The organism is Gemella sp. 20925_1_85 (assembly GCF_041433735.1).
In the GTDB taxonomy this organism is placed as follows: Bacteria; Bacillota; Bacilli; order Staphylococcales; family Gemellaceae; genus Gemella.
Map to the genome: position 1 here is coordinate 1 of NZ_JAPWCC010000005.1, position 115,343 is coordinate 115,343.

92 protein-coding genes, 2 tRNA genes, 1 other RNA gene and 6 pseudogenes (1 of these 101 running past the window's edge) are annotated in these 115,343 nt (G+C 29.9%); 90 read left to right on the forward strand and 11 right to left on the reverse strand.

The features are described 5' to 3' along the window. Window positions 1–142: 142 nt before the first annotated feature. The 12 genes from O3884_RS02670 (at window position 143) to O3884_RS02725 (ending at window position 12,815) form a co-directional block, all read left to right on the forward strand. On the forward strand, window positions 143–952 hold the full coding sequence (locus tag O3884_RS02670) for a TlyA family RNA methyltransferase (RefSeq protein WP_371451458.1): 810 nt from the start codon (window positions 143–145) through the stop codon (window positions 950–952). A gap of 11 nt (window positions 953–963) precedes the next feature. After that, window positions 964–2,664, forward strand: coding sequence for a DNA repair protein RecN (gene recN / locus O3884_RS02675; protein WP_371451459.1), 1,701 nt, complete (start codon window positions 964–966; stop codon window positions 2,662–2,664). Window positions 2,665–2,697: 33 nt separating this feature from the next. Continuing rightward, window positions 2,698–3,579 (forward strand): ribosome small subunit-dependent GTPase A, encoded by an 882-nt coding sequence (gene rsgA / locus O3884_RS02680; RefSeq protein WP_371451460.1) that lies wholly within the window; start codon window positions 2,698–2,700, stop codon window positions 3,577–3,579. A gap of 1 nt (window position 3,580) precedes the next feature. Then, window positions 3,581–4,225: a ribulose-phosphate 3-epimerase gene (gene rpe / locus O3884_RS02685; protein ID WP_371451462.1), complete on the forward strand. Its 645-nt coding sequence runs from the start codon at window positions 3,581–3,583 to the stop codon at window positions 4,223–4,225. After that, a complete protein-coding gene (locus O3884_RS02690; protein ID WP_003145729.1) occupies window positions 4,225–4,857 on the forward strand; it encodes a thiamine diphosphokinase in 633 nt (210 codons plus the stop codon). Before rpe ends, O3884_RS02690 begins: the two co-directional genes overlap by 1 nt. Window positions 4,858–4,866: 9 nt before the next feature. Then, window positions 4,867–5,715 carry a sulfite exporter TauE/SafE family protein gene (locus O3884_RS02695; RefSeq protein WP_371451463.1) on the forward strand — a complete coding sequence of 283 codons (849 nt, stop codon included), beginning with the start codon at window positions 4,867–4,869 and terminating at the stop codon, window positions 5,713–5,715. A 1-nt stretch (window position 5,716) separates the two neighbouring features. Then, a complete protein-coding gene (locus O3884_RS02700; protein ID WP_003145272.1) occupies window positions 5,717–6,070 on the forward strand; it encodes a DUF1634 domain-containing protein in 354 nt (117 codons plus the stop codon). A gap of 212 nt (window positions 6,071–6,282) precedes the next feature. Then, a complete protein-coding gene (locus O3884_RS02705) occupies window positions 6,283–7,665 on the forward strand; it encodes a cytochrome ubiquinol oxidase subunit I (protein WP_371451464.1) in 1,383 nt (460 codons plus the stop codon). A gap of 1 nt (window position 7,666) precedes the next feature. Next, the gene (gene cydB, locus O3884_RS02710; RefSeq protein ID WP_294682585.1) at window positions 7,667–8,695 is read left to right on the forward strand and encodes a cytochrome d ubiquinol oxidase subunit II; all 1,029 of its coding nucleotides are present in this window, start codon (window positions 7,667–7,669) and stop codon (window positions 8,693–8,695) included. A 3-nt stretch (window positions 8,696–8,698) separates the two neighbouring features. After that, window positions 8,699–10,414 carry a thiol reductant ABC exporter subunit CydD gene (gene cydD / locus O3884_RS02715; RefSeq protein ID WP_371451466.1) on the forward strand — a complete coding sequence of 572 codons (1,716 nt, stop codon included), beginning with the start codon at window positions 8,699–8,701 and terminating at the stop codon, window positions 10,412–10,414. Next, window positions 10,404–12,137 (forward strand): thiol reductant ABC exporter subunit CydC, encoded by a 1,734-nt coding sequence (gene cydC, locus O3884_RS02720; protein ID WP_371451468.1) that lies wholly within the window; start codon window positions 10,404–10,406, stop codon window positions 12,135–12,137. Before cydD ends, cydC begins: the two co-directional genes overlap by 11 nt. A gap of 144 nt (window positions 12,138–12,281) precedes the next feature. Next, window positions 12,282–12,815, forward strand: coding sequence for a DUF1697 domain-containing protein (locus O3884_RS02725; protein ID WP_371451469.1), 534 nt, complete (start codon window positions 12,282–12,284; stop codon window positions 12,813–12,815). A gap of 624 nt (window positions 12,816–13,439) precedes the next feature. On the opposite strand, the pseudogene O3884_RS09040 reads toward O3884_RS02725, so the two are convergent. Then, a pseudogene (locus tag O3884_RS09040) lies at window positions 13,440–13,554 on the reverse strand (transposase); the annotation flags it as partial. 22 nt (window positions 13,555–13,576) lie between these two features. On the opposite strand from O3884_RS09040, the gene O3884_RS02735 reads away from it, so the two are divergent. The 28 genes and pseudogenes from O3884_RS02735 to trxB all read left to right on the forward strand — a co-directional run bounded on the left by O3884_RS02735 (window position 13,577) and on the right by trxB (window position 35,484). Beyond that, window positions 13,577–13,717, forward strand: a complete 141-nt coding sequence (locus O3884_RS02735) for a helix-turn-helix domain-containing protein (protein WP_428829627.1) — start codon at window positions 13,577–13,579, stop codon at window positions 13,715–13,717. After that, window positions 13,710–13,964 carry a class I SAM-dependent methyltransferase gene (locus tag O3884_RS02740; RefSeq protein WP_003145474.1) on the forward strand — a complete coding sequence of 85 codons (255 nt, stop codon included), beginning with the start codon at window positions 13,710–13,712 and terminating at the stop codon, window positions 13,962–13,964. Before O3884_RS02735 ends, O3884_RS02740 begins: the two co-directional genes overlap by 8 nt. Continuing rightward, a complete protein-coding gene (locus O3884_RS02745; RefSeq protein ID WP_371451471.1) occupies window positions 13,961–14,434 on the forward strand; it encodes a DNA-methyltransferase in 474 nt (157 codons plus the stop codon). Before O3884_RS02740 ends, O3884_RS02745 begins: the two co-directional genes overlap by 4 nt. Next, a pseudogene (locus O3884_RS02750) lies at window positions 14,415–14,848 on the forward strand (DNA cytosine methyltransferase). The gene O3884_RS02745 and the pseudogene O3884_RS02750 overlap by 20 nt, the downstream one beginning before the upstream one ends. Before the next feature lie 418 nt (window positions 14,849–15,266). Further along, complete coding sequence (locus tag O3884_RS02755; RefSeq protein WP_314091001.1) at window positions 15,267–15,635, forward strand: ArsR/SmtB family transcription factor; 369 nt, start codon at window positions 15,267–15,269, stop codon at window positions 15,633–15,635. Window positions 15,636–15,780: 145 nt separating this feature from the next. Beyond that, window positions 15,781–17,862: pseudogene (locus tag O3884_RS02760) on the forward strand (heavy metal translocating P-type ATPase). Window positions 17,863–18,005: 143 nt separating this feature from the next. After that, window positions 18,006–18,395, forward strand: a pseudogene (locus O3884_RS02765) (Csac_0668 family 2Fe-2S cluster-binding (seleno)protein). Between the two features lie 118 nt (window positions 18,396–18,513). Next, window positions 18,514–19,029, forward strand: coding sequence for a DUF1697 domain-containing protein (locus O3884_RS02770; RefSeq protein ID WP_371451473.1), 516 nt, complete (start codon window positions 18,514–18,516; stop codon window positions 19,027–19,029). Window positions 19,030–19,341: 312 nt separating this feature from the next. Next, window positions 19,342–20,121, forward strand: a complete 780-nt coding sequence (locus O3884_RS02775; RefSeq protein WP_371451474.1) for a DUF4037 domain-containing protein — start codon at window positions 19,342–19,344, stop codon at window positions 20,119–20,121. A 266-nt stretch (window positions 20,122–20,387) separates the two neighbouring features. Next, window positions 20,388–23,216: an excinuclease ABC subunit UvrA gene (gene uvrA / locus O3884_RS02780; RefSeq protein WP_371451475.1), complete on the forward strand. Its 2,829-nt coding sequence runs from the start codon at window positions 20,388–20,390 to the stop codon at window positions 23,214–23,216. A gap of 181 nt (window positions 23,217–23,397) precedes the next feature. Beyond that, window positions 23,398–23,580: non-coding RNA, 6S RNA (gene ssrS, locus O3884_RS02785), on the forward strand. Between the two features lie 68 nt (window positions 23,581–23,648). Further along, on the forward strand, window positions 23,649–24,416 hold the full coding sequence (locus tag O3884_RS02790; RefSeq protein WP_371451477.1) for a tRNA threonylcarbamoyladenosine dehydratase: 768 nt from the start codon (window positions 23,649–23,651) through the stop codon (window positions 24,414–24,416). A 210-nt stretch (window positions 24,417–24,626) separates the two neighbouring features. After that, entirely contained in the window at window positions 24,627–24,989 is a 363-nt protein-coding gene (locus O3884_RS02795) for a helix-turn-helix domain-containing protein (protein WP_084812676.1), read from the forward strand. A 142-nt stretch (window positions 24,990–25,131) separates the two neighbouring features. Beyond that, window positions 25,132–26,100, forward strand: a complete 969-nt coding sequence (gene comGA / locus O3884_RS02800) for a competence type IV pilus ATPase ComGA (RefSeq protein ID WP_371451598.1) — start codon at window positions 25,132–25,134, stop codon at window positions 26,098–26,100. Further along, a complete protein-coding gene (comGB, locus tag O3884_RS02805) occupies window positions 26,072–27,121 on the forward strand; it encodes a competence type IV pilus assembly protein ComGB (protein WP_371451478.1) in 1,050 nt (349 codons plus the stop codon). Before comGA ends, comGB begins: the two co-directional genes overlap by 29 nt. Window positions 27,122–27,131: 10 nt before the next feature. Further along, complete coding sequence (gene comGC, locus O3884_RS02810; protein ID WP_371451479.1) at window positions 27,132–27,464, forward strand: competence type IV pilus major pilin ComGC; 333 nt, start codon at window positions 27,132–27,134, stop codon at window positions 27,462–27,464. Beyond that, window positions 27,439–27,882: a prepilin-type N-terminal cleavage/methylation domain-containing protein gene (locus O3884_RS02815; RefSeq protein WP_371451481.1), complete on the forward strand. Its 444-nt coding sequence runs from the start codon at window positions 27,439–27,441 to the stop codon at window positions 27,880–27,882. The genes comGC and O3884_RS02815 overlap by 26 nt, the downstream gene beginning before the upstream one ends. Beyond that, the gene (locus O3884_RS02820) at window positions 27,869–28,153 is read left to right on the forward strand and encodes a type II secretion system protein (protein ID WP_371451483.1); all 285 of its coding nucleotides are present in this window, start codon (window positions 27,869–27,871) and stop codon (window positions 28,151–28,153) included. The genes O3884_RS02815 and O3884_RS02820 overlap by 14 nt, the downstream gene beginning before the upstream one ends. Beyond that, window positions 28,131–28,745: a prepilin-type N-terminal cleavage/methylation domain-containing protein gene (locus O3884_RS02825; RefSeq protein ID WP_371451484.1), complete on the forward strand. Its 615-nt coding sequence runs from the start codon at window positions 28,131–28,133 to the stop codon at window positions 28,743–28,745. The genes O3884_RS02820 and O3884_RS02825 overlap by 23 nt, the downstream gene beginning before the upstream one ends. Window positions 28,746–28,749: 4 nt before the next feature. Continuing rightward, complete coding sequence (locus O3884_RS02830) at window positions 28,750–28,941, forward strand: hypothetical protein (RefSeq protein WP_314090977.1); 192 nt, start codon at window positions 28,750–28,752, stop codon at window positions 28,939–28,941. Window positions 28,942–29,259: 318 nt separating this feature from the next. Then, window positions 29,260–29,511, forward strand: a complete 252-nt coding sequence (locus O3884_RS02835) for a hypothetical protein (protein ID WP_371451487.1) — start codon at window positions 29,260–29,262, stop codon at window positions 29,509–29,511. A 2-nt stretch (window positions 29,512–29,513) separates the two neighbouring features. Further along, window positions 29,514–30,416, forward strand: coding sequence for a YihY/virulence factor BrkB family protein (locus tag O3884_RS02840; RefSeq protein ID WP_371451488.1), 903 nt, complete (start codon window positions 29,514–29,516; stop codon window positions 30,414–30,416). Window positions 30,417–30,807: 391 nt separating this feature from the next. Continuing rightward, window positions 30,808–31,296 carry a peptide-methionine (S)-S-oxide reductase MsrA gene (msrA, locus tag O3884_RS02845; protein WP_294683753.1) on the forward strand — a complete coding sequence of 163 codons (489 nt, stop codon included), beginning with the start codon at window positions 30,808–30,810 and terminating at the stop codon, window positions 31,294–31,296. A gap of 78 nt (window positions 31,297–31,374) precedes the next feature. Further along, window positions 31,375–32,301 carry a manganese-dependent inorganic pyrophosphatase gene (locus tag O3884_RS02850; RefSeq protein WP_371451489.1) on the forward strand — a complete coding sequence of 309 codons (927 nt, stop codon included), beginning with the start codon at window positions 31,375–31,377 and terminating at the stop codon, window positions 32,299–32,301. 84 nt (window positions 32,302–32,385) lie between these two features. Further along, on the forward strand, window positions 32,386–32,778 hold the full coding sequence (locus O3884_RS02855) for a phage holin family protein (RefSeq protein ID WP_371451491.1): 393 nt from the start codon (window positions 32,386–32,388) through the stop codon (window positions 32,776–32,778). Between the two features lie 15 nt (window positions 32,779–32,793). After that, on the forward strand, window positions 32,794–33,738 hold the full coding sequence (gene hprK / locus O3884_RS02860) for an HPr(Ser) kinase/phosphatase (protein WP_371451493.1): 945 nt from the start codon (window positions 32,794–32,796) through the stop codon (window positions 33,736–33,738). A gap of 1 nt (window position 33,739) precedes the next feature. Then, complete coding sequence (gene lgt, locus O3884_RS02865) at window positions 33,740–34,543, forward strand: prolipoprotein diacylglyceryl transferase (RefSeq protein WP_371451495.1); 804 nt, start codon at window positions 33,740–33,742, stop codon at window positions 34,541–34,543. Window positions 34,544–34,560: 17 nt separating this feature from the next. Next, window positions 34,561–35,484 carry a thioredoxin-disulfide reductase gene (gene trxB, locus O3884_RS02870; RefSeq protein WP_371451497.1) on the forward strand — a complete coding sequence of 308 codons (924 nt, stop codon included), beginning with the start codon at window positions 34,561–34,563 and terminating at the stop codon, window positions 35,482–35,484. Between the two features lie 89 nt (window positions 35,485–35,573). Here trxB and O3884_RS02875 read toward each other — a convergent pair whose 3' ends face one another. Both O3884_RS02875 and O3884_RS02880 read right to left on the reverse strand, forming a co-directional pair. Continuing rightward, on the reverse strand, window positions 35,574–37,802 hold the full coding sequence (locus tag O3884_RS02875) for a hypothetical protein (protein ID WP_371451499.1): 2,229 nt from the start codon (window positions 37,800–37,802) through the stop codon (window positions 35,574–35,576). Window positions 37,803–38,016: 214 nt separating this feature from the next. Beyond that, window positions 38,017–39,423, reverse strand: a complete 1,407-nt coding sequence (locus tag O3884_RS02880; RefSeq protein WP_371451501.1) for an APC family permease — start codon at window positions 39,421–39,423, stop codon at window positions 38,017–38,019. Between the two features lie 378 nt (window positions 39,424–39,801). Between O3884_RS02880 and O3884_RS02885 the strand changes: the two genes are divergently transcribed. Then, entirely contained in the window at window positions 39,802–41,397 is a 1,596-nt protein-coding gene (locus tag O3884_RS02885) for an ATP-binding protein (protein ID WP_371451502.1), read from the forward strand. A gap of 3 nt (window positions 41,398–41,400) precedes the next feature. Beyond that, window positions 41,401–42,081, forward strand: a complete 681-nt coding sequence (locus tag O3884_RS02890) for a response regulator (protein ID WP_371451503.1) — start codon at window positions 41,401–41,403, stop codon at window positions 42,079–42,081. A gap of 114 nt (window positions 42,082–42,195) precedes the next feature. Here the strand turns inward: O3884_RS02890 and O3884_RS02895 are convergent, their stop codons facing one another. The 3 genes from O3884_RS02895 to prmA form a co-directional block, all read right to left on the reverse strand. Beyond that, the gene (locus O3884_RS02895) at window positions 42,196–44,079 is read right to left on the reverse strand and encodes a hypothetical protein (RefSeq protein WP_371451505.1); all 1,884 of its coding nucleotides are present in this window, start codon (window positions 44,077–44,079) and stop codon (window positions 42,196–42,198) included. A 123-nt stretch (window positions 44,080–44,202) separates the two neighbouring features. Beyond that, on the reverse strand, window positions 44,203–45,531 hold the full coding sequence (locus tag O3884_RS02900; protein WP_371451507.1) for a hypothetical protein: 1,329 nt from the start codon (window positions 45,529–45,531) through the stop codon (window positions 44,203–44,205). A gap of 114 nt (window positions 45,532–45,645) precedes the next feature. Then, window positions 45,646–46,581 carry a 50S ribosomal protein L11 methyltransferase gene (gene prmA / locus O3884_RS02905; protein ID WP_371451509.1) on the reverse strand — a complete coding sequence of 312 codons (936 nt, stop codon included), beginning with the start codon at window positions 46,579–46,581 and terminating at the stop codon, window positions 45,646–45,648. A gap of 852 nt (window positions 46,582–47,433) precedes the next feature. Here prmA and gatC point away from each other — a divergent pair. From gatC to O3884_RS02930, 5 genes are all read left to right on the forward strand, one after another. Beyond that, window positions 47,434–47,724, forward strand: a complete 291-nt coding sequence (gatC, locus tag O3884_RS02910) for an Asp-tRNA(Asn)/Glu-tRNA(Gln) amidotransferase subunit GatC (protein WP_271986979.1) — start codon at window positions 47,434–47,436, stop codon at window positions 47,722–47,724. A 17-nt stretch (window positions 47,725–47,741) separates the two neighbouring features. Continuing rightward, window positions 47,742–49,199, forward strand: a complete 1,458-nt coding sequence (gene gatA, locus O3884_RS02915; protein ID WP_371451511.1) for an Asp-tRNA(Asn)/Glu-tRNA(Gln) amidotransferase subunit GatA — start codon at window positions 47,742–47,744, stop codon at window positions 49,197–49,199. A gap of 13 nt (window positions 49,200–49,212) precedes the next feature. After that, a complete protein-coding gene (gatB, locus tag O3884_RS02920) occupies window positions 49,213–50,640 on the forward strand; it encodes an Asp-tRNA(Asn)/Glu-tRNA(Gln) amidotransferase subunit GatB (protein WP_274459084.1) in 1,428 nt (475 codons plus the stop codon). 492 nt (window positions 50,641–51,132) lie between these two features. Further along, window positions 51,133–51,318, forward strand: coding sequence for a type II toxin-antitoxin system HicA family toxin (locus O3884_RS02925; RefSeq protein WP_294683775.1), 186 nt, complete (start codon window positions 51,133–51,135; stop codon window positions 51,316–51,318). 28 nt (window positions 51,319–51,346) lie between these two features. Continuing rightward, window positions 51,347–51,802, forward strand: coding sequence for a type II toxin-antitoxin system HicB family antitoxin (locus O3884_RS02930; RefSeq protein WP_294683776.1), 456 nt, complete (start codon window positions 51,347–51,349; stop codon window positions 51,800–51,802). A gap of 142 nt (window positions 51,803–51,944) precedes the next feature. Here O3884_RS02930 and O3884_RS02935 read toward each other — a convergent pair whose 3' ends face one another. Next, window positions 51,945–52,934 carry an alpha/beta hydrolase fold domain-containing protein gene (locus O3884_RS02935; protein WP_371451514.1) on the reverse strand — a complete coding sequence of 330 codons (990 nt, stop codon included), beginning with the start codon at window positions 52,932–52,934 and terminating at the stop codon, window positions 51,945–51,947. Window positions 52,935–53,216: 282 nt separating this feature from the next. Between O3884_RS02935 and O3884_RS02940 the strand changes: the two genes are divergently transcribed. Together O3884_RS02940 and O3884_RS02945 are read left to right on the forward strand one after the other, a co-directional pair. Then, complete coding sequence (locus O3884_RS02940; RefSeq protein ID WP_371451516.1) at window positions 53,217–54,413, forward strand: ATP-binding protein; 1,197 nt, start codon at window positions 53,217–53,219, stop codon at window positions 54,411–54,413. A gap of 123 nt (window positions 54,414–54,536) precedes the next feature. After that, window positions 54,537–55,556: a hypothetical protein gene (locus tag O3884_RS02945; RefSeq protein WP_371451518.1), complete on the forward strand. Its 1,020-nt coding sequence runs from the start codon at window positions 54,537–54,539 to the stop codon at window positions 55,554–55,556. A gap of 195 nt (window positions 55,557–55,751) precedes the next feature. Here the strand turns inward: O3884_RS02945 and O3884_RS02950 are convergent, their stop codons facing one another. Next, a complete protein-coding gene (locus O3884_RS02950) occupies window positions 55,752–56,246 on the reverse strand; it encodes a type II toxin-antitoxin system RelB/DinJ family antitoxin (RefSeq protein WP_371451520.1) in 495 nt (164 codons plus the stop codon). 188 nt (window positions 56,247–56,434) lie between these two features. On the opposite strand from O3884_RS02950, the gene O3884_RS02955 reads away from it, so the two are divergent. The 7 genes and pseudogenes from O3884_RS02955 to O3884_RS02985 all read left to right on the forward strand — a co-directional run bounded on the left by O3884_RS02955 (window position 56,435) and on the right by O3884_RS02985 (window position 65,527). Beyond that, entirely contained in the window at window positions 56,435–56,929 is a 495-nt protein-coding gene (locus O3884_RS02955) for a hypothetical protein (RefSeq protein ID WP_371451522.1), read from the forward strand. A gap of 110 nt (window positions 56,930–57,039) precedes the next feature. After that, window positions 57,040–57,525, forward strand: coding sequence for a GNAT family N-acetyltransferase (locus tag O3884_RS02960; protein ID WP_371451524.1), 486 nt, complete (start codon window positions 57,040–57,042; stop codon window positions 57,523–57,525). A 338-nt stretch (window positions 57,526–57,863) separates the two neighbouring features. Then, window positions 57,864–59,144 carry a hypothetical protein gene (locus O3884_RS02965; protein WP_371451526.1) on the forward strand — a complete coding sequence of 427 codons (1,281 nt, stop codon included), beginning with the start codon at window positions 57,864–57,866 and terminating at the stop codon, window positions 59,142–59,144. A gap of 172 nt (window positions 59,145–59,316) precedes the next feature. After that, window positions 59,317–59,526: a type II toxin-antitoxin system RelB/DinJ family antitoxin gene (locus tag O3884_RS02970; RefSeq protein WP_371451528.1), complete on the forward strand. Its 210-nt coding sequence runs from the start codon at window positions 59,317–59,319 to the stop codon at window positions 59,524–59,526. 217 nt (window positions 59,527–59,743) lie between these two features. After that, window positions 59,744–60,423 (forward strand): annotated as a pseudogene (locus O3884_RS02975) (DUF4391 domain-containing protein). A 1-nt stretch (window position 60,424) separates the two neighbouring features. Beyond that, the gene (locus O3884_RS02980; protein ID WP_371451530.1) at window positions 60,425–62,470 is read left to right on the forward strand and encodes a site-specific DNA-methyltransferase; all 2,046 of its coding nucleotides are present in this window, start codon (window positions 60,425–60,427) and stop codon (window positions 62,468–62,470) included. 12 nt (window positions 62,471–62,482) lie between these two features. After that, window positions 62,483–65,527: a type III restriction-modification system endonuclease gene (locus O3884_RS02985; RefSeq protein ID WP_371451532.1), complete on the forward strand. Its 3,045-nt coding sequence runs from the start codon at window positions 62,483–62,485 to the stop codon at window positions 65,525–65,527. 124 nt (window positions 65,528–65,651) lie between these two features. Here O3884_RS02985 and O3884_RS02990 read toward each other — a convergent pair. After that, a pseudogene (locus tag O3884_RS02990) lies at window positions 65,652–65,942 on the reverse strand (IS481 family transposase); the annotation flags it as partial. Window positions 65,943–66,121: 179 nt separating this feature from the next. On the opposite strand from O3884_RS02990, the gene O3884_RS02995 reads away from it, so the two are divergent. From O3884_RS02995 to O3884_RS03060, 14 genes are all read left to right on the forward strand, one after another. Then, the gene (locus O3884_RS02995) at window positions 66,122–66,598 is read left to right on the forward strand and encodes a hypothetical protein (protein ID WP_371451534.1); all 477 of its coding nucleotides are present in this window, start codon (window positions 66,122–66,124) and stop codon (window positions 66,596–66,598) included. A 168-nt stretch (window positions 66,599–66,766) separates the two neighbouring features. Next, entirely contained in the window at window positions 66,767–67,708 is a 942-nt protein-coding gene (locus tag O3884_RS03000; protein WP_371451536.1) for a hypothetical protein, read from the forward strand. 26 nt (window positions 67,709–67,734) lie between these two features. Then, entirely contained in the window at window positions 67,735–68,568 is an 834-nt protein-coding gene (locus tag O3884_RS03005; protein ID WP_371451538.1) for a DUF4238 domain-containing protein, read from the forward strand. Window positions 68,569–68,704: 136 nt separating this feature from the next. After that, window positions 68,705–69,763: a PD-(D/E)XK nuclease family protein gene (locus O3884_RS03010; RefSeq protein ID WP_371451540.1), complete on the forward strand. Its 1,059-nt coding sequence runs from the start codon at window positions 68,705–68,707 to the stop codon at window positions 69,761–69,763. 72 nt (window positions 69,764–69,835) lie between these two features. Beyond that, window positions 69,836–70,537, forward strand: coding sequence for an alpha/beta hydrolase (locus tag O3884_RS03015; protein ID WP_371451542.1), 702 nt, complete (start codon window positions 69,836–69,838; stop codon window positions 70,535–70,537). Window positions 70,538–70,929: 392 nt separating this feature from the next. After that, window positions 70,930–71,985 (forward strand): hypothetical protein, encoded by a 1,056-nt coding sequence (locus O3884_RS03020; protein WP_371451544.1) that lies wholly within the window; start codon window positions 70,930–70,932, stop codon window positions 71,983–71,985. Continuing rightward, window positions 71,957–73,564, forward strand: a complete 1,608-nt coding sequence (locus O3884_RS03025) for a hypothetical protein (RefSeq protein WP_371451546.1) — start codon at window positions 71,957–71,959, stop codon at window positions 73,562–73,564. Before O3884_RS03020 ends, O3884_RS03025 begins: the two co-directional genes overlap by 29 nt. A 117-nt stretch (window positions 73,565–73,681) precedes the next feature. Beyond that, window positions 73,682–74,446: a nitroreductase family protein gene (locus O3884_RS03030; RefSeq protein ID WP_371451548.1), complete on the forward strand. Its 765-nt coding sequence runs from the start codon at window positions 73,682–73,684 to the stop codon at window positions 74,444–74,446. Window positions 74,447–75,003: 557 nt separating this feature from the next. Further along, a complete protein-coding gene (locus O3884_RS03035) occupies window positions 75,004–75,195 on the forward strand; it encodes a hypothetical protein (RefSeq protein ID WP_274459105.1) in 192 nt (63 codons plus the stop codon). Window positions 75,196–75,826: 631 nt separating this feature from the next. Continuing rightward, window positions 75,827–78,409: an ATP-dependent chaperone ClpB gene (clpB, locus tag O3884_RS03040; RefSeq protein ID WP_371451550.1), complete on the forward strand. Its 2,583-nt coding sequence runs from the start codon at window positions 75,827–75,829 to the stop codon at window positions 78,407–78,409. A 209-nt stretch (window positions 78,410–78,618) separates the two neighbouring features. Then, the gene (gene relB / locus O3884_RS03045) at window positions 78,619–78,843 is read left to right on the forward strand and encodes a type II toxin-antitoxin system RelB family antitoxin (protein WP_371451552.1); all 225 of its coding nucleotides are present in this window, start codon (window positions 78,619–78,621) and stop codon (window positions 78,841–78,843) included. Then, window positions 78,843–79,106 carry a type II toxin-antitoxin system RelE family toxin gene (locus tag O3884_RS03050; protein WP_371451554.1) on the forward strand — a complete coding sequence of 88 codons (264 nt, stop codon included), beginning with the start codon at window positions 78,843–78,845 and terminating at the stop codon, window positions 79,104–79,106. Before relB ends, O3884_RS03050 begins: the two co-directional genes overlap by 1 nt. Window positions 79,107–79,150: 44 nt before the next feature. Continuing rightward, window positions 79,151–79,804, forward strand: coding sequence for a glutamate racemase (locus O3884_RS03055; protein ID WP_371451556.1), 654 nt, complete (start codon window positions 79,151–79,153; stop codon window positions 79,802–79,804). A 1-nt stretch (window position 79,805) separates the two neighbouring features. Beyond that, window positions 79,806–80,534 carry a DUF554 domain-containing protein gene (locus O3884_RS03060; protein WP_371451558.1) on the forward strand — a complete coding sequence of 243 codons (729 nt, stop codon included), beginning with the start codon at window positions 79,806–79,808 and terminating at the stop codon, window positions 80,532–80,534. A gap of 98 nt (window positions 80,535–80,632) precedes the next feature. Here O3884_RS03060 and O3884_RS03065 read toward each other — a convergent pair whose 3' ends face one another. Both O3884_RS03065 and O3884_RS03070 read right to left on the reverse strand, forming a co-directional pair. Continuing rightward, window positions 80,633–81,454 carry a lipoate--protein ligase family protein gene (locus tag O3884_RS03065; RefSeq protein ID WP_371451560.1) on the reverse strand — a complete coding sequence of 274 codons (822 nt, stop codon included), beginning with the start codon at window positions 81,452–81,454 and terminating at the stop codon, window positions 80,633–80,635. Window positions 81,455–81,632: 178 nt separating this feature from the next. Next, the gene (locus O3884_RS03070) at window positions 81,633–82,682 is read right to left on the reverse strand and encodes a PTS sugar transporter subunit IIC (protein ID WP_371451562.1); all 1,050 of its coding nucleotides are present in this window, start codon (window positions 82,680–82,682) and stop codon (window positions 81,633–81,635) included. A 197-nt stretch (window positions 82,683–82,879) separates the two neighbouring features. On the opposite strand from O3884_RS03070, the gene O3884_RS03075 reads away from it, so the two are divergent. From O3884_RS03075 to O3884_RS03170, 20 genes are all read left to right on the forward strand, one after another. After that, on the forward strand, window positions 82,880–83,500 hold the full coding sequence (locus O3884_RS03075; RefSeq protein ID WP_371451564.1) for a hypothetical protein: 621 nt from the start codon (window positions 82,880–82,882) through the stop codon (window positions 83,498–83,500). A 187-nt stretch (window positions 83,501–83,687) separates the two neighbouring features. Beyond that, window positions 83,688–84,332: a hypothetical protein gene (locus O3884_RS03080; protein ID WP_371451565.1), complete on the forward strand. Its 645-nt coding sequence runs from the start codon at window positions 83,688–83,690 to the stop codon at window positions 84,330–84,332. A 389-nt stretch (window positions 84,333–84,721) separates the two neighbouring features. Then, window positions 84,722–87,454, forward strand: coding sequence for an isoleucine--tRNA ligase (ileS, locus tag O3884_RS03085; protein ID WP_371451567.1), 2,733 nt, complete (start codon window positions 84,722–84,724; stop codon window positions 87,452–87,454). A 135-nt stretch (window positions 87,455–87,589) separates the two neighbouring features. Further along, window positions 87,590–87,925, forward strand: coding sequence for an HIRAN domain-containing protein (locus O3884_RS03090; RefSeq protein ID WP_371451569.1), 336 nt, complete (start codon window positions 87,590–87,592; stop codon window positions 87,923–87,925). A gap of 40 nt (window positions 87,926–87,965) precedes the next feature. Beyond that, complete coding sequence (locus tag O3884_RS03095) at window positions 87,966–88,952, forward strand: helix-turn-helix transcriptional regulator (RefSeq protein ID WP_371451570.1); 987 nt, start codon at window positions 87,966–87,968, stop codon at window positions 88,950–88,952. A 19-nt stretch (window positions 88,953–88,971) separates the two neighbouring features. Then, window positions 88,972–90,864 carry a nuclease-related domain-containing protein gene (locus O3884_RS03100; RefSeq protein WP_371451572.1) on the forward strand — a complete coding sequence of 631 codons (1,893 nt, stop codon included), beginning with the start codon at window positions 88,972–88,974 and terminating at the stop codon, window positions 90,862–90,864. A 265-nt stretch (window positions 90,865–91,129) separates the two neighbouring features. Continuing rightward, entirely contained in the window at window positions 91,130–93,694 is a 2,565-nt protein-coding gene (gene secA / locus O3884_RS03105) for a preprotein translocase subunit SecA (RefSeq protein WP_371451574.1), read from the forward strand. Between the two features lie 82 nt (window positions 93,695–93,776). Further along, window positions 93,777–94,523, forward strand: a complete 747-nt coding sequence (locus tag O3884_RS03110) for an NAD-dependent protein deacylase (RefSeq protein WP_371451576.1) — start codon at window positions 93,777–93,779, stop codon at window positions 94,521–94,523. Continuing rightward, window positions 94,524–96,284 (forward strand): ABC transporter ATP-binding protein, encoded by a 1,761-nt coding sequence (locus O3884_RS03115; protein ID WP_371451578.1) that lies wholly within the window; start codon window positions 94,524–94,526, stop codon window positions 96,282–96,284. Beyond that, the gene (locus tag O3884_RS03120; protein WP_371451580.1) at window positions 96,271–98,010 is read left to right on the forward strand and encodes an ABC transporter ATP-binding protein; all 1,740 of its coding nucleotides are present in this window, start codon (window positions 96,271–96,273) and stop codon (window positions 98,008–98,010) included. Before O3884_RS03115 ends, O3884_RS03120 begins: the two co-directional genes overlap by 14 nt. 256 nt (window positions 98,011–98,266) lie before the next feature. Next, window positions 98,267–104,632, forward strand: coding sequence for a ZmpA/ZmpB/ZmpC family metallo-endopeptidase (locus O3884_RS03125; RefSeq protein ID WP_371451583.1), 6,366 nt, complete (start codon window positions 98,267–98,269; stop codon window positions 104,630–104,632). 165 nt (window positions 104,633–104,797) lie between these two features. After that, complete coding sequence (locus O3884_RS03130) at window positions 104,798–105,553, forward strand: copper homeostasis protein CutC (RefSeq protein ID WP_371451585.1); 756 nt, start codon at window positions 104,798–104,800, stop codon at window positions 105,551–105,553. A 1-nt stretch (window position 105,554) separates the two neighbouring features. Next, window positions 105,555–105,938, forward strand: coding sequence for an SMU1112c/YaeR family gloxylase I-like metalloprotein (gloA2, locus tag O3884_RS03135; RefSeq protein ID WP_371451587.1), 384 nt, complete (start codon window positions 105,555–105,557; stop codon window positions 105,936–105,938). Window positions 105,939–106,076: 138 nt separating this feature from the next. After that, on the forward strand, window positions 106,077–111,263 hold the full coding sequence (locus tag O3884_RS03140) for a S8 family serine peptidase (protein ID WP_371451589.1): 5,187 nt from the start codon (window positions 106,077–106,079) through the stop codon (window positions 111,261–111,263). Window positions 111,264–111,388: 125 nt separating this feature from the next. Then, window positions 111,389–111,464, forward strand: a tRNA-His gene (locus tag O3884_RS03145). 19 nt (window positions 111,465–111,483) lie between these two features. Further along, window positions 111,484–111,557 (forward strand) — tRNA-Cys (locus O3884_RS03150). A 241-nt stretch (window positions 111,558–111,798) separates the two neighbouring features. After that, complete coding sequence (locus O3884_RS03155) at window positions 111,799–112,686, forward strand: phosphate/phosphite/phosphonate ABC transporter substrate-binding protein (RefSeq protein ID WP_003146191.1); 888 nt, start codon at window positions 111,799–111,801, stop codon at window positions 112,684–112,686. 134 nt (window positions 112,687–112,820) lie between these two features. Next, on the forward strand, window positions 112,821–113,402 hold the full coding sequence (gene ruvA / locus O3884_RS03160) for a Holliday junction branch migration protein RuvA (RefSeq protein WP_371451591.1): 582 nt from the start codon (window positions 112,821–112,823) through the stop codon (window positions 113,400–113,402). 19 nt (window positions 113,403–113,421) lie between these two features. Continuing rightward, window positions 113,422–114,423, forward strand: coding sequence for a Holliday junction branch migration DNA helicase RuvB (gene ruvB / locus O3884_RS03165; RefSeq protein WP_294683405.1), 1,002 nt, complete (start codon window positions 113,422–113,424; stop codon window positions 114,421–114,423). A gap of 188 nt (window positions 114,424–114,611) precedes the next feature. Continuing rightward, window positions 114,612–115,343, forward strand: partial view of an epoxyqueuosine reductase QueH gene (locus tag O3884_RS03170; protein WP_294683406.1) — the 5' portion only. 33 nt of this gene lie beyond the right edge of the window; only the first 732 of its 765 coding nucleotides appear in the window; the start codon lies at window positions 114,612–114,614; its stop codon lies off the right edge, out of view.

A 115,343-nucleotide genomic window follows, 5' to 3' on the forward strand; every position in this document is an offset into this window, starting at 1 on the left:
TTATTTTTAATCATAAAGTGTATATAAACACGCCGTTCTCATAGATAAAAAGTTATTATTATGGTAAAATTAAAAGGAAAGACTGTTTGAAATTGAAGAAATTTTCAAAGGAAAACAATTAGTAAATATTAAAGAGGTAATTATGGCAAAAGAGAGAGCTGATGTCCTTTGTGTGAGTCAAGGATTATTCGAATCACGTGAAAAAGCAAAACGAGCGATAATGGCTGGTATTGTTTATAATGATAATATAAGAATCGACAAAGCAGGTGAAAAGGTTGAATCAACTGCTGAACTTAGAATTAAAGGTAAACAGATGCCTTACGTAAGTCGTGGAGGGCTTAAATTAGAAAAAGCAATTAACGAACTAAATTTTGATGTTAAAGATAAGGTAATGATTGATATTGGTTCTTCAACGGGTGGATTTACGGACTGTGCTCTACAAAATGGAGCGAAGTTTGTCTATGCATTAGATGTTGGGACAAATCAACTTGTTTGGAAATTACGTAATGATGAACGTGTAAAAGTAATGGAACAAACTAACTTCAGACATTCAGTAAAAGAAGATTTTGATGTATATGAAATAGATATAGCATCAATTGATGTTTCATTTATTTCATTATCATTAATACTACCAAATCTTGCAGAAATTATAAAAGATGGCGGAGAAGTTTGTGCTCTTGTAAAACCACAATTCGAAGCTGGAAAAGATAAGGTAGGAAAAGGTGGAATCGTTCGAGATAAAAAAGTTCAACTTGAAGTAGTAGAAAAAGTATTACTTTTAGCCAATAGTGTTGGTTTTAGTATGACGAATCTGTCTTATTCTCCAATAACAGGTGGAGAAGGGAATATCGAATTCCTAATGACATTAAAATATAATGCAACTAAAGAAGTAGAAAATAAAAAAATAAATATTGAGCATATCGTAAACAATGCTCATAATCACTTTAAATAGAGGAGGAGCCAATGTTAATTCAGTTAAATATTAAGCAATTTGGAATAATTGAAAAAGCTACTATTGAACTTAAAAATGGTTTAACTGTCTTAAGTGGAGAAACTGGTGCCGGAAAATCGATGATTCTAGCGGCAATTTCGCAATTGTCAGGTCAAAGAACCTCAACTTCTTATATTCGATATGGTGAAGATAAGGCTAGTGTAGAAGGTGTATTCGATTTTCCTAAAAGCAAAGAAGTTAAGGAAATTTTTAATGAATTAGACTTAGATTTAGAAGATGAAGTAATAGTAGTTCGTCGTGACATTTATAGTAGTGGAAAGAGTGTTTGTAGAATAAATGGAACTATAGTTAACCTATCAACATTAAAAAAAGTAGCTGCTCATTTATTAGATATCCATGAGCAACACGATAATCAAGTTCTATTAGTAGAGAAAAATCATCTTAATTTAGTAGATTCTTTTAATCGTGAAAAAATACAACCTGTGTATATAAAATACAAAGAAAAGTATAAAGAATATCAAATTATAAAAGAAAAGATTGATAACTTAAAACAACAGGAAAGTGATGTTCTTCAAAAAGTAGATTTCTTGAAATTCCAATATAAAGAATTAAGTCAGATGAAACTAAAAAAAGATGAAGACTTAGAACTTGAAAAAGATATTGACTATCTAGAAAACTTTGAGAAGGTAAATAACCTTGCTCATAGTATTACTGAAGGAATCGATGGAGAATACGGTGTTATTTCTAAACTAGCAGAAATCAGATCTAATCTAGGTGAGTTAACGAGATATAACTCTAACTTTGAAGAAAAATATGAAGAAATTACAAATTTATACTATATCTTAGATGATTTGAAATATGAAGTATCTAGTTATACTGATGTTATCGAATATGATGAAGAAAAATTAGATAGATTAATCTATAGATTAGATAAGATAAAAACTTTAGAGAAAAAATATTCAAAACCATTAAATGAACTAATAGTTTTCACAGAAACTATTAAAGAAGAATTAGATGAGTTAGAAAATTACGAAGAAAACTTCGAAAATTATCTCGAAGAAAGTAAGAAAATTGAAGAAGAATTGACGTTTTTAGCTGAAGAGTTAAGTTCTTTAAGAAAAGATACAGCTTTAAAATTAGAAAAACTTATCCAAGATGAGTTGAAATTCTTATATATGGAAAAAAGTACAATCAAGGTTGACTTTAAAGAAAAAGAATTCTCATCAACAGGAAAAGACGATGTTAAGATTTTGATTAGCGCTAACTTAGGAGAACCATTAAAATCATTATCTAAAGTTGCCTCAGGTGGAGAACTTTCTAGGGTGATGTTAGCACTAAAAATAATATTTTCAAGAAGTATAGAAGCTACTTCAATTATCTTCGATGAAATCGATACTGGAGTAAGTGGAAGAGTATCGCAACGAATGGCTGAAAAGATGTATCAATTAGGAGTAGGTTCACAAGTATTATGTATTTCACACCTACCGCAAACAACAGCTTTGGCGGATACTAACTTACTAATTAGCAAAGAAATCATTGATAAGAGAACATTAACAGTTATTAGAGAGTTGACTGAAGAACAAAAGATTGCAGAGGTAGCAAGAATGGTATCTGGAGATACTATGACAAAACTTTCAGAAGAACACTCTATTGAAATGTTAAGATTAGCTGAAAAAACTAAAGAAGAGATAAAAGAAAAACTAAATAAGTAGTTAGTAAAAATACCGTAAAGGTAAAGGAGGACTATGACTAAAGAAGGAAAAATTTTAAAAGCACTTAGTGGATTTTATTATGTAGACTGTTCTGGAGAAGTGATTACTTGTCGTGCACGAGGAAACTTTAGAAATGAAAATATCACACCGTTAGTAGGAGATGATGTAAAAATTCAATTAAGTGATAATAATACAGGGTATGTTGTAGAAATATTAGAAAGAAAAAATGAATTACTACGACCTAAGGTAGCAAATATAGATTATAGTATTATCGTAGTATCTGTAAAAGATCCTGAGTTTTCTAGTAAATTACTGAATAAAACGATTTGTTTAAATGAAAATAGTAATGTAGATATCATTATTGTATTTACAAAGCTTGATTTGTTAAGTGACGAAGATCTTAATAAAATGAAAGAAATAATGAACTATTACTATGAAATAGGATATCAAGTATTTACAAACTCTGATGAAGATATTGAAAAATTAAAACAAGTCATTTCAGAGAAATATGTAGCTATTTCAGGACAATCTGGAGCAGGAAAGTCGACGTTTATTAATAAGCTTGCAGAACATTTAGATATTGAAACTGGAGAAATCTCTAAACATCTAGGACGAGGACGTCATACTACGAGACATACGGAATTTTATCAAATCGATGATTTCTATATCGCAGATACTCCAGGATTCTCTTCATTAGATATTACATTTATTGAAAAAGAAGATTTACAATATTTATTTAGAGAATTTAGCGATTATGATTGTAAGTTTAAACCGTGTAATCACATGGAAGAGGTTCAATGTGGAGTTAAAGAAGCGGTAGAAAGTAAAGAAATATTAGAAAGTCGTTATGAAGACTACAAAGTATTATTTACGGAAAAACAAAATCAAAAGAGAAAATATATAAAGGAGAGATAAGATGAAGAAAATATTACCTTCAATTTTATCAGCAGATTTTGCTAACTTAGAAAGAGATATTAAAGAATTAGAAAGTATTGGTATTGATATGTTTCACATCGATGTAATGGATGGAAACTTTGTTCCAAATATTTCATTTGGATTCCCAATAATTGAATCAATCCGCCCTAAGACAGATAAAGTTTTTGATTGTCATCTTATGATTGCAAATCCAGAAAACTACGTTGAACAATTTTGTAAAGTAGGTTGTGATATGGTATCGTTCCACATCGAAGCTACTAACCATGCAGATAGAGTTATACAAGTAATTAAAAACAATGGAAAAAAAGCTGGTATTGTACTAAACCCTCAAACACCAATCGAGAGTATTAAATATCTGTTGCCAAAATTGAATTATGTTTTAATTATGACTGTAAATCCAGGATTCGGTGGACAAAAATTCATTCCTGAAATGTTAGAAAAAATTGAAGAACTAGCAAAACTTAGAGAAGAAAAAAATTATAACTTCTTAATAGAAGTAGACGGTGGAATAAATACAGAAACGTCAAAAGCTTGTCGAGATAAAGGTGCGGACTTATTAGTTTGTGGTTCATTCTTATTTGGAGCAAGTGATAAAGAAAAAACATTAGGTGAGTTGTTAAAATAATGAATAAAAAAAATATAAACATAATGTTAGGTGGAGTATTTCCAAAAGAATTCCCTTCTTCTAAATTATGGTGTGGAGTAGATAAAGGCGCGTTGTACTTGCTTAATAATGGAATTATTCCAATATTAAGTTGTGGGGATTTTGATTCGATAACACTTGAACAAAGAAAGGAAGTTGAAGAAAAATCTAAGTACTTTAAAGTGAAAAGTAGTGAAGATTTAACAGATGCAGAATTTGCGTTAGAACATATTTTAGAATTATTTGAAGAGGTTGAAGTAATAGATATTTACGGAGCTACTGGAAGAAGACTTGATCACTTTTTTGGTAACATACTTTTACTTAATAATAAGAAATATCAACATATTAAAATTAGAATAATAGATGATAATAATATTATTACAGTAGCTAAAAAAGGTCTGAATATCTTTGAAAGCATAGAAGGGTATAAGTATTTCTCAATAGTACCTATTTATGAAGATACTTTAATGACAATAAAAAATTCTAAATATGAAGTAAAAAATCTAATGCTGACATTAAATCGGCCTAACGCTACTAGTAACGAATTTAAAAGTAATGAGGAAATAAAATTAGAAGTTAGTAATAATGTACTAGTACTATACTCAAAAGATTAAGGAGAAACAATGGTAGAAATATTACAATTTATGTTGATAGCTGTTCTTGCAGGTTTCTTAGGCTCTTTAGTAGGGTTAGGTGGTGGAATCATTATCACACCTGCATTAACAATATTATTTGGATTTGATATTAAATACGCTATTGGAGCAAGTATTGTTGCGGTTATCGCAACAAGTAGTGGATCAGCGATAGCATTCGTAAAAGATCATGTTAGTAATATGCGAGTAGGTATGCTTTTAGAAGTATTTACTACAGCAGGAGGTGTAGTAGGTGCGCTTATGGCTGGAGTATTCTCGTCTAAATTATTATATATTTTCTTCTCTTTAATACTGTTAAATTCTTTTTATGGAATGTTGAAGAAAACAGGCTTAATAACTAAATTGAAAAAAGAAGAAGAAAATGTAGAAAATGATAAGTACGCTGATAAATATAAATTAAATTCAACATACTATGACAAGGCTACAGGCGAAACTGTAAAGTATAATGTTACTAATGTCCCTCAAGGCTCACTTGTTATGTTTGGTGCTGGGTTTGCTAGTGGATTACTAGGAATCGGTAGTGGTGCATTTAAGGTTGTAGCTTTAGATACTTATATGAAATTGCCTATAAAGGTAAGTACAGCGACGAGTAACTTTATGATGGGAGTTACTGCAACAGCAAGTGCGTTAATATATTTCTTTAATGGTACTATAAATCCAGTAGTAGCAGCACCAATAGCGATTGGAACTTTAATTGGATCAAGAACTGGAGCAAAAGTAATGCAAAGATTAGATGCAAAGTATATTCGTTATATTTTCCTTCCAATCTTACTATTTACTATTATAAACATGTTCCTGAAAGGTCTGGGGGTGCTTTAATATGAATGGGAAAAGAGATATAAATATATTAATTGCAAATATTATAAAAACAGGGGTTTTTGTAAGTTCATTCTTTATTATAACAGGAATTATACTTAGTTTTATACAAGGAGCAGATGGAGTATTAACTTTAGAAAGATATACTTTTAATGAAATGCTAAGAGGTTTAGTATCATTTAATTATTATTCATACTTAATGTTTGGTATATTTCTTTTAATATTAACACCTGTTCTACGTATATTAGGTTTACTGTATGTCTATATTGAAGAAAAAGATTACAAATTTGTAAGAATTTGTATTTTAGTACTAGTAATACTAATTGTGAGTTTATTATTGGGAGTAACACATAGCTAAAATATAAAAAAAATTAAAAAATAAAATGTTCAACTATATGATAATATAGAATTTATCGCTAATTGTGAACAAATTGTGAACGAAAAATGGTAAAATGTAGGAAAAATACTACTTTTTATCATTTTTGTTTTGCCATAATAAAAACTATGTTATACAATAATAATATAATATTTACAATTAAATATAAATAACACATATAAGGAGGTATATCTATGTTGGATCCACTATTACTTGCAAGGATACAATTCGCAGCAACAACAGTGTTCCACTTCTTCTTTGTACCTATTACTATAGGTATGGTGTTCTTAATCGCAATTTTTGAAAGTATTTATGTTAAAACTGGCGATGAGCATTACAAAAGAATTACGAAGTTCTTTGGGCACTTATTCCTAATTAACTTTGCTGTTGGGGTTGTTACAGGTATTCTTCAAGAGTTCCAATTTGGTATGAACTGGTCTGAATATTCTTCATTCGTAGGGGATGTTTTTGGACCATCACTTGCGATAGAAGCCTTACTTGCATTCTATCTTGAGTCTACATTTATCGGTATTTGGATTTTCTCTTGGGAGAAAATCAACAAAAAATTACACGCAATGTGTATTTGGTTAGTAAGTATAGGAACACTTATGTCAGCGTTCTGGATTTTATCAGCTAACTCATTCATGCAACACCCAGTAGGTGTTAAGTATGTTGAGAATGGTGTAATTGGTAAAAAAGCAGAAATGATTGACTTCTTTGCAATCGTTAAAAACCCATACTTATGGAACCAATTCCCTCACGTAGTAACAATGGCGTTAACAGTAGGGGCGTTCACAATTGCAGGTATTGCATCTTGGAAAATGGTTCGTAATCAATCAGTTCCAATGTTCAGAAAAGCATTTAGAGTTTCTATCATAGCTGCTTTAATCGGTTCATTAGGATTATTTTGGACAGGACACTCTCAAATGCAATATTTAGTAAGAGAATACCCTATGAAAGTTGCAGCTGCTGAAGCTCTATATGAAGATACTGGAAATTCAGCACCATTCTCAGTTTTAGCAACAATCGATCAAAAACAACAAAAAGCAGAACATTACCTTGAAGTTCCTGGTATGTTAAGTTTCTTAGCATACGACAAGTTTGAAGGAAGCCTAAAAGGTATGAAATCTCTTCAAAAAGAAATGGATGAAAAATATTATCCAGTAGTTGGAAAACATATCGATTATACACCGCATGTACCAACAATTTATTACTCATTCAGAGTTATGTCTGGTTCTGTAGGTATCTTAATCTTAATGGCATTACTTGGAACAATATACTCATTCAAGGGAACAGAAACTAAGAAACGTTGGTTCTTACAACTTATGCCATGGACTTTATTAGTAGCTGAAGTTGCTACTGCTTGTGGTTGGATTATGGCTGAGATGGGACGTCAACCGTTTTTAATCTTCGGAGTAATGGCTACTGAGTCAGGAGTTTCACCAAACTCTGGAGCATCAGTATTATTCTCACTATTAGTATTCTGTGTATTATATACTATCTTAGGTATTGCACAATTTATCGCATTTAGATATACAATGAATAAAAAAGAAACAACTGTGAAGGAGGTAGCATAGTATGGATTGGTCAGTAGCTTTACCAAATATTTGGTTCTTACTTATTACAATACTATTTACAGGATTCTTCGTATTAGAAGGATATGACTTCGGAGTTGGAGTACTAGCTCAAGTATTAGGTAAAAACGATGAAGAAAAACGTGTTTACTTCAATACAATCGGTCCTTTCTGGGATGCAAACGAAGTTTGGCTATTAACTGGTGGTGGAGCGATGTTCGCAGCTTTCCCTATCTGGTATGGTAAATTATTCAGTGGTTACTATATCGCATTTGTATTAATGTTAGTAGCGTTAATCTTACGAGGCGTATCATTTGAATTTAGAGGTAAATTAGGTGATAATAGAGCTTGGATTAAATCATTCGATATAGCAATGTTTGTTGGTAGCTTACTTCCTCCAGTATTATGGGGAGTTGCAGTAGCTAACTTCATGACAGGAGCAAACCTTGATGCTAAGAAAAACTTAGTTGATGGTTTCTTAGGATTATTATCTCCATTTACTATTCTTGGAGGAATAATGATGTTACTTCTAATGTTAGTTCATGGAGCTCAATTCTTAGCTCTTAAAACTACAGGAGAATTAAGAAATGCAGCTCGTGCAACATCTGCATTATTATTCCCATTTGCTGCAGTAGTAACATTAGTATTTGCTATTTGGGCATTATTTAAAACAGATATCTTTACGACAAACTACTATGTTGGTTTAGTACTAGCAGTAATTGCGGTAGTATTCTTCGTGTTATCATTTGTTTTAAACTACAAAGGTCGTGACTTAGGTGCATTCTTAAGTACATCAGGAACTTTAGCGTTCCTAACTCTAAGTGTTTTCGCAGGTATGTTCCCACGTGCTATAATAAACAGTAATGATGTTAGTCAATCACTATTTATTTACGATGCTGCGAGTGGAGTATACACTCTAAGACTTATGACAATAGTTGCTTTATTCCTATTGCCATTTGTTTTAGGATACCAAGTTTGGTCATATTCTATTTTTAGAAAACGACTAACTAAAGAAGATGAATTGGAGTATTAGTCAATGAAAAAAAAGGAAGCAAAATTAAAACTTCCTGTTAAAAAAAGTCTTACATTGACACTATTAATATTATCAATATTCGAAGCAGCTTGTATTATTATACAAGCTGCTTTTTTAGCAAAAGCCATAGTGGGACTTTTTGATAAAAATTTTGATAATGTAGTTAGAGATAGTGTTCTTTTTTTAATAGGTTTTATTTTTAGAATAGTGTTCTTACACTTACAACAATATTTTACAGAAAATAATGCAATTAAGTTTGAAACGGAGCTTAGAAGAAAATTACTTCAGAGTTATTTTGACCTAGGTCCTGATTTTACATCAAGAGAAGGATCAGGAAAGCTAGTAACCCTAGCTATAGATGGAATAGGGAAAGTAAAACAGTATTTTGAATTAAATGTATCAAAACAAATACGTGGGGCTATTATCCCTACTTTGGTAGTTATCTTTATATTTTATACAGATTATGTATCAGCCTTAATGATAATATCTGTAATACCAGTTATCGTTATTTTTATGATACTACTAGGAATTAACGCTAGAGATATGGCGAATAGACAATATAAAAAATATAGAGCATTATCTAATAACTTTATCGATACAATTCGAGGAGTAGAGACTCTTAAATTTTTAGGAGTAAGTAAGAACTACTTGCCTATTATGGAAAAGAAAAATAAAGAATATCGTCAAAGTACTATGAAGACACTTAGTGTAGCATTTTTAAACAGTTTTGCTCTTGATTTCTTAACAACAATTGCAATTGCACTTTTAGCAGTTAGATTAGGGATCCTATTATTAGATGGAGATACAGTATTATTACCATCGCTTACTGTATTATTAATCGCACCAGAATTTTTCCTACCTATGAAACAAGCTGCGACAGATTATCATGCCACACTTGATGGTCAAATGGCTTATGAAGATATTAATCGAATGATAGTGGATAACGAGAAAAATAAATCTCAAAAATCCTCTATTGAAAGTGTAGAAAGTATAAAACTACAAAATGTAGGATTAATAAAAGACGACAAAAAAATTCTTGATAATATCACTTTATTGATAAACAAAGGTGAAAAGATTTGTCTTGTAGGGCAAAGCGGAAGTGGAAAAACTTCATTAATCTCACTATTATCTGGATTTAACGAACAAAGTGAAGGAGAGATATTAATTAATGATGAAGTTACAAATTTAAAAAATGTCCACTGGTCAAATAATATCTCATATATATCACAATTTCCTTATATTTTCCCAGATACAATTCGAAATAATATATTATTCTATTCTAATGAGAATATAAGTGAAGATCACTTAAAAGAAATTAGTGAGTTAGTAGGTCTAGATAAATTTATATCTACATTACCACAAGGGTATGACACTAATATTGGAGAAGGTGGTCAAGAATTAAGTGGTGGTCAAGCACAACGTATTGCTATTGCCAGAGCCTTAATTAGTAATAGAGAAGTAATCATTTTAGATGAACCAACAAGTCACCTGGATATAGAAACAGAGTTTGAAATTAAAGAAAAACTACTAGAATTATTTAAAGGAAGAACTGTAATTATAGCTACACATAGACTACACTGGTTGAATAATGTAGATTATGTGTTAAATCTAGAACAAGGAAAGGTTAGTGATTTTGAGAAAGTTGTTGAATTTAAAAATTCACCGCGTTTTGAAGAATTGAAAACTAATCTAGTAGGAGGTAGCTATAGTGAACAATAATTCAATAATAAGAAAAGAACTTAAAAAGAATAAAGGTGTAATGAGTGGAGTAGTCTTTTTAGGATTAATGTCTGTTATTAGTGGAGCAGCGTTAATGTACGTATCAGGTTACTTAATCAGTAAAGCATCATTACAAATAGGAAATATCCTAATGCTACAAGTACCTACAGTATTAACAAGAACATTCTCTTTAGCACAATCTACATTTGCTTATATTCAAAGATTAGTGAGCCACAATTTAGTTTTAGGAATAATAGAAAAAATGCGTAGTAGGGTATATAAAATATTAGAACCAAAAGCATTAAAATTGAAAAAAGAATATAAATCTGGAGATTTACTAGGTATTATTTCTGAAGATATCGAAAATATGCAAAATATCTATCTAAAAACAATATTCCCAAGTATTATCTCATTAGTATTATATGTACTTTTCATTACAGTAATGTTTGGGTATGATATGAATTATGCACTATTAGCAACACTATTTGGAATATTTATTATTTTTGTAGTACCATTCGCATCACTTACAATTACTAGAAAAAATTTCCAAATTATGAAAGAAGCTAAGTATAACTTATATCGTGATTTTACTAGTGCTATTTTTGGATTAAGCGATTGGATTTCTTCTAATAAAGTAAATGAGTTTATGGATGACTACCAAGCTAAAGAACAAAAACTTTTAAAACGTGAAAGAAAAATTAAAACATTCGTTCACTTAAGAGAAAATTTTGTTAACCTACTTGCAGGTGCCACAGCTTTCTTAATGATCTATAGTTGTTGGAATATGACAGTTAATAATGTAATTGAAAATGTCTATATCGCATCATTCTGTATGATGGTATTATCGGTTCTTAGTGTAGCAGTGATGACGAGTGAAGCTGTAGCTCACATTCCAGGATATGAAGTTTCAATAAATAGAGTAAAAGAATTTTATGCTCAAGAAGATGATGAAAAAGTCGAAGTAGTAAATGCAAAAAATTCTGAAGGAAATATTATTGATGTTAATAACTTATCTTTTGGTTATGAAGATGGAAAAACAGTTCTAAATAATCTATCTTTATCAATCAAAAAAGGTGAGAAAGTTGCAATATTAGGAAGAAGTGGTGTAGGGAAATCTACATTGGTGAAATTATTAACAGGTACTTATACAGATTATCAAGGTGAGATCATTGTTCTTGATAAAAAACCAACAGAAACAATGTTAGGTACAGAAATTTCACTGTTAAACCAAAAACCATATCTATTTGATATGACGATTAGAGAAAATCTTAAACTTTCACTTTTAGACTCAGGAATAGAAGAAGCTGAAATTGAAAATAAAATTAATGAGAGTTTAGAAAAAGCTCAATTATCTAAATTATTACAAAGTCTTCCAGATGGTATAGATACAAATGTATTTGAGACAGGAAGCAGGTTCTCAGGAGGAGAGCGTCAACGTATAGCATTCGCTAGAAGTATTATTCAAAACAACGAATTGTTACTACTAGATGAACCGACTGTGGGATTAGATCCGAAGACAGAACATGAACTGTTAACTACAATTTTTGAATCTAGCAAAGATAAGACAATAGTTTGGATTACTCACCATTTAAACTCTATCGAATATATGGATAGAATAATATTCATTAAAGATGGAGAAATAGAGATGGATGGTACACATAGTGAATTATACGCAACAAATGATAAGTATAAGAAATTGTATGATATGGATAATATAGCGTAATAGTATTTGCAAAACAGAGCAGTTACAGGAATAAGAAAAACGACTAACACAGGTAAAGAGAAACGAGTTAGCCTTATAAATTTTGATTGAAAAATGCTATAATACAACTTGTATAAAAGTATAAAGTACTTGGAGGTTTAGAATATGGAAGTAATTGCACTATTGAGAGGAGTAACACCGACAGGAAAAAATAGAATACCTAAAATGTCATTTTTGGTAGAGATACTTGAAAAAGTAGGACTAAAAAAAGTAAAGACTTATATTCAAAGTGGCAATGTTATTTTGGAAACAGAGTTGTCAAAAGGGAAAACAGCAAAGTTAATTCATGACACAATAGCTAAAGAAATAGGAGCAGATTTAAGTGTCATTATAAAAGAAAAAAATCAATTACAGATAGCTATTGAGGAAAATCCGTTTAATGAAAATTATGATTTTTCAAGAATACATTTAGTATTCACTAACGATAGTATGGGAGAAGATGAACTAAAAAAACTGGAAAATAAAGACTTTGGAGATGAAAAGTTTATTATTGGTTCTGAATGTTTATATTTGTATCTTCCAAGAGGTGCAAGTCCCAAAAGATTGAATACTAATTATCTTGAAAAACAGCTTTCAATAACTATGACAATGAGGAAATTAAATGTTGTTGAACATTTAGTCGAATTATGTAAGAAATAGGAATAAACACCAGCTTATTGAAGTAACAATTAAACATAACTAATACAAGAACAGTAAATCAAAAAAGGTTTACTGTTTTTTCTGGGTCTATAATAAATACGGTTGATAATAAATATTAGCCGTATTTATTATAGACCCAGAACCTTTGTGAGGGTGACTCGACAAAACTGATTTCTCAGAAATCACGATTTTTGAGTCACTCGATTTTTTCTTAATATTTAGTAAAAGTTTAAAATATGTATATAAACAAATAAGGATGTATGTTAGAATAATATGTAATAGTAATTATATCGACGTAGGAAGGATAAGGCAGTGTCAAGATTTTTGTGTAAACATAATCTGAGGTTTTAAATAAAGTTAACTATTTATAATTTTATTAGTTCTTATGGCTTTTATTTCTTAGAGTTTAATAAGATTTTTCGAGAGATTTTGTCAAGAATTCAAAGAAGGCTTGCCCTTGTTCTTGACAAAATCATAGAAAAATCTAAACTCTAGAAGGGAATAAAAGCTAGTATATATATATTTCTTCTATCATATTCTCTAATTCTTCTTTCACCATACTAAAGCCATAGTGCGATATACCTACATATTTTACGTTATATTCACATGCTGATACACAAACATATCTGTTTAGAGATTGTTCATTAGGGAATTGTTCTTTTTTCTTTATTCCTTTTTTTAGATGTTTATTATAATTTTCTATTATATTTGTTGTATAAATACTTCTTCTTATTGATTTAGATATGCAACATAATGAGCTTATGGAAAAAGCAAATGTAAGTAGGAGTACATTTTATAAATTAAAGAATGGTGAGAATGTAACTACCGATATTTTGCTCAGAATTTGTGATGCATTGGATTGCGACATATCAGAAATTATGGAGTGTATTAAAAATGATTGAAATAATAAATGGAGAATGCATAGAAGAATTGAGGAAGTTAGACTCATCTACGGTTGATTTAATTATTACAGATCCTCCATATAATATTGCAAATTTCATGAACGGGAGAGATACAAATCTACAAAAAATGCGTTCTAATTTTTTTGGTGCTGCTGGTTGGGATGATTTAGATTTTAATGATTGGAAAGACCATATGAGATTGTTTTTAAAGAATCAAGTAGGATACTTAAGAATGGTGCTTCCATGATAGTTTTTATGACAATATTAAGGGTTGAAACTCTTGTTGAAATAGCAAATAAATTTGGTTTTTATTATAAAACAACTGGAATTTGGCACAAAACAAATCCAATGCCTAGAAATATGAATTTACATTTTGTTAATTCAAATGAGTGCTGGATATATTTTACTTATAAAACAAAAACAGGAACATTCAATAATAAAGGTAAATTGGTTCTAGACTATATTGAAACATCTGTCACGACTGCTAGGGAAAAGAAATTAGGTAAACATCCAACACAAAAGCCAATTATATTATTCGAACATTTTATAAGATTGCTTTCAAATAAGGGCGATTTAGTAGTAGATCCATTTCTAGGAAGCGGTTCTTCTGCAATTGCAAGCTATAGATTAAATAGAAATTTTATCGGTGTTGAATTAGAAGAAAAATATGCTAAATTAGCGAATATGAGGGTAGAAGATGAAAAGACAAGTTATTGATTTGTTTTCTGGAGTTGGTGGACTATCTAAAGGATTTTTCGACTCAGGATTTGAAATTGTTTTAGCAAATGAAGTTGACTATTCTATAGCTAATTCTTATAAAAAAATCATCCTAAAGTGAAAATGATTAATGAAGATATTTCAAAATTAGATATTGATGATGTTTTTAATGAGTATAAAAATATAGATGTAATTGTTGGGGGACCACCTTGTCAAGGATTTTCTCAAAAAGGGAAAAGAAAAATAATGGACGATCCACGTAATTATTTATTTAAATATTTATTTGAGGTAGTTAGTGTTGTTAGACCGAAGTATTTTGTGCTAGAAAATGTACCCAACATATTAACTGCAAATAACGGACATTTTAAAGACGAAATTTATAGCTTATGTTCCAGTAATGGTTACACGTTATGATGATACCCTAGTAAGGAAGATTATCCAGAATGTTAGTGTTTATGCATTGACTTTTACATGATTTATACATGTGATATTATCAAAAATGTTGTTTATAAGGTTATTGATAAGGAGTTGACCACATGAGTGATGTAATAAGCTGTTAGATGAAGCTATTAAAGAAACCGAAAACTTGTACGAAGGAGAAGTCTTTATTTTTAAGTAATTGTTTAAAGGATATGTATGGAACAGGATACCGAGAAAGGACTGTACTAATGTCTTAGTGGATATTTTTGAGATATTTTAAATAATATAAAAACACTTGAATAAATGCTCATATAACAATTGACACAAGAGAAAAATAATAATATAATAAATATACAACGCATGAATGCTTGTTCAAGTAATCAGATGAAATGATTTAAAAAGAGGTGATAATATGACTAAAAAATTTAATTCAATTGAAAGATGTGACTGCAATGTAATTCATGAGGATATTGTAAATCAAGTTAGAGATAAAATGCCTCAAGAAGAAAGCCTTTATGATCTAGCAGAATTATTTAAAGTATTTGGAGATTCAACACGAATCAGGATATTATGGGCTTTACATGAAGTTGAAATGTGTGTTTGTGATATCGCTGTATTACTTAACATGACACAATCAGCAATTTCCCATCAGCTGAGAGTCTTAAAACAAGCTAATTTAGTGAAAAACAGAAAAGAAGGCAAAGTAGTATATTATTCATTAGTTGATGATCATGTAAGAGAAATATTTGACCAAGGTCTAATTCATATCAACGAGAAGTAGTAATGCGGTAGAATAGAATATTTTTTGAAGATATTTGGGCATATATTTAAGTCTTCATTTCAAATGAGCAATACTTCAAGAAAATTTGAAAAAGACTTGTAGTATTCAAAATAAAATTACAAATAATATTTAGGAGGATTTAATAATGAAAAAGAAATTTATACTTGAAGGTTTAGATTGTGCAAATTGCGCGGCAAAAATGGAAAAGGCTATTAATGAGCTTGATGGAGTGAAAGAAGCTACTGTTAACTTTATGACCACAAAACTCGTTATTGATGGTGAGGATGAAAAAATGCCAACAATAATAGCAGAGGCCGAAAAAATAGTTAAAAAAATCGAACCCGATACAACTATGAAAAAGGCTTAAAGGAGGCTATTTAGTATGACAAAACGACTATGGCGAATAATTATTGGTGCAGCCGTGTTAGCTACAGCAGTATTGCTTAGTTTAAATAACGAATGGTTACAGATTGCTCTCTTTATAATAAGTTACATTATTGTAGGTGGAGATGTTGTAAAAAGAGCTGTAAAAAATATTTTTAAAGGTCAAGTTTTCGATGAAAATTTTTTAATGAGTATTGCAACAATTGGTGCATTTTTTATTGGTGAGTATCCTGAAGGTGTTGCAGTTATGCTGTTTTATCAAGTTGGAGAACTGTTTCAAAGCTATGCAGTTGGCAAGTCGAGAAAGTCAATTGCAAGCCTTATGGATATTCGACCAGATTATGCTAATGTTAAAAAAGGTGATGAACTTGTCAAAGTTGACCCAGATGAAGTACAAATTGGAGATATTATTGTAATTAAAGCAGGAGAAAAGATTCCTCTTGATGGCAAGGTAATTGAGGGAAGTTCAATGATTAATACATCGGCACTAACAGGCGAATCTATTCCTCGTGAAGTAGAAGTTGGAAGTGATATCCTAAGTGGGTGCATCAACATTAATGGGGTTATTACAGCAGAGGTTACCAAGGAATTTGGAGAATCTACTGTAAGTAAAATTCTTGATTTAGTTGAAAATGCAAGTAGTAAAAAATCCAATTCAGAACAATTTATTACGAAGTTTGCGAGATATTATACACCGGTTGTGGTTATAATTGCAGTTTTTCTAGCTATTATACCAGCTCTTGTTATAGACGGGGCGACTTTTAGTGATTGGATATATAGAGCACTAGCATTCCTTGTGGTATCCTGTCCGTGTGCTTTAGTTATTTCAATTCCTTTGAGTTTCTTCGGTGGAATAGGTGGAGCCTCAAAAAAAGGTGTTTTAGTCAAGGGTAGTAATTATTTAGAGGCATTAGCAGAAACTGAAATTGTTGTTTTTGATAAAACTGGAACACTAACGAAAGGTGTATTTAATGTACAGGAAATTCATCCAGAAGGAGTTTCCAAAGAAGAGCTACTAGAATTAACTGCACATGCGGAAAGCTATTCCAATCATCCGATTTCACTTTCACTGAAACGTGCATATAGCAAAGAAATAGACAATGGACGTATTTCAGATGTAGAAGAGATATCAGGTCATGGTGTTATTGCAACAGTAGATGGCAAAAAGGTTATGGCAGGAAATATCAAACTTATGAAAATGATGGATATCCCTTATTTCAAGGGAGAGCTGATCGGTACTATTGTACATGTTGCTGTTAATAACAAATATATAGGTTACATTGTAATTGCCGATGAGGTAAAGGAAGATTCAGCACAAGCAATCAAGGAACTTAAGGCAGCTAATATTAAACAAACAGTTATGTTGACAGGTGATAATAAAAGTATTGGTTCAAAAGTTGCTAAAGAGCTTGGTCTTGATAAGGTTTATGCAGAACTGTTGCCAGCAGACAAAGTTGAAAAACTAGAAGAATTATTTTCGCAAAAATCTAAAAAAGGTAAACTTGCCTTTGTTGGTGACGGAATCAATGATGCACCTGTATTAGCTCGTGCAGACATTGGAATAGCAATGGGTGGTTTAGGTTCTGATGCGGCCATTGAAGCTGCTGATGTTGTAATTATGACTGATGAACCATCGAAAATTGCTACTACAATGAAGATTTCTAAAAAGACACTAAAAATTGCACATCAAAACATAGTATTTGCAATTGGAATAAAAATAATTGTTCTTATTTTGAGTGCTTTTGGAATAACTACTATGTGGGCAGCTATATTTGCAGATGTAGGTGTAACTATCATCGCAGTATTAAATGCTTTTAGAGCTTTGAATGTAAAGAATCTATAAACTATTTTTCCTATTCACCCCTTGAATGATACCGATAATTGACGATACAATCAAGGGGTATTTTTTAATTTAAAAACTATAAATAAAAATTGGTTGGGATTTACCTTGAATTAAATGGTTTTAAAGATATGGAGGTTATGTAATTGAAAGTTATTGATGAATGTTGCTGTGAATGTATCACACAAAATTTAAATAGAACAAAGGAGAGTTGCCCTGTCTGTAATAATGAAGGAGTAACAGTTAGTAGGATAACCGATGAACACTTGGTGACAGATGATTATCGTAATGCCGTTGATGGAGATCAATTCTGATTTAAGAAAGATGCAGATCCTAAGTATGCTTGTTATTGCAGCAAAGTCACAGAAGATCAGGTAATTGAAGCAGTTGTAAAGCATGGTGCGAAAATCGTTAAAGAAGCAAATGCCATAACTGGAGCAATGAAAAATTCGCTTTGTAAGGAAAACAATCCTTTGGGGGTATGTTGTCATAAGATTATTCAGGAAGCCATTGATAAGGGATTAACCATGAAATGATTTGAGTTGATATGTTCTCACGAACAGACAAAACCGTTGATATCTTCCCACAAACGAGAGCCAATGTTGGATATGTTTCCGACTACGAGTGTGGATATGTTCCCCTTAACCATAGGGGTTGAGAGGAGTAACACCGACAGGAAAAAATAGAATACCTAAAATGTCATTTTTGGTAGAGATACTTGAAAAAGTAGGACTAAAAAAAGTAAAGACTTATATTCAAAGTGGTAATGTTATTTTGGAAAGAGAGTTGTCAAAAGGGGAAACAGCAAAGTTAATTCATGACACAATAGCTAAAGAAATAGGAGCAGATTTAAGTGTCATTATAAAAGAAAAAAATCAATTACAGATAGCTATTGAGGAAAATCCGTTTAATGAAAATTATGATTTTTCAAGAATACATTTAGTATTCACTAACGATAGTATGGGAGAAGATGAACTAAAAAAACTGGAAAATAAAGATTTTGGAGATGAAAAGTTTATTATTGGTTCTGAATGTTTATATATGTATCTTCCAAGAGATGCAAGTCCCAAAAGATTGAATACTAATTATCTTGAAAAACAGCTTTCAATAACCATGACAATGAGGAAATTAAATGTTGTTGAACATTTAGTCGAATTATGTAAGAAATAGGAATAAACACCAGCTTATTGAAGTAACAATTAAACATAACTAATACAAGAACAGTAAATCAAAAAAGGTTTACTGTTTTTTTTGGGTCTATAATAAATACGGTTGATAATAAATATCAGCCGTATTTATTATAGACCCAGAACCTTTGGGAGGGTGACTCGATAAAACTGATTTCTCAGAAATCACGATTTTTGAGTCACTCCATTTTTTCTTAATATTTAGTAAAAGTTTAAAATATGTATATAAACAAATAAGGATGTATGTTAGAATAATATGTAATAGTAATTATATCGACGTAGGAAGGATAATGAAATGGAAGTATTTAATAGTCTTTGGTTTGAATTTACTAAATTACCAGAAATAACGGCGATAGTATTAGGTGGATCTAGAAGTGGTAATAACTATGACAGAAGTTCTGATTATGACCTATATATTTATTGTGGAAATATACCTAATAAAGATGTAAGAAAATTAATTTTAGGTAAATATTGTTCTTATATTGAGTTAGAAAATCAATTTTGGGAAGTAGAAGATAATTGTATTTTATCTGATGGAATAGATTTAGATATTATTTATAGAAATATAAATGATTTTGAGAATATTATAGAAAATGTTGTTGAAAGACATCAAGCGAGTAACGGATATATAACATGCTTTTTACATAATTTGATAAATAGTAAAATTCTATATGATCCACATAAAGAATTTTATAGAATAAAAGAAAGATTTTCAGTACCATTCTCAAAAGAGTTAAAAGAAAATATTATTTTGAAAAATTTTCGTTTATTAACTGGAAATTTACCATCTTATGATAAGCAGATTTTAAAGGCACTTAATCGAGGGGATCTTGTAAGTGTAAATCACCGTATTTCGGCTTTTATAGAATCATATTTTGATATTATATTTGCAGTAAATGAACTTACTCATCCAGGAGAAAAGAGAATGATAGACTATGCTAAAGAACATGCTAAATTTCTCCCTAAGGATTTTGAAGAGAATATGAATGAATTATTAAGTAGTATAGGTAGTAATATAAATGATGTAGAAAATAATTTGAAAACAATTATAAAAAATTTAGAAGATATTATTTAATCTCTGATATATTATAGGATACTCAATTTTATGCAAGATAAATTTGCTAATCTTTTTTGATCGATTGGCGTATCATTTATTATATTTTGAAAGTTTTGAAATTGTATTTTAGAACTTTCTTTTTTAATATTCATTTGTATTTATGTTATAATAAGAGAGTTGAGAAAAGTTTTATGAGAAAAAAACCATATAAAGGTATTTGAGCACTTAAAGCTTTTACCAAGAAAAATAAAAATTTGATTGTATAGAATCATTTGAGGTAATTTATGCAAAAGAAAAATAAAATTGTAATACAAGGAGCAAGGGAAAATAATCTTAAAAATATAGACTTAGAAATCCCACGTGATCAGTTTGTTGTTATTACTGGATTAAGTGGTAGTGGTAAAAGTTCGCTGGCATTTGATACAATCTATGCTGAAGGACAACGTCGCTATGTGGAAAGTTTAAGTGCATATGCTAGACAGTTCTTAGGTAATCTTGAAAAGCCAGATGTTGATCTTATCGAAGGATTATCACCAGCAATATCAATAAATCAAAAAACGACATCAAAAAATCCTAGATCAACGGTAGCAACAGTAACAGAAATTTACGATTATTTACGTCTACTTTATGCAAGAATAGGAGAAATCTACTGTCCAAATCATCATGAAAAAATTGAGAGTAGTTCAATAAGTCAAATCGTAGATGCTATTATGTTAATGCCTGAACGTAGTAGAATCCAAATAGTAGCACCGATTGTTAAGGATAAAAAAGGTACACATAAAAAATTAATAGATAAACTAATAAAAGATGGATATATTCGATTCAAAATTGATGGAGAATTATACGAAGTTGGAGATATTCCAGAATTAGATAAAAATAAAAAACATTCTATTAGTGTAATTATTGATAGGATAGTTATTAAAGAAGGAATTGAAACACGTTTAGCTGATTCGTTAGAAACATCACTGAACCTTTCTAATAATGATTTAGTAGAAATAGATGATGTTAAAGAAGAAACTACACAATTATTCTCAACTAAGTATAGTTGTAAACATTGTGATTTCACATTAGGAGATTTAGAGCCTCGTATCTTCTCTTTTAATAATCCACAAGGAGCTTGTCCTGAGTGTGATGGTTTGGGGATGCATGAAACGGTAGATGTTAACAAAATTATTCAAAAAGACTTAACAATAAATGAAGGTGCAATATTAGTTTATAATAATGCGACTTCAACATATTATCCAAGTTTAATTAAATGTGCATGTGAACACTTTGGAATTAATATGGATACTCCATTCAAAGACTTAAACAATGAACAACAACAAATTATTTTATACGGAAATAATCATGAAGAAATTACTCATAAATATATTAATGATGAAGGAGTAATGCGTTCACGTATTGTTTATTTTGAAGGAGTAGCGAATAATATTCTTAGACGTTATAAATCAGGCATGACTAGAGCAACTAGAGAAGCTATGGCTAAGTATATTAAAGAAGACTCATGTCGTAGTTGTAAAGGTCAACGATTAAAACCAGAAATCTTATCAGTGTATGTTTCAGAAAAAAATATTGCAGAAGTTTGTGAAATGTCTATTAAAGACAGTTATGAATTTTTCCAGAATATAAAACTAAGTGAAAAAGACTATGCAATAGCTAAATTAGTGCTAAAAGAAATTAAATCAAGATTACAGTTTTTAAATGATGTTGGTTTAGATTATCTAACACTAGATAGATCTTCAGGAACATTATCAGGAGGAGAAGCTCAGCGTATCCGCCTAGCGACTCAAATAGGTTCGAAACTGATGGGGGTAACTTATATTCTTGATGAGCCTTCAATAGGTTTACACCAAAGAGATAATGAAAAACTTATTAATACTATGCTTTCTATGAGAGATTTAGGAAATACAGTATTAGTAGTAGAGCACGATGAGGATACGATGTTAGCTTGTGACTATATAGTTGATATAGGACCTAAAGCAGGTGAACACGGAGGACAAGTAGTTGCTGTTGGAACTCCTGATGAAATAATGGCGAATGAGGATTCGATAACAGGGGCATATTTATCAGGGCGTAAAAAAATACCAGTACCATCAGAAAGAAGAGAAGGTAACGGTGAAAATATCGTTATTAAGAAAGCGAGAAAAAATAATCTAAAGGATGTTAGTGTAAAATTCCCACTTGGAAAATTTATTGGAGTAACGGGGGTTTCAGGTAGTGGTAAATCAACGCTTGTTAATGAAATATTATTTAATTCAGTAAAAAACGTTCTTAATAAAGAAGAAATTGATACAACTGTAGTGAAATCGGTAGAAGGAATTGAAGGGAATATAGATAAGATTATCGATATAGACCAAAGCCCAATAGGAAGAACACCACGAAGTAACCCAGCTACCTATACAGGTGTATTTGATGATATACGAGATTTATACGCAAGCACTAATGAAGCTAAATTACGTGGATACAAAAAAGGACGATTCAGCTTTAATGTAAAAGGTGGTCGTTGCGAAGCTTGTAGTGGGGATGGAATTCTAAAAATTGAGATGCATTTCTTACCTGATGTTTATGTTCCATGTGAAGTATGTAAAGGTAAACGATATAATAGAGAGACATTAGAAGTTAAGTATAAAGGTAAGAGTATCAGTGATGTCTTAGACATGACAATTAAAGAAGCATATGAATTCTTTGAGAATATTCCTAAGATTAAAAACAAACTAGAGACACTTGTTCATGTGGGACTTGACTATATAAGACTAGGTCAAAGTGCAACTACACTTTCAGGAGGAGAGGCTCAAAGGGTTAAACTAGCGAGTGAACTTTACAAAAAATCTACAGGTAAGACTCTGTATATTCTTGATGAACCTACAACAGGTTTACATATTGATGATATTAGTAGATTAATTAAAATCATTGATAAGTTAGTTGATGGTGGAAATACTGTTGTTGTGATTGAGCATAACTTAGATGTTATAAAATGCTGTGACCATTTGATAGATTTAGGTCCAGAAGGTGGAGTAGGTGGAGGAACAATTCTTGCAGAATGTACTCCAGAGAAGTTAACAGAAAATAATGAAAGTTACACAGGGAAGTTTCTGAAAAAACTTTTAAAATAGTAAAAATTTAATAAAGAAAATAAGTATTAAAGAATCGATTATTAAAAATATGTTTAAAAAATATTTTACTTTATGAAAACCTTTTATTTAATAGGGTTTAGAGAAATAAAAACATGTTGATCTACCTGATTATACAAATTTTGAGGTTGTTTTAATAAAGTAAGTGTGGTAAAATATAAATATACAACTAAAGCGCTTGTAAGACTTACCATACATTCGGGCCTAACACTTTTTGAACGGGAACGAGAATCGCTTATTAGTATAAAATGCTTCCTCGAGAAGACTTTAGAACGTAAGGCTATCGTACCCACCTGATTATATCAGGACCAATTCAGGTAAGAATCTACGGCGTTTTGGTTTTTTTAGACTGGTTTAAAGGAGTATCCAGTCTTTTTTAATTTAAAAGAAATAATTAGATATATGGAGATAGAAATGTTACATCAATTTTCGAGAAATGAATTAGTAATAGGAACAGAAGGTTTAGAAATATTAAAAAGTAAAAGAGTTGGGATATTAGGAGTTGGTGGAGTAGGTTCATTCGCTGCAGAGTCACTAGCACGTTCTGGTGTAGGTTCTTTAGTTTTAATGGATAAAGATGATATCGATATAACAAATGTTAATAGACAAATACACGCTACTACTAAAACAGTAGGATGCAGTAAAGTTCAAGAAATGAAGAAAAGAATTTTGGATATTAATCCAGAATGTGAAGTTATTGCTATTCAAGACTTTTATACTGAAGATACGTATCCGGTATTCTATGAGAAACCATTAGACTTTGTTATCGATGCCTGTGACACGGTGACATTTAAAATACATTTAATAAAATATTGTTTAGCAAATAATATTCCAGTTATTAGTGTAATGGGAGCAGCTAATAAACTAGATCCAACAAAATTCCAAATTGCAGATATTAGTAAAACGACAGTATGTCCATTAGCAAAAGTAATAAGAACTAAATTTAAAAAAGAAAAAGTTCGTGGAAAAGTTCCTGTAGTATTTTCTACAGAAAGTCCAACAATTGCCAATAAAGAATATTTAGAAAAAATTGGAAAACAAGACTCAGCTATACGAAAAGCGAAAATACCACCAGCATCTAATGCATTCTGTCCATCTATCGCTGGCCTTATAGCAGCAAATTATGTTTATACTAATTTGTTGAAAAATATAAAAATATTAACTGTTGAAAAACCTATTTAATGAATGAAAACAACGCTAATAAAAGCGTTGTTTTATTTTTTAATATGGTTGACATATCAAAGTTCCTGGTAGTTTTTCTGTAAATATTACACATAATTTGAAAATAATATTTTATATTAGTATGAAAAAAAGGTTCGAAAATTTATAATATAATTTGATTTTTTATAGAAAACGATGTATAATAGTTATAGATGAGAAAGGAGGATTACTTTGAAGAATAAAGGAACATTACTGGCACAAAACTTGAAAAAACTTCGAAAAATGAACAATTACTCTATGTCAACTGTAGCAGATAAACTAGAGTTATCATCTCACGGTGTATATGCGAACTGGGAATACGGACGTAACGAACCAAACGTTGCGACACTAGTATCAATAGCAAAATTATATAACGTTTCTATTGATGAACTGGTAGGTTATAAAACTGAAAAAGGGGAACCAGAAGAGTTGGCAGATACTCACTTTGAAGTAATTGATATGATTAAATCACTCGATAGTGAGGATTGTAAATTAGTAGAAGAAGTTTTGAGAAGATTTAGGGGATATTCTTTTTCGAGAAATATAAATCTATAACATACTCAAATACTTAGGCTATAGAGTTATAATGTAGTAAATTAAATTAATAGTTTTTAAATATAGGCTAAGTGGTAATACTTAGCCTATATTTTTCTTTTCTTGAGAAAAAGGGGTGATAACTATTGATGTAAAAGAATTAATGAACCAAATTATTAACGAAGCAATAGAAAAAAGAGCCAGTGATATCCATATATACCCACATACGTCGGGAAATTCCTTTATACAACTCAGGGTGAACGGTCATCTGAGTAAATATGAACAATTTTCTAATAGGGAGCTAGACGCGATTATCTCGCTTTTAAAATTTAATTCTAATATAGATATTTCAAGGAATAAGGAACCGCAAAGTGGTCGCTTTGTCTATAACTATAACGATAAAGATTATTTTTTGCGTGTGTCCACCTTACCACTAAGTGAATTAAATGAAGGTTGTGTGGTCAGAATATTTATTAATGAATTAGAAGATGTTGAATACAGTATATTTGAAGAGGATAGTCAATATATAAATAATCTTTCAAAAAAAGCTAATGGTCTAATATTATTTTCAGGACCTACAGGAAGCGGTAAATCAACATCACTGTACAAATTAGCAAGTGAGCTTGCAAGAATGAATAAGCAGGTAATTACAGTAGAAGATCCAGTAGAAAAAAAGATTCCTAGCTTAATACAAATGCAAGTAAATGAAAAAGCAGGAATTAACTATGATAACGCCTTAAAATCTATCTTGCGCTGTGATCCGGATGCGATGGTAATTGGAGAAATCCGTGATTATAAGACAGCTAGCCAAGTAATCACATCAGCATTTTCAGGACATTTAGTTTTAAGTACAATTCATGCGGAAGATTCTATTGGAGTAATAAATCGATTAAGAGATTTAAACCTGTCACTAGAAGATATAAAACAAACAGTCATTTGCATTATTTCGCAAAGATTGGTAAATTTAGTAAACGGAAAAAGAGGATTAGTAACCGAAATATTGAAAAAAGAAGATATTCATGAATATATAGATAATAATAGAATACATAAAAACTCTTTAGAGAAAAAGTTTGAATTAGCATGTGAAAGAGGATTAATCACCAATGATGAAAAAGAAAAATGGGGATATTAAAAAAATCCTAGATAAAGAGAATAAAATATATTTTATTAAGCGTCTATATGAGTTGATAAATCATGGATATATGTTAGAAGATTCTTTAGAATTTCTATTAATACAATACGAAGTTGCTGATGATGAAATTAAAAAGATAAAAGAAAAACTCTCTAACGGAAATAAATTATCCGATATATTGGGATATCTTGGTTATTCACAACTAATTATAAGCAAAATAAAATTTGCAGAAGACTATGGTAGAATTGAAGATATGTTACTAGAAGTAGAAACATATCTATCAATACAAAAAATACAACAAGAAAAGATAATAAAAACATTAAGATATCCACTATTTTTAACACTGACATTAATATGCCTTATTATGGTATTTAATGCGCTAGTAATTCCACAATTTGAGAACATCTATACTTCATCTAATATTAAGATGGATCTCCAAACCATTATATTAATCAAATCACTTTATTATATTCCAAAATTCATTTCCATTATAATTTTATTTACCCTTTTAGGTATAAGTTACTTATTTTATACAATTAGATATAAACCAAATCTATTTTTAAAGACCCTATTATATATTCCTAAGATTAGGAACTATTCTAAACTATACTTTTCTTACAGATTTTCTATGGAGCTAAGTTTATTCCTTATGAGTGGATTCTCTTTGAAAACAGCTTTAGAAGTAATGGTCGAAGAAAACTATGATTATTATTTAACAGAATTTGCTAAAGAAATTTTACATGAACTCGATAAAGGTATAAGTTTTGAAGACGCTATTGGAAAAATTAAATACTTTGATAAATCAATTAGAAAATTTGTAAGCCATGGAAGAAATAATGGTTTGATTGATAAAGAATTAAAACTTTTCAGTGAATTGATGTTAGATACCTTTTTAACATCATTAGATAGAACTTTAAAAAAATTACAACCTATTTTATTTGGAATTTTAGCTGTAGTAATAGTTGGACTGTATATGGTAATACTACTTCCAATTTTTAATATGGCAAGTTCATTAAAATAAGGAGGGAATTATGAAAAAAATTATTCAAAAGTTGAAAAATAAAAAAGCGTTTACATTGATTGAGATGTTAATCGTGCTATTTATAATCGCAATTCTATTAATTCTTATAATCCCTAATATTACTAAGAATATAGACACTGCTAAAGATAAAAGTTCAGAAGCTTATGAAAAAACGGTACAATCACAAGTTACAGCTTATGAAATTAATGAAAAAGACAAAGATGTTACATTTGAAAAACTAGTTGAAAAACATTATTTAGATGGCCCTGCAGATAAAGCTAGTACAGCACCTAATGGTAAGAAAATAGTAATAGCAAATGGTAAAGCAACACTTCAAAAATAGAAATGGATTTTCTTTGGTAGAAATGATAGCCGTGTTAATGATAGTTAGTATTATAGTAATAATCTTATCAAGAATCTCTATAAATACTTATGAAAAATATCAGGAGAGATTAGCTGTTAATGAGCTAGTATCAGAAATTTATACTATTCAAACTAAGAGTTTAGGGAAGGATAGATCTTATATCTGTTTCTTTTCAAGTGACGATGAATATGCAGTCTTATATGATGGTCAGAAGTATTGGAAGAAAATACGTAAAAATGGTAAAGCAAAACTTGGAGCAGCTTCTGTGAAATTCGAATATTGGAGAGGAAATCTAATATCTAAAGCGAATACCGTCGATGTAAAGTTTGATAATAGTTTATATCGAATAATTGTTCATTTAGATACAGGTTATGTGACACTAGATGAAATACAATAAGAAAGCTTTCACTTTCGTAGAATTAATAGGAGCCTTGTTTATTTGTTCATTGCTGTTTGTATTTTTAATTCCAAATATGGTAAGGCAATATTCTAATCTTTATAAAATCGAAAAAGAATTAGAGATGAGAGAGATATTGTATGAAGAAATTTGTAGTCACTATAAGGATCAAAGTTTCAGTACTAAGAGAAAGAATTATTACATAAGTGTTAGTGGAAATTCAGCAAAAATTGAGGATGAAGAAACTGGTGAGAAAATCAGTTATAGCTAAATCAAAACAAGGATTCACCTTGTTAGAATTGACTGTATCTTTATTCCTATTAGTAATCCTAACTCTACTACTTATGTTAATATTACAGACTATGATAAACACCTCTAAAAGATTCTTAGATTATTCAAATTATGAATATGCTTTAGCTCATAGAAAAATACTGCAGATATACAATAATAGTGCAAAAGTAACTCAAGAAAAACATTATATTATAATGAAAAGTAAAGATGATTCAGAAGACGTAAGGATAAATTTCAATGATAATCAAATCTACATGGACAAGTTTAAAAATTCTAATGACTTTGCTGGATATATTCTCTTACTGAAACATATCAAGGGGTACACTTTATCAGTTGAGGATGAAACTATACATATACTAATCGTAGATAAAAATAATCACGAACGTGATATGTATCTAAAGATAAAAAATGAAAAAACAGATAAAGAAAAAGCCCAAGAAGAGAAAGAAAAGAAAGAAAAAGATAAAAAAGAAAAAGAAGAGAAGGCAAAGAAAGATAAAGAAAAACACTCTAAGGATAATGTAGAAATAGAAAAAATAAAACCAATTACTAACAATGGGGAAGGAAGTTAGTACGATGAATATAATAAAAGAACATAAAAAAGCAAACGCGATAGTGGCATCCTTACTTGTAACTTTGTTAGTGATAGCGGTTATATTTAGTATTATGGGGATTTACATTAATAAAATGTATACTATAAAAAGTTTAAATGATTATTACGATAAACAAATAACACAGCAGCTAAAAGAAAATAACAAATCTAAATAATAGATAGGCTCATCCTAATTTTAAAGAGAAAATTGGGATGAGTTTATTGTTTTGAATCCTCGATTTTATACGTAGTATTAGGTCGTAACTTCTAAAAATAATAAAGAAAAATTAGTTTTTTAGCAGAAAATCTTCATGAAAAAGGAAATTATAAGATACTGTGTAATTATTTAATGAATGTAGTAAAGAATAATATTTTGTAGCTGATATATTCCATATGAATACAGAAAGATATATTAATTGTTGCTTTGTTTTATCAAATAGTTTAAAATAGTACTATATTGACAAAAATTGAAACTAAATTTAAAGGAGATATTAATGGGTAAGAAATTATTATTAGGTCTTGTAGGTGCTGGAGCACTTGCAGCAGCTACTGTATTTCATAAAAAAGAAAATCTTAGTTCAGAAGAACGTGCTAAAGTAGAAGAAGCTAAAAAGTATTTAGAAGAAAAAGGATATATTGTATCAGAAAAATCTAAGTTTCCTGTTGGAAGTTTAAACTTATTCTCTGTTTCTTCATTACCGATGTACTATAAAGCTGCTAAAACAGTGGCTAAATATATTTTATAGTTATGTTTATACCAGAGAAGAATTATTCATTTTATGAAGATAATCCAAAAGGTAAATTAACTTTTAAGAAATTTGTAAAAGAAATGTATTATCGTCTTATGTATGATGAAATATCATTACTTTCTGCAAATTTAAGTTATTATTTTATCTTATCTTTATTTCCAATGCTAATTGTAGCCTTGGCCTTAACGCCTTATTTTAAAATTGACCAACAATTTTTATTAGAAAAAATTCAAAGCTATGCGCCAGGGGACTTAGGTAATTATCTTTTTGGTATGATTTCAGAAGTATTAAATAATAAGAATAACACGATTATCACAGTGGGGATTGTTTTCACACTTTGGTCAGCATCTAGTGGTATTTATGGGATAATTATAGCATTTAATAATGCATTTAGAGTTCGTGATGGAAGAATTTGGATTGTAACTAAAATAATTAGTGTAATTTTAACAGCATTGTTCTTAGTAGGTATGTTTCTTGCATTAGCTTTAATCGTATTTGGAAAACAACTTACATACATCCTATTCCATAAATTCAATCTGGATGAAGGATTCTATAACTTATGGTCGGTAATAAATTATACACTACCATTACTTTTTATATTCTTTGTCTTCATGTTCTTATATACTATGGGACCTAACTTGAAACTAAAAGCTATTAGTATATTGCCAGGAGCGTTGTTTGCAACATTATCATGGACAATAGTCAGTAAATTATTCGGATACTATATTGATCATTTTTCAAGTTATATTAAAACTTACGGAACAATCGGAGCATTTATGGCATTTATACTTTGGCTATATATTACAGGATATATACTAATTATCGGTGCAGAAATAAATGCCATCTTCCATAATTATAAAGTAGAACACCGAGTATTTGAAGAAACTCATACAACAGAATAAAGAGGGAGTGACTCAAAAATCGTGATTTCGTAGAAATCGATTTTGTCGAGTCACCCTCGCACAGTTTATTAGATATCTAAAAAGCTTTTATAAAGCGAATTTAGATATCAATAAACCACTGCGTTTATGAGTTTTCATATACACCTTGTTAAAATTTAGAATTTTTAGGTCAGCCCCTAGTCAGTAGATATTTTATGATATTAGTATTATCAAATAACAAGCAAGTACAAAATGTGCTTGTTTTTTATTTTTCTTAATGTAGATTGTAAATGTTGTATAATTAATATATGAGTTAATAATCTAAGCAGAAATATATAAAAAGAAAGTGTTTTATAGTATAATTGTAGGTACTTAATTAAGAACATTGATTAAAGATTGAGAGGTTAAAACTATGGAAAAAGAAATATATCTAGCAGGAGGATGTTTCTGGGGAGTGGAAGGTTACTTTGCACAGCTAGATGGAGTAATTGCTACAAAAGTTGGATACAGCAATGGACAAACTGCAGAAACTACTTATCAACAGATTAAAACAACAGACCACGCTGAGGTTATTTACTTAAAATATGATAACTCAGTATTACCACTAAATGATGTACTACGTCACTACTTTAGAATTATTGATCCAGTAAGTATCAATAAACAAGGTGGAGACAGAGGTCGTCAATACAGAACAGGAATTTACTATGTAGACGAAGAAACAAGAGAAGAAGTAGTTAAATTTATCGAGGAACTTCAAAAAAATTATACTAAGAAAATTGCTGTAGAGGTAGAAGCGGTAAACAACTACATTGATGCAGAAGAATATCATCAAAAATACCTTGAAAAGAACCCTACAGGTTATTGCCATGTAGATTTAAGTTTAGCGAAAAAAAGCCTGTAATTTTCAAAATAAGTTTGAAATAATTACTAAAAAAAGGTAAAATATAAGTAAGTATAAATAAAAACAAGGAGTTAGAAAATGACAAACATTTTAATTTTCGGACACAAAAATCCAGATACTGATACAATTTGTTCAAGTATCGTATACAACAACCTAAAAAGAATTCAAGGAATGGATACAGAAGCTGTAAGACTTGGAGAAATCAATGATGAAACTAAATACGCTTTAGAATACTTTAACGTAAGTTTACCACGTTTAGTAGAAGAAGTAGAAGAAGGACAACACGTTATCTTAGTTGACCACAATGAGTTTCAACAATCAGCAAATGGAATTGAGAAAGCTGTTATTCGTGAAGTAATCGATCACCACCGTATCGCAAACTTCGAAACAGCAGCACCATTATATTACCGTGCTGAGCCACTAGGATGTACAGCTACAATCCTTAAAAAAATCTATGAAGAGCAAAATGTTAATATCGATAAACAAATGGCAGGATTAATGTTATCAGCGATTATTTCTGATTCATTATTATTTAAATCTCCAACATGCACTTTACAAGATAAAGTTGCAGCTGAAGAATTAGCAAAACTTGCAGAAGTAGATGCACAAGAATATGGTCTTGCTATGCTTAAAGCTGGAGCATCAACAACTGATAAAACAGCTGAAACTCTAATTTCTTTAGATGCTAAAGAATTCGTTTTAGGAGCAGATAAACTAGTAGTAGCTCAAATTAACACAGTTGATGCTAACGAAGTAGCTGAAAGAAAAGAAGAATTAGTTAAAGCAATTAATGCTGAACTTTCTTCAAAAGGATTAGCAGCATATGTATTTGTAATCACTAATATCTTAACTTCAGATTCAGAAGTATTAGTATTAGGTGAAAAACAAGATAAAGTAGCAGCGGCATTCGGAAAAACTCTAGAAAATGACTTTATGACACTAGAAGGTGTTGTATCACGTAAAAAACAAGTAGTTCCTCAAATTACAGAAGAGTTTTCAAAATAATTATTAAAAAATAGATTTTAAGAAAGTGAGGACAATGGTTTCTCACTTTCTAATTTATATAAAATAGCAATCGAAAGGAAATATATGGATACATTTAAAGCAATATATTTGCCCTTTTTGAAGAAGATTATTGTAAACACACTAGTTGTAATAGCATTTGCAGGTTTAACACAAGGAAAACTAAAAATTGATCATCCAATATATGGTTTCCTTGGAGCCTTGCTGATTACAATATTATTCACATTAGTTAGACCATTATTGCTAGTTACTGTAATAATAACAATATTTAGTTTAGGACTATTTCCATTATTAGTAAGGACTATATTAGTTTATTCAGTTTCTTATATATTGGCACCACATTTTGAGATAGTATCGTTTTGGACAGCAATAGGTTTAGTAATAGCGATTAAAATTTTTAATTTTATATTTAAAACTGAACCAAGAACGATAGTAATAAAAACATTTAAAAAGAAATAAAAAAGGAAATAAATTATGCCAAAAATTACAACAAGAGAGCTTGCTGAAAAATTGAATTTAGAAGTAATTAGCGGTGAAAAAGGATTAGATAGAGAAATCACAACAGACGAATTATCTCGTCCAGCATTGCAACTTGCAGGGTATTTTTCTCACTATTCACCAAAAAGAATTCAAATTCTTGGGACAAGCGAGTTATCATTCTTTAAATTAATTCCGGATGTTGAGAAAAAATCAAGAATGCGTATGTTATGTACGCGTATAACTCCATGTATTATTATTTCACGTGAATTAGAAGTGCCGAAAGAACTGATAGAAGCGGCTAATAAATACGATACACCGGTATTAAGATGTAGACAAGATACTACGAAATTGATGGGGAATATTTCAAATCACCTTCGAAGAGTATTCGCACCTACAACTTCAATTCACGGAGTATTTATTGAAGTTTACGGTATTGGAGTCCTATTAACAGGAGAAAGTGGAATCGGTAAGAGTGAAATAGCGTTAGAACTTATCAAACGTGGTCACCGTCTAGTAGCTGATGATAGAGTAGATATCAGAGAAATAGAAAAAGGATTCTTAATCGGAAGTTGTGAATCTACATTAATCAAGCATTTATTGGAAATTCGTGGATTAGGAATTATTAATGTAATGACATTATTCGGTACAGGGGCAGTACGTAGTGATAAGAGATTACAGTTAAATATTCACTTAGAAACATGGAACGATCAAAAACAATACGATAGAATTGGTTTAGGTAACGAAAGTAAAGAAATTCTGAACTCAAAAATTGAGAAGAAAACAATTCCAGTAAGACCTGGACGAAATGTTGCAATCATTATAGAATCTGCCGCTATGAACTATAGATTAAACCAAATGGGAGTCAACACAGCTAAAGATTTTACATCACGATTAGCAGAAGAAATAAAAAGAAATAATATGAATAATGGGGTGGAATAATATGACATTAGGTTACTTAGATCCAATCGCTTTTCACCTGTTTACAAAACCAGTATATTGGTATGGAATTATTATAGCTACTACTGTTTTTTGTGCTTATTACCTTGCTGATAGGGAAGCTACAAAAAGAGGCTTGAAAAAAGATACAATGCTTGATCTATTGCTAATAGCTTTACCTATAGCATTTATCTTTGCTCGTGCATACTATGTAATATTCAGATGGGAATTTTACAAAGGCGATTTCGCTAGTATGATAGCCATTTGGGATGGTGGAATAGCGATATACGGTGGTTTAATTGGTGGATTTGTAGTGTTATACTTCTTTGCAAGAAGAAGAGGGATAAAAATCATTAAGCTATTAGATATAATAGCACCAAGTTTATTAGTAGGACAAATGCTAGGACGTTGGGGGAACTTTTTCAACCATGAAGCATACGGTGAAGCAGTTAGTCAACAATATCTGCAAGATAGATTTATTCCAAACTTTATTATAGAAAATATGTATATTGATGGAGCTTACCGTCAACCAACATTCCTATATGAGAGTTTATGGTGTTTTATCGCACTTGTAATACTTCTATTAATCAGAAATAAACTAGCACAAAGTGAAGTGTTCGCTGCATACTTAATCTTGTACGGAGTAGAAAGATTTATTGTTGAAGGAATGAGAACAGACTCACTATATCTAGGAAGCTTGAGAGTTTCTCAAGTCCTTTCGCTAGTATTTGTAATAGGAAGTTTGTTATACTTAATAGTGCTTAATACAAAATATAAAGATAAGAAGATTTTGTATAGAGAATCATAAAAGAGAAGGTGGAAAATATGACAGAAAAAATTTATGACCTAATTATCGTAGGAGCAGGACCAGCAGGTATGACTGCTTCAATCTATGCATCACGTGCGAATATGTCAGTATTGATGCTAGAAAGAAAATATCCAGGTGGACAAATGTTATCAACTGAAGAAATTGAGAACTATACTGGATATGAAATGATTACAGGACCAGAGCTATCAGAAAAAATGTTCGAACACTCTAAAAAATTCGGTACAGAATTTGGTTTTGGAAACATAACAGAAGTTGGAGTTAGAGACGGACTTAAATATGTAGTTGCTGGTGAAAAAGAATATGTAGCAAAATCAATCATAATTGCAACAGGTTCAGAACACAAAAACTTAGACGTACCTGGGGAAGAACAGTTTTCAGGAAAAGGAGTAAGTTACTGTGCAGTTTGTGATGGTGCATTCTTTAGAAATAAAGAAGTAGTAGTTATCGGTGGAGGAGATTCAGCAGTAGAAGAAGCTTTATACTTATCTAACTTAGCTGCTAAAGTAACTATCGTTCACAGACGTGATGAACTACGTGCCCAAAAAATTCTACAAGATAGAGCGTTCGCTAAAGAAAATATCGAATTTGTTTGGGATAGTGTTGCATACGAAATTAAAGGTGAAAGAAAAGTTTCTTCAATCGAAATCAGAAATGTTAAAACTGGTGAAGAAAGTTCTATTAAAGCTGATGGAGTATTCATCTATGTTGGTATGTTACCACAAACTCAAGATTTCAGAGATTTAGGAATTACTAATGAAGCTGGATATATCCCAACTAATGAAAAATTAGAAACATCAGTACCAGGTATTTTTGCAGCTGGAGATGTACGTGAAAAAGAAATCCGTCAAGTAATCACAGCAGCATCTGATGGAGCAATAGCAGCACAAAGTGCTTATAGCTTCGTAGAAGGTCTAGAATAATAACAAAAAAGAGAGGTCAATTAAAACCTCTCTTTTTTAATAAATTAGAACTGTGAACTTAATTAAAATTCACAGTTCTAATTTTATTTTTATGCTTTAAAGTCAAAGATACTCTTACGTTTAGAAAAATCAAATTTAATATAATTATTTTTATTAATAATTTTTTCTTTAAATTGATCTACAGGAATGTTTTCAATCTTATCAACAGGATAGTGGCGTTCATATTCTTTAGGATTAACCTCAGCATCAAAGTTGAAATCATCAGTTTTTTCAAGAGCAGTTCCATCTTTATTTAATTTATAGAATCTATAACCATGAACTTTAGCTCCTCCTGAAGCATAGACATGGAAAGCTTTATCTTTAGTAATAGATAGTGTAGTTCTTTCACCATTTACAAATTCAGGTGTAATGCGAACTACTTTATTATTCTTATCTAGAGTATAGACATCCATCGGACTATATTCATTTGGTTTATCTTTACTAGCTTCTGTAAATAGTAACAGTTCATCTTTCCCATCACCATTGATATCGAAGAAACCATAGTTTAAAAAGTTTTTCCCAATTTGTTTTTCACCAAAAACTGTATAGTTAGAAATAGCCACAGGATTTATATCTTGTTTATCAGATTTACCTTTGTTAATGGCATCTTTATAATCTTTTAAAACACTGGCATATGCTTTTTCATAATTATCTGGTTTTTTATTTTCATTGTTATCAGCATTATTTTTGTTGTTATTTTGGTTACCTTCAGTTTTTTCTCCAAAGTTTTTAACTGACTTCCAATTTTCATTATCGAATTTCAGTATTTCTGGAAGAGGGAAAGTATTATTAAATGAACTTTTAGAATCATATTCTTTTCCAGTTGTTATGTCTTTATATTTGCTATTATCGATATCTAAACCGGTGAACGTAATCACATTAGTCTTTTCAAGTTTGTTTCCATCTTTAGAGAATTTTAAGAAATTATATTCTCCTGTATCTTTATCAAATTTTCTAATTCTAATTGTTTTATCTTTGAATACTGCAGAACCAGAGTTGTTATTGCTACCATCTACACCAAGTTTATCTAATATAGCTCTATCGATTGTTTCTGGATTAAATAATCTAATTACCTTATTGTTTTTATCGAATGTGTACATATCGATAGGATTATTAGGCTTATCATTTCTAGCAATTAAAAGCTCTTTATTTCCATTACCATCAATATCGTAAAATACATATTTTATGTAATCATCATTTTTCTTCTCTTTTAGAGCAGCTTTTAAAGCTTCAGCATTAATAGATTTATCAGCACTATCTGGATTATTTATTGCAGCTTTATATTTTTGAATGATTGAGCTATAAACTTCATTCTCATTAATAACATTATTTTTTGTTTTTTTAGAATAATAATAGTAACCACCACCAGCTAATAATACAATTCCAAGTAGAGTAGATATAGCTGTTACTAATTTTTTCTTAGATTTTTTTTCTTTCTTAGGAGGAAGAGTATCTTCGGATTTATTATTTATAATAGGTGGCACTGGAGGAACTGTTTCAAAAATTCCTTTATCATTATTTTGTCCATTATACTGTTCAGCTTGAACCTTATTATTATCTAAAGTGTTATTTATAGATTGTTCAGTAGCGATGTTTTTATCATTAATGAATTCTTGTTTATTATTTTGATTATTAAAGTATGTGTTTTGCTCAAAATCTTTAGCTCCATTTATATGTGAATCATTAAGATTTTGTTTCTCATAATTACTTTGATTATATGACTGAGAGACAAACGTCTTATTATTCTCAAAACTCTGTTCATTATAATTATTTTGAAGAGTTTCAGAATTAAAGTTTTCGTTATTATAGTTATTTTGCGAAAACTCTTGATTGTAATTCTCAGAATTTTGATTATAGTTGCTTTCACCGTAACCAAAATCTTGATTGTTTTGAGAATAGTTATTGTAATTTTGATTGTTAAAACTGTAATTTTGACCTTGATTATAGTTGTTATAATAAGTATTATCATAGCTACCGTATTGCTCATCTTGATTATAATTATAATAATTTAATTCATTATCAACATAGTTCTGATTATAGTTATTATAATTCTGGTTTGTATTATAGTTTTGATCATAATTATAGTAGTTTTCATTGTTATAATTATTTAGATTATTATCCTGAGTATTGTAATTAGTATAACCTTCATAATTATTATAATATTGATTATTATTTTGATAAAATTCTTCGGTATTTTGTTCACCATTATAATAATTATTTGGATAATCGTTATTTTGATTAACCTTATTATTTGGGGAAGTATTATTATCTTTAGTCATAAACATTTCTCCTTAATATCTTATAATTAATATTATAAAAAGTTTTCTAAAGAAAATCAAGAATAGGGGAGTAATGTGATAGAAATAATTAAAGTAGAAAACTTTTTGTTTTTAGTTATTATCTAAAAACATGTGACTCATAGTTAAAATAAAAAACCACTGAGTCGTTAAACTCAGTGGTGAATCTTATTAATTTTAATATGACTTAAAATAATTATTTATTGTTGTATTTTTTTGCCAAGTAAGGCATGATTAATCCTAATGAAAGTAGAACGATTGGAGTTGCGATGTTCATAACTGTTTGGAAAGTACTTTCTGGAGTGTACATACCAGAGATACAAGCAAAAGCAGTTAAGAAGAAACACCAAGCTCCAAGTCCCATACCTACAAATTTATTTTTAACAAATTTGTATTCAGATTGGAATTTCTCAGCAGATTTTTTCAAGAAGATATATGCTGCAAATACCCATAGATAACGTAATGGCATTGTAACAGCGTTAAGTTTAACTAACCATCTGAATAAATCATTAACTTCTTTAATTCCAAACATTGGGATAATTAGTAAGATAGAAACGATAACTCCAACAAGTTTTAATCCGTTAACGTATACATCGTTTTCGTTCTTAACTAATAATTTCTTAGGAATGTATTTCTCGTCAGCACTACTTAATAACATACGTAGTGGAGCATCGATAGAAATAATAACAACAGAAACTTGTCCGATTAAATCGACAATTGCATAGATAACTAAGAATAAGTTACCTACACCGTAGTAGTTACCTAAAGTTTGGAAAGCGTAGTAAGTTCCGTTTGTAAGTAAGTCTTTAGGGATATTGTTTGTATCAAACATCAAAGCAAGGGCAAAAGTCCCAAGAATCGCAGTTGTACAAACCATAACTACAAGGGCAATCATTCCGCGAGGAAAGTCTTTTGAAGGATTTTTCATCTTATTAACATAAGGTGAAATCTTCTCACAACCACCTACAGCAAATACTAAGATTGCAATAGATGTAATATACTTAACATCAAATGTTGGCATAAATGTATCTAATGACCAATCGATATCAAATGTTTTAGCACCAGTAATAGATGGTGCTGTAATAGCCATAACTACAAATAATAATGACATAACGAACATTGAAGATCCGGCTAACATCGCCATTTTCTTAATTAAGTTAACTCCACGAGCAGCTAAGAATAAAGCTACTAAAAAGATAACTAAAGAAGCGATTTGTAAGTATGTGATATCCATTTTACTAATACGGTTATCACGAAATACAGTCCAACTAAATGCTGCGATAATACGAGATGGTTTTTGAGAAATATAAGGCATGTGAACTACCCACATTGTCCATCCAGTATAATAAGCAAGTAGTTTACCATGTGTAGAACTAATCCAAGAGCTTACACCACCACCGGCATCTTTAAAAGTAGATCCTAGCTCACCAACGATTAATGAATACGGAATAAAGTAAATTACGAAAATTAAAACCCAAGAAACTATAGATTTTAATCCACCGAATTCAGAGTATCCATTAACGACATTCCCGAACGCCCATACAGTTGAGAATGCCATGAAGGCTAGGGTGTACCAAAATATTTTTTTTGCATCCCTCTCCATTGAGAACCTCCTAAAATATAAAATATACTAATAACTGCATAGTTGCATTACTAAAATACTAGCATAGACTACATAATTATTCAAGTGAAAACAAAATAAATTAAACTAAAATTTTTTTATTTGAAAATATAATACTGTTTTATAGAAAATAAATAAAATCATAGTGTTTGATAATTTCTCAAATAATTCTTAAAATGAGTAAGATGAGTACGTTTTGAAATGTAAATTTACAATATGGAAATATATTCGTATAATCTTGATATTTTAAAGTATATATAAAGTTTACGAAAATGAGCAACACTTGAAATACAAGCAGTTTTGAATTATAATAACAGGTGTAAAAGAAAGTTTCAAAAAATGATGAGGGGTGATAAAAGGGTGAGAAAAAAACACAGAACATTAACTAGGTTAATGTTGATAATGACAGGTCTGGTAGTTGTTTCATTATTAGTTACTTCCTTTTTTATGACAGAATATATAAAAAAACGTGAAGACGAAATTATTCGCCAAAAAATATATTCAACTGCTAAAGTAGTAGCTAGTGACAATCGTGTAAAAGATGATATAAAACATCATAGGAAAACATTAGCGATTCAGAGATTTGCAAATAGGGTAATGGAAGAAACAGGAACTGACTTCGTTGTTATCACGGATGAAACTTTTACAAGATACAGTCATCCAATAGAGGACTTTGTTGGGAAAAAATTTTCAAATATAGAAGATATTAGTTCGACATTTGATTCTGGAGATCACTATAGTAAGCAGAGTGGTGTTCTAGGAGACGGACTTAGATTTTTTACAACAATAAAGGATGAAGATGGTAAAAATATAGGAGTTGTGTGTGTAGGATATACTAAAGAAACTGTAAAAAAACAAATACTACATTCACAAGAAAAAATACTATTTGGATTATTGATAGGTATAGGAGTTGCAATTACGTTAGCAATAGTGTATAATAAACGACTTAAACGTATATTATTAAACTATGAACCAGAAGAAATTGCATACAACTACATAGAGAAAAACCTTATATCCGATCATGTTTCTGAAGGAATTATAGCGATAAATATTGGTAAAAAAGTTATCGTTAAGAATAGCAGTGCTAACCAAATTTTAGACGATGCTGGCTATTCTAAAGTTAAAAAAGGTGAACAGATTCCAGATAAACTTTATGAAATTTTCTTTAAAGGTATTATAGAAGAAAATCAGACAAGTCGAGATGAATTGATTGTATTGAATCATATCGAAGTTCTAGTTAATAGAAATGCAATCTATCAGAATGGTAAGTTATATGGTGCTGTAGTTACACTACGTGACCAAAGTGAAATGAAAAAATTAATCACAGAATTAAGTGGTACAGAAAAATATAATGATAGCCTTCGAGAACAGAGTCATCATTTCATGAATAAACTGCATGTACTACACGGTTTAATTGAGATGAAGTCATATGATGAAGTTGAAAAATTCATTACATATCTAAAAGATGACTATCATGAAAAAATCGGATATATATCTGAAAATATTAAAGTACCAGCAATAGCAGGCTTTTTACTTGCGAAAGTTAGAGAAGCTAAACAAAAAAATATATCGTTATTAATTGATCCAGATTCAATGATTCTAAATCAAGAAGGTTTAGATGAACTCTTTAATGAACTATTAATTATTTTGGGAGTGCTTATAGACAACTCAATGGAATCTATAGGGGAAAAAGAAGATGGAAAAATTGTTGTTTACTTATATCTGAATACAGATGAAAATATACTATTATGTAATGTGTATGATAATGGCTGTGGAATTAGTAAGGATATACTGGAGAATATATTTGAAAGAGGATATTCAACTAAAGGGGAAAACAGAGGATACGGACTAAATGCTGTTGACACAATTGTGAAGAAATATAATGGTTTAATAGACGTGGAAAGCGAAGTAGGCAAAACAAAATTTACAATAGAGATACCAATCGAGGAGGAATAAAAAGTGAGAGTACTAATAATAGAAGACGATCCAATGGTAGCGATGATACACACAGAGTATTTTAAAAAGAAAGAATTAACTGATGACTTAAATCATGTTACATCAATAGAAGCTGCAAGAGAATATTTAGAAAATAATGATGTTGATTTAATAGTTTTAGACAACTATCTAATTGATGGACAAGGAATTGAATACTTACCAGAATTAAAAGGATATCCAATCATTATGATAACAGCAGCGAACGATATTCAAACAGTAGAAGCTGCATTATCTAATGGGGTAGTAGATTACTTAGTTAAACCATTTACTTATGAAAGATTTGCGCAAGCGATTGATAAAGTTCAAGACTATGTGAAACTATTATCGAAAGAAAAAATCAATCAAGATTTAATCGATGATTACTTAAACTCAGGTAGAGTAGAAGAAGAGGAAGATAATTTACCTAAAGGATTATCAAGAATCACATTGAAAAAAGTACTAGAGGCTATAAAACAGCACAATAGTGGATTTACTACTCAACAGATCGCAGATAAGTTAGATATTTCTAGAATAACTATTAGAAAATATTTAAATCACTTAGTTAATATAAAAATACTTAGTGAAGATGCTGAATACTATACATCAGGAAGACCTGTATCAGTATTTACAGTTGAATCTGAAAGTAGATTAGAAAAATTATTATAATAACTTATCATCAAAATCGAATAATTATTTATAATTTGTAATAAAGAGAAAACCTTCAAAACTTTAATTGTTTTGAAGGTTTTTTTAGTGAAATAATAAAATTAAGAGAAGGTGTTAATCATTAATTTTGTATGTACCTTTTTTATACTTGTCAGTATTTTTATACTCTTCTATAGTTTTATTAATTCTATCCATATCTTCTTTTTTGAATTTTTCTTGAATTTCTTTGTAAGTTACTTTTTTGAATAATTTAAAATCACGTTGACCAACTGGTTTATCGTAATCTATAATTTTGATTTCAATACCGTCATCGACTCTTCTTACTAATATACTACTACCTAGAGTTCCGAAGTCTGTAACATAAGCACCATTTTGCTCCTGCATACTAAAGAAAGTATCGGGTTTTAAAGTTTCGACTTTCGGATCAGTAGACTGATTCACATACGCGCGACCAATTAATGCTAGTTGAGAATTAGTAAATTCTGGCTTTTTACTGTTATCGTCTTTTTTATCTTCTGTATTTTCCTGTTTAGCTTCATTGTATGTATAAACAGTTTTACGTCCTGACTTAGGTATTTCTAATTTTTCATTTGACTGTGGACGATTTTTTAAAAATTCCTCTTTAGAAGCGTATTGATTATTAGATACGGTATCTTTGAACTTCCCATCTTTCTTTTCTTTGTCAGATAGATTTACATCATGAATCTTATCGTACTTATCTTTTTTATCATTTAATTTATAAACGACATATTTGTCTGTATCTTTTTCTTCAGTGTGAATCCAAATGGTCTGATTTTTATAGAATACAGCACGAGGAATATCACTATCAGATTGAGCTTGATAAAGTACTCTAATATTGTTTGAGTCATATGAATATACTGCAACAGGACTATTAGGTTTATTTTCCTCAGTAATAAATAATTCGTTTGTACCATTTCCATCAATATCGTAATAATTGAATTGTAGGAAATCTTTATTTTTTCCATTATCATTGTAATTTTTAATGGCGTATTTATTCACTTCAGAATCATTATCTGAATAACCTTTATCCATTGCCTTTTTATATTTTTCAAGAATCGGAGCGTAAGCTTCTTCATCAGATTTGTTTTTACTGAAAGAGAAGATGCTAGAGATAGATTTATTTGTAGATTTTGAATAATAATATAAGCCACCACCACTAATTAGTACTAGACCAAGGACAGTTGAGATTATAGGAACGAGTTTTGAGCGTTTTTTCTTATTCGGTTCAAAATTATTAATGCTGTTAGCTTGTGTATTTTCGCTCATGTTGGGGTTTTGTTGCTGCTGATTAAATCCTTGTTGCTTCGTATTACTATAGTTTTGGAACTGTTGATTAAACCCTTGTAGATTCGTATTATCGTAATTTTGAAACTGCTGATTAGAACCTTGATAATTCATATTATTAAAGTTTTGCTGCTGATTAAATCCTTGTTGATTGTCATTCCCATAGTTTTGAAACTGCTCATTAAATCCTTGTTGCTTTGTATTGCTATAGTTCTGGAACTGTTGATTAAATCCTTGCTGATTCGCATTACCGTAGTTTTGCCCCTGAGGATTAATACCTTGCTGGGGTGCATCACTATAATTCTGGTATTGTTGATTAGACTCTTTTTCATTCGAATTATAATAATTTTGAAACTGTTGATTAGGGTTATTATAGTTTTGATATTGTTCATTATAACCTTGCTGATTCGCATTAGCATAATTCTGATTTTCTTGATTATAGTACTGTTGATTATTATAGTTTTGATATTGCTGTCCAGTATATTGTTGGTTTGCAGGATTGCCACTGTAATTTTGTTGTTCATTATAATTATTATAGTTTTGATATTGCTGATTTAATCCTTGTTGATTCTCATAGTTTTCATAATTTTGATTACTATAATTCTGCTGGTTATTTAAGTTGTCTTGATTATAATTATTAAAATTCTGATTAGGGTAGTTTTGATTCTTCCCTTGATTATATTTTTTATTCATAAATTTCTTCCTCTATTTATTTTCACATGTTTACTTTGATTATATTATAGACTAAATTACATTTTTTTTCAAAAAGTTATAAAAAATCCCTAACACCAAAATATTGATGCTAGGGAAGGAATATTATACTCTATATTTATGTTCTTCGTAGTTTTTAGTTTTTTTATACTCTTCTATTATCCTATTAATTTTATCCATATCTTCTTTTTTGAAAGTTTCTTGAATTTCTTTGTAAGATAAAGTTTTTATAACTTTCAGTTTGTGATTAGTTGAAGAATAATCAGGTATTTTTATTTCGATACCATCCGACTTTTTATCTACAATAACAACAGTTGCCTTACTACCAAAATCAGAAGTAATAGTATCGTCATCACCTCGAATAGAGAATTTAGTATCATATTTTAAAGTTCCTACTTGAGGATCAGTACCGCCAGCAATAACAGCACGTCCTATTAAAGCAAGCTGTAAGTTATTGTATTCAGGTGTTTCAGTTACTTTTTCACTATCTTTTTTCTCTTCACTTTGTGTGTTCACTTTATTATAATTATAAAGTGATTTAAGCTCGATTTTTGATAAATCTATTTTATCATTAGATAGGGGATACTTGTTAAAGAATTCTTCTTTAGAAGTGAAATCCTCTTTTGTAACTATATCTCTATACTTTCCATTAAGATCTCTATTTTTTCCAAAATCAATATCATGAGTTATTTCATATCTGATTCCATTATCTTTGATTTTATATGTAGTAATTCTATCAGTGAAATTTTCATTTTCATTAACAACCATAGTCTTATCTTTATAAAAAGTCGCTACAGGTTGACTGCTTCTTGTATTCGATTTGTATAGTACGTTAAGTTTATTCTGTTTATCAATATTGTAGATAGCTATAGGGCTCACTAGATTACTATTTTCGAAAATTAACATTTCGTCTTGACCATCTTTATCTATATCAAAGTAAGTGAATTTTACATAATCCTTATTTTTACCTGAAGAATTATAACGTTCAATAGCATAGTTATTAAGTTCGTAATCAAACTTCGTTTCACCAGTATCCATTGCTTCTTTATATTTTTTTATAATAGGTGAATACAATTCATCATCTTTTGAAATTTTACTATTAGAATTGTAAAAATAGAATCCGCCACCAGCTAGAAAGACAATACCGAGAACACTTGCAATTATTGGTATTAATTTTGAACGTTTCTTCTTAGGTGGTATATTATTCATATTATAACCTTGAGTATTATTTTGGTAATATCCTTGATTATTATAATTTTGATTGTAATATCCTTGATTTCCAGCATTATTGTAGTTTTGATATTGTTGATTGTAGTTCTGCTGACTATTATTAGAATATTGTTCATTAAAATTTTGTTGACTGTTAGTATTTTCATAATTTGAATAATGCTGATTATTTGAATTACGATTATTTTGATTATTGTTGTTATTCATAAAACTCTCCTAAAATATCTTTCATAAATATTATAAAATAAAACTAAATAATTTTAAAGAAAAATAAAAACTCTTAACTCCTTATGTGTATAAGGAATCAAGAGTTTTATTATCTTATTTTGTAACTACGAATGAGTACCATCCGTTATCAGAAGTTTCCTCAACAAGTTTGAAACCACGTTCTAACATTTTTTCAAGAAGTTCGTCTTTCTTCTCTTCAATAATACCAGAAGTGATGTAGTAACCACCATCTTCTAATAAGTTATACGCATCATCAATCATAAGCTCTATGATATGAGCAAGAATGTTTGCTACGATAATGTTGTACTTTTTAGTTTCTTTTGTTAGAAGGCTAGCTTGATCAACTTCGATTCTTTTCTCAAGATTATTTAACGCGAAGTTTTCAAAAGAAACATCAACAGCAAGCTTATCTAAGTCAACAGCTTTTATATTACCGTCAGTTAAATAACTAGCCGCGATACTTAAAATACCACTTCCGCAACCAACATCGATAACATTGTCAGTTCTTTGAACATATTTCTCAAGGTTTTTAATACATAGAGAAGTAGTCTCATGACCACCAGTACCGAAAGCCATACCTGGATCAATATTTATAATATATTTATCTTCTGTATTTTCATATTCACGCCATGTAGGTACAATAACGAATTTTTCACCAATATTAAGAATATCGAAATAATCTTTCCAAGAATTTTCCCAGTCACTATCTTGAATAATAGTAGTTTCAATCTTGAAGAATTCTCCAATGTTGATATTTTCACCTAAAGCAAGAAGTTCAGCTTCGAAACGTTTGAAAGTTTCTTCATCAAAATTAAGTTCATTAATGTATCCTTTAACGATAACTCCAACTTCAGGATAATCAGTAGGACTAAGTTCAACAATAGTACCGAAATCATCATGTAAGTTCTCCTCAAGAGTAGTAGGATCTTCGATAGCAACCCCAGTAGAACCATAATCAAGAAGAATAGACTCAACTATTTCACTAGCTTCATTAGTAGTATGAATTGTAATTTCAACCCAATTTTCCATTTTATACCTCACAAATATTTTATTTTTACATATTAACTAGAGTATTCTAGTAATCTACATACCTACACATATTATACTATTTTCAATATTTAAGCAACTGAAAAGGGTATGAGATAGTAGTTATATTTCAAGTGTAGAATACACGAAGAAATATTTATCTGGTAGGCATATTGAAAAATATAGTAAAAAATGAAATTATAAAAAATAATAATGACAAAGACGCAGTGGTTTATTGATATCTAAATTCGCTTGTACAATCTTTTTAGATATCTAATAAACTGTGCGTGGGCGACTCGACAAAATCAATTTCTTCGAAATCATGATTTTTGAGTCGCTCCAAACAAAAACACTAATCTTAACGAACAAAGTGAGGAAAAGATTAGATGTTTCTACTGCGAGAGTCCAAATAGGAATATTTAAGGCACCTAGAAATAGGTGCTTTTTGTATGGGCTAAATTTGAAATTGTTTTAGTGATAAAAAATCTAAATAAACATATTCACCTAGTGCTTTTTTAACAAAATTCTTGACAATAACGGTCGTTTAGTATAATATAGACTAAGTAAACCGTAATATAAAATATTAGTAAAGAGACTTTTATTTCATGTTTTTTTAGAAGAGAGTTTAATCCAGAGGCTGAAAGATTAAATATTAATGATTGAAATAAGCAACACTCTTTATAAAACCGAATATGAATTGAAAGGTATCAGGAAACTGATATGAATTCGGGTGGCACCACGAAACTAGTAATCGTCCCATGTAGTTAAATAACTATATGGGGCATTTTTTTATTTCAAATTATAAGAGGTTTGCTAATATTAGAAGTTAAAATTGATAAAAATATGGAGGCACTTATGACAACAATTACGAAAGAACAAGTAGCTCACATCGCTCATCTTTCTAGATTAGAAATCCAAGAAAGTGAAGTAGATGGGTACATCGAAAAATTAGAAAAAGTTGTAGATTTATTCAATACAATCAACAGCGCACCAACAGAAAATGTAAAACCAACATATCACGTTCTAGACTTAGTGAATGTATTCCGTGAGGATGTTGCAAAACCTGGAATGGATAGAGAAGAAGTTCTTAAAAATGCTCACGAAACTGAAGCAGGACAATTCAAAGTACCTACTATTATTGAATAAAATAAGGAGATAATTTAATGAGTTTATTACATGAATCAATTGAAAGTTTAGAACTTAAACTTAAAAATAAAGAAATTAAACCAAGTGATTTAGTAAAAGAATCACTAGACAGAATTAAAGCTACTGATGAAAAAGTAGGTTCATTTATTACAGTAACTGAAGAAGTAGCATTAAAACAAGCTGAAGCTTTAGACCGTGCTCAAGAAGAAGGACATGTTGAAGGTAAATTATTCGGTATTCCAATGGGAATCAAAGATAACATTGTTACAAAAGACATTCAAACAACTTGTGCATCAAAAATCTTAGAAGGATTCAATCCAATTTATGATGCAACAGTAATGAACAAACTTAACAAAGAAAACCCAATCCTTTTAGGAAAATTAAACATGGACGAGTTCGCAATGGGTGGTTCAACTGAAACATCTTACTACAAACTTACTCGTAACCCTCATGATTTAGATGCAGTAGCAGGAGGATCAAGTGGTGGTTCAGCTACAGCGGTAGCAGCAGGACAAGTTAGCTTCACTCTAGGAAGTGATACTGGTGGTTCTGTACGTCAACCAGCTTCTTACTGTGGTGTAGTTGGATTAAAACCAACTTACGGACGTGTATCTCGTTTTGGATTAGTAGCATTCGCTTCATCATTAGACCAAATCGGACCAATGACTCGTACAGTTAAAGATAACGCTCGTGTATTAGAAATCATTTCTGGATTAGATGCTAACGATATGACTAGTGCACCTGTAGAAGTACCAGAATTCAGCAAAATCATCACTGGAGACATCAAAGGTAAGAAAATCGCTCTTCCTAAAGAATACTTCGGTGCTGGAATTGATGAAGAAGTTAAACAAGCAGTACTTGAAGGTGTTAAATACTTAGAAAGCCAAGGAGCTATTGTAGAAGAAGTAAGTCTTCCAAATACAGACTACGCTATTTCAACTTACTACATTATTGCTTCTGCAGAAGCAAGTTCAAACCTTTCTCGTTTCGATGGTATTCGTTATGGATATAGAAGTCCAAACGCAACAAACCTTGAAGAAATCTACAAAAAAACACGTGGAGAAGGATTTGGAGCTGAGGTTAAACGTCGTATCATGTTAGGAACATACGTATTATCTTCAGGATACTACGATGCATACTACAAAAAAGCACAACAAGTTCGTACATTAATTAAACAAGACTTTGATAGAGTATTCGAAGAATACGATGTAATCATTGGACCGACTGCTCCAACAGTAGCATTCAACATTGGAGAAGAAGTAGGAGATCCAATTAAAATCTACGCTAACGATATCTTAACAATCCCGGTAAACATGGCTGGATTACCAGGTATCAGTATTCCATGTGGATTCAAAGGTAACCGTCCAATCGGTATGCAAATTATTGCAAAACCATTCGCAGAATCTACACTATACGATGTAGCGTACAACTTCGAACAACACTACAACTTACACGATAAAAAAATAGAATTATAATAGGAGAAACAAGATGCATTTTGAAACAGTAATTGGACTAGAAGTCCATGTAGAATTAAAAACAGATTCAAAAATATTCTCACCATCTCCAGCTCACTTTGGTGCAGAACCAAACACTAACACAAACGTTATCGACTTAGGATACCCAGGGGTACTTCCAGTAGTAAACAAAAGAGCGGTAGAATGGGGAATGAAAGCAGCAATGGCGCTTAACATGACAGTAGCTCGCGAGTCAAAATTCGATAGAAAAAACTACTTCTATCCAGATAACCCGAAAGCATACCAAATCTCACAATTTGACCAACCAATCGGGGAAAACGGATGGATCGATATCGAAGTAAACGGAGAAACAAAACGTATCGGTATTACACGTGCTCACCTTGAAGAAGATGCTGGTAAATTAACTCACAAAAATGGTTATTCACTAGTTGACCTTAACCGTCAAGGTACACCACTTATCGAGATCGTATCTGAGCCAGATATCAGAACTCCAGAAGAAGCATATGCTTACTTAGAAAAATTACGTTCAATCATTCAATACATCGAAGTATCTGACGTTAAGATGGAAGAAGGATCAATGCGTTGTGACGCGAACATCTCTATCCGTCCTTATGGTCAAGATGAATTCGGTACAAAAACTGAGCTTAAAAACTTAAACTCATTTACTTTCGTTAAAAAAGGTTTAGAGTATGAAGAAAAACGTCAAGAACAAGTTATCCTTTCAGGTGGAGTAATCAACCAAGAAACTCGTCGTTTCGATGAAACAACAGGAACTACAAAACTTATGCGTGTTAAAGAAGGTTCAGACGATTACCGTTACTTCCCAGAGCCAGATATCGTACCTATGATCATCTCTGATGAATGGATGGAAGAAGTAAGAAAAACTATTCCAGAACTTCCAGATGCACGTCAAAGAAGATACCAAGAAGAACTTGGATTACCAGCATACGATGCACACGTTCTTACATTAACTAAAGAAATGTCAGACATGTTCGAACAAACTGTAGCCTTAGGAGCAGATCCAAAATTAGCTTCTAACTACTTAATGGTAGACGTGAATGCATACTTAAACAAAGTTCAACAAGAACTTAAAGATACAGCATTAACTGCGGAAGGTTTAGCGGGAATGATTAAATTAATCACTGACGGAACAATCTCAAGTAAAATCGCTAAAAAAGTATTTGCAGAACTTATCGAACACGGTGGAGATGCTGCGCAAATCGTTAAAGAAAAAGGTCTTGTACAAGTATCAGATAGTGGACAATTATTAGCTTGGGTAAATGAAGCATTAGATAACAATCCAAAATCAATCGAAGACTACAAAAACGGTCGTGACCGTGCGATTGGTTTCTTAGTAGGTCAAATCATGAAAGCCTCAAAAGGACAAGCGAACCCACAAATGATCAACAAAATGTTATTAGAAGAAATCGCAAAACGATAATAACGAAAATAATAAACGAACTCGAAGCAAAGAGAAATCTTTGTTTTGAGTTTTTGTTGTATTTGGCAAGCGACTTAAATATAAATAGAGCAGGAATTAGTTGGAAAATTAGATTTTAATATAAAAAAAGAGAGAATGTCGGGAAATAAAACTGGACATTTCCCAAGAAAAGTGGACATTGAAGAGTAAGACTGGACATTCATAGTTAAAAAAGTGGACATTGAAGAATGAGAGTGGACTTTCGTAGCAAAAAAGTGGATATTTGGGGATAAAACTGGACATTCACAGATGAGAAAGTGGACATTGAGTAGTAAAACTGGACTTTCGTGAAAAAAAGTGGACATTAGGGAATAAGATTGGACTATAGTAGCTAGAAGATTAGTTAATTGAGAATATTCAATCAATGCAGAATATATTTTGAGAAATGGAAGTAATATTATTGACATAGGTATAAATACGTAGTATAGTTAAAGTGTCAGGAGGTTTAATATTATGCCGATGACACAAGAAGAGATGGTTAAACTGTTGAAAAAGTACGGTTTTACTTTATGTAAAGGCGGAAAGGGATCTCATATAAAAATGAACAGACCTGGACAGAAAAGACCAATCATTATCCCAAAAGGTGAATTGAATAAATTCACAGAGAAGGGAATATTAAAGGATGCTGGATTATTATAATCCAGCTCCAAATTAATGAGGTGATATAATGTTAGTAAGTTATCCAGCTATTTTTTATTTTAACAAAGAAAATGAAGAGAAAGAAATTTATAATGTATATTTTCCAGATCTAGAAGGAAGTGGAACACAGGGGACAGGTATAGCAGAATCAATGAGTATGGCATCAGATTATTTGGGATTAGCTCTTAGTGATTATTTAGAAGATGGAGAAAGATTGCCTAAATCGAGTAATATAAATGAGTTGTCAATAGAAGATGATTTTCCTTTTAAAGATGATCCAGAGATGAAGGATTATTATGTTCTTAATAAATCATTTGTTTCAATGGTTGTAGTTGATTTGAGAGAATATTTAGATAGTAGCACGTTAATAAAAAAAACATTGTCTATTCCTAAATGGGCAAATGATGTTGCAGTAAAATACAATATTAATTTTTCACAATTATTAACGAATGCTATAGCAGAAGAAACTATTAAGTATAAATAGAAAATATACGATTGTAATTCTTAAAATGTTTTATAGTTTAAATCTAAAAAATAGTTTGTAAAGTAGAGAATAATATCAAAAAAAGATGTACCCAAAAATAGATTTTTAAATCATAAATTTGAGTACATCTTTTTAATATTAATTATTTATTTTTCACAAACTCAACGATTTTATTAATAGCTACAGTTGCTTCTGGTATTGGGAAGGCAGGGTATACGTGATTTAAGTTTTTACCGATTTCAAATTCAGTCTTAACATTTGCTTCACGAAGTTTTTCAGCTAATAATGCTATATCAGGATATAATAGTTCACGAGTTCCTGAGAATAACAATACTTCTGGTAAACCTTTCATCTCACCGTATAATGGAGAAACCTTCCAATCAGATAAGTCTGCATCACCAGCCCAAGATTTAGCATCAGCTAGTAAAGTATCAACGTGTAGTAGAGGATCTTTTTTGATATATTTTTTAATATCAGGATTCGACATAGTTAAATCAACCCATGGACTTAGTAGAATAAGACCTTTAGGTAGTTTAATATTATTTTGAACAAGATCTTGAACTAATCCTAGAGCTAAGCCTCCACCAGCACTATCTCCCATAATATAGACATCTCTATCTGGATTTTTAGTAATGTAATCTGTATATAATTTTGTTAGAAGTTCATAGCTATCTTTATAAGTATAGAATGGAGCTAATCCGTAGTCAGGAATAATAACCTCAGCATCAGCTTCTTGCGCTATCTTATCAGCCATCGCCCATTGAATATCTACGAATTCATGAACGTAAGAACCACCATGAATATAGAAAATAGTAGAATTAGAGTCATTTACACTATTTAAATGCCAAATCTGTCTATCAGAAACAATTCTAGTATAGAATTTAGATTTAGTATCAAATTCATATACATTTACAGTTTCTTCGTTCTTATCTTCTTTTTGTTTTTCTAGTCTTTTAGTTTCATCGATATCTCTTAGTTTTTTATATTTATTACCAAGGTATAACTCGATTAAACCAGCTTTAGCACTACGATTATAACGTAATTTTTGGTACCCAGCATAGCTACCTACTAGGGCAGGTAATGTTGCAGCAATTGAAGCTACTGAAACAACTTTTTTATTGAAATTTCCCATTTTAATCTCCTCTTATTTACATAAATGTAAGTGTTTTATTTATTTACAATTATAGTTTATCAGAAAATAAAGAGATTGTAAAAATAAAAATCTGAAAAAAAGGAATAAGAAAAAAGAAAAGTTGGAAGTGAACTTCCAATTAAGGGTATAAATGTAGAAAGTTGGAAGTAAACTTCCAATTTAAAATAAAAAAGGCAAAAGTTGGAAGTCTACTTCCAATTAATGGAGGAATATGGTATGATAATGGTAATATGATAATCAATTTAACGAAAGGAGAAAAAAATGTATATAAGAGATAATTATTTAAATAAACTAATTTCATTCAAAGATACAGATTTTATAAAAGTTATCACTGGAGTCAGGCGTTCAGGGAAATCGGTCCTATTAAAACAATATAGTAATTATTTATATGAACAAGGAATAAATAAAGATAATGTAATTTATATAAATCTAGAAGCATTTGAGTATCAACATATAAAAAGTTCTGAAGAATTCTCAGAGCTTCTAAAAGAGTTGTTACCAAATAACGGAAAAAAAGTATATTTATTAATAGATGAAGTTCAATTTGTTGATGGTTGGCAAAAAGTAATTAATGGTTTAAGAGTTAGTTTTGATATAGATATAGTAATAACTGGATCAAATGCAAAACTGTTATCGGGTGAATTAGCTACCTTACTTAGTGGAAGATATGTGGAAATAGAAATATATCCATTTTCATTTAGAGAGTATTTAGAAGTGAATAACATTGATATTAATTCTAGGGTTGTAGATTCTGCTTATAAAGATTATGAAAAATATGGAGGATTCCCAGGAGTTGTATTGTCACCTGAAGCCATAAAGACAACTATTTTATCAGGAATTTATGATTCGATATTATTAAATGATATAGCAATAAGAGGATCTGTGAAAGACACGTTAGTCTTAAAAAGGGTAGTTGCATTTTTAGCTGATAATGTAGGACAATTAATAAATCCTACAAAAATATCAAATATGCTGAAACAAGAGAAATTAACAATATCTAATCATACAGTAAATAGGTATTTAGAATTATTACAAGATGCTTATCTATTTTATGAAGCTAAACCGTATGATATTAGAGGTAAAGGATATTTAAAACAAAACTCTAAATATTTCATAGCTGATAATGGACTTAGAAACCATGCTGTTAGTCATAAAGATGGTAACTTAGGGAATCGATTAGAAAATATCGTATATTTAGAACTTCTGAGACGAGGATATAAAGTTGATATAGTTAGATTAGATGATAAAGAAATAGATTTTATCGCTAAAAGAGATGGGCTAATTGAATACTATCAAGTAGCATATCAAATTCCAAATAATTCACATGAAACTGATAATTTATTAATGATAAAAGATAATTATAAAAAAATAGTAATTACAGGTCGATATGAAGGAATAGACTATATTGATGGTATAGAAATCAAATATATTGTCGACTGGTTAATTGATAAAGAATAATATCTTGAGATCTTTAACTAAAGTGATTTTACTGTAGAAAATTTTGAAATAGAATTATAACTGAATATTATAGTATATTCAGATTTAATTCATTATAAATTATAGAAAGGATAGTATATAAGTATGTTTAAGAAAGACAAATATATTATTAATAAATCAACTGTTAATAATATATCTAATAATGAAGATACTATTGTTAATGAAAATAAAAAAAATGGAGATTTCTTACTGTGGAATATGACAGAATTAGAAGCAGGAGATTTGTGTAAACATCGATTAGATACGATGGAACTGTGGTCTAGAAGATTAATTGAAGAAACATTTAGTAAGGAATATGGTAAAGACTATTTTAATTTCAAATTTGATGAAAGTACTCCACTTGTAAAGAATGAAATAATAAAACAAGTTCAAGATAGAGTAGATAGTAATCCAAAAAGATATCCAAGGAAAGTAGATGCTTTAGTTATGGAATATTTAAAATATTTTTTTTGTCGAAATGATTTGTATAAGTTACATTTTAAAAATGTTTTTGAACCATTTTATTCAGGTATTGAATCTTTAAGATTAACTTTTGAAAAATTAATCAGTATAAGAAATAAAATCTCTCATACCAATCCCTTATCACAACGGGAATTGGAGCAAGGAGTATGTTATTCAAATGATTTAATTGAAGTATTTAAAGAGTATTATAAAAAAATAGGTAGAGATAAAGAGTATAATGTTCCGACATTTTTATCATTTAAAGATTCATTAGGACACTGTATTTATAGAGAAGACACAAATTATTCGTGGAGTATTTATCCTTTAACTAATTATGATTCAACGAACAATAAAAGAGAAACAGTAAATCTTAAATCAGGTGAAACGTATAGGATAATTTTAGAAGTTGATAACAGTTTCCCGTTAGACTTTTATTGCATTAATTGGGAAATAGAGTATTGTTGTAAAATAGATAAGTATGAAACTAATAGTAATATTTTAGAATTTAAAATAGATGACAAATTTGTTTCTTTAAATCTAAGGATAAAAGCATATCTAAAGACTAAAAGAGCATGGCATAGATTTGCAAACATAGATTGTGATGATTTTGTTGAGATACATCTAGAGGAAATTTTACCTCCTATAAATGATGATTATTTTTAATAAGAAATAAGTTTTATAGAAATATAAAAACAAAAAAATCTCATACATATGTTGAAGAAGTTAGCTTTTATAGGAAGTCTATTCTAATAAAAGTTAACTTCACTCTAGGTTTATTAAAGCATTCATAAATGAATTAGAAGTACCGTAAAATTAAATCTGTTAAGGTACTCCTAAAAGTTCGTCATTTAGTTTTTATTATCTAATTAAATAGTAGTTAGTAATATATGCATTCACGATATCACGCAGTTGTTCATCTGATAATCGTCTTAATGCTGGGAAGGCGATTGTAGATAATTCTACTAGGTTATCAATATTTTTTTCTGTGAACTCTTCTTGATCAATCTCTTCAGTATTATTAGAAAATAGAATGAATAATTTGCTAGCTTCATCATCTGTAAGACCTCTATTTTCACAAGCTAGATAAAATGAAGGTTCCTCGTTAAATCTATCTTTTATATATTCATTAATCTCATATACAGCAGATTTAATAGTGAAGTGACTAGAGATAAAATCAGGACTTTCAACGTATTTTGTTTGTTTCACTTCAAAAGGTATTCCACCTTCATTAACAGCTTTTGTAAGGAACATGCTAATAGCAGTTTCCAGATTTAATCCAAGACTAAAGAATAAATCCTCAGCTTCATTTTTTAATTCATCATCAATAGTTAAAACAATTTTCGATTCACTCATTTTTAAAACTCTCCTTAGTTAATACATTAATTTTATCGTAGAATGATTAATTTTTCAAGAGAACTTTATACGAAAAAGTTAAATTCAAGATATATAAAGGAATAGTATAAAAGTTGTAAAGAGATATAAGAATCACTAGTAAATATGATATAATAGAATGTAAGAAAATTAGGATTGAGAGGATTTTTATGAAATTAGAATTATTAAAAAAAGTGATAGAAGAAAACTACAACGCATTATCGGAAGTTAGTAACGCAGCATATAGTTTAGAACCTGTGTCAGATGAAAGATTAGTAGAAATCGCAAAAGATGTAAATGAACAGTTAGGATATGAACTGTATGATAAACTAGATAAAGAAAGCTTAATAGCGGACTTTTCTACTACATCAAGAGAAATGTATAAATATACTCTAGATAAATCAAAATTCTTAAATGATAGACTAGAAAAAGCATTAGTGGAACATTGTGATGATATATTAGTAGATGTAGTAAAAGCACACGAAAACTTTGATTCAATGGAAACATACGAACTATACACATTAGCATTTGAAGTAAATGAAAAACTAGGATATAGATTATTTAGAGATATCTATTCATACAGCTTAAGACGTGACTTCGAGAGAGTAGCAAAAGCAGTAGAAACATATAAAAAAGAAGGAAAAATAACAAAGTTTATTAAGTAGGGAGTTTAGTAGGGATACTAAGAAATAAGATATAAATATTACGAAATTATTTAATAATCATAAAAATAAACTTCACATTAAAATCAAAATAAATCAATGGGGAATAAATTATGCTTAAATTGAAAAAGATTAATAGAAAAAATGTAGCGGATATCCTGAATTTAGAAGTTTTTGATAATCAGAAAAGTTTTGTAGCTACAAATAATAGTAGTATCATAGAAGCGTATATAGCAATTACTGAGAATAATGATGTATTTACATTTGGCATTTATAAAGATGATACACCTATTGGTTTTCTAATGATAGGTTTTGATGTGAATTCAGATGATGAAGGTGCTCCTAAGATTGCTAAAGGGAATTATAATATATGGCGTCTTATGATAGATAAGAAATTCCAAGGGAAAGGATTTGGTAAGAAAGCAATGGATTTGGCTTTAGAATTTATTAATACATTTCCTTGTGGAACAGCAAAATATTGTTGGTTATCATATGAAAGTGATAATGATATAGCACGACAACTTTATAAGTCAGTTGGTTTTGTAGAAACCAGTGAAAAAGATGGAGAAGAGATAGTAGCTATTTTAGAATTATATTAGAAATAGTTATTTTTTTAGTTATAATATTATAATTCTGACTCTAATAATTAAGATATAGAATAGTTAGATTAAGATAGAAAATAAAAGACAGTGATTGAAGTATTGAAAAAATAAAAAGTAAATATTAATAAAAAAGAGATTTCTGTTTTGTAACGGCAATGCTGATAAATTTATTTATAAAAAATAATCATCTTTCCCGTTTAAAGTAAAGATGGTTATTTTTTGTTTTATTAGTACATAAAATTGTACTAGTTAAATTGTAATATTATAATAAATTAATTTAAATATAATAATTATTGATTTGGAGCAATTAATAGTAATATATAAAGAGGAATAAAATGATTTTAAAATTATTATTTTTACACAAAAATAAAAATATAGATATTGAAGAATTAAAGAGTGATTTTAGTAGTGTATTTGAAATCAAGAATAATGAATTTTTTTATAAGGATATAAATTATAAGTTCGATATAGTAAAAGCTCAAGAAAGTAATAATATTGTTTTTAGTATATCTACTACTAAAAGTGGAAATAATCTAGAAAATGCAATACTAATTGAAGATATTAAAAATGCTATAAAAAAAGGAGAACATAGGAAAAATTATAGAATTATCACAATATATGATGACTCATCAAGATATTTTTGTGATAAAGTATCAATAATTGTCTCTAAATTTGAAAGAGCTCTTCGTGAGTTTATATATTTGACAGTTATTCAAGCGTATGAAGGTAAATGGGTGGAGAAAACCATTAGTAAAGAAATTGAAAAATCACACAAAGAGAAAGGGATTAATCAAAAACAGTATATAGAGAATGCGTTAGAAGAGTTCTCATTCTATGATTATATTAATTATTTATTTACTGAAAGGGAAGAATGGAGTAATGAAAAAATAATAGAAGAGTGTAAAGTTGAAATAAAAAAACAAAATCCAAATATTAATAGTATTAAAGGAATTTTAGAAAAATCTGTTAAAAAATCTTTATGGGATAGGATATTTTATAATTATAATATTAAACTTGTGAAAGAGGATTTAGAAATAATTCGATCAAGTAGAAATAAAGTAATGCATAATAAAGATTTTTCATATAGTGAGTTTAACTCTATTAAAAAACTATTAAAAAAAATGACTAAGGCATTAGAGAAAGAAATTATAAATATAAACGAAGAAAAATATAAAGAAAATACAAATTTAACAGCTGTTCATACTTCATTCAGAGATGCACTTTTAAATGCTATAGAAACTAATGGAATTTTTAGTCAATTATCTGAAAACATAAAAAACATAAATATGGGATTTAGAGATTTAATAATATCAGATAAGCAAAAGGAATTTATAGAATTTAGAAAAAAGCAAGAAGAGATGATTAAACAGTATAGTCAAATTATAAATAATATGAATAATCATACAAGTAATTATAATCTGGAGTTAACTTCTCCTGTTAGTAGTAATATTAGCAAAATTATTGTCAACTTAGGAGATATATCTGAGATTTTGAAAAATGCCAAACCTAAATTAAATATTCCAACTAATCATATTAATGAATTAATTAAAAATTTAGGAAATAGTTCAGAAATATATAGTAAAGAAATTTTAAAAAATAAAGGAAATAATGAATAAGTATTTTATTTATATTAAGTAAATTATTAGTTATATCCTATTAAAAAGTTATTTTGTAAGTATCAGTTCAACTTTTATATAATGGTTAATAAAAATTAAATTGTACCTCATTTGTATTGCTAATAGAGATACATAAGTGTATAATAAAAAGAGACGCACGGAGGTGTTGATTATGACGAGTATAAAGACAGCAATTGTAAATGTAAGGATACAAGAAAATGTTAAAGTAGAAGCGGAAGCGATACTAAAAAAATTAGATTTAACAAGGGCAACAGTGATAGATTTATTTTATAGACAAATTATAATGCATAATGGCATTCCATTCCTACTTGAAATAAAAAAAGACGCTGCTATAGATAAAAAAATGATATCTAAGAAATAAAGAAAAATTATATAGAAAAAAATTTATTGATATTATTGGGAATGAGTAGTGTAATTATTAAATATAATAATAAAATCTATAATTACTGTAAATTAACATATATATATATATATAGTTTGTATGAGCTTAGAGAAACTATAGCAATAAAAACTAAAATTTTTAGATGAATCTGTTTTGAATTAATATGTTTCCTTGTAATAAAGTAAAGAGGTGAAAAATGTTAGGATTACCTAAAAATACAGAATTTAATAGATTTATTCCTAAACAGAAGTTTTATAAAGATCTTTATACTAAGAAATCCCTTCCGAGTAAAACTAAAAATTATTTTGTAAAGCAAATTAAGTCAATAACATGGGAAAATAAAATAGATCATACAACTATGAATATAGCAAATGGTAGTTTTGTAGAGGAAATAGAAGTATTTAGAGTAGAACTCCATGATTATGAAATTGATGATTCAGTTCTATATATTATTGATGAAAATATACTATATCATATTTTATTTGTATTTGAATATAATAACAAGAAAAATACTCATTAAGTTATAAGGAAATTAATAGAGAAGCTAGAATGATTAATATACACAAAATATTTCATTCAGATTGGGTAAGAGAAGATGAAGATTTGTTAAATCTATCTGGTATTAACTTAGACAATATGTATGAAAATATATTAAGTAGTATTTCTAATAATGAATTAGATAAATTCTTAGGTGATACATTAAAAGAGAGAGTATTAAATAGTATTGAATTTGAAAAGATACAAAAGCAAGTTAATAATCTATCTAAAAAAGTAAAAAAAGAAAAACAATTTAATAGACAAGTCGAATTAAATGCTGAACTAAAAAAATTAAAGAATAAAGTAAGTAAAATATTAAAAAAAATTTTTAAGAGGTAAAATGATGGAAAAAATGAGAATGGAGTCGTTAAATTTAACTTCTCAAAATATAGAAAAAATAGAAGCTTTATTTCCTAACTGTATAACGGAATCAAGAGATGAGAATGGACAATTAAAAAAATCAGTAAATTTTAAAATGTTAAAACAAATGCTATCAGAAGATATAGTCGACGGTGAAGAAGCGTATGAATTCACATGGGTAGGGAAAAAAGAGTCGATAGTTGAAGCTAACAAACCTATAAGAAAAACTCTTCGTCCAGCCCCAGAAGAAAGTGTAGATTGGGATAATACAGAGAATTTATATATTGAGGGAGATAATCTTGAAGTATTAAAACTTCTTCAAGAAAGTTACCTAGAAAAAGTAAAAATGATATATATTGATCCACCTTATAATACAGGTAATGACTTTATCTACAATGATGATTTTAAAGTTAGTAACGAAGAATACGCTGAAAAAAGTGGAGAATATGATGAAGACGAAAATCGTATGTTTAAAAATACTGATTCAAATGGTCGTTTTCACTCAGATTGGTGTTCGATGATGTATTCGCGACTTTTAGTAGCAAAAAATTTACTAAGAGAAGATGGTGTTATATTTATTAGTATAGATGATAACGAAGTTGAGAATTTGAAGAAAATTTGTGATGAAGTTTTTGGCGAAGGGAATTTTATTGGACTATTATCTGTAGAAAATAATCCAAAAGGTAGAAAAAATTCTAAATTTATTTCTGTGAGTTCAGAATATTGTTTAATTTATTCTAAAGATAAGAATTTGGCATATTTTATAGAAAACATACCAAAAAATGCTTCAGACATGAAGTTGGATGAGGATGGAAAATATGTGCATGGAAGTGGAAAGAGAGTATTAGTTGGAGAGGATGAGTATAATAATTTAGTAACTAATACAAATTCGAACAAAAATTATTCTGTTTATTACAATAGAGAATCGAAAAAGATAAAATTGAAAAATGAACACTTTGGTGAAGAGGATTATAGATTATTATCTCAAGGATATAAAAAATATTTCTCCTACAGAGGTACTAACCTTGTTGAGAATACATATAGTAAAGAAAAATTTTTGGAATTGTATAGAGAAGGAGCGTTAGAGTTTTCAACAGAAAAAATATATGAAAAGAATTTTAGTGATAAAATTAGAATGAAAAGTCAACTGGTAAATAAAAAATATGAAGCTATAGTAGATGGAATCAAAGAAGAATATTCTTTAAACTTGACAACAACAGGTGCAGGTACAGAATTAAAAGAGTTATTTGGAACAAGTAATACAATTTTTTCTGCTTCAAAAAATATAGGATTTATTAATTTATTAATTAGTTTACTAGATGAGAAAGAATTTATTATATTGGATTTCTTTTCAGGTTCAGCAACTACTGCCCACGCAACCATGAAATTGAATGCTTTAGATGGAGGTAAGAGAAAATATATATTAGTACAATTACCAGAAAATTTATATGATTCGTTAAAAAATGCTAGTAGTTTAACTAAAAAAGTAATTGAAACTGCATTGGAGTATTTAACCAAGAAAAATAAAACACCTTACATAACAGAAATTGCTAAAGAACGAATTCGATTAGCAGGAGATAAAATTAAAAGTGAAAATCCATTATTAACTTCAGATTTAGATATTGGCTTTAGAGTATTGAAAGTTGATAGTTCGAATATGAAAGATGTGTATTATGCACCAAATGAAATTACTCAGGATTTCTTATCTTCACTTGAATCAAATATTAAGGAAGATAGAACGGATTTAGACTTATTATTTGGATGTTTATTAGAATGGGGACTATCTTTATCTTTACCATATAAATCTATTGAGATAGATGGTTGTATGGTACATAATTATAATGAAGGTGATTTAATCGCGTGTTTTGAAGAAAATATCTCAGAGAATGTAATGAAAGAGATTGCTAAATTAACTCCACTTCGAGCGGTGTTTAGAGATAGTAGTTTTGAAAATAGTGTTGAGAAGATAAATACTAGTGAGATATTTAAACTTTTATCACCGAATACAAAAATCAAAGTTATATAGAAAGGAGAAATAATGAAATTACAATTTAAACATCAAAAATTTCAAAAAGATGCTGCACGTGCAGTTGTAGATGTTTTTAGTGGTCAACCTTATTTAACTTCTATCTATATGATTGATAGCGGAGTGGGTAGACAAACTTTATTAGATGATTTTACTGGTTGGAGAAATGAACCGATAATTCCAGAGTTAACTGATTCTAAAATTCTAGAGAATATTAATATGATACAGAAGGAAAATAATATAAAAGTATCTGAAAAGTTAGAAGGACGTTACAACCTAACAGTTGAAATGGAGACTGGTGTAGGTAAGACATATACTTATATAAAAACTATGTATGAGTTAAATAAAAAATACGGTTGGAGTAAGTTTATTGTTGTAGTACCATCAGTTGCTATTCGAGAAGGGGTTCATAAGAGTTTCGAAATAACACAAGATCATTTTGCAGAAGAATATGGTAAGAAAATAAGATATTTCGTATATAATTCTAGTAGATTAACTCAAATAGAACAGTTCGCGTCTGATAATGCTATTAATGTAATGATTATTAATTCTCAAGCATTTAATTCTACTAGTAAAGATGCTAGACGTATTTATATGGAATTGGATGAATTTCGTTCGAGAAGACCTATTGATGTCATAGCAAAAACTAATCCAATAGTAATAATAGATGAACCTCAATCAGTTGAAGGTAAGAAGACAAAAGAGAGTTTAGAGCAGTTTAATGCTTTAATGACTTTACGATATTCTGCAACACACAAAAAAGATAGTATTTATAATATGGTATATAGGTTAGATGCACTAGAAGCATATAACAAAAAACTTGTTAAAAGAATATCAGTTAAAGGGATAACTGAAACTGGTAATAGTTCAACAGAGGGATATGTATATTTAGAAGGAATTAACCTTTCGAAAGCTGCACCTACAGCGACTATTCAATTTGATTATAAAACAACAAAAGGGATTAAAAAAATCACAAGAATAGTAAATGAAGGATTTAATTTATATGATAATTCAGGTGAATTAGAAGAATACAAAAATGGATTTACTATTACTAAAATAGATGGAAGAGACAATTCAATTGAATTTATAAATGGTAAAAAAATCTATGCTGGTGATGTTATAGGTAATATAAATGAAGATGTTCTTCGTAGAATTCAAATAAGAGAAACTATTCTATCACATATTGAAAGAGAAAAAGAGTTATTCAATAAGGGTATAAAAGTACTATCATTGTTCTTTATTGATGAAGTTGCAAAATATAAATGTTATGATGAAGCTGGAAGTGAATATAATGGTATCTATGCACAAATGTTTGAAGAAGAGTATAACGATATAGTGTCAAACTTGAAAATAAAATTTGGTGAAACAGAGTATCAAAACTATCTAAATGAGATTGATAAAACTTCAACGCACGCTGGTTATTTCTCAATAGACAAAAAAGGTAAGTTAGTAGATTCTGAGTTAAAAAGAAATGAGACAAGTGCAAGTGGTGAAAATGATATAGATACATATGATTTAATAATGAAAAATAAAGAATTATTATTAAATTGCGACCCTAAAAAATCACCAGTTCGGTTTATATTCTCGCACTCCGCACTTAGAGAAGGATGGGATAATCCTAACGTGTTCCAAATTTGTACATTAAAACAAAGTATGAGTGATGTAAGAAAACGACAAGAAGTTGGACGTGGTTTAAGATTATGTGTAAATGATCGTGGTGATAGAATGGATGCTAATGCGTTAGGGAATGAAGTACATAATGTTAATGTGCTAACTATAATTGCTAGTGAAAGTTATGATAGTTTTGCTAAAGGATTGCAAAGTGAATTTGCAGAAGCAGTATCAGATCGTCCTGTTAAAATCACAGAGGATTTATTTATTGGACGTGTGTTAAAAGGTATTAATGGAGAAAAGATTCAAATAGATAGTAAATTAGCTTATGATATTCAGTTTGAATTAATTTCTAATAAATATATTGATAAGAAACATAGATTAACGGACAAATACTACGAAGATAAGAAAAATGGTACAATTGAATTTGATGATGAGTTAATGCCGTATGTGAATGAAATTGTTTCTATTCTAGATTCAGTTTATGATAACAAATTATATACAATTGAAGATGCTAGACAAAATAATGTTGAACTTAAATTGGATGAGAATAAGTTAGCTATGAAAGAATTTAAAGAATTGTGGAAGAAAATTAATTCTAAATCTATTTATGTAGTTGACTTCGATACAGAAGAACTTATAGAAAAAGCTATTAATGCTTTAGACCAAAATTTAGCAGTTACTAAACTACAATTTAAAGTTGAAAGTGGAGTGATGAATAAAATTAAATCTAAAGAAGAATTATTAGCTGGAAAATCATTTGTTAAAGAAGAAGTAAATAATTACACAGATCGTTCAATCGTAGGCTCTAATGTAAAATATGATTTAATAGGAAAAATTGTAGAGGGTACGGATTTAACTAGGAAAGCAGTTGTTCGTATACTACAAGGTATAAAACCGTATGTATTTGAACAATTCAAGTTTAATCCAGAAGAATTCATACTTAAAACTATTTCGATTATTAACTCAGAGAAGGCAACTGCTGTTATTGAGCATATTACATACAATGTTATGGAAGAAAAATATGATGTGAATATTTTTACAGATGCTACAATCAAAGGTAAACTAGATGTGAATGCAATGAAAGCAAAAAAACATTTATATGACCATATTGTTTATGATTCAACAAATGAGAAAAAATTTGCTAGTGATTTAGATATAAATAATAGTGTTGCTGTTTATGTTAAGTTACCAAATAGTTTTTATATTTCAACACCCGTTGGGAAATATAATCCAGACTGGGCTATAGCTTTCCATGAAGGTTCTGTTAAACATATTTACTTTATAGCTGAAACAAAAGGAAGTATGGATTCACTAGAATTACGTACTATTGAACAATCAAAAATACATTGTGCAAAAAAACACTTTAAAGCAATAAGTAATAATGAAGTAGTATATGATGTAGTAGATAACTATGAATCACTACTTAATTTAATAACAAGGTAGATGTTATGATTTTGTACATTTGTAAATGATGTGAGAAAAAAATAAAAATAAATACTTGATATGATAGAGTTACAGAGAAGTTAACCTCTCTGTAACTCTTGCTTTTTCTCAATAGGAGATAGAGCTATCCTAAGGTCTGTATAGGAAGTTGATTAGAATGATATAGATATTTCTTCATTTGGTAAATAAGATCATCATGAGAATAAAAAGATAAGTATTTATAAAATCGTTTATTATCATTTCTATAACTTCTTTCAACTTTATCATTATGCCCTGGAGTTCGAAGTCTAATGAGTTGGTGTTTTATATCTAAATGGTTACACAATACATCGAAAGGATGTATTCGTTTAGTGTCCTAAAAGCGTGTGAATTCACAACCATTATCAGTTTGTATAATTTTTGATTTGTATCCAAATGCAGGAGTTACTCTTCTTTTTTTATATTTTATCTCATATCAATTGTAATACTATAGAAATTTGGAAAATCAACTTGTGGATAAGTTATGAAAACTGTGCATAAAAGATCAAATTTGGTATAATTATTAATGTAAAATTAAAAATATTATAAAATTGGATTTTATTCATAGGAGAAGATATGTTTGATTATTTAAAGGTTTGGATAAATACAAATGAAGAAACTGAAAATAAAATAGTAAATGATTTTTTATCAGATATTGATATAGAATTAGAAGGAAATTATTTATATAAAAATATAGTATATAAGTTCTGTAAAAATGAACAATTAAAATATTGGAATAGAGAAATTTATTATTTTATCGACAACAAAATTAAAAAATTAGAAAATAAATTAGGAAAAAATAAATTATTGAATGTGATAGTCGATAATCTAGATTTATTAATTAAATCATATGAAAAATTGCTGACTATTGAAGAAAGAATAATTTTAATGGAAAAATTTAATGGTTCTGAGGAATTGAAAGCCAATATTTTCTCACTTAATATATATAATGATTTATTGAATTCTTCTTACAGTAGTCTTTTAAAATTATTTATAGAAATTGAAGGAGTTGTTGAAGAAAAAAATCTATTTCAGAAAAATTTAACATCTTAAATTGACGTACTTACTGCAAGGGAATATGAAGAATTAACAAAATTATCTGATTCTGACATACGAAACTCTATTTCTCACGGAGATACATATTTAAATAATAACAAGATAACTTTTAGATATAAAATAGGTAGAGAATATTTAGAAAAAAATAAATTAACGTATGACTTTGTGATAGATTTAAAAGAAGTATTTGATGCTACTGCTGCGACATGCCTAAGGTTATTTATATATTTAATCGAAAATATGGTAACAGAAGAGGTTATACTACAAAATCCCAATATTTCGGAAGAAGGGAAAAACTTTATAAAAAATTTAAGTTATTCGACAATATTAATGGAGTGTAATTATTCATATTCATTTAATCCATTTGGAAATAAAGAAAAAATACAATTTAATATAGATTATACACATCCAAATTTAGACATCGATTCTCGTTGTGAATTTGGACTAAATGTAGTAAATTGCGTAGTAGAAAAGGAAAATCTAAAATATAGTGATGATTTATATGTGGGATTTAAATCAACGAAATCATTAAATTCATTTCTTAGATTAAATGTAAAACAATTATTTGAAATATTTAGTTATTCAGAGCAAAGAGAAAATGCGTTGGTAGAATTGTATCGTTCATCATCAATGTTCGAAGTTAATGAAGAGATCAGGAATGAAACTGATGATTTATTTAGAAACTATGGAAATATAGAAAATGAGAGATATAAGGTTTCAGAAATAACCGATATTAGTTTAGATGATAAAAAAAGATTTAGTTGTACAATGTATGTTGGAAAAGTTAACAAATTTCAGTTGAAAGAGATAGTTAATGAAGCTATTATTGAAGTGAAGACTATTAAAAATTATGGATTTAGTAATAATAAAGTGAAGCATGGGGAAATGGAAACTGACATTGTATATATGACTATTTATAAAGAAGAAGTAAGAAGAGGAAATAAGAGAAGTTTATTTTCAGAGAACGAAAATTTTATTTGTTATGTTCAGTATGATATAAATAAAAAATTTCAAATAAAACATGATTTAATCGATAAATATTTGACTCCAGAAAGAATAGGTTATTTACAATATAGATGGAATCCAAATTTTAATAAAAAGAAATAAATATTTAGGAGTGAATTTACTAAAATATGGTAACAAAGAAACAACATTATTATCCAAGATCTTTAATTAAGCATTTTGCCAATGAAGATGATAAATTATATACATACATTAGGATTTCAAATAGGATACAATATATAAATTATGAAAATATTTGTGCTGAGAATTATACATATGAAGGTAGTTCTGGTATAGATAATATTTTAGAAAATAGTTTAAGTGTACTAGAAGCTAAAATTGCACCAATAGTAAATAAAATTCTTACTAATATAGTTATAAAAGATGATAGAATCACGGTTGATTTAAGAGAAGATGAAATTGATTTTTTATTTAAATATATAAATATACAGTATATTAGAACAAATACGGGACGAATAAGTTTCGTTAGGAGTTTTGGTAATATAAATTATGTTAGGAGAAGATACCCCTATAAAATAGAAGAAATAAAAGAAAGTAAAAATAATGAAATACTGCATTTCAACGATAGGTTTAAACAAATAGGAGTGCTAGAGAATTTTATAAAGTTTTTAAAGAAACCTAAAAATATGAATTTTCATATTTTGGTTGGAGAAAATTATATAACAAGTGATAATCCTGTGATAATGTTAAATGAAGGAAAACAAATATTTATGCCTATTTCTAATAATATTTGTGTTACATTTCAAATAGCTGATTATAGTAATACTGATAAAATTCTTTTGCCTTATAATGCAGGATTAAATAGATATCTTAATGAATGCCAAATTGAAACTTCAAACTATTATATTATGTCGATAGAAAATTTTGATTTAGTCACAAATTGGTATATTTATAGAAGGTTTCACGTAATAGATTGGGAAAAAATATCAAAGCATTTTAAATGATTAATTTATATACCAAAGTAATACGATATGAGAAATGTTATTTTAGATGTATTATATTTAAATAAAGAACAAAAAAATATAGAATTAAATTTGACATAGTAGGTTAAATTAATTATCAAAGTAAAGGAATTGTTAAATGGGAAATTACAATGAGTTACTAACTCTTAGGAATAAAATAGAAAACACACTGAATTATCAATTATCACTAAGTAATTTGGAATTATATCACAGCAATCTATTTGCTGTTGTTCTGGAAAAATCTGAATTTATTAATCATAAGTTTTTTAGTAATGTTTTTGATATTAATAAAAAATATACTGACTTGAAAGTATATAGAGAAAAAAACTCGATAGATTTAACTATCGAGGTTATTGATGAGGATAGTAAGAATCATGTTATTTTTATAGAAAATAAAGTTAAGTCTTTACCTGATGAGAATCAATTAATTCGTTATTCTGAAAAAGATTCTAATGCTAAAGGGATACTTCTTAGTTTAGTTGAACCTGGATTTGATCTTCCTAATAGTTGGTTTAGAAGAAGTTATGGTGATTTAATTGAGTATTATAGTGATTTACTTGAAAAAGTAGATGAGACTTTTAGATTATTCTTAATAGATTATATTGATTATATGAAAAATTTGGAAAAATTTATTGAAAAGATAAGTTATGGTGAATCATACTTTTTAGAAGAGTCTAATAATAAAGTACTTGATGGTATGAGATTAAGGTCGGTTATCGAGAAGATTCACTATGCGAATCTACAGAATAAGATTTCTGATTTAGGGTATAAAACATACTCTGGTAGAATAAGGGGAGGACATCATTTTGGTATAGTTCTTCCTATCGAAGGTACTACGTCATCTTTTGATATTCAGATACAAGGAAATCAGTATAGACATAAGGTTAATTTTTCTCTTGAAGATAAAGCAAAAATAGGTGATTTAGAAAGAATATGTGATAGTATAAAAGAGAAAACTTGTCTGTATCATTTCAATCTAGAGGATAATCCAATTTTACAAAAATCATCTTCAAGGAAAAAGTGGAAGTCATATGATAGACGGGATTTTTATGATTATGCACTTATAAAAAAACATGTATCAAGTAAAGAGTTGATTAATTATATAAAAACTGATGTTAGGAAAATTGAAGCGCATCTGAAAATTGTTAAAGAGATTATTTTGGAAAATATGGCTTAAGCATATAATAAATAATTTTATTGGGTGATAATTTATGGGAACAAAAAATAATAAACATCATAGGAGAAATTAATGGAACTAAGAAACGAGAAATTTGTCATCGATAATAAAGAATGTATTGGATATATTTCTGAGAATACAAAATATTTATTAATACAACCTGTTGATGAACATGATATAGAAGTATTGGATAACGAAGTAGCAGAAATTGAAAAAAATACAGATAAACAATTCTCGCTTATTGCTTTTAAAATAGAGGATTGGAATAATGAACTTTCTCCTTGGGAAGCACCTCCAGCATTTGGAAAAAAATCTTTTGGTTCGGGTGCTAAAGATACTTTAGAATTTATTGAAAGTAGATTAATACCACCGATTAAAGAAAAATATGATTTTTCTGATGATGTTCAGGTGATATTAGGTGGTTATTCTTTGGCAGGTTTATTCAGTCTTTGGAGTGCTTATAAGTCAAAAACATTTTCAGGGATTGCTGCAGCTTCTTCTTCTGTTTGGTTTAATGGATGGGAAGAATTTATGAATAATAATACGCCATTAAGTAACACTATTTATCTAAGTTTAGGTGATACTGAAGAGAAAACGAAAAATAAAGTAATGTCTGCTGTTGGAAATAATATTAGAAAACAGGAAGAACTATTAAAAAATAATAATATAAGTACAATATTAGAATGGAATAAAGGTGGTCATTTTAGTGATTCAGACATTCGTGTAGCTAAAGCTTTTGTATGGTGTATTGAAAATATTTTATTAAATATTTAAATCAACTTTGAAATTGATAAGATAGTTTAAAATACATTCACTAAGATTTTGAAACTATCTGGATGATTATTCGGTATTTAGAATGTGGTTTGTGAGATTTATCCATAAGTAATTTTTTATTCCAATATATTAAATATATGCTTTGGAAACTTTGTAATGTATGAGGTATAAGTTGTTGTATATTTTGTAAATTTTTTGTTAAAATGGTTTTCATAAGAGTAAATTCATTTTTTGATTTGTCGTAATTTCATTAAACAGGAGTTACTCTTTTTTATATATTATTTCATGTCAATTGCAACGTTACATGTTTTATATTATTAATTAAAAATTATTATAGATTAAAATATAGAAGAGTGATATAATATCTTTAAAATTACTATTGGAGGATAGTGATGTACGAATTTAATACGACTGAACAAAACTTAGGAAAAGCTAATGATTTTGAAACAAAAGCAATGCTTTATTTAATGAGTTTTAGAGCTGATAGTAAAAATATAACTATTTTCTTTATTGATTGTTTCAATGATACAACTGGAGCTGATGATGATATATTGTCTTTGTGGGATGTTCAAGCAAAAAATGTTTCTTCATTGAGACCAAAGACAATAGGGGAATGTTTGATAACGCTTTTTCAAAATTATATATCTGAAATTGATTTTTTTGAGTATATTTTATTTATTCCAAAGTTGAAAGAAGTGTATTTAAAAAATGAAGAATTATTAGAATTTAAAGTTGACAATTTTAAAGAGAATTATAAAGAAAATATAATAATAGGACTTGAAACTGAATACATAAGAAGAAATAAAGATAGAGTATTAAAAGATAGTGATCTGAGAATCAAAATAGAAGAATTCATAGAAATTGTGATGTTTGTTGTTGGAAAAAAAGAAAAAGCAATATATATAAATAATATAATTAATTTCAAATCGCATAATAAAGGAGAACATTTTTATAATTTAATTTTTGATGAAATAAGAAACAAACAAGCAGAATTAAAAAATATTAATATTCATAAATTTACTGTTGAGAAAGCTTCTGAAGTAATAAAGTTTAATAAATATATTACAAGGAAACAGTTAGAGATGTTAATTATTAATAGAATTATAGGAATAGAATTATTTACTAGTTCTCGTATTCCTAATGATTTTTATGATGAACTTGTTAATATGAATAAAGTAGAAAGAAAAGAAATAATTCAGGAGTGTAATGCTAATATATCTAAACTTTTTTTTGACAAAAATAGTCAAAAAAAAGAATTATTCTGGTCATTATTAGAAGAAATTTTGATATGTGTTGAGGTATATCCTGATATTAGAGATGTTTTAGGGAAAGTTAAGTGTAATAATATCCCTAAATTTATAGATGACGAATTTACATTATTATACTTAATTTCTATGGTGAAGGAAGGGCTTGAAGAGAATGATAGTAAAAAAAATTGGATTTGGTAATTTTCAAGAATCATTTGTTGAAGATAGATTAAAAGAAGGTGTTAATATAATTTTTAGTGATGATAATAATAAGGGGAAAACATTGTTATTTCAAGCTTTAATGTTCTCTATAGGGAATACACCTATTTTTCCAGAAAATTTTAAAAAAGAAGACTATTATTTTTATTCAAAAATAGATTTTAATGGGGAAGAATATAAATTTTTAAGAAAGAATGATTCATTTATAGTTCGAAAAAATGATGAATTATTTTTGTTTGAAAGTGTGTCAGGGTTGAAACATTTTTTCAAAAAACAAGGATTATTAGATATTCCTATTATAGAAAAAGATGGAAGAGATAAATTGGCTGATTTAGAAATATTTTATGAATTATTTTTTATTGGTCAGGATAATAGAAATCCCTCTAATATTATTAATAAAGGATACTATAATAAGAATGATTTTATTAATATGATTATGGCATTAAAGGGTTATAAGGTCGTAAATAATAAACTTGATATGTTAGAAATAAAAAATAAGATTGACGAAATAAATGATAAAATTAAAGAAAATAAAAAATACCTAAAATTAAGAAAAGAGAATAAGAAAATATCTTCTTACCTTGATAACTTTTCTGATAGTGAAGAATTTAATGATTTTAGGTATATGTCAAGGAAGTACAATGAGCGATTAGGGGCTTATAAAAGAGAAAGAAATAGGGAAGAAAATCGAAAAGAAAAATTAAAAGAATTATTAAGAGAATTAAGATCATTAAATATAGAAATGAAAACTGGTAATATTTATTGTGTAGAATGTGGTAGCGATAAAATTAGTTTTAAAAATCATGATTTTCATTTTGAATTAAGTAATGCAGAAGTACGGAATCAAATTCTATCTTCTATTGAGTTTCAAATAGCGATTAGTGAAGATGAGATAAATGAATTGGAAATAAAAATCAATATATTACAGGGGAAACTGAAGGAGTTATTAATTAATACCCCAGTAGAGCTAAAGAGTATATTATTATATTCTGAGTATTTTGAGCAAGATATTGACTATGATAAAAAAATAATGGATCTAAAAGAAGAATTAAATATATTAAAAAAATCTAAAGAAACAATTGAGAGTGAACAAAATTCAAGTAAAGAAGGAATAAAATTAACAAAAAAAGAGTTAATAGAAAGAATGAATAGGTATTATAAAAAAATTGATTCTTCAGGAACATTGATTTTTGATAATTTATTTACTAAAAAAGATACTACATTTTCCGGAAGTGATAAACAAGTTTATTATTTTTGTAGATTACTTGCATTGAATGATTTATTAAATCACCCGTATCCTATTATTATAGACTCGTTTAGAGAAGGAGAAATATCGACGGCAAAAGAGGAGATAATGTTAGCTTACTTTAAGAAAATAAATAAGCAAGTAATTTTATCTTCAACATTGAAAGTACAAGAGTATGTAGTAGATAAATATAATAATATTGATCATATTAATTTGCTTGATTATAGTAGTCATAAAGATAGTAAAATACTTAGTTCTAATTTTTCAATACAGTTTAATAAAATATTAAAAGAATTTAATATTAATATTGAATAAGTAAAGATAGTAACAATCAATTAATTTTTTACTTAATAGTTAGCCTATTTTCTTTCATTCTATTCTTTTTCACGTTATAATTAAGTTACTATTACTAGAAAATTTCGGAGGTAACATATGAATGAAGTAATTAAAACGATGCTAGATCATCGTACGACTCGTAGTTTTGTAAAAGGGAAAGAACTACCTAAGGAACATCTTGAGCAAATCATCGCTAGTTCTAAACAAGGATCTAGCTGGATGAATGGTCAACATTATAGTATTATTGTGACAACAGGTGAAACTAAACAACAAATTGCTGATTTAATCCGTGATAAAGCACCTGGTAATGCAGCTCATATTGAAAATGCTGCTGCGTTCTTACTATATTGTTTAGATTATACTAACATCAAATTAGCGTTTGACATTGAAGGTGGAGTGTTTGATATTTCTAATCAATACGAGCCGCTACTTATTGGTACTTTAGATGTAGGTATTGCGATGCAAAATGCTGCTTTAGCTGCTGAGTCTTTAGGATATGGAATTGTTTATTGTGGTGGAGTAAGAGGTTTTGGTGATAAAATTTCTGAATTACTAAATATTCCGGAAAATGCTCTGTTCCTATGTGGCCTAAGTATCGGTGTTAAAGATGAAGAGTTATCAACGGAAAAAGTTAAACCTAGATTACCAGTCGCGGCTAATGTAGGATATAATGAATTCCCTAAATCAAATGTAGAGGTATTAAAAGAATACCGTCAAACTATGGCAGACTTCGCAGAAGCACGCGAGACAAAAACATGGACTAAGAAATTTGCTGACTTCTATGCACAACCTTCAGGAATAGAAAAAGTAACTAAAGAACTATTAGAAAAAAATGGTTTTGTAAGTGAGAAGGAAAAATAATCTTAAGTAAAATTACTTAAAAATAGATATATTAAAAATGTAGAAGAGTTAATTTAATTCTTTGAAAATAGTGTCATTTGCTGAAGGTACGGGATAAAAATAATTCGGTTTGAAAATTATGTTTAGATAAATATAAATTATCGTTGGGGATGGCTCGATAAAATTGATTTCTTTGAAATCACGATTTTGAGCCATTCTTTTCTATAAATCTAATTGACAAATCTTGATACATGTATTATATTTAAGAGAAGGATAAGAAAGGAGAGTTCAAAGTGGTAAAATAATGGTATATATTAATTAATTGTTTATTTATTCTTGCTAAGTCTAATTATAATTTTTTTAATATATATAAAGAGAGCATCACTCTTATTTTACCGTTGAGCTAATCATTTATGAAAAAAGAATATAAATTAGGTAAAAGAAAATTGGAAATAGAAATTCGTAGAAGTACAAAAAAAGAATTTTTACAAAGTGTTTTTGGAATTTCTATTGTAGGAATATTAATTTATTATTTTTTCTTTAATAAATAGTAAAAGTATAATGATGGGGGAACTAAAATGACAGAATCAAAAACTTCTGAAGCACAAAAGAAAGCGAGTAAAGCTTATTATGAGAAAAATAAAGAACGTGCTTTAATGAATAATAGAAGAACTGCGGCTAGAACATTCGTGAGACACTATGCAACAAAAGAGGATATGGAAAACTTAATAGAAATATTTAATAATGAAAATCCTAATGCAAAATTGTAGCTAATGTTTTAGTAAATCGTAAAATTATTGATAGTTTACTTTACAATAAAATATATAATCTATGCGTGATTTATTTCACGCTTTTTTATTACTAAAAAAAACACCTATGAAGTCTCATAAGTGTCTTGCAGAGCAGAAATGAATCTCTCTGAGAAAGTTACCAGTAGAGCATATATATTTATATCTCTAAGATAATATTAAGTATAATATATAGTTTAAAGTGGTGGACGAAAAAATACTAAACTTAAAAAAGTATAAATTATAACTCATAGACGCAGTGGTTTATTGATATCTAAAATCGCTTTATGAAAGCTTTTTAGATATCTAATAAACTGTGCGAGGGTGACTCGACAAAATCGATTTCTGCGAAATCACGATTTTTGAGTCACTCCTTTTTTTTCTTTTTAAATTTTTTCAAAAAAACTATTGTCAAAAAAGGTCAAACATGCTATAATTTATTTAAGGTCAAAGAAGGTCAAAAAGATAAAACTAAATAATACTCCATAAAACCTTTTAGTTTGTTAAATATTTAGTTGTATCTTTTGATGGCAGTATCTTAATTGTATTAGAGATACTGGTAAACGAATAATAATACCTCTTGATCTAATAATTTAATCAAAGGAGATTTACAATGGATATTAATAGTTTTACTAATAGTGTGAAAGAAATCTTAGCGAAATCTTCCGAATTAGCAACTGAGAAAAAAAGTCAAAGTATTACGAGTGAGATGTTCTTAAAAGCGGCTCTTACTGGTAGTAATTTATATAGTGATATATTAGGAAGAGTAAATGTTGATAAGGTGAATTTAACTCATGAGTTAGATAACGAGATTGCGAAGGTAAATAGTGTAGAAGGAGATAATATCAATTACGCTAGCTACTTAAGTAATGATTTGAATGCTTTATTAATAGAAGCTAATAAATATAAAGAGAAATATGAAGATAAATTTATTTCGTGTGAACATATTGTTCTAGCGAGTTATTTGAAAAATAGTATAGTAAAAAAATATATCGATAAGGTGACTACGTTAAAAGAATTAGTAGCGGTTATAGATAATATCAGAGGAGGTAAAAAAGTTATGAACGAAAATCCAGAAAACAACTACGAAGTTTTAGAAAAATATGGTCGTGATCTTGTAGAAGCTGCACGTAGTGGTAAAATTGATCCTGTGATAGGGCGTGATGAAGAAATAAGAAATGTAATTAGAATTTTATCAAGAAAAACAAAAAATAATCCAGTGTTGATAGGGGAACCTGGGGTAGGTAAAACTGCGATTGTTGAGGCACTGGCTCAACGTATTGTACGCGGTGATGTACCTGAAAGTCTTAAAGACAAAACTGTATTCGAACTTGACCTTACTAGTTTAGTTGCAGGAGCTAAATATCGTGGTGAGTTCGAAGAGCGACTAAAAGCTGTATTAAAAGAAGTTAAAGAAAAAGATGGAAAAATCATTCTATTCATCGATGAAATTCATATGCTTGTTGGTGCTGGTAAAACAGATGGAGCAATGGATGCTGGTAACATCTTAAAACCAATGCTTGCTCGCGGTGAACTACACTGTATCGGTGCTACTACTCTTAATGAATATCGCCAATATATCGAAAAAGACTCTGCATTAGAACGTCGTTTCCAAAAAGTTCTTGTTAATGAGCCTACTGTAGAAGATACAATTTCAATTCTACGTGGTCTTAAAGAAAGATTCGAAGTTTACCACGGTGTGAAAATCTCTGACCGTGCGATTGTAGAAGCAGCAGAATTATCTAACAGATATATTACTGATAGATTCTTACCGGACAAAGCTATCGATTTAATCGACCAAGCTTGTGCAACTATTAAAACTGAAAACTCTTCTAACCCAGCTGAATTAGATACAATCAATCGTAAAGTTATGCAACTTGAAATAGAAGAAAAAGCACTAAGTGGTGAAGATGATGATGTGTCTAAAAGACGTTTAGAAAACTTAAAAGAAGAGTTGGCTAATTTAAAAGAAGAACAAAATAAACTTCAATTACAAGTTGATAGCGAAAAAGAAAAATTATCAGCTGTTAAAAATCTTCGTGAAAAAATTGACAGAGTCAAAGTTGAATTAGAGCAAGCTCAAAATAGCTATGATTTAGAAAAAGCATCTGAGTTACAATATTCTACTTTACCAAAATTAACTCAAGAGTTAGAAGAATTAGAAGAAAAATCTAAACACGAAGAATATAAACTTCTAAAACAAGAAGTTACTGAAGATGAGATTGGATTCATCGTAAGTCAAATGACTGGTATCCCTGTAACTCGTCTAGTAGAAACTGAAAAAGAAAAATTATTACATCTAGCTGATACTATTCATGAAAAAGTAATAGGTCAAGATGAAGCTGTAGAGAGTGTAACTAACGCAATCTTACGTTCTCGTGCTGGTATCGCAGATCCTAACAGACCAATCGGTAGCTTCTTATTCTTAGGTCCTACAGGGGTAGGTAAAACTGAGCTTGCTAAAGCATTAGCTCTTAACTTGTTCGATGATGAACGTAACATCGTACGTATCGATATGAGTGAATACATGGAAAAACACTCAGTTAGCCGTTTAATCGGTGCCCCTCCAGGATACATCGGTTATGAAGAAGGTGGACAACTTACTGAAAGTGTAAGACGTAATCCTTACAGCATTATCTTAATGGACGAAATCGAAAAAGCTCACCCAGATGTGTTCAATATCTTACTTCAACTTCTTGATGAAGGTACACTTACTGATTCTAAAGGTGTAGTAGTAGATTTCAAAAACACAATAATTATCATGACTTCTAACATCGGTTCATTAGAACTATTAGAAGAAGTTAAAGATGGTGTGATTTCTGAAGAAACTCGTAAAAATGTTACTAACCAACTTTACGGATACTTCAAACCAGAAATTCTTAACCGTATGGATGATATAATTATCTTCAAACCATTAACACAAGATAATATTAAAGGAATCGCTAATAAACTTCTTAATGAACTAGTTGCGCGTATTGCTAATAGAAATATTACTTTAACATATACTGATAATATTTCTAGCTGGGTTGCGACTGCTGGATTCGATATGAAATTCGGTGCTCGTCCACTTAAACGATTCATCCAAAGTCAAATCGAAAACAAACTTTCAGTTGAATTAATCCGTCATGGTATTGAAGATGGAATGGAAATTCACCTAGACTATGTAGATGATCAATTGAAAATAGATATAAAATAATATATTTATTTACCCCCATACAGAGAATGATTTGATGAATTCGATTTATTAGAAATCGTAAGTATTAAGTCACACTTAAATAACTATAGACCTCAGGAGGAATCCTGGGGTCTTTTTTTGTATTAAATTATAAGTGATTATTGTTGATTACTGTAAGTTTTAGGTGTATAATTGTATTACAAAAGTAACACATTAAGAAGGTGGAAAGAATGACTACTTTAACATTAAGACTAAATAAAGAGGAAGAACAGATTTTTAATTCTATTTCTAGCTTATACGGCGGTAAACTATCTACTACTATTAAGCAACTTGCACTTGAGAAGATTGAGGATGAGTATGATCTTCAACTTATAAAAGATTTCGAAAGTCGTGAGGAGAAAGGTGAAGTAACTCTAATAGAGTTTGATGATTTAAAGAAAGAGTTTGATTTATAATGTACAAAATTGTTTTTGATGAAGCGATAAAAAAAGATTTAAAGAAATTAGATAAACAAACTTTAAAGATTTTATTTAATTGGATTGAAAAAAATTTGAGTAATACGGATGATCCACGCGGTAAGGGAAAAGCTCTAGTAGGCAATAAAAAAGGTTATTGGAGATACAGAATAGGGGATTATCGTTTAATAACAAGAATAGAAGATGATAGATTTATTATAATCGCTATTAATTTTAAACATCTTAGGGAAGTTTATAATTAAGTGTGATTTTGTAAAATAATGGCTAAGTTGTAGGAGGAATTTGAATGAAAATAGCGGTTATGGCTGGAACGCCAATTGATTCGAAATTAGGTGCGGAGTTACTGAATTCATATGGTTATGAAGATGTTGTTTTAGTGCCGATTTCTAATAATCCAGTAGAACAAACTACGTTCCAAGCTTTAGAAGATCAAGAACGTGAAAATATTATTGTAAAAATTATTGATGAACTAAAAGAGAAAAATTGTGAGGCGATTTTTGTATATTGTAACTCACTTAGCTCTGTTGTCGATTTTGATAGATTGGCAGAGATAATGGATATTTCTATTATAACTCCTATGCAGATGTATAGAAATCTAGGACTTGAGTATAAGTATCTAGCTGTTATGGCGGCGAACTCTCATGGTCTTACGGGTGTTGAGAACAATCTTTATGTATCGAATCCGCGTCTACGTGTATTAGGATTATCGATGTTGGAGCTTGTTAAGGCGATTGAAGAGGGCAATAAACCTGAACAAATAGTTGATGATTTCAACTTTAAGACACTGTTTAATTATTTCGAATTAACTAATGTAGAAGCAGTTGTTCTTGGATGTACTCATTTTCCTTATATCAAAAAAGAACTTGAAAAAACTACTCGCCTTCACATAATTGATGTAGGGGTGTTTATGATAGAAAGTTTAAAGGGAAAGGATATATAGAATGCCAACAGGAATAATTATTAATACGATTGCTATATTCTTAGGCGGTATAGCAGGGGCAGTGTTGGGAGATAAATTACCTGAAAAGTATAAAGAACAGTTGAATATGATATTCGGTCTTTGTTCGATGGGAATGGGAATAGCGTCTATTGGACTTATGAAGTATATGCCAGCGGTAATATTCGCGATCATTATAGGGACATTGGTAGGATTGTTTTTTAATCTTGGTGATCTAGTTTATAGAGCTTGTCAAAAAATGCAAAAACTAATGGTAAAAGTCGTTCCTAAACCTAATACTTCTATGTCGGAAACGGAGTTTTTAGCTACATTGATTACGGTTATTGTGCTATTTTGTTCTAGTGGAATGGGAATTTACGGAAGTCTTAGCGAAGGTATAACAGGGGATCCTAGTTTACTTATTACGAAGTCTATTCTAGATTTCTTTACTGCAGCAATTTTTGCTTGTAATCTTGGCTATATTGTTTCACTAATAGCAGCACCCCAGTTTGTTATTTTTACGTTTTTATTTTTATCAGCAGGATTAATAGTTCCACTTACGACTCCTGAGATGATTAATGATTTTAAAGCTTGTGGTGGTTTCTTAATGGTAGCGGCAGGATTTAGAATTTTAAAACTTAAGATGTTTCCAGTAGTAGATATGGTGCCTGCTATGATACTAGTTATGCCATTTAGTTGGCTTTGGGTCAATGTGATTCTACATTTATTATAAAATTTTTTTGAAAAAATTAAAGCTAGTTAGAAATTTTTCTGACTAGCTTTTTGTGTATTTATTATTTTAAATCGAAGTTTTCACAATTCCTGAACTTATTATTTTCCTTCTAAGTAACTTTCGTTTCTTTCTTTTGCTTGTTCGAAGATTGTGTTGTATTCTTCTACCATTGCTTCTGTGTATTCTCCTTTTTCTAGGTCACAGTCTAAACCGTAAAGTACTTTTTCCACTCTTTCAAAAACATCTTCAAGTGTGAATTTTTTATTAAGAAGGTTTTCTAAAGTTTCCATACACTCTGGATCAACTTTTGGATACTTGTATCTTACTTCTTGATCATCAATTCCAATTTCATAGAAGTCTTTCATGATGTTTGCACGTTTTTGTTGATCACCGAAAATACTTATGTAGATAGAAACTACTACCGCTTCTTTAATCTTTCTTTGAGCAATTCCTGCAAATTTTTTCCCGTCGATACTAAGGTCATAATCTCCTGGGCAGTATGAATTTGCAATTTCTACCGCTTCGATTTTATCGGCACCTTCTGGGAAAATTGCCTTAATAAATGATGTCATAAGTTCATAACCTTCGTTAATAGAAAAGTTATCTTTTGGCTTGTTCATGACGATAGATAAGTTTAGAATTCCTTTGTCTGAGATAATTCCAAGACCACCAATATTTCTTACTGCTGGAATTATATTATTTCTATAAAATGCGAATAATGCTTGTTCAAAGTATGGAACACGTGTATCAGGTGCACCGATTATTGCAGAGTTTGGTAATGTATATAAATGTAATATACAATCATCACTATTAGATACTGTACGTAAGAACATTTCATCAGTAGCAATAGGGATTAAGGGATTTACAATATTTAAAGTTTTATAAACATTGAATTTTCTATTTCGAATAAGATCTAGCATAGCTACTCCTTTAACATGTCGATAATATTTTATATCTTAAAAATTAATACTTTATAATTATAAGTTATGCAACTAATTTATGCAAGGTTTTAATGAATTACATGTAATAAAAAAGGAGTGACTCGAAAAGTATGATTTAATGAAATCAATTTTGCTGAGTCACATCCGTACGAATTTTTTATAAGTTAAGTTTGTAATCTTCTGGTTTAATAATTGGTATAATCTTTGTAAATAATTTTACGAAGAAGAAACCAGAAACTACTGGAATTACTACAAAGACAATCGCAGCTTTTAGTATTTCTAGTACACTACCATCAGTAGTAGCAAGGTGAGCTAATGGTCCTACCAAGCCGCTAAATCCAAATCCTGCACTCATTGGAGTTCCTTGAATGTTTAAAATAGCTGCAAATACTCCTGAGACAGCTGCGCTACAAAGAACCGGTAACATGATTTTTGGTTTAGCAAAAATATTTGCCATAGATATCTTCGGTGAACCGATAAAGTGTGCGAAACAAACTCCTTTAGAGTTAACAGCCCAACCTGCGATTGCAAGGGTAAATCCACATGCACAGATACCAAGGTTTGCAGCACCTGAGGCAATACCTTCTATATTAATTGCTAGAGCGACTCCAACTGATGTAATAGGTGATACTACAAGACAAGCGAAGATTATAGCAATTAGAATAGTAAGGATAATTGGTTGTAAAGTTAGTAGATGTTTAATTCCATCTCCAAGTAATTTTGTTATTCCAGAGAAAAATGGAAGGGTAAATCTACCGATACCACCGATAATTACTAATGTAAGTGGGGGTAGTATAATTACCGCATAGTTTTTAGCTTTATCGCCAATTAACAGTATGAAGGCTGTAGCTAGTGCAGCAGTGAAAATCATCGTTACGATATCTCCAGAACCTTTTAACATTAAGCCTGTTTTGTCTGGTGTTGGAATTATTGATCCACTAGCGAATAGAGTAGCTAGTCCGATTGAAACACTCTGTACAGGTGTAAATTTAAAGAATAATCCGATGATTATTCCTGAAGCTAATCCTATCATGGCATTGGAAATAGTTATTGATAATGATAAAAACGCAAGTGATGGGTATAGCTTTCCTATATATTTTAGTAATTCACCAAGTAAGGCACCAGGTACTAAACAAAGTACAGTTCCTAAGGCGATACCGTTAAGGACGTTCATGGTGAAATTTTTTAGTTTGATTTTTTCTTTCATAAACAATATCTCCTTTTTTTTATTCGCAACTTAAAAAGGTTACTAATTATTATAGCTTAAAAAATTGAAATTGTATAATTTTATGTATAATTTTTTTATAAATTATTAGAGTCTATTATTTTAAGTATTATTGACTTTAACTTTCGTAATCCGTATAATTATAATTATTAGGAAGTTTATGAAGGAGGAATATTAAATTGAAAATATCAAAAAAATTATCAGCAATAGTATTGTCGATTGTAATTATCTGTGGAGGGTTAATATATGGTCTTACTCCAGATGAAAGTATAGAAAGTAAAGATAAATTAAATAATGCTAGTACCGCAACGACTGTAGATTCTTTTAATAAGGATTTAGCAAAAAATATTTCTATTGAGCAGTTTAGGAACTTATCGTCTACAATTAAACTAGATAATAGCAAGTTCCAATCTCTTCTGAAAAATTCTGTTGATAAGAACTCAGCTTTACTTGAGGGTAGTTATAAAATAGAAAGGTCTCATATTAATGCTAAATTACCTATTAAATTATTAGGAGTAATGGATACGATAGTTTATTCAAACATTAGTGTGGCAGGGGAAGGTAATACTTTAACATTAACATTAGAAGATGCTAAAATGGGGAAACTACCTATTCCTGGTTTTATATTAGAAAAATATCTAAAAGATGCATTAACGGGAACAAGTGCCGAAGTTAAAGGTAACGTGATTACTATTAATTCATTACCTTTAAAAATAAGTGGTGCATATATATCAGTTGACAATGAGATTGTTACAAAAGTTTCGCTTGATTTTAAACAAGTGGCAACACTTAATAGATAGAACATTAAGCTAAAGTAGAATGAGGATTAAAATTTTATGCTAATTTAAAAGTTAGTAATTTTAGAAAATTAATAGAGAAGTTTAAAATAAGAGTATATATTTAGGGGATTGTTTAACTTTGTTTTAACTTTTTTCTGTATAGTGTATAATTATATTATAAGGAAAGTTAAATAAAAAGGAGATTCAAATGAAAGTATTTAGAAAATTACTATCTCTATTGATTGTATTAGCTCTTTTTGGTGGCGGTATAACATACGCTTTAACACCAGATAATAACATTAAAAATTCAGAAAAACTAGCAAATGTTCAAGCTTCAACTACATTAGAAGATTTGAATGGTGACTTCCTTTCTAATATTAGTTATGCTAATTCAAAAGTATCTACATCATTAAAAATTGATAATAATACATTTTTATCAATCTTTAAAAATGCTGTTGAAAAAGATTCAGAATTACTAAATGGGAGTTATAAACTTGTTGGTAATCATATTGAAGCTAAGTTACCAGTTAAACTAGGACTTTGGGATACAATGATTAACACGAATGTAAAAGTAGTAGGTGCGAATAACACTGTAGATTTAGTATTAGAAGATGCTAAAATCGGAAAAGTGCCTATACCTGATTTTGCTTTGGAAAAATATTTGAAAGAAGCACTAACAGGGACTGGAGTTGGAGTGAATGGTAATACAATTAAGATTAAATCACTAGATGTTCCGGTTATGATCGACAATGTGGAAGTCTCAGGTGGTAATGTTAATGTGACTGCCTCACTAACACAAAAACAAATCTTACAATATGGCTCTGCAGCTATAAAAAATTACTTTAGAGGATAAAAAATATATTAAGACTTTAGAAAACTCTATAAAAGAATGAGAAGGTTACTTATAACTCATTCACATATTGGTTTACTAAAGTCTTTTTATAAATTTAAAAATGTTTTCAGAAAATTTTATGTTAAATTCACATAAAATGCTTGAAACTTTATTCTTAATGTAATATAATAAACATATCGTAAATAAAGACAAGACATCTATGTGGAGTTTTAGAGAGAAACTGGTTGGTGAAAAGTTTTATAGAAGCATAGGAGTTATCACTTTATTGTGTAATAATTTTAAATAGAACAAACAAGTGCTCTTGGTAGGAGTTAAAAGAGGTGGTACCGTGGATACATTTCGCCCTCTATAACTTTTACTAAGAGTTTTTTATTTTGAAAGGAGATAAAATGGTAGAATTAAAAGATACATTATTAATGCCAAATACGAAGTTTCCAATGCGTGGAAATCTTCCAAATAAAGAGCCTCAATTCTTACAACGCTGGGAAGAAATGGACTTATACAACAAAATTTTAGAAAAAAATGCTGGGAAACCTTCATATGTACTTCACGATGGACCTCCATATGCGAATGGTAACATCCACATTGGACACGCATTAAACAAAATCTTAAAAGACTTTATCGTTAAATATAAAAACATGAATGGTTTTGTTTCACCATACGTTCCAGGTTGGGATACTCACGGTCTTCCAATCGAGCAAGTATTAGTAAACAATGGTGTTGATAGAAAATCTATGCCAGCTAACAAATTCAGAAATAAATGTAAAGATTATGCATTAAAACAAGTTGATAAGCAACGTGCTGACTTCAAAAAACTTGGAGTACTAGGAGATTGGGATAACCCATACTTAACTCTTGATCCAAAATTCGAAGCTGAACAAATCCGTGTATTCGGTAAAATGGTAGACAAAGGTTATATCTACAAAGGATTAAAACCTATTTACTGGTCACCATCTTCAGAGTCTGCTTTAGCTGAAGCTGAAATCGAGTACCACGACCACACTTCACCATCTATCTATGTTGCTTTCGACCTAGTTAGTGAAAATGGTGCAGTTGAAAAAGGAACTAAGTTTGTTATCTGGACAACTACTCCTTGGACATTACCTGCGAACTTAGGTATCGCTGTTCACCCAGACTTCGAATATCAAGTTGTTAAATATAACGGAGAAAGCTACTTAGTAGCTAAAGAAAGAGTAGCGTTCTTAGCTGAAAAATTCGGTTGGGAAAACTACGAAACTGGTGAAGTATTAGTAGGTAAAGATTTAGAATACTTACTATGTAAACACCCATTCTTAGATAGAACATCTACATTAATCTTAGCTGATTATGTAACACTTGATTCAGGGACTGGTTTAGTTCATACAGCACCTGGACACGGGGTTGATGACTATCTTGTTGGTCAATTACAATACAAACTTGGAGTATTATCACCAGTTGATAACCAAGGTGTTCTTACAGAAGAAGCTGGGCAATTCGCTGGTAAATTCGTATTCGATGCGAACAAAGACATTATTGCTCACTTAGATGAAACTGGAGCATTATTAAAACAAGAAGATATTACTCACTCATACCCACATGACTGGAGAAGTAAAAAACCAATTATCTTCAGAGCGACACCTCAATGGTTCTGTTCTGTTGATGCATTCCGTTCTGAATTATTAGAAGCTGTAGATAATACTAAATTCTACAGTGAATGGGGTAAACCAAGATTATATAACATGATCCGTGACCGTGGTGACTGGGTAATCAGTCGTCAACGTGTATGGGGTGTGCCAATTCCTGTATTCTACGCTGAAAACGGAGAAGCTATTCTTGATATCGAGTTAATCGAACACGTAGCGAAAATCTTCGAAGAAGAAGGATCAAACGTTTGGTTCTACAAAGATGCTAAAGAATTATTACCAGAAGGATATACTCACCCAGGAAGTCCAAACGGTGAATTCACTAAAGAAATGGACATCATGGACGTATGGTTCGACTCTGGAACATCTCACCAAGGATGCTGTGCAATCCGTGAAGACTTAACTTACCCAGCTGACTTATACCTAGAAGGAAGTGACCAATACCGTGGATGGTTTAACTCTTCACTTATCACTTCTGTAGCGGTATCTGGAGTAGCTCCATATAAAGAGTTAGTATCTGCTGGATTCGTTATGGACGGTAATGGTAACAAAATGAGTAAATCATTAGGTAACGTTATTTCTCCTAACGATGTAGGTAAAGAACTAGGTGCTGAGATTATCCGTCTATGGTCTGCAAGTGTTGACTACACTCAAGACGTTCGTATCTCTAAAGATATCTTAAAACAAGTATCTGAAACATACAGAAAAATCAGAAATACTTTCCGTTTCTTATTAGGTAACTTATACAACGGAAGCTTCAATAACAAAACTGATTTAGTTGCTTATGAAAATCTTGAAGAACTAGACAAATACATGGTTCTAAAATTTGAAAAAGTTGTAGCGAAAGTATTAGATTACTATGAAAACTACCAATTCAACAGTATTACTACTGAACTAATCAACTTCTTTAACGTTGAATTATCTTCATTCTACCTTGACTACGGTAAAGATATCCTTTACATCGAGGGTGAAGATTCTCACAAACGTTTAAGTATGTTAACAGTTCTTTACACAGTATTAAGTAAATCTGTTAGATTACTTGCTCCAATTCTTTCATTCACAGCTGAAGAAGTATATGATAATATGCCATACGAAGATGCTGAGTCTGTTCACTTAACTGACTTCCCAGTTAAAAATGTAATCAAAGACGCTGCTTTAGAAGCTAAATGGGATAAACTTCTAGAAGTTCGTGATGATGTGAATAAAGCATTAGAAGAAAGCCGTAATGAAAAAGTTATCGGTAAATCTCTAGAAGCTGCTGTTGAAGTATACAGTAATGATGCAGAAGTAGTTGAGTTATTAAACTCTGTTGCTAACTTAAACCAATTCTTCATCGTAAGTAAAGTAGCTGTTAAAGAAAACGATGGTGTAGCTTATGATCTTGCTACTGTTAAAGTAACTAAAGCTGAAGGACACCGTTGTGAACGTTGTTGGAACATCGTTGATGAAGTAAACGAAGAAGGTTTATGCCCACGTTGTGCTAGCATCTTAAACAAATAATAGAATAACTTATACATAGAACTTAGGTTAAATTTAATCTAAGTTCTATTTTTTTTATAATTTTATATTATGAGTCCAAAAAAATGGACAGATAGCTTGTTATAATTAAATCACAAAACGAAGAGGTGATTTAAAATGGAAAAAGATTATATTACAATAACAGGGATGGAATATTATTTTGGAGCTAAAGTTTTTAAAGTAGGGGATGTTATAAGTTGTGAGAAAGAATTTGACAATGATTATGACGAAGAAGCTATAAAAGTTATGATGATAACTTTTGGCAAAGTTGGTTATGTAGGGAATTCTTGCAGAACTGTCGCAAAAGGTACTAAAAGTGCAGGTAGAATCTACGATAAAGTAGGAGATAAATTCTTTGTTAAAGTATGTTTCGTTACTAGTGGTTCTGTAATTGCAGAAGTGCTAAAAAGAGATGAAAATAATCATAAAAATGATAGAAAAATTCGTAAATAGTTGTTATTATATACATAAGTGTATATAAGGAGCAAAATTTATGGAAAAAGGAAGATATCAAAAATTAAAGCTATTGTACTTGTTAGAGATATTGAGAGACTATAGCGATGAAAATACTTATTTGAGTGTAAAAGAAATAACTTCTTTACTCTTGAAAAAAGAAATAATTGTAGAGAGAAAAACTCTGTATAAAGATATAGAATTACTACAAGATTATGGATTTAATATCGTAGTTGGAAAGAGTGGTCGTGAAAATACCTATGCTTTAGTAGAAAGAGAATTTGAGCTTGCAGAGGTTAAAATGTTAATCGATGTTATACAGGCTAGTAAGTTTCTGACAGCGAAAAAATCACGCGATCTAATCTTAAAACTTAAGAAATTAGCGAGCAAAAAACAAGCACAAAAAATACAAAGACAGGTATATTCTTTCGAAGAGAATAAATATATAAACGAAAATATTTATTATAATGTCGATGCTATTCATAATGCAATTGCAGAAAATAAGCAAATTGATTTTAATTATTGGCAATGGAATCATAAGAAGCAGATGATAGACAGAAAAAATGGTGAAGTTTATAATGTGAGTCCATTCGCTCTAGTATGGAATGATGAGAATTATTATATGGTTGCTTATGATGCTAAGACAGATTTAATAAAGAATTATCGTGTTGATAAGATGAGAAATGTTGTGATTGCTGAAAGTGATAGAGTAGGTCATGATAATTTCCAAAAAGAAGATATATCGAGTTATTCGAAGAAGATCTTCGGTATGTATGGTGGAACTTTAGAAAAGGTGACTTTGGAGTTTAAAGAATCGTTAATTGGAGCAATCGTCGATAGATTCGGTAAAGATATTATTATTCATAAAAAGGATGATGTTTATCAAACTTCTGTTGAAGTGATGTGTAGTAGTCATTTCTTAGGTTGGATTTTCTCTTTATGTAGTGATATTGAAATATTAGCGCCTCAAAATGTACGAGAATTGTATGTGGAGAAAGTAGAGGTGTTATTAAAGAAATACAGATAAACGAGAAGGATGAATGAGAATGGATAAAAATATTGTTTTGTTAGATATCGTAGAAACAGACGTAACGAAAGTTGTTTCTGTTTCATTAAAAAGAATAAATATAACTGATAGATTCGAAGTCATAGAAGATAAAAATTTTCATCGAAAGATGGAATCTGGGGAATATTTGTTCGATTTAGAGGATACTCTGGAAAGTTATTTTAAGAATATACCATCAGAAATAGATGTTAAAGTTTTTGTTTGGTATAAGGAGAAGAAAGAATTAATAGATAAATATTTTTCTTTTCTTAGTGATTATAAATTTGAATTTATTCAATCTAAACTTATAAAAGTTGGATTAACAAATGGTAATAATCCTGTTAAATATTCTATGAAAAAAGTATTGAAGCTATTTGAAATTGAGTATGATAAAAATAACTTGGGCGTTCCTAGATATGCAGTAGATATATTTTATCAAATTTTCGAAAGACTTGTAGTTTATTTTGAACGTAGAAGTGAAGTTAGTGCTTTTTGTAAGATGGAGAGCGGTTTGATACATGAAGTATCCTGTAGAACATTGAAAAAATCTAATAATAAACCTTCTTTAGATTGGGTGGACTTTATTTGGGGAGATTATCGTTTTTGTAAACATTGTTGTAGTTTTGAAATTAAGGGACCTTTTTATAAAAATATGACCAACAATCAGTTGAAAAATGAAGGTATATTTTTAAAGAATATTAAAATTATTAATGATGGTGGTGACTCTTGTAACGAGGATAAACTATCTCGAGAATTGTTATTGGACGAGGATAGTACAAATAAAGATTATGTAATAGATGATACTTTGAAAGAGATAAATGATATTATAAGTAGTAAAAAAACAGAATATGTTGCTTTGCCTAATGGTGAAAGAATAGAAATTTTTAGAGCGAATGATATGTTGAACTATAGTGTTAGAAAACTAATGGAGAAGCAAAAAACAGAGACTTCACCCTTAAAAAACAATGCTATTAACTATCAAATTTTACTATATAAAATAGGTGAAATTGGTGAAAATAAAGTACTAGATGAGCTGAAGTATAGTTTTTATCCTATGCACATATTTAAAGATATCTCTATTAATATTGGTGAATTTCAGTGCCAGATTGACTTTGTTATATTAACTAAGAAAGCTATGTATTTAATTGAATGTAAAAATACTAAGTTTAATGTTAAAATTGATAAAACAGGGAGTTTTTATCTTATAAACGAAGGTAAGAAGAATAGAACTTTTAGTGTTTTGAATCAAATTGAACGACAAAAAATGATTTTAGAACAATTAGATTTGGGAGTAGAAATTAAAGAGATGCATCCTATAGTAGTTTATGCGAATGAGGAAACTGGAATAGAAATAGAAGACAAGGATGCATTAAGAGGAATTGATGTAATTAATCTAGATCGTTTAAATAGTCTTATTAGAGAAAAAGAAAAAGATTTAAAAGAAATATATACTGAGGAAGAGATTGAGAAGATAAAGAATAGTTTAATTAATCCTGATATAAAAAATAATGATTATATAGAAGAGGATACAGTGAAATGGGAAGAGTATGAACTTAGATTATTATTAGAAAAAAATATCAATGAGAAAAAAGCATTAGAAAAAATTGCTGAGAAAAATGTATTAAAGAATGTAAAAAGTGAATTAAATGGTTCGAAAATATCGATATCCGAATTCAAAGATGTATTGAAAAAGTATTTGGAGAGAAAATCTGAAAAATTAGGAGTCACTTCATCTTCTCTAATGACTGAGGTTATGAGAGATGAGATATTAGAGAAAATGCCAACGACGGTTAACCAATTATCTAAATTGTTGGTAAGCAATAGCATTTATTTCCATAAAATTTCGAATGATTTATTGGCGATGATTAATAATGTTAAAACTGTAATGATTTAAATAATAATATGCGGATAGAATGGCTTTAAAATGAGATTATTATATAATCAAATTTTAGAGTCTATTCTATTATATTTTACTTTAAAATCAAAAAATATATAAATTCATTTAGCTTTATTAGTTGAATAAATAACGTAGTTAATATCAACTTAAAATCGTGTTATTGTGGTTGCTTTAAAGATAAATGAATGTTATAATTAAGAGATGAATTATAATATGATTATAAAATCATTTAATAGAAAAATATGTCGGAAGGAAAATGTTAATGGCTATTTTAGGAAAAATATTTGATGCTAATAAGAGAGAAGTAAAAAGCTTATCAAAATTAGCTGATAAAGTATTAGCTAAAGATGAAGAATATTCAAATCTTAGCGATGAAGAATTAGTAAATAAAACAGAAGAATTTAAAGCTTATATTCAAGAACAAAAAGAAAAAGGTAAAGATACACCGGATATATTAGATAAAATTTTAGTAGATGCGTTCGCTGCAGCTCGTGAGGGTGCACTACGTTCTCTAGGAATGAAACCATATAAAGTTCAAATCATGGGTGGTATCGCACTTCACCGTGGGGATATCGCGGAGATGAGAACAGGGGAAGGTAAAACTCTTACTGCGACAATGCCAGTATACTTAAACGCATTAGCAGGTGAAGGTGTACACGTTGTTACAGTTAACGAATACTTATCTCAACGTGACGCTCAAGAGATGGGAGTTTTCTATAACTACATGGGACTTTCTGTGGGTCTTAACTTAAACTCTTTAAACTCTGAAGAGAAAAGAGCAGCATATAATGCTGATATTACATACTCAACGAATAACGAGTTAGGATTTGACTACTTAAGAGATAACATGGTTAAAACAGTTGAAGCACGTGTTCAACGTCCATTAAATTATGCTGTCATCGATGAGGTTGACTCAGTACTTATCGATGAAGCACGTACACCACTTATTATCTCTGGTGAAGGTCAAGAATCAACTTCATTATACCAAGTAGCAAATGCTTTCGTTAAAACTCTGAAAAAAGCAGAGGAAGAAGATGGAAGTGATGGAGATTATACTTTAGATATTAAAACTAAAGCTATCCAACTTTCTGAAAATGGTATTGATAAAGCGGAAAGTTACTTTGGATTAAAAAATCTTTATGATCTAAAAAATGTTGATTTAACTCACCACATTAACCAAGCATTAAAAGCTAACTATACAATGGCACTAGATGTTGACTACGTAGTTGCTGAAGATGGAGAAATTTTAATCGTTGACCAATTTACAGGTCGTACAATGCCTGGTCGTCGTTTCTCTGAAGGTTTACACCAAGCTATTGAAGCTAAAGAAGGTGTGCCGATTCAAAAAGAAAGTAAAACAATGGCGACTATTACATTCCAAAACTTCTTCAGAATGTATAAAAAACTTAGTGGTATGACAGGTACTGGTAAAACAGAGGAAGAAGAATTTAGAAACATTTATAACATGTTTGTAACTACAATTCCTACGAATAGACCAATCCAAAGGATTGATGCACCAGACTTCATTTACTCAAATATGGAAGCTAAGTTTAATGCAGTAGCTCAAGAAGTTAAAGAACGTTATGACAAAGGACAACCAGTTCTTTTAGGTACTGTTTCTATCGAAACGAGTGAATTAGTATCTAAATTATTATACAAATACGGTGTTCCTCATAAAGTACTTAATGCTAAGCAAAATGAAAGTGAAGCTGAAATTATTAAACAAGCTGGACAACGTGGTTCAGTAACTATCGCGACTAACATGGCTGGTCGTGGTACGGATATTAAACTTGGAGAAGGTGTTCGTGAATTAGGTGGTCTTGCCGTTATCGGTACAGAACGTCACGAATCTCGTCGTATTGACAACCAATTACGTGGTCGTTCAGGACGTCAAGGAGATCCAGGTTACAGTAGATTCTATCTATCTCTAGAAGATGAACTTATGGTTCGTTTCGGAGCTGATAGATTACAAAAAATCATGGGTAAAGATGTAGATACACCGCTTGAAAGTAGAATGGTAAGTAGATCTGTTGAAAGTGCTCAAAAACGTGTTGAAGGTAATAACTACGACTCACGTAAACAAGTACTTCAATATGATGATGTATTACGTAAACAACGTGAAATCATGTATGCTGAAAGAAATGAAGTGTTAGAAAATGATGTAGTTACTGATATTATTCAAGAGATGATTGGTGAAGCAGTAGATAAAACTATGGCATTTATCACTGAAAACTTAGAAGCACACAGTGAAAAAGAAGAAACTGAAGAAATCATCAAATCACTTAATGAGAAGTTCTTAGGTCAAAAACCTATTACTGAAAGTGAATACTCAGATGTTATGTCTGATGATGAAATTCGTGAGCTTGTATTACACAGAATTAATCTTGAGTTAGCTGAGAAGCGTGAGTTACTTGGTGATGAAACTATGAATTCATTCGAGAAATACATTCTTCTTAACGCTATCGATGATAGATGGACTGATCACATCGACCAAATGGATCAACTTAGAAAAGGGATTTTCCTTCGTTCTTATGGACAAATTGATCCACTTCGTGAATACAAAACAGAAGGTTACCAAATGTTCGAGGATATGATCGACGATATTCAGGTAGAAGTTGTTACTAACTTAATGCGTATTAGAGTAGAACGTCATGAAGAAATCGAAATGAAACAAGAACCAACTAACCTTGTAACTAACGATAGCAAAGAACATATCGCTCGTGGACCTGTTAAGAGTGCATCTCGTGAAGAGAAAAAAGCTCGTATAGAAGAGCGTAAACAACGTATTAAAGAGTTAAAAGCTCAAAAAGATAAAGAAACTAATTAGTAGTTAATTGAAAGAAGGAGACTTATATAAGGGTTTCCTTCTTTTCATGGCTTTTATAATATTTTATAAGGAGGTAAGTATTATGAATAATATAGAGAAACTAAGAGAAATAATAGAGTCAAATGATAATATTGTCTTTTTTGGTGGAGCAGGTGTTTCTACTGAATCTGATATACCAGATTTTCGAAGTGCGAATGGTGTGTTTAGTGTTAAACTAAATCGACATTTTACACCTGAACAACTCGTCTCTAGAACTATGTTTGTGAAGTATCCCGTAGATTTCTTTGATTTTTACAAAAAACATTTAGTATATCCGGATGCTAAACCGAATAGAGCTCATTTTTATTTAGCTGATTTAGAAAAACAAGGAAAACTTAAAGCGGTAATTACACAAAATATTGATACTTTACATGAACAAGCAGGCAGTAAAAATGTTTTGAAACTTCATGGAAGTGTTGATGCTAACTATTGTACTAAGTGTAAAAGTTTTTACAATTTAGAAGATTTCTTAGCTAAAACTGAAGAAATACCGAGTTGTGATAAATGTGGTGGAATTATAAAACCATATGTTACTTTATATGAAGAAGAATTAGATATGACAGTATTTAATACTGCGATTAACTTTATTGAAAGAGCTGATGTGCTGATTATCGGTGGAACTTCATTAAGTGTTTATCCAGCAGCAAATCTCTTACATTATTTTAGAGGAAAACAATTAGTTGTTATTAATAAATCGTCTACTCCACAAGATAGTACAGCTGACTTAGTAATTAATGGTAAAATCGGAGAAGTATTTTCAAAATTAGGAGAAAGGTTAGGTGATGTGTAGATGTATTTATTTAGAAAATTAGCTTGGTTTATGAAGTTAGAAAAAAGACGTTATCTTATTGGGATAGTTGCCCTTATCTTAGTAAGTATTTTTAACTTAATTCCACCGAAAGTTATTGGGACTGTTATTGATAAAATTGAGGCTGGAAATTTAACTAATGGAGAGTTATTCTTAAATGTTGGTTATCTTGTATTAGCTGCACTTGCGATGTACGTACTTCGTTATGTTTGGCGTGTTTATATTTTTGGAGCGGCATATAACTTAGGAAGAATTTTAAGATCAAGATTATTTGAACACTTTACTAAGATGTCTCCATCATTTTTCCGAAAATATCGTACGGGTGACTTAATGGCGCATGCAACGAATGATATAAACTCAGTAGTAATGGTTGCTGGTGTAGGAGTAATGTCAGCCGTTGATGCGAGTATTACAGCTTTAGTGACATTATTTACGATGATATTTTTAATTGATTTCAAGCTAACTTTAATAGCTATTATTCCTTTACCCTTTTTAGCGTATGCTACTAATTATATCGGGGATAAAAACTATGAGAGTTTTGAGGCAGCTCAAGAATCTTTTTCAGATTTAAATAACAAGGTTCAAGAAAGTGCCTCTGGGATAAAGGTTACAAAATCATTTGGTTATGGTAATGATGAAATTAAGAGTTTTAGAGAAGTTAATAATAAAGTATTTGGTAAGAATGTTATAGCTGCTAAGTATAACTCATTATTTAATCCAATGGTATTAATCTTCGTTGGATTATCTTATACACTTACTCTTGTCTTCGGTGGTATTTTTATCTCCAATGGTGATTTATCTGTTGGTGAGTTAGTTACTTTCGTGACTTATCTTGATATGTTAGTGTGGCCGCTTCAAGCCATTGGTTGGTTATACAATATATCACAACGTGGTGAAGTATCTTATAAACGTATTGAGAGTTTATTAGCGGAAGCTAATGAGGTAAATACTAACTTAGATAGTAATATCAAAGCTGAAAATGGTAGACTTGAATATAATATCAACAACTTCGAATTTGAAGAAGGTAAGAGTGTCCTAAGAGATATTAAGTTTACTATTGAAAAAGGTCAAACACTGGGTATCGTAGGGGTTACTGGAGCAGGTAAAACTACATTATTAAGGCTATTATTAAGAGAGTTTAATATTAAATCTGGTAATATCATGCTTAACAATAGGGACATTGCTGAATATAGTATTAGTGATCTTAGAAAACTTATCGGTTATGTACCTCAAGATCAGGTACTATTTGCAATGTCGATTAAAGAGAATATCCGTTTTGCTAATCCTTTAATTGATGATAAGAAGGTAGAAGAAATTACTAAAATTTGTGGTTTGTATGATGATATTATGGCGATGCCAGAGAAGTTTGATACGATTGTCGGTGAGAAAGGTGTTAGTCTTTCAGGTGGTCAAAAACAACGTTTAGCAATGAGTCGTGCTTTAATTATTAATCCTGAGATTTTAATACTTGATGATTCATTATCTGCAGTTGATGCTAAGACTGAACACGTGATTTTAGAGAACTTGAAAGAACAACGTAGTGGTCAAACTAATATCATTACTGCACATAGACTTTCTGCAGTAGTGGAAGCTGATTTAATAATTGTTTTAGGTGATAATACGATTATTGAAAAAGGAACTCATGATGAACTTATCGCCAATAACGGTTGGTATAAAGAGACTTATGAAAGTCAACAGATGGAAGAAAGCTTGAAAGGAGGAAGTGAAAATGTCGAAAAGTAAGACGTTTTTTAGATTAATGCGCTATATGTTGCGCTATAAAGGATTATCGATTTTAGCACTATTATTTATATTAATGACTTCGATAGTTGCAACAGCAATTCCTCTTTTAGCACAATATTATATTGATAATTATATTACAAAAAATATTGCTAAAGCTGGATTATATATATTAATAATTTATTTTGGATTATTTATTCTAAGAGTTGTGTTTACATTTTTAGGTGAATATTACTTCGCAAAAGTAGCTCACAGTATAGTTAGAGATTTGCGAAATGATAGTTTTGCTAACTTGCAAAAATTAGGTATGTCTTACTTTGATAAGACTCCTGTAGGTTCTGTCGTATCGAGATTAACTAATGATACACAAGCTGTTGCGGATATGTTTGGAACAATTTTCTCAAGTTTTCTAAATACTATCCTTATGTTTGTAGTAACACTTTCTGCGATGATTGCTTTAAGTTGGCAATTAACAATCTACATGATACTTTTTATTCCTGTAATGGTTGGTTCGGTATACTTATACCAGAAACTTTCTAGTAGATTAGTAGAAATTTCTCGTGCGAAAATTAGTGAAATGAATACTAAATTATCTGAATCTATAGAGGGTATGAAGATAATCCAAGCGTTTAATCAGGAAAAACGCCTAATTGATGAATTTGGAGAGGTTAATAATGAACACCTTCGTTATTACACTAAATCATTAAAGGTTGATAGTTTATTATTAAGACCAGCTATGGCGTTATTTAAAGTATTAGCATATGGTGTTATCGTAATGTATTTTGGGCTAAGTTTTGAAAGTGCTGGTTTTACAGCTGGGATAATATATGCATTTATTCAATATACGAATCAGCTGTTCAACCCATTAATTGAACTTATGCAAAACTTCTCAATTCTTCAAACTTCTATAATCTCTGCAGGACGTGTTTTCACACTAATAGACAATGAAGAATATGAGCCAGAGCAAAAAGATAGTGATCATAAAATTTCACGTGGTGATATCGAGTTCAAAAATGTTAGCTTCTCTTACGATGGTAAACGTGATGTTCTTAAAAATATTTCGTTTAGTGTTAAAAATGGTGAGAGTATAGCGTTTGTTGGAGCTACTGGTTCTGGTAAATCTTCTATTATGAATCTATTCTTAAGATTTTATGATTATGATAGAGGAGAAATCTTAATTGATGGAGTTAATATTAAAGATTATAGTTCTAAAGAATTAAGAAACAGTGTTGGATTAGTACTTCAAGATCCGTTTTTATATCACGGAACAGTAGAGTCTAATATTAAGATGTATAATGAAAGTTTAACAAGAGAAGATGTTATTGAAGCGGCGAAGTTTGTTGATGCACATAACTTTATCGATAAATTAGAAGATAAGTATGATAGCTTAGTTACAGAAAGAGGTTCAACTTTCTCATCTGGAGAAAGACAACTTCTAACATTTGCTAGAACTATAGCAAGTAAGCCGAAGATTCTTATTCTTGATGAAGCTACTGCAAATATCGACTCTGAAACAGAAGAGTTAATTCAACATTCTCTTGAAAAGATGAGAAAAGGTAGAACGACAATAGCAATTGCTCATAGGTTATCTACGATTCAAGATTCTAGCTGTATTTACGTGTTAGATAAAGGTGAAATTATTGAATCTGGAACACACGATGAGTTGATAGCATTAAAAGGTAATTATTACAAGATGTACCAACTTCAAGCAGGTATGTTAAATAAATAGATTTTAAACTAGAAGTGAATAAAGTAGCTTCTAGTTTTTTTTATAGAAAAAATAAATTTATATATAGCGTTAGTTGACATAAATTTAAAGTGTTAATTATATTGTGTAATTTTTTATATTAAAAACAAATATTAATAAATCAAAGGGGTGTGCTTATGTCTGTTTTCTTGCATTTATAATAGAAAAAGGTTACAATTAATGTATTAATTATAAACGAAATTAATCTAAGTATCATATATGAAAGAAGGATATAAAGTTGAGAAAATATTTAGGGGAAAAATATAATAAGTTTTCGTTAAGAAAATTGACTGTTGGAGTTTGCTCGATGACAATAGGATCTTTTTTCTTAGTGTCGACTGTCCAATCTGAAGATTATGTAGTGAAGGCTGCAGATAATGCAATTGTTCACTATAAATATGTAGGAGAAGACAATCTTTCTGATAAAGAAAAGGAATTAATAAAAAAAGAAGTACCAAGTGTTGTAAGTAGCAAAGATGAGACTTATTACTTAGTATTTAAACCGACTAAAACAACACAGTTAAATAAATTACCAAATACCGGTTTAAATTATGGAGTAGGAAGTATGCTTCTAGGAGGTATGCTAGGACTTTTAGTAGTTGTTGTAGCAAAAGGTAAAAATAAATCACATAAAATCCTATCAATACTGTTAGTTACAAGTATGGGGGCAACTACGCTAGAGTTACCTGTTAGAGCTATGGAGGATTTACACTTATCAGTATACAACATGGATTATAACTTAAAAGTTGGAGATAAGTTGCCAGAAATTTCTGCAATTCCTGGATATAGTTTTGTTGGATTTATTAAAAATGAAGATGAAATTAAAAATGTAAAAGAAGATGTTAAAGAAAATACTTCTTCGCAACAAAATAATAAAAAACAACTACAATCAAAAGAAATTACAGATACAAAAGTAACTGATAAAAAACAAGAAAATAAAATATCACCAGATAATACAGCTAAAAGAGAAGATAAAAAAGTATTAAAAGATACTAATAAAAAAGAGGATAAAAAAGTTTTAAGAGTTAATACTGTGAATCCTCAAGATGAGGTATTAGCTGGAACGCTTACTAAACCTGAATTGCTATATTCAGATAAAAAAATAGAAACACCATTACAATATAGTCAGATTATAGAAAATAATGCTGAATTGCCTGAAGGAACAACAAAAGTAAAACAACAAGGAAAAGCAGGAAAGAAAACTGAAGTAATAAGGGTGTTTACCGTAGAGGGGAAAGAAGTTTCTAGAGAGTTAATTTCTACAAAAACAGAGAATCCTGTTTCAGAAATAATTGAAAAAGGAACAAAAAAAGCAGTAAGTAATGTTGTTACTAAGGGTGAAAAACTTGTAAAACCTGCAGTAGAAGTTAAGCCAGAGTATACAGGAGTACAAGCAGGAGCGGTAGTAGAACCAGCAACAGCAGAAGCACCGAAAGAGTACACAGGAGTACAAGCAGGAGCAATAGTAGAACCAGCAACAGCAGAAGCGCCGAAAGAGTACGCAGGAGTGCAAGCTGGAGCAATAGTCGAACCAGAAAAAGTAGAGCCTCAATATGGTGGAGTCACTTCTGGCGCTTTGGTAGAACCGGAAAAGGTAGAGCCACCGAAGGAATACACAGGAGTACAAGCTGGAGCAATAGTCGAACCAGAGAAAGTAGAAGCACCGAAAGAATACACAGGAGTACAGGCTGGGGCAATAGTCGAGCCAGAAAAAATAGAAGCACCGAAAGAATACACAGGAGTACAAGCAGGAGCGATAGTAGAACCAGAAAAGGTACAACCACCTAAGGAATATACGGGAGTACAAGCTGGGGCGGTAGTCGAACCAGAGAAAGTAGAAGCACCGAAAGAATACACAGGAGTACAGGCCGGAGCAATAGTTGAGCGAGAAAAGGTACAACCACCTAAGGAATATACGGGAGTACAGGCTGGGGCAATAGTAGAACCAGAGAAAATAGAATCGCCGAAGGAATATACTGGAAAAATAGAACCACTGAAAACAGAAAGTCCAAGGCCTACTGTAGAAACTAGCAATAAAACAGAAGTAAATAATGTTCCAAAAAATGCCAGTGCACTGCTTAGAATGAATTTTGTTAAAGGTAATCAAGCATTATCTGGAACGGGATCAGCTACATTTATAGCACCTAATGTATTGTTGACAGTAGCACATAACTTCATAAATAATTCTGCAGATAATAGTACGGGTGAATTTAGAGGAGATAAGGCTAAAAATACATATGAATGGCAAACACCTGATGGACAAAAAGGTTCATTTACTTCAGATGATATTCACTTTTATAATAAAAAAGATTATCCGAAAGGATTTATCTACGATTTAGCAGTTATTACATTACCTCAATCTACGAGAAGGCAACATGCGAACTTAGTAGAAAATTACTCGAAAGTAAATGTTAATGATAAGTTAAATGTTTACGGATATCCTAGAGGAGAGTATACTCACTTAAAAGATACTACTGTTGAAATGGAACAAAAATACGCGAATAATACTTATGGTGTTCAGTACCAAGGTGGAAAAGCTGGTATGAGTGGTGGAGGAATCTTTAACTCTAAAGGAGAAGTGATCGGACTTCATCAAAATGGTGCCGAGAACCGTTCAGGTGGATTAATACTTTCTCCAACACAATTAAATTGGATTAGAAGCATAATAAAAGGTAAAGAAATTACACCTAACTATGATGCTCTAGAGCGTAATAAAGATGAGAAAAAAGACGACATTAAAGAAGAGAAGCAAGTTGATAAGAAATTAGAACTTAGAAATATTTCTAATGTAGAATTGTATACTTTGGAAAATAATAAGTATCGACATGTAACATCACTTGCGAGTGTTCCAGCTACTCCAACAGACTACTTTATGAAAGTGAAATCAGAGAACTTTAAAGATGTTATGTTACCAGTTAAGAGTATTGAGAGTGCTAGAAAAGATAATCAAGATGTTTACAAAATTGTAGGACAAGCTAATAATTTAATCCAACATGAAAACAATAGTACTATAGAAAATTATACTTACTATCTTCCTAAGACAGTAAATAGTGAAAATGGAGTTTATACATCATTTAAAAATCTAGTAGATGCTATGAATATTAATCCATATGGTACGTTCCGTTTAGGGGCAACTATGGATGCTCGTGAAGTAGAACTTTCAGATGGTCAAGAAAGCTATATTGATAAAGAGTTTAGTGGTACATTAATAGGAGCAACCAATGGTAAGAACTATGCTATATATAACTTGAAAAAACCATTGTTTAAAGCTTTAAGTCATGCTACTATTAAAGATCTTTCAATAAAAGAAGCAAATGTTTCTTCTAAAGAAGATGCTGCAACAATTGCGAAAGATGCGAAAAATGGTACTACAATTACTAATGTTCATTCATCAGGTGTAATTGCTGGTGAACGTAGCATTGGAGGTTTGGTTCCTCAAGTAACTAACTCTACAATTTCTGAAAGTAGTTTTACGGGAAGAATAACTAATACTTATGATACAACAGCTACTTATCAAATAGGTGGTTTAGTTGGAAAACTTTCAGGGGCTGGTTCTTTAATAGAAAAATCAATTTCATCTATCGATATGGCGACAAATGCTAACACAGGAGATCAGGTTGTTGGTGGTATAGCAGGAGTTGTTGATAAAAAGGCAACTATTAGTAATAGTTATGTTGAAGGAAATCTTAATAATGTGAAGCCTTTTGGTAATGTTGGAGGAGTTGCAGGGTATCTTTGGGATAGAGAATCATCAGATGAAAGAAACTCAGGTCAACTTACAAATGTATTAAGCGACGTTAATGTAACGAATGGTAATGCTATTGCGGGTTATAATTTTGACGGTATAAAAGCAACTAACACTTATAGCAATAAAAATAATAAGGTAGTCAATGTAGTACAAGAGAATGATGAGGTTGTAAGTAAGGATTCATATGTCCAAAGAGGTACATTACTTGAAAGTAACCAAGTTGCAGAGAAAAAGGATGTTCTTGTTCATAAAAATAATATTAAAACAGAAGATTTCAATTTCTCTTCTAGATATGAAACAGATTATAAAAACTTAAACGATGCTGATGTTTCTAGATTAAGAGCATATAAAAATATTGAAAAATTACTACCTTTCTACAATAGAGAGACTATAGTCAAGTATGGTAATCTTGTAGATAAAAATAGTGATTTATTTACTAAAAATCTTTTATCAGTAGTTCCAATGAGGGATAAAGAAGTAATTACTGATATTAATAAAGATAAAAGTAGAATTAATAAACTATTACTACATTATTCAGATAATTCATCTCAAACATTGGATGTAAAATACCAACAAGATTTCTCTAAAGTAGCAGAATATGAAATAACTAATACAAATCTAATATACACACCTAATACATTATTACATAGTTATAATAATATTGTAAAAGCTGTTTTAAATGATCTGAAATCTGTTCGATATGATTCAGGTGCTGTTAGAAAAGTATTAGATATTTCAAATGATATAAAATTAACAGAATTATATCTAGATGAACAATTTACTAAAACACAATTAAACATTGAAGATAGTTTATCAAAACTTCTTTCTGCTGATGCGGCGATAGCTGAAAATAATAATTCAATAATAGACAATTATGTAATAGAAAAAATTAAGAATAATAAAGAAGCTTTACTTCTAGGATTAACTTATCTAGAACGTTGGTATAATTTTAAATATGATAATGCAAGTGCAAAAGATTTAGTATTATATCATTTGGACTTCTTTGGTAAATCTAATAGTTCTGCATTAGATAATGTTATTGAGCTAGGTAAATCTGGATTTAACAATTTATTAGCTAAAAATAATGTAATTACTTATAATGTATTATTATCGAAAAATTATGGAACTGAAAGTTTATTTAAAGCTTTAGAAGGTTATAGAAAAGTATTCCTACCAAATACAACTAATAACGATTGGTTCAAAAAACAATCAAAAGCTTATATTGTTGAAGAAAAATCTACTATTCCCGAAGTAAGTTCTAAACAATCAGAACAAGGAACTGAACATTCTATAGGTGTTTATGATAGATTAACTAGTCCTTCATGGAAATATCAAAGTATGGTCTTACCATTATTAACATTACCAGAAGAAAAAATGATATTTATGATTGCCAATATTTCAACTATAGGATTTGGAGCTTATGATAGATATAGAAGTAATGAATATCCTAAGGGAGAAAAATTAAATAAATTTGTTGAAGATAATGCACAAGAAGCTGCTAAACGATTTAGAGATCATTATGATTATTGGTATAAAATTCTAGATAATGATAATAAAGAAAAATTATTTAGAAGTGTTCTAGTTTATGATGCATTCAGATTTGGTAATGATAAAAATAAAGAGACACAAGAAGCGAATTTTGAAACTAATAATCCGGTTATAAAAAACTTCTTTGGACCAGCTGGAAACAATGTTGTTCACAACAAACACGGTGCATATGCTACAGGTGATGCATTCTACTATATGGCTTATCGTATGCTAGATAAAAATGGTGCGGTAACTTATACTCATGAAATGACACATAACTCTGATAGAGAGATTTATTTTGGAGGATATGGAAGAAGAAGCGGATTAGGGCCTGAGTTTTTTGCAAAAGGATTACTACAAGCTCCTGACCACCCATACGATCCAACAATAACAATTAACTCTGTGTTGAAATATGATAAATCAGAAGAATCAACAAGACTTCAAATAGCGGATCCAACTCAAAGATTCAGTAATGCAGAAGACTTACATAGTTATATGCATAATATGTTCGATTTAATATATACTCTTGAAATATTAGAAGGTCGTGCTGTAGCTAAATTAGGTTACAATGAGAAAAACGACTTATTAAGAAAAATTGAGAATGTATACAAGAAAGATCCTGATGGAAATTATGTTTATGCAACAAATGCTGTTCGTAGATTAACTTCTGATGAAATTAATAATTTAACTTCATTCGATAAATTAATTGAAAATGATGTTATTACAAAAAGAGGATATATAGACCAAGGTAAGTATGAAAGAAATGGATATTATACAATAAATCTATTCTCACCAATCTATTCTGCTTTAAGTAGTAAAATAGGAACTCCAGGTGACTTAATGGGACGCCGTATGGCATTTGAACTATTAGCTGCTAAAGGTTATAAAGAAGGTATGGTTCCATACATTTCTAATCAATATGAAAAAGAAGCGAAAGATAGAGGAAGTAAGATAAGATCTTATGGTAAAGAAATAGGATTGGTTACTGATGACTTAGTACTTGAGAAAGTATTCAATAATAAATATAAATCTTGGGTTGAATTCAAGAAAGATATGTATAAAGAAAGAGTAGAACAATTCAGTAAATTAAATAGAGTTAGCTTCTTCGATCCAAATGGCCCATGGGGACGACAAAAAAATGTAACAGTTACTGATATAAGTGTACTTGAGAAAATGATTGAAACAGCGGTTAGAGAAGATGCTGCAGATTTCACAGCACAAGTATACCCTGATACAAATAGTAGAGTTCTTAAACTTAAGAAAGCTATATTTAAAGCTTATTTAGATCAAACTAAAGATTTTAGAACATCTATATTTGGTGGAAAATAATATAATCTACAATGTAGATATAAATAAGGATATGATGATTAATTTCACATATCCTTATTTAACTTTTAAAGATTAATAAAAATGAATTATTTTATAGGGAGTAAGCTATTCGAGTTATTTGAATTTATGTTATAATTAATTATAGAAATTGAAGGAGAATTTGAAATGATTAAAATTGAAGTATGTGCTAATAGTATACAGGATTGTTTAGTAGCGCAAAATGAAGGTGCAGATAGAATAGAATTAATCAGTGCAAGTTATCTAGGTGGTTTAACACCAACATTGACAGTTCTAGATATGGCTCTTGAAAATGGTGTTGAAATACCTATAATGGCGATGGTAAGACCTAGGGGAGGGGGATTTTGCTATTCTGAAATAGAAAAAGAACAAATGTTTAGAGAAGCTAGAGAACTACTTGAACATGGTGCAAAAGGAATAGTTTTTGGTTTTCTAAATGAAGATAGAAAAATTGACTGGAAAGATACAGAGGAGATGATAAACCTATGTAAAAGTTTTGAAGCAGAAAGTGTCTTTCATAGAGCTTTTGATTGTTCAGATGAACCAGAATACAATATTCAACGATTAATTGAATTAGGTTGTACAAGAGTTTTGACTAGTGGACTAGGTGAAAATGTGAATAAGAGTGTAAAACTTTTAAAACAGCTTCAAGAAAAATTTGGGGATAAAATTGAGATTCTTGCAGGTGCGGGGATTACAACTGAGAATATTGAATATATTATTAAAGAAACAGGAGTTACTCAAGTTCATGGAACTTTTAAAAAGTATGGAATTGATCCGACGACAACAGGAGTAGATGTAACTTATAGATATACTGACAAAGGTGACTATGAAGAAGTGAATCCTCAGGAGCTAGCTCTGGCAATAAATATAGTAAAAAAATTAAATAAGGAAATGTATTAAAATGTTTAAAAATGTGCATCATATAGCGATTATAGGAACAAACTATAATAAAACAAAAGAATTTTACGTAGATAAGTTAGGATTTGAGCTTATTAGTGAATATAATCGCCCAGAGAAGAATGATATAATATTGAATGTAAGACAAGGAAATCTTGTTTTAGAAATTTTTATTAAAGATGATGCTCCGTTGAGACCTAAGATTCCAAATCCGAAACATAGTGGATTAAGGCATTTAGCTTTTAAAGTAGATGATGTAGAAGCGGTTCTAAAAAAGTTTAATGAACTAGGTATTCCTCATGAAGAGTTGAGATACGATGACTTCGATAATAAAAAAATGGCGTTTTTCTTTGATCCAGATGGCTTACCATTAGAAATACATGAATAAAAATAAAGAAGAAACTTAGGAAACTAGGTTTTTTCTTTATTTTTTTATAATTAAACAGAAAAATCTATTGATTTTACAGATAATATATGTTTAAATAGAGAAATGTAATTAAAATAAACTTAAAAAAGGAGAGGAATAATGCAATTTAGAAAAAAAGCTGCTGTATCGTTCGTAACAGCTACATTACTACTTACGAATCTACATGTAATGGATTTTAATAATTTACAGAAAAATTGGGTATATGCTGAAGAGAATGGAAAGGCTGAAGCCGTATCTAATGCTTCTGCACATACTTTTAAAGATGAGGACAAAGTTAAAATTATTGTTTCTTTAAAAGAGGACAAAGTTGATCCTAATTCTTTGAAAACTGAAGAAGGTAGAAAAGAACGTGAGAAAAGTACTAAAGAACCTCGTGAAAGAGCATTAAAAGAAATTAAAGATAAAGGTATTGATTATAAAGTATTATTTGAATATGATACGCTTTTAAATGGATTTTCTCTAGAAACTTCTTATGCTGATGCTAAAAAAATTCAAGCTATGGATTTTGTAAACAGTGTTGAAGTGAGTGTTGACTATGAGGTTCCTGAAACTACAACTAAAAACGATGAAGATGATACTGCTTTAAAAAACACTGTTATCGATAGTAATAGAATAATAGGTGTTCAAGGTCTTTGGGATAAAGGTTATAAAGGTCAAGGAAGAGTCGTAGCGGTTATTGACTCAGGTTTAGATCCTAATCATGATATTTTACATTTAACTGATGCTAGTAAAGCTAAATATAAAAATAAAGCGGAACTAGAAGCCGTAAGAGAAAAAGCTGGAATTGACTATGGTAAATGGTATAGTGATAAACTGATTTATGCATTTAACTACTACGATTGGGATAATAACTTAAAAGAGAAAAAAGATAAGTCTCACGGTATGCACGTTGTTGGAACTTCAGTAGGTAATCCAACAAAAAAAGCACCGAATAATGAATATGTAGCAGGTGTTGCTCCAGAATCACAATTAATCTTTATGAGAGTTTTCTCGGATAAACAAGGTGGAGCAAAAACAAGTACGTTTTTATATGTTAAAGCTATAGAAGATGCTGTTAAATTAGGAGCTGATTCTATTAATATGAGTCTAGGTGCTACTGCAGGAGCGGTAACAGAAGTTGGACAAGGTACTATCGATGCAATCGCACTTGCTAAAAAAGCGGGAGTCAATGTTGTAGTTGCAGCTGGTAATGATAATGTATTTGGAAATGGTCAGAGCAAACCAAGTGCATCAAACCCAGATTATGGATTAATCGGAACACCATCTGTAACTCCTGACTCAATAGCTGTAGCAGCTATAAACAATAGTGTTATGAATACTGAAGTAATGACTGTTGTTGGATTAGAAGGAAATGAAGAATGGGATAATGGTGAAGCTACAATAAGACCATTTGCTAAAAGATTTAATCCGAAAACTGAATACTCATACTTTAATGCTGGATATGGTTTAGAAAATGATTTTAAAAATCAAGATGTAAAAGGTAAAGTTGCAGTGATGATGCGTGGAGGTGGAAATACCTTTGCGGATAAAGTAGCAGCTGCTAAAAAAGCAGGAGCTGCCGGGGCTATCTTATACAATACTAAAGAAGGTGGAGAAGAGTTACTTAATGTTGCATTAAACAATTACGATAGTGACTTCCCTGTAGTGTTCGTTGGATATAAATTCGGTAATTTATTAGCGACTTATCCGGATTATTACAAATTAAAATTCACTGGACATTTTAGTAAGAGACCTCACCCACAAGCCAATCAACTTGCTGATTTTACAAGTTGGGGTGTAACTGGAGATGGACTGTTCAAGCCAGATGTTACGGCACCTGGTGGTGATGTTTATTCATCATTCAATAATGGAACATATGGATTAGATAGTGGAACAAGTATGGCGTCTCCACACGTAGCTGGAGCTGTATCTTTAATGAGACAAGTATTCCAAGAAAGATATCCAGACCTACAAGGTGAAGAATTACAGAAATTAATTAAACACCTACTAATGAGTACTGCGATTCCAAATTATAATAATGAAACAAAAGCATTTACGTCACCTAGACAACAAGGTGCTGGGGTTATTGATGTATCTAAAGCAGCTTTTGGTGATTTATATGTAACTGGAGACAATGATTATGGAAGTATTTCTCTTGGTAATGTTCAAGATACATTTAAGTTTAATGTAGTACTACATAACTTATCTAATCAACCTAAAGAACTTGTCTACAAGTCTTATTTAAATACTGATGGTGTAGAAAATGGACAAATTACACTGAAACCAAGACAATTATCAGAAAGTGATGGAGGAGAAACAGTAGTTGTTCCTGCTAAAGGAGAAAAATCTGTTACAATTACTGTAGATGCTACACAATTTAGAAATGAATTAGAAGGGCAAATGCCAAATGGTTATTATCTTGAAGGATTTGTAAGATTCTTTGATCCTAAAGATACTAATACGGCAGTTGCTGGAATTCCATATGTTGGTTTTAAAGGTGAGTTCCAAAATCTACCTGTAGTTGAAAAACCAATATATGAATTTAAAGGAAATGAGAAACCATTCTATTACTATAAACCTAATACAACAGAGCGTGATGATAAAAATAACTTTACTTCATTAGTTACTGTTGATGTAAATGGTGAAGATAAACATATAAAAGTTTTAGGAGAGTATACTGATCCTAAGAGTAAGTCTAATTATTTTGGTAAATTAGCATTTTCTCCAAATGGTGATAGACAGCACGATGAAATTGGATTTAAAGCAACATTCTTAAGAAACTATGAAAATCTTAAATTATCAGTTTATTCTAAAGATGATGTTGAACGTAAAAATCCATTATATGAAAATGGTAATGTTTCTGGTAAAAAGAACTTCTTCCATAACAAAGCTACTAATAAAAAAGCTGTGTTAGTTACTGAAACAAACTGGAAAGGTCAAGATAAGGATGGTAATCCATTACCAGATGGTGAATATCAGTATGTAGTTAGCTATAGTCCTGTTGCAACAGGTGCGAAAATGCAGGAAACAGCATTTAACGTTACACTTGATAGAGTTGCACCACAAATCGTTGGTACAGGTGGAGTTTATGATGAAAAAACTAGAACATTTAAACCTTATGCTGTAAAAGAAAATGGAAGTGGAGTGCTTTATAAAAAATTAAGCTATAAAGTGACTAAAAAAGGTAAAGACGGTAAAACTGTAGAGCAAGAAGTTGTGGTTGAACCAAATATTGATGGTACATTTACTCTTCCAGAGAAAGTATCTCTTGATAAATTTACTTATGAAGTGGCTGACTTTGCAGGAAACAAAGATAGTGTTGGTATTTCAAAAGTTCAAAATACTGAAAAAGGTACTGTAGAGGTTAAAACTACAGCTAAAGATGGAACAGGGGATTATTCTACTAACGTAAGATATGCTATAAAAAATGAAAAAGGTGAGTTAGTTGGAGAAGACTTCACGAAGAATGGTAAGAACCTAACAGCTCTGCCATATGGTAAATATACTGTACAAGTAGTTTTAACTGATGAAGCTCTTAAATTAACTAGTCCTAAAGAAGTTGCTTTTGAAATTACTAAAGATGATTCAACTAAAACGGTAGAATTTACATTCGAAGAACAAAAGAGAAACACGACAATAATTAAGTTTGATAAAGTTATACCTGCTGGAGCAAAAGTATTTGTTACAAATGAACAAGGTGAAAAAACAGAATTATCAAGAAGTTTATATAGTGAGAAAGAATTCCAAAAACGATTAAATAATGGTAAGTATACTGTTGAAGTAGTATTACCTGAGGGATATAGATCTTCTGAAAATAATTTTGAACTTGTTGTAGGAAACGGTCGTAATACAAAAGAGTTACAATTAAGTGTTGCTCAAAAAGTAGCTAGCGTAACAACTGCTGAAGGTGCAACTACACCAGCAACAGTTGAGTTTGGTGAAGCTAAACTTTATAATGATTATAAACTTGTAGTTAGTGATGTAGAAAAAGCTAGCAAGGAAAAAATACTTAAACAGTTAACTGACAGTAAGATTGATTTAACTAAATATGATGTAGTATTTTATGATATCCATTTAGAAGATAGAAATAATAAAGTTGTAGAAGTTGATGGAACTAGAAAAGTTACTTTATCATTAGATAAAGCGCCAGCGAAATTTGGTCATGAGAAAAAAGATGGAACAATTGAACCGGTTAATGGTGAAGTAGTAGATGGTAAGTTCGTCTTTACAGTAGATGGATTTAGTAATTTTGTGGCTCTTGTAGAGAAAAATGCTCCTAAAGAAGAGGTTAAAGTAGATAAGAGTCAATTAAAACTAGCTTCTGATAATTTCAAAGCTACAACAGATAGTGATAAGTATGAATATGCTTCATTAGATGCTAAAGAGGCGTACAACAAAGCAATTAATAAAGCTAAACAACTATTAGAAGATGAACATGCAACACAAGAAGAAGTAAATAAAGCTGTTGAAGAGTTAAATGCAGCTATCTCTAAACTTACTGGTGTTAAACCGCAAGAAGCAAAAGGTGAGCCAGAAAAAGTAGAAGCACCAAAAGAATACACAGGAGTACAAGCAGGAGCGATTGTTGAACCAGAAAAAACAGAAGCACCTAAAGAGTACACAGGAGTACAAGCAGGCGCAGTGGTAGAGCCAGAGAAAGCGGAAGGTCCTAAAGAATACACAGGAGAGCAATCAGGTGCAGTAGTTGATCCTGCAAAAGCAGAAGAGCCAAAAGAATACACAGGAGTGCAAGCCGGTGCAGTTGTAGAACCAGAAAAAGTAGAAGCTCCTAAAGAATATACTGGTAAAGTGGAACAACCAAAAGCAGAAGCTCCAAGTGTAGATAAAAAAGAGCTTGCGGCTGAGGTAGAGAAAAATGGTGACCTTGCATCACAAGATAGCTTTAAAGATGCAGATGAAACAGCTAAGAATGAATATAAAGAAGCTCTTAAAGTAGCTAATTTAGTATTATCTAATGCAAATGCAAAACAAGATGAAGTAAACAATGCATTAGAAACTCTTAAAAAAGCATCAGAAAAAGTAAGTAAAGGAAAATCTAAATTATCAACATTACTTGGCGATGTATTTAAGAAAGATAAGGATAAAGATAAAACAAGTGTTGGTTTAGCAGATGTAGCTAAAGATCAAGGAATGGTGGCGAACGATTCTCAAGTAAATCTTGGAACTGTTGGTAAATCAAATTCTCTATTAGCTAAAACAGGAACATTAGCTTTACCTACAACTTTTGTAGGACTTGCCTTAATTTGTTTAGTATATGTACTAAGAAGAAGAAAAAATACTAAATAATATGTTACAAAATAATTCTCTTTAACAATTACGTTAAAGGGAATTATTTCTTTATTTGAAAATAATTAAAAAAGTTCTTGACATAATTTGATGAAAAATGTATAATAAATATTGTTCTTGATATGGCGGCTGTGGCGAAGTGGTTAACGCATCGGATTGTGGTTCCGACATTCGGGGGTTCGATTCCCCTCAGCCGCCCCATTAAAAATTAATATCTTTAGGCGGCTTAGCCAAGTGGTAAGGCACGGGTCTGCAAAACCTTGATCACCGGTTCAAATCCGGTAGCCGCCTCCAATTTTTACTCATCTTTTTATAAGGTGTTTTTTTTATGCCTAAATTACGGTTTATATTGAGTTTTTCTTCTCGTATTATGAAAATATTCAAAAATTTATTAGTAATTACCGAACATTATTTTAATAATATGTAAAATTATTATTGAAAAAAGTTATTATTTTGTTATAAAAGCTAGATATATTGTATTTTTTGTGTTAAAATTATATCAAATTTATTTTTAAAATATCGAGGAGGAAATAATATGAAGAAAATATTATTGGCGTTATTTAGTTTTATTTTTGTCTTTTCTATCGTTGGATGTACTGCAAAGACTGAAACGAAAAAAGAAGAAAAAGTTATAAAAATGGGATTTGTTCCTCTGAAAAATAGTGAGAAACTTGTAGAAGATCTTAAACCAATCTCTGATTACCTTTCTGAAAGATTAGGAGTAAAAGTAGAAGCTTTCACAGCTAGTAACTATATTGGTGTAGTTGAAGGTTTAGGCAGTGGAAGTGTTGACTTTGGTATCATTCCTCCATTTTCATCACTACTAGCTCAGAAACAAAGTAGTGCAAAACCTATACTAACATCAAAAGGTAAGACAGGGAAACCTGGATACACTGCTGAATTATATGTAAGAAAAGATTCTGGTATTAAATCACTTCAAGATGTTAAAGGTAAAAAAGTAGCATTCGTAGATCCTTCATCTTCATCAGGATATATTTATCCTGGTGCTATGTTAGTTGAAGCAGGTCTTAACTTAGATAAAGATATTAGTTATCAATTTAGTGGTGGACATGATAAGAGCTTACAACTACTTCTTAACAAAGATGTTGATGTAATTGCGACATTTGATGGAGTGGAGGATAGATATGCTAAAGACTTCCCACAAGCAAAAACTGATATTCAAAAATTAGCAACTAGTGATATGATTCCTGGTGTTATGGTTACAACTTCTAGCAAAATGGATAAAGAATTACAAGAGAAATTAGAAAAAGCTCTTCGTGATGTTGAAAATGATCCAAAAATGAAAGAATTATTCACGAAAATGTTCAGTATCACTGGATTTACTGATGTGGATCAAGATGCTTATAAAAAAGTAGAAGCAACTGCAAAAGTTATGAATGTTGATTTAGATAAAGTAAAATAGAAATATGAACTTGGTACATAATGTGCCAAGTTTTTTTTATCTATGAAGCAAGGAATTATTTTGATTAAATAAAACACTTGAGATTTTTTACGATTAATTTTATAATTAAATAATCAAACAGGAGTGTGAATGTAATGTACGCATATATTAAAGGAAAAATTTCGGAAATTAATCCGACAAATATCGTTATTGATAATAATGGAATAGGCTATGAAGTAGTTGTTGCTAATCCATATGAATATCAATTAAATGAAGAAAAAATAGTTTTTATAAGTCAACAGGTAAGAGAAGATTCTAATATACTTTATGGATTTTCTAATAAAGATCAGAAAAAAGTATTTTTACTATTGTTAAAAGTAAAAGGTGTAGGACCTAAGAGTGCTTTAGCTATATTGGCTGGAGGAACTAGTGAAGAAATTATTGGAGCTATAGAGAATCAAGATGTAAAATATTTAACGAAGTTTCCGGGGATTGGGAAAAAATCTGCTCAACAAATTATTCTTGATTTGCAAGGTAAAGTTGATTTTAGTATGACTAATATTAGTAGTGCTCCAACTGCTGTAAATAATTATCTAAGTGATGCAATGTTAGCATTGGAAGCTCTAGGATATAGCAAAAAAGAACTTGCAAAAATCGAGAAAAAATTATCAGCATTCGACTTCTCTGGTGTAGATGAATATGTAAAACAAGGATTAAAATTATTAATTAGTGCATAATTGATGAAAGGAGGAAATTATGGAAGATAGAATGGTATCTGCAAGCCAAAATTTTGGTGAGGAGCGTGAAGAACAGTCTTTAAGACCGAAGTTTCTTAGTCAATATATAGGACAAGAACAGATAAAAAGTAATTTGAAAATATTTATAGAGGCTGCAAAACTTCGTGGTGAGGTTCTAGATCATTGCTTATTATATGGTCCTCCTGGATTAGGTAAGACAACACTTGCGACAATTATTGCAAATGAGATGGAAGTGGGGATCAAATATACTTCAGGGCCTGCGATAGAGAAATCTGGAGATTTAGCTGCTATATTAACTAGTCTTGAACCAGGTGATGTTCTTTTTATCGATGAAATCCACAGAATAAGTAGATCTATTGAAGAGATACTATATTCTGCGATGGAAGATTTTTATCTTGATATAGTAATTGGTAAAGGTGAAGAATCTCGCAGTATTAGAATTGAACTACCACCATTCACATTGGTGGGGGCAACTACTAGAGCTGGGGCATTAACTGCGCCCCTTCGAGATAGATTCGGTGTGCATTGTCGTCTGGAATTTTATACTATTTCTGAATTGCAAAATATTATAGAAAGAACATCTGATATTTTTGAATGTGATATTGATGAAGAGAGTTCGTATGAAATTGCGATGAGATCTCGTGGAACACCTCGAATAGCGAATAGGCTTCTTAAACGTGTAAGAGACTTCGCTCAAGTAAAAAATGATGGTGTTATAGCTAAGGACTTAGCTGTTGAATCGTTGGATTTACTACAAGTAGATGCTAAAGGTCTTGATAATATTGACTATAAAATACTTGAATGTTTAATTAAACGTTATGATGGTCGTGCTGTAGGTCTTGAAACAATCGCTGTGACTATAGGTGAAGAAAGTATTACTATAGAAGATGTATATGAGCCATATCTTGTAAAAGAAGGATTTATAGAACGTACGCCTAGAGGACGTCGCGCAACACCTAAAGCATATCAACATTTAGGAATAACATATAAAGTTGAATAACTAATAAACAATGGGTTTCGATAAGTTTGAAATGTTAAAATTTCATTTTTCGGAACCTATTTTTATAATTGTTTAAAGGAGTTATTGATAATATCTTTTAATTAGAAATGATATTAATTGTAAAATAAATTAAAGTATATTAAACTTGTGTAGTAAAATATTAGAAATTTTAGAAGGATTAAATTTGTATGATTGATAGTAAACAATTTATAAATACTAGACATAAAAATCAAAAAATTAATTATGATAATGTATTAAAAGAACTAATAAAAGAATGGGAGAAGACTAATTTCCGTCCGAAAATTCTTATTCACTCTTGCTGTGCTCCTTGTAGTACATATGTATTAGAATATTTATCTGAGATTAGTGATATTACAATATTTTTCTCGAACTCTAACATACATCCAAAAGAAGAATATATTAAACGTATGTTAGTTCAAAAAGATTTTGTCGAAGAATTCAATAAAAGAAATGACAAAAAGATAAAATTTTTAGCTGATGAGTATGCACCGAGTAAATTTATTAGTGCTGTAAAAGGACATGAGGAGGATAGAGAAGGTGGAGATAGATGCCATATTTGTTATGAAATGCGTTTAGACTCTTCTGCACAAAAAGCTGAGGAGCTTGGTTACGATTATTTCGCCTCTGCTTTGACTTTAAGTCCTAAGAAAAATGCTACTGTAATAAACGAAGCAGGATATGTTCTTCAGGAACAAGTTTCTATATATTACCTACCGTCAGATTTTAAAAAGAATAATGGTTATAAAAGATCTGTAGAAATGTGTAATGACTATAATATTTATAGACAATGTTACTGTGGATGTGTATTTGCCGCTAAAGATCAAGGTATTGATTTTAAAGAAGTAAACAAAAACGCTCGAGACTTTAATAGAAATCATGAAGATTATGAGAAATTTAAA

What these genes read in the sequence shown, in the direction of transcription:
- O3884_RS02670 (WP_371451458.1), top strand. Translation starts at nt 143, where the DNA reads ATGGCAAAAGAGAGAGCTGATGTCCTTTGTGTGAGTCAAGGATTATTC.
- recN (WP_371451459.1), top strand. Translation starts at nt 964, where the DNA reads ATGTTAATTCAGTTAAATATTAAGCAATTTGGAATAATTGAAAAAGCT.
- rsgA (WP_371451460.1), top strand. Translation starts at nt 2,698, where the DNA reads ATGACTAAAGAAGGAAAAATTTTAAAAGCACTTAGTGGATTTTATTAT.
- rpe (WP_371451462.1), top strand. Translation starts at nt 3,581, where the DNA reads ATGAAGAAAATATTACCTTCAATTTTATCAGCAGATTTTGCTAACTTA.
- O3884_RS02690 (WP_003145729.1), top strand. Translation starts at nt 4,225, where the DNA reads ATGAATAAAAAAAATATAAACATAATGTTAGGTGGAGTATTTCCAAAA.
- O3884_RS02695 (WP_371451463.1), top strand. Translation starts at nt 4,867, where the DNA reads ATGGTAGAAATATTACAATTTATGTTGATAGCTGTTCTTGCAGGTTTC.
- O3884_RS02700 (WP_003145272.1), top strand. Translation starts at nt 5,717, where the DNA reads ATGAATGGGAAAAGAGATATAAATATATTAATTGCAAATATTATAAAA.
- O3884_RS02705 (WP_371451464.1), top strand. Translation starts at nt 6,283, where the DNA reads ATGTTGGATCCACTATTACTTGCAAGGATACAATTCGCAGCAACAACA.
- cydB (WP_294682585.1), top strand. Translation starts at nt 7,667, where the DNA reads ATGGATTGGTCAGTAGCTTTACCAAATATTTGGTTCTTACTTATTACA.
- cydD (WP_371451466.1), top strand. Translation starts at nt 8,699, where the DNA reads ATGAAAAAAAAGGAAGCAAAATTAAAACTTCCTGTTAAAAAAAGTCTT.
- O3884_RS02725 (WP_371451469.1), top strand. Translation starts at nt 12,282, where the DNA reads ATGGAAGTAATTGCACTATTGAGAGGAGTAACACCGACAGGAAAAAAT.
- O3884_RS02735 (WP_428829627.1), top strand. Translation starts at nt 13,577, where the DNA reads ATGGAAAAAGCAAATGTAAGTAGGAGTACATTTTATAAATTAAAGAAT.
- O3884_RS02740 (WP_003145474.1), top strand. Translation starts at nt 13,710, where the DNA reads ATGATTGAAATAATAAATGGAGAATGCATAGAAGAATTGAGGAAGTTA.
- O3884_RS02745 (WP_371451471.1), top strand. Translation starts at nt 13,961, where the DNA reads ATGATAGTTTTTATGACAATATTAAGGGTTGAAACTCTTGTTGAAATA.
- O3884_RS02755 (WP_314091001.1), top strand. Translation starts at nt 15,267, where the DNA reads ATGACTAAAAAATTTAATTCAATTGAAAGATGTGACTGCAATGTAATT.
- O3884_RS02775 (WP_371451474.1), top strand. Translation starts at nt 19,342, where the DNA reads ATGGAAGTATTTAATAGTCTTTGGTTTGAATTTACTAAATTACCAGAA.
- uvrA (WP_371451475.1), top strand. Translation starts at nt 20,388, where the DNA reads ATGCAAAAGAAAAATAAAATTGTAATACAAGGAGCAAGGGAAAATAAT.
- O3884_RS02790 (WP_371451477.1), top strand. Translation starts at nt 23,649, where the DNA reads ATGTTACATCAATTTTCGAGAAATGAATTAGTAATAGGAACAGAAGGT.
- comGA (WP_371451598.1), top strand. Translation starts at nt 25,132, where the DNA reads ATGAACCAAATTATTAACGAAGCAATAGAAAAAAGAGCCAGTGATATC.
- comGB (WP_371451478.1), top strand. Translation starts at nt 26,072, where the DNA reads ATGATGAAAAAGAAAAATGGGGATATTAAAAAAATCCTAGATAAAGAG.
- comGC (WP_371451479.1), top strand. Translation starts at nt 27,132, where the DNA reads ATGAAAAAAATTATTCAAAAGTTGAAAAATAAAAAAGCGTTTACATTG.
- O3884_RS02815 (WP_371451481.1), top strand. Translation starts at nt 27,439, where the DNA reads ATGGTAAAGCAACACTTCAAAAATAGAAATGGATTTTCTTTGGTAGAA.
- O3884_RS02820 (WP_371451483.1), top strand. Translation starts at nt 27,869, where the DNA reads ATGAAATACAATAAGAAAGCTTTCACTTTCGTAGAATTAATAGGAGCC.
- O3884_RS02830 (WP_314090977.1), top strand. Translation starts at nt 28,750, where the DNA reads ATGAATATAATAAAAGAACATAAAAAAGCAAACGCGATAGTGGCATCC.
- O3884_RS02835 (WP_371451487.1), top strand. Translation starts at nt 29,260, where the DNA reads ATGGGTAAGAAATTATTATTAGGTCTTGTAGGTGCTGGAGCACTTGCA.
- O3884_RS02840 (WP_371451488.1), top strand. Translation starts at nt 29,514, where the DNA reads ATGTTTATACCAGAGAAGAATTATTCATTTTATGAAGATAATCCAAAA.
- msrA (WP_294683753.1), top strand. Translation starts at nt 30,808, where the DNA reads ATGGAAAAAGAAATATATCTAGCAGGAGGATGTTTCTGGGGAGTGGAA.
- O3884_RS02850 (WP_371451489.1), top strand. Translation starts at nt 31,375, where the DNA reads ATGACAAACATTTTAATTTTCGGACACAAAAATCCAGATACTGATACA.
- O3884_RS02855 (WP_371451491.1), top strand. Translation starts at nt 32,386, where the DNA reads ATGGATACATTTAAAGCAATATATTTGCCCTTTTTGAAGAAGATTATT.
- hprK (WP_371451493.1), top strand. Translation starts at nt 32,794, where the DNA reads ATGCCAAAAATTACAACAAGAGAGCTTGCTGAAAAATTGAATTTAGAA.
- lgt (WP_371451495.1), top strand. Translation starts at nt 33,740, where the DNA reads ATGACATTAGGTTACTTAGATCCAATCGCTTTTCACCTGTTTACAAAA.
- trxB (WP_371451497.1), top strand. Translation starts at nt 34,561, where the DNA reads ATGACAGAAAAAATTTATGACCTAATTATCGTAGGAGCAGGACCAGCA.
- O3884_RS02875 (WP_371451499.1), bottom strand. Translation starts at nt 37,802, where the DNA reads ATGACTAAAGATAATAATACTTCCCCAAATAATAAGGTTAATCAAAAT.
- O3884_RS02880 (WP_371451501.1), bottom strand. Translation starts at nt 39,423, where the DNA reads ATGGAGAGGGATGCAAAAAAAATATTTTGGTACACCCTAGCCTTCATG.
- O3884_RS02895 (WP_371451505.1), bottom strand. Translation starts at nt 44,079, where the DNA reads ATGAATAAAAAATATAATCAAGGGAAGAATCAAAACTACCCTAATCAG.
- O3884_RS02900 (WP_371451507.1), bottom strand. Translation starts at nt 45,531, where the DNA reads ATGAATAACAACAATAATCAAAATAATCGTAATTCAAATAATCAGCAT.
- prmA (WP_371451509.1), bottom strand. Translation starts at nt 46,581, where the DNA reads ATGGAAAATTGGGTTGAAATTACAATTCATACTACTAATGAAGCTAGT.
- gatC (WP_271986979.1), top strand. Translation starts at nt 47,434, where the DNA reads ATGACAACAATTACGAAAGAACAAGTAGCTCACATCGCTCATCTTTCT.
- gatA (WP_371451511.1), top strand. Translation starts at nt 47,742, where the DNA reads ATGAGTTTATTACATGAATCAATTGAAAGTTTAGAACTTAAACTTAAA.
- gatB (WP_274459084.1), top strand. Translation starts at nt 49,213, where the DNA reads ATGCATTTTGAAACAGTAATTGGACTAGAAGTCCATGTAGAATTAAAA.
- O3884_RS02925 (WP_294683775.1), top strand. Translation starts at nt 51,133, where the DNA reads ATGCCGATGACACAAGAAGAGATGGTTAAACTGTTGAAAAAGTACGGT.
- O3884_RS02930 (WP_294683776.1), top strand. Translation starts at nt 51,347, where the DNA reads ATGTTAGTAAGTTATCCAGCTATTTTTTATTTTAACAAAGAAAATGAA.
- O3884_RS02935 (WP_371451514.1), bottom strand. Translation starts at nt 52,934, where the DNA reads ATGGGAAATTTCAATAAAAAAGTTGTTTCAGTAGCTTCAATTGCTGCA.
- O3884_RS02940 (WP_371451516.1), top strand. Translation starts at nt 53,217, where the DNA reads ATGTATATAAGAGATAATTATTTAAATAAACTAATTTCATTCAAAGAT.
- O3884_RS02945 (WP_371451518.1), top strand. Translation starts at nt 54,537, where the DNA reads ATGTTTAAGAAAGACAAATATATTATTAATAAATCAACTGTTAATAAT.
- O3884_RS02950 (WP_371451520.1), bottom strand. Translation starts at nt 56,246, where the DNA reads ATGAGTGAATCGAAAATTGTTTTAACTATTGATGATGAATTAAAAAAT.
- O3884_RS02955 (WP_371451522.1), top strand. Translation starts at nt 56,435, where the DNA reads ATGAAATTAGAATTATTAAAAAAAGTGATAGAAGAAAACTACAACGCA.
- O3884_RS02960 (WP_371451524.1), top strand. Translation starts at nt 57,040, where the DNA reads ATGCTTAAATTGAAAAAGATTAATAGAAAAAATGTAGCGGATATCCTG.
- O3884_RS02965 (WP_371451526.1), top strand. Translation starts at nt 57,864, where the DNA reads ATGATTTTAAAATTATTATTTTTACACAAAAATAAAAATATAGATATT.
- O3884_RS02970 (WP_371451528.1), top strand. Translation starts at nt 59,317, where the DNA reads ATGACGAGTATAAAGACAGCAATTGTAAATGTAAGGATACAAGAAAAT.
- O3884_RS02980 (WP_371451530.1), top strand. Translation starts at nt 60,425, where the DNA reads ATGATGGAAAAAATGAGAATGGAGTCGTTAAATTTAACTTCTCAAAAT.
- O3884_RS02985 (WP_371451532.1), top strand. Translation starts at nt 62,483, where the DNA reads ATGAAATTACAATTTAAACATCAAAAATTTCAAAAAGATGCTGCACGT.
- O3884_RS02995 (WP_371451534.1), top strand. Translation starts at nt 66,122, where the DNA reads ATGTTTGATTATTTAAAGGTTTGGATAAATACAAATGAAGAAACTGAA.
- O3884_RS03005 (WP_371451538.1), top strand. Translation starts at nt 67,735, where the DNA reads ATGGTAACAAAGAAACAACATTATTATCCAAGATCTTTAATTAAGCAT.
- O3884_RS03010 (WP_371451540.1), top strand. Translation starts at nt 68,705, where the DNA reads ATGGGAAATTACAATGAGTTACTAACTCTTAGGAATAAAATAGAAAAC.
- O3884_RS03015 (WP_371451542.1), top strand. Translation starts at nt 69,836, where the DNA reads ATGGAACTAAGAAACGAGAAATTTGTCATCGATAATAAAGAATGTATT.
- O3884_RS03020 (WP_371451544.1), top strand. Translation starts at nt 70,930, where the DNA reads ATGTACGAATTTAATACGACTGAACAAAACTTAGGAAAAGCTAATGAT.
- O3884_RS03025 (WP_371451546.1), top strand. Translation starts at nt 71,957, where the DNA reads ATGATAGTAAAAAAAATTGGATTTGGTAATTTTCAAGAATCATTTGTT.
- O3884_RS03030 (WP_371451548.1), top strand. Translation starts at nt 73,682, where the DNA reads ATGAATGAAGTAATTAAAACGATGCTAGATCATCGTACGACTCGTAGT.
- O3884_RS03035 (WP_274459105.1), top strand. Translation starts at nt 75,004, where the DNA reads ATGACAGAATCAAAAACTTCTGAAGCACAAAAGAAAGCGAGTAAAGCT.
- clpB (WP_371451550.1), top strand. Translation starts at nt 75,827, where the DNA reads ATGGATATTAATAGTTTTACTAATAGTGTGAAAGAAATCTTAGCGAAA.
- relB (WP_371451552.1), top strand. Translation starts at nt 78,619, where the DNA reads ATGACTACTTTAACATTAAGACTAAATAAAGAGGAAGAACAGATTTTT.
- O3884_RS03050 (WP_371451554.1), top strand. Translation starts at nt 78,843, where the DNA reads ATGTACAAAATTGTTTTTGATGAAGCGATAAAAAAAGATTTAAAGAAA.
- O3884_RS03055 (WP_371451556.1), top strand. Translation starts at nt 79,151, where the DNA reads ATGAAAATAGCGGTTATGGCTGGAACGCCAATTGATTCGAAATTAGGT.
- O3884_RS03060 (WP_371451558.1), top strand. Translation starts at nt 79,806, where the DNA reads ATGCCAACAGGAATAATTATTAATACGATTGCTATATTCTTAGGCGGT.
- O3884_RS03065 (WP_371451560.1), bottom strand. Translation starts at nt 81,454, where the DNA reads ATGCTAGATCTTATTCGAAATAGAAAATTCAATGTTTATAAAACTTTA.
- O3884_RS03070 (WP_371451562.1), bottom strand. Translation starts at nt 82,682, where the DNA reads ATGAAAGAAAAAATCAAACTAAAAAATTTCACCATGAACGTCCTTAAC.
- O3884_RS03080 (WP_371451565.1), top strand. Translation starts at nt 83,688, where the DNA reads ATGAAAGTATTTAGAAAATTACTATCTCTATTGATTGTATTAGCTCTT.
- ileS (WP_371451567.1), top strand. Translation starts at nt 84,722, where the DNA reads ATGGTAGAATTAAAAGATACATTATTAATGCCAAATACGAAGTTTCCA.
- O3884_RS03090 (WP_371451569.1), top strand. Translation starts at nt 87,590, where the DNA reads ATGGAAAAAGATTATATTACAATAACAGGGATGGAATATTATTTTGGA.
- O3884_RS03095 (WP_371451570.1), top strand. Translation starts at nt 87,966, where the DNA reads ATGGAAAAAGGAAGATATCAAAAATTAAAGCTATTGTACTTGTTAGAG.
- O3884_RS03100 (WP_371451572.1), top strand. Translation starts at nt 88,972, where the DNA reads ATGGATAAAAATATTGTTTTGTTAGATATCGTAGAAACAGACGTAACG.
- secA (WP_371451574.1), top strand. Translation starts at nt 91,130, where the DNA reads ATGGCTATTTTAGGAAAAATATTTGATGCTAATAAGAGAGAAGTAAAA.
- O3884_RS03110 (WP_371451576.1), top strand. Translation starts at nt 93,777, where the DNA reads ATGAATAATATAGAGAAACTAAGAGAAATAATAGAGTCAAATGATAAT.
- O3884_RS03115 (WP_371451578.1), top strand. Translation starts at nt 94,524, where the DNA reads ATGTATTTATTTAGAAAATTAGCTTGGTTTATGAAGTTAGAAAAAAGA.
- O3884_RS03120 (WP_371451580.1), top strand. Translation starts at nt 96,271, where the DNA reads ATGTCGAAAAGTAAGACGTTTTTTAGATTAATGCGCTATATGTTGCGC.
- O3884_RS03130 (WP_371451585.1), top strand. Translation starts at nt 104,798, where the DNA reads ATGATTAAAATTGAAGTATGTGCTAATAGTATACAGGATTGTTTAGTA.
- gloA2 (WP_371451587.1), top strand. Translation starts at nt 105,555, where the DNA reads ATGTTTAAAAATGTGCATCATATAGCGATTATAGGAACAAACTATAAT.
- O3884_RS03140 (WP_371451589.1), top strand. Translation starts at nt 106,077, where the DNA reads ATGCAATTTAGAAAAAAAGCTGCTGTATCGTTCGTAACAGCTACATTA.
- O3884_RS03155 (WP_003146191.1), top strand. Translation starts at nt 111,799, where the DNA reads ATGAAGAAAATATTATTGGCGTTATTTAGTTTTATTTTTGTCTTTTCT.
- ruvA (WP_371451591.1), top strand. Translation starts at nt 112,821, where the DNA reads ATGTACGCATATATTAAAGGAAAAATTTCGGAAATTAATCCGACAAAT.
- ruvB (WP_294683405.1), top strand. Translation starts at nt 113,422, where the DNA reads ATGGAAGATAGAATGGTATCTGCAAGCCAAAATTTTGGTGAGGAGCGT.